Annotated in this window: 104 protein-coding genes, 1 tRNA gene and 1 pseudogene (2 of these 106 only partly in view); 46 read left to right on the top strand and 60 right to left on the bottom strand. The window is 67.6% G+C overall.

The features are described 5' to 3' along the window. A protein-coding gene (locus CFB40_RS14750; protein WP_089431671.1) for a hypothetical protein crosses the window boundary here: on the bottom strand, positions 1–718 show its start. It extends 938 nt beyond the left edge of the window; the window shows 718 of its 1656 coding nt (coding positions 1–718); the start codon lies at positions 716–718; its stop codon lies off the left edge, out of view. 321 nt (positions 719–1039) lie between these two features. On the opposite strand from CFB40_RS14750, the gene glyQ reads away from it, so the two are divergent. Genes glyQ through CFB40_RS14775 form a run of 5 tightly spaced genes read left to right on the top strand, consistent with a single transcriptional unit; the run spans position 1040 to position 6482 of the window. Then, complete coding sequence (glyQ, locus tag CFB40_RS14755; RefSeq protein ID WP_011885965.1) at positions 1040–2044, top strand: glycine--tRNA ligase subunit alpha; 1005 nt, start codon at positions 1040–1042, stop codon at positions 2042–2044. A gap of 22 nt (positions 2045–2066) precedes the next feature. Continuing rightward, positions 2067–4166, top strand: coding sequence for a glycine--tRNA ligase subunit beta (gene glyS, locus CFB40_RS14760; protein WP_069248811.1), 2100 nt, complete (start codon positions 2067–2069; stop codon positions 4164–4166). A 10-nt stretch (positions 4167–4176) separates the two neighbouring features. Beyond that, positions 4177–4740 (top strand): D-glycero-beta-D-manno-heptose 1,7-bisphosphate 7-phosphatase, encoded by a 564-nt coding sequence (gene gmhB / locus CFB40_RS14765; protein WP_089426288.1) that lies wholly within the window; start codon positions 4177–4179, stop codon positions 4738–4740. Positions 4741–4783: 43 nt separating this feature from the next. Beyond that, positions 4784–5548, top strand: coding sequence for a lysophospholipid acyltransferase family protein (locus tag CFB40_RS14770; protein WP_039360052.1), 765 nt, complete (start codon positions 4784–4786; stop codon positions 5546–5548). 46 nt (positions 5549–5594) lie between these two features. Continuing rightward, positions 5595–6482: a M48 family metallopeptidase gene (locus CFB40_RS14775; protein WP_089431672.1), complete on the top strand. Its 888-nt coding sequence runs from the start codon at positions 5595–5597 to the stop codon at positions 6480–6482. A 114-nt stretch (positions 6483–6596) separates the two neighbouring features. On the opposite strand, the gene gloA is transcribed toward CFB40_RS14775, so the two are convergent. Continuing rightward, complete coding sequence (gene gloA / locus CFB40_RS14780) at positions 6597–6986, bottom strand: lactoylglutathione lyase (protein ID WP_069248815.1); 390 nt, start codon at positions 6984–6986, stop codon at positions 6597–6599. Positions 6987–7395: 409 nt separating this feature from the next. On the opposite strand from gloA, the gene CFB40_RS14785 reads away from it, so the two are divergent. Next, on the top strand, positions 7396–8331 hold the full coding sequence (locus CFB40_RS14785) for a DMT family transporter (protein ID WP_089426291.1): 936 nt from the start codon (positions 7396–7398) through the stop codon (positions 8329–8331). 95 nt (positions 8332–8426) lie between these two features. On the opposite strand, the gene rsmA is transcribed toward CFB40_RS14785, so the two are convergent. The 4 genes from rsmA to CFB40_RS14805 are packed head-to-tail and all read right to left on the bottom strand — an operon-like array spanning position 8427 to position 14075. Beyond that, positions 8427–9254, bottom strand: coding sequence for a 16S rRNA (adenine(1518)-N(6)/adenine(1519)-N(6))-dimethyltransferase RsmA (rsmA, locus tag CFB40_RS14790; RefSeq protein WP_047852199.1), 828 nt, complete (start codon positions 9252–9254; stop codon positions 8427–8429). A gap of 49 nt (positions 9255–9303) precedes the next feature. Continuing rightward, entirely contained in the window at positions 9304–10293 is a 990-nt protein-coding gene (gene pdxA, locus CFB40_RS14795) for a 4-hydroxythreonine-4-phosphate dehydrogenase PdxA (protein WP_089431673.1), read from the bottom strand. 11 nt (positions 10294–10304) lie between these two features. Beyond that, the gene (locus CFB40_RS14800) at positions 10305–11663 is read right to left on the bottom strand and encodes a peptidylprolyl isomerase (RefSeq protein WP_089426293.1); all 1359 of its coding nucleotides are present in this window, start codon (positions 11661–11663) and stop codon (positions 10305–10307) included. Between the two features lie 51 nt (positions 11664–11714). Beyond that, a complete protein-coding gene (locus tag CFB40_RS14805; RefSeq protein ID WP_089426294.1) occupies positions 11715–14075 on the bottom strand; it encodes an LPS-assembly protein LptD in 2361 nt (786 codons plus the stop codon). A 223-nt stretch (positions 14076–14298) separates the two neighbouring features. Here CFB40_RS14805 and CFB40_RS14810 point away from each other — a divergent pair, with 223 nt between their 5' ends. Both CFB40_RS14810 and murU read left to right on the top strand, forming a co-directional pair. Then, positions 14299–15348 (top strand): aminoglycoside phosphotransferase family protein, encoded by a 1050-nt coding sequence (locus tag CFB40_RS14810; RefSeq protein WP_089426295.1) that lies wholly within the window; start codon positions 14299–14301, stop codon positions 15346–15348. 31 nt (positions 15349–15379) lie between these two features. After that, on the top strand, positions 15380–16099 hold the full coding sequence (gene murU, locus CFB40_RS14815) for an N-acetylmuramate alpha-1-phosphate uridylyltransferase MurU (protein WP_089426296.1): 720 nt from the start codon (positions 15380–15382) through the stop codon (positions 16097–16099). Positions 16100–16298: 199 nt separating this feature from the next. Here murU and CFB40_RS14820 read toward each other — a convergent pair whose 3' ends face one another. Next, entirely contained in the window at positions 16299–18170 is a 1872-nt protein-coding gene (locus CFB40_RS14820) for an ABCB family ABC transporter ATP-binding protein/permease (protein ID WP_089431674.1), read from the bottom strand. Positions 18171–18345: 175 nt separating this feature from the next. On the opposite strand from CFB40_RS14820, the gene CFB40_RS14830 reads away from it, so the two are divergent. Next, positions 18346–18741 (top strand): acyl-CoA thioesterase, encoded by a 396-nt coding sequence (locus CFB40_RS14830; RefSeq protein WP_041492954.1) that lies wholly within the window; start codon positions 18346–18348, stop codon positions 18739–18741. A 44-nt stretch (positions 18742–18785) separates the two neighbouring features. On the opposite strand, the gene CFB40_RS14835 is transcribed toward CFB40_RS14830, so the two are convergent. Next, positions 18786–19268, bottom strand: coding sequence for a nitrate reductase associated protein (locus CFB40_RS14835; protein ID WP_089426298.1), 483 nt, complete (start codon positions 19266–19268; stop codon positions 18786–18788). A 117-nt stretch (positions 19269–19385) separates the two neighbouring features. Here CFB40_RS14835 and fdhD point away from each other — a divergent pair, with 117 nt between their 5' ends. Then, a complete protein-coding gene (fdhD, locus tag CFB40_RS14840; RefSeq protein ID WP_373452678.1) occupies positions 19386–20228 on the top strand; it encodes a formate dehydrogenase accessory sulfurtransferase FdhD in 843 nt (280 codons plus the stop codon). A 59-nt stretch (positions 20229–20287) separates the two neighbouring features. On the opposite strand, the gene CFB40_RS14845 is transcribed toward fdhD, so the two are convergent. The 18 genes from CFB40_RS14845 to CFB40_RS14930 all read right to left on the bottom strand — a co-directional run bounded on the left by CFB40_RS14845 (position 20288) and on the right by CFB40_RS14930 (position 42381). After that, complete coding sequence (locus CFB40_RS14845; RefSeq protein ID WP_089426299.1) at positions 20288–21055, bottom strand: enoyl-CoA hydratase; 768 nt, start codon at positions 21053–21055, stop codon at positions 20288–20290. Between the two features lie 93 nt (positions 21056–21148). Further along, positions 21149–22348 carry an acetyl-CoA C-acyltransferase gene (locus CFB40_RS14850; protein WP_039360089.1) on the bottom strand — a complete coding sequence of 400 codons (1200 nt, stop codon included), beginning with the start codon at positions 22346–22348 and terminating at the stop codon, positions 21149–21151. Between the two features lie 27 nt (positions 22349–22375). Further along, positions 22376–24811 carry a 3-hydroxyacyl-CoA dehydrogenase/enoyl-CoA hydratase family protein gene (locus CFB40_RS14855; RefSeq protein ID WP_046544448.1) on the bottom strand — a complete coding sequence of 812 codons (2436 nt, stop codon included), beginning with the start codon at positions 24809–24811 and terminating at the stop codon, positions 22376–22378. Positions 24812–24924: 113 nt separating this feature from the next. Continuing rightward, positions 24925–26712 (bottom strand): acyl-CoA dehydrogenase C-terminal domain-containing protein, encoded by a 1788-nt coding sequence (locus tag CFB40_RS14860; RefSeq protein ID WP_089426301.1) that lies wholly within the window; start codon positions 26710–26712, stop codon positions 24925–24927. 58 nt (positions 26713–26770) lie between these two features. Further along, positions 26771–27370 (bottom strand): TetR/AcrR family transcriptional regulator, encoded by a 600-nt coding sequence (locus CFB40_RS14865; RefSeq protein ID WP_006751498.1) that lies wholly within the window; start codon positions 27368–27370, stop codon positions 26771–26773. 201 nt (positions 27371–27571) lie between these two features. After that, positions 27572–28846, bottom strand: a complete 1275-nt coding sequence (gene clsB / locus CFB40_RS14870) for a cardiolipin synthase ClsB (RefSeq protein ID WP_089426302.1) — start codon at positions 28844–28846, stop codon at positions 27572–27574. Further along, complete coding sequence (gene nudB, locus CFB40_RS14875) at positions 28843–29337, bottom strand: dihydroneopterin triphosphate diphosphatase (protein ID WP_089426303.1); 495 nt, start codon at positions 29335–29337, stop codon at positions 28843–28845. The genes clsB and nudB overlap by 4 nt, the downstream gene beginning before the upstream one ends. A 159-nt stretch (positions 29338–29496) precedes the next feature. Continuing rightward, positions 29497–31299, bottom strand: a complete 1803-nt coding sequence (aspS, locus tag CFB40_RS14880; RefSeq protein WP_059820390.1) for an aspartate--tRNA ligase — start codon at positions 31297–31299, stop codon at positions 29497–29499. A gap of 67 nt (positions 31300–31366) precedes the next feature. Further along, positions 31367–32017: a DUF502 domain-containing protein gene (locus CFB40_RS14885; protein WP_069248829.1), complete on the bottom strand. Its 651-nt coding sequence runs from the start codon at positions 32015–32017 to the stop codon at positions 31367–31369. A gap of 61 nt (positions 32018–32078) precedes the next feature. Next, positions 32079–32426, bottom strand: a complete 348-nt coding sequence (locus CFB40_RS14890; RefSeq protein ID WP_089426304.1) for an FmdB family zinc ribbon protein — start codon at positions 32424–32426, stop codon at positions 32079–32081. Positions 32427–32521: 95 nt separating this feature from the next. Continuing rightward, positions 32522–33148 carry an SAM-dependent methyltransferase gene (locus tag CFB40_RS14895; protein ID WP_089431676.1) on the bottom strand — a complete coding sequence of 209 codons (627 nt, stop codon included), beginning with the start codon at positions 33146–33148 and terminating at the stop codon, positions 32522–32524. 17 nt (positions 33149–33165) lie between these two features. Next, a complete protein-coding gene (ubiB, locus tag CFB40_RS14900) occupies positions 33166–34743 on the bottom strand; it encodes a ubiquinone biosynthesis regulatory protein kinase UbiB (RefSeq protein WP_089426306.1) in 1578 nt (525 codons plus the stop codon). A gap of 13 nt (positions 34744–34756) precedes the next feature. Beyond that, a complete protein-coding gene (locus CFB40_RS14905) occupies positions 34757–35383 on the bottom strand; it encodes a ubiquinone biosynthesis accessory factor UbiJ (RefSeq protein WP_069248831.1) in 627 nt (208 codons plus the stop codon). Positions 35384–35546: 163 nt separating this feature from the next. Continuing rightward, positions 35547–36581 carry a Tim44 domain-containing protein gene (locus CFB40_RS14910; RefSeq protein WP_089431677.1) on the bottom strand — a complete coding sequence of 345 codons (1035 nt, stop codon included), beginning with the start codon at positions 36579–36581 and terminating at the stop codon, positions 35547–35549. Between the two features lie 41 nt (positions 36582–36622). Continuing rightward, positions 36623–37354 carry a bifunctional demethylmenaquinone methyltransferase/2-methoxy-6-polyprenyl-1,4-benzoquinol methylase UbiE gene (gene ubiE, locus CFB40_RS14915; protein WP_039360112.1) on the bottom strand — a complete coding sequence of 244 codons (732 nt, stop codon included), beginning with the start codon at positions 37352–37354 and terminating at the stop codon, positions 36623–36625. 53 nt (positions 37355–37407) lie between these two features. Then, the gene (locus CFB40_RS14920) at positions 37408–37821 is read right to left on the bottom strand and encodes a gamma-butyrobetaine hydroxylase-like domain-containing protein (RefSeq protein ID WP_089426307.1); all 414 of its coding nucleotides are present in this window, start codon (positions 37819–37821) and stop codon (positions 37408–37410) included. Beyond that, positions 37818–38261 (bottom strand): HIT family protein, encoded by a 444-nt coding sequence (locus CFB40_RS14925; protein ID WP_089426308.1) that lies wholly within the window; start codon positions 38259–38261, stop codon positions 37818–37820. Before CFB40_RS14925 ends, CFB40_RS14920 begins: the two co-directional genes overlap by 4 nt. A gap of 85 nt (positions 38262–38346) precedes the next feature. Then, a complete protein-coding gene (locus tag CFB40_RS14930) occupies positions 38347–42381 on the bottom strand; it encodes a DUF3683 domain-containing protein (protein WP_089426309.1) in 4035 nt (1344 codons plus the stop codon). 575 nt (positions 42382–42956) lie between these two features. On the opposite strand from CFB40_RS14930, the gene ilvA reads away from it, so the two are divergent. Further along, positions 42957–44480, top strand: a complete 1524-nt coding sequence (gene ilvA, locus CFB40_RS14940) for a threonine ammonia-lyase, biosynthetic (protein WP_089426311.1) — start codon at positions 42957–42959, stop codon at positions 44478–44480. Positions 44481–44491: 11 nt separating this feature from the next. Then, positions 44492–45316, top strand: coding sequence for an NADPH-dependent 7-cyano-7-deazaguanine reductase QueF (queF, locus tag CFB40_RS14945; protein ID WP_089426312.1), 825 nt, complete (start codon positions 44492–44494; stop codon positions 45314–45316). A gap of 124 nt (positions 45317–45440) precedes the next feature. On the opposite strand, the gene CFB40_RS14950 is transcribed toward queF, so the two are convergent. The 4 genes from CFB40_RS14950 to CFB40_RS14965 all read right to left on the bottom strand — a co-directional run bounded on the left by CFB40_RS14950 (position 45441) and on the right by CFB40_RS14965 (position 48922). After that, positions 45441–45860: a bleomycin resistance protein gene (locus CFB40_RS14950; RefSeq protein ID WP_089431888.1), complete on the bottom strand. Its 420-nt coding sequence runs from the start codon at positions 45858–45860 to the stop codon at positions 45441–45443. Positions 45861–46036: 176 nt separating this feature from the next. Then, positions 46037–46423: a RidA family protein gene (locus CFB40_RS14955; RefSeq protein WP_011353171.1), complete on the bottom strand. Its 387-nt coding sequence runs from the start codon at positions 46421–46423 to the stop codon at positions 46037–46039. Between the two features lie 76 nt (positions 46424–46499). Continuing rightward, positions 46500–47981, bottom strand: a complete 1482-nt coding sequence (locus CFB40_RS14960; RefSeq protein ID WP_089431678.1) for an N-acyl-D-amino-acid deacylase family protein — start codon at positions 47979–47981, stop codon at positions 46500–46502. 2 nt (positions 47982–47983) lie between these two features. Beyond that, positions 47984–48922 carry a MurR/RpiR family transcriptional regulator gene (locus CFB40_RS14965; RefSeq protein ID WP_089426315.1) on the bottom strand — a complete coding sequence of 313 codons (939 nt, stop codon included), beginning with the start codon at positions 48920–48922 and terminating at the stop codon, positions 47984–47986. A gap of 132 nt (positions 48923–49054) precedes the next feature. Here CFB40_RS14965 and CFB40_RS14970 point away from each other — a divergent pair, with 132 nt between their 5' ends. Both CFB40_RS14970 and CFB40_RS14975 read left to right on the top strand, forming a co-directional pair. Continuing rightward, positions 49055–50335, top strand: coding sequence for an amino acid deaminase (locus CFB40_RS14970; protein ID WP_089431679.1), 1281 nt, complete (start codon positions 49055–49057; stop codon positions 50333–50335). A 166-nt stretch (positions 50336–50501) separates the two neighbouring features. Next, complete coding sequence (locus CFB40_RS14975) at positions 50502–51083, top strand: DJ-1/PfpI family protein (protein ID WP_021161332.1); 582 nt, start codon at positions 50502–50504, stop codon at positions 51081–51083. 79 nt (positions 51084–51162) lie between these two features. On the opposite strand, the gene CFB40_RS14980 is transcribed toward CFB40_RS14975, so the two are convergent. Beyond that, positions 51163–51609 (bottom strand): MarR family winged helix-turn-helix transcriptional regulator, encoded by a 447-nt coding sequence (locus CFB40_RS14980; protein WP_039360135.1) that lies wholly within the window; start codon positions 51607–51609, stop codon positions 51163–51165. A 26-nt stretch (positions 51610–51635) separates the two neighbouring features. Continuing rightward, entirely contained in the window at positions 51636–53231 is a 1596-nt protein-coding gene (locus CFB40_RS14985; protein ID WP_089426317.1) for an MDR family MFS transporter, read from the bottom strand. 107 nt (positions 53232–53338) lie between these two features. Here CFB40_RS14985 and CFB40_RS14990 point away from each other — a divergent pair, with 107 nt between their 5' ends. After that, complete coding sequence (locus CFB40_RS14990; protein WP_046544431.1) at positions 53339–54181, top strand: EcsC family protein; 843 nt, start codon at positions 53339–53341, stop codon at positions 54179–54181. Here the strand turns inward: CFB40_RS14990 and CFB40_RS14995 are convergent. The 6 genes and pseudogenes from CFB40_RS14995 to CFB40_RS15020 form a co-directional block, all read right to left on the bottom strand. Beyond that, positions 54151–55113 carry an alpha/beta hydrolase gene (locus CFB40_RS14995; RefSeq protein ID WP_089431680.1) on the bottom strand — a complete coding sequence of 321 codons (963 nt, stop codon included), beginning with the start codon at positions 55111–55113 and terminating at the stop codon, positions 54151–54153. The genes CFB40_RS14990 and CFB40_RS14995 overlap by 31 nt on opposite strands. A gap of 137 nt (positions 55114–55250) precedes the next feature. Beyond that, positions 55251–55430: pseudogene (locus CFB40_RS15000) on the bottom strand (zinc ribbon domain-containing protein); the annotation flags it as partial. 17 nt (positions 55431–55447) lie between these two features. Beyond that, complete coding sequence (locus CFB40_RS15005; protein ID WP_046544429.1) at positions 55448–55882, bottom strand: CHRD domain-containing protein; 435 nt, start codon at positions 55880–55882, stop codon at positions 55448–55450. Positions 55883–56250: 368 nt separating this feature from the next. Beyond that, complete coding sequence (locus CFB40_RS15010) at positions 56251–57024, bottom strand: class II aldolase/adducin family protein (protein WP_006497398.1); 774 nt, start codon at positions 57022–57024, stop codon at positions 56251–56253. A 198-nt stretch (positions 57025–57222) separates the two neighbouring features. Continuing rightward, a complete protein-coding gene (locus tag CFB40_RS15015) occupies positions 57223–58848 on the bottom strand; it encodes a phospholipase D family protein (protein WP_089431681.1) in 1626 nt (541 codons plus the stop codon). Between the two features lie 225 nt (positions 58849–59073). Then, positions 59074–59790, bottom strand: coding sequence for a FadR/GntR family transcriptional regulator (locus CFB40_RS15020; protein WP_069248848.1), 717 nt, complete (start codon positions 59788–59790; stop codon positions 59074–59076). A 134-nt stretch (positions 59791–59924) separates the two neighbouring features. On the opposite strand from CFB40_RS15020, the gene CFB40_RS15025 reads away from it, so the two are divergent. Genes CFB40_RS15025 through CFB40_RS15040 form a run of 4 tightly spaced genes read left to right on the top strand, consistent with a single transcriptional unit; the run spans position 59925 to position 64664 of the window. Then, the gene (locus CFB40_RS15025) at positions 59925–60722 is read left to right on the top strand and encodes a (Fe-S)-binding protein (RefSeq protein ID WP_089431682.1); all 798 of its coding nucleotides are present in this window, start codon (positions 59925–59927) and stop codon (positions 60720–60722) included. Next, positions 60719–61453, top strand: coding sequence for a LutC/YkgG family protein (locus CFB40_RS15030; RefSeq protein ID WP_089431683.1), 735 nt, complete (start codon positions 60719–60721; stop codon positions 61451–61453). The genes CFB40_RS15025 and CFB40_RS15030 overlap by 4 nt, the downstream gene beginning before the upstream one ends. Next, complete coding sequence (locus tag CFB40_RS15035; RefSeq protein WP_089431684.1) at positions 61450–62895, top strand: LutB/LldF family L-lactate oxidation iron-sulfur protein; 1446 nt, start codon at positions 61450–61452, stop codon at positions 62893–62895. Before CFB40_RS15030 ends, CFB40_RS15035 begins: the two co-directional genes overlap by 4 nt. 50 nt (positions 62896–62945) lie before the next feature. Continuing rightward, positions 62946–64664 carry a lactate permease LctP family transporter gene (locus tag CFB40_RS15040; RefSeq protein WP_089431685.1) on the top strand — a complete coding sequence of 573 codons (1719 nt, stop codon included), beginning with the start codon at positions 62946–62948 and terminating at the stop codon, positions 64662–64664. Positions 64665–64739: 75 nt separating this feature from the next. Here CFB40_RS15040 and CFB40_RS15045 read toward each other — a convergent pair. From CFB40_RS15045 to CFB40_RS15070, 6 genes are all read right to left on the bottom strand, one after another. Next, positions 64740–66100 (bottom strand): IS3-like element ISBam1 family transposase gene (locus CFB40_RS15045; RefSeq protein WP_089425429.1). Its coding sequence is split into 2 segments (ribosomal slippage): positions 64740–65641 and positions 65641–66100, totalling 1362 coding nucleotides; the frame shifts between segments, so codons are not numbered across the junction. 118 nt (positions 66101–66218) lie between these two features. Beyond that, on the bottom strand, positions 66219–66980 hold the full coding sequence (locus CFB40_RS15050; protein ID WP_089431686.1) for a M48 family metallopeptidase: 762 nt from the start codon (positions 66978–66980) through the stop codon (positions 66219–66221). Between the two features lie 196 nt (positions 66981–67176). Further along, on the bottom strand, positions 67177–67959 hold the full coding sequence (locus CFB40_RS15055; protein ID WP_069248854.1) for a glycosyltransferase family 2 protein: 783 nt from the start codon (positions 67957–67959) through the stop codon (positions 67177–67179). A 125-nt stretch (positions 67960–68084) separates the two neighbouring features. After that, on the bottom strand, positions 68085–69383 hold the full coding sequence (locus tag CFB40_RS15060; protein WP_089426327.1) for a chorismate transformation enzyme, FkbO/Hyg5 family: 1299 nt from the start codon (positions 69381–69383) through the stop codon (positions 68085–68087). Positions 69384–69470: 87 nt separating this feature from the next. Beyond that, complete coding sequence (fabG, locus tag CFB40_RS15065) at positions 69471–70187, bottom strand: 3-oxoacyl-ACP reductase FabG (protein WP_089431687.1); 717 nt, start codon at positions 70185–70187, stop codon at positions 69471–69473. A gap of 111 nt (positions 70188–70298) precedes the next feature. Next, entirely contained in the window at positions 70299–70559 is a 261-nt protein-coding gene (locus CFB40_RS15070) for a phosphopantetheine-binding protein (protein WP_039360173.1), read from the bottom strand. Positions 70560–71131: 572 nt separating this feature from the next. On the opposite strand from CFB40_RS15070, the gene CFB40_RS15075 reads away from it, so the two are divergent. From CFB40_RS15075 to CFB40_RS15120, 10 genes are all read left to right on the top strand, one after another. Further along, on the top strand, positions 71132–71794 hold the full coding sequence (locus CFB40_RS15075) for a hypothetical protein (RefSeq protein ID WP_089431688.1): 663 nt from the start codon (positions 71132–71134) through the stop codon (positions 71792–71794). Between the two features lie 50 nt (positions 71795–71844). Beyond that, positions 71845–73593, top strand: coding sequence for an acyl-CoA synthetase family protein (locus CFB40_RS15080; protein ID WP_089426329.1), 1749 nt, complete (start codon positions 71845–71847; stop codon positions 73591–73593). After that, entirely contained in the window at positions 73590–74573 is a 984-nt protein-coding gene (locus CFB40_RS15085) for an LpxL/LpxP family acyltransferase (RefSeq protein WP_089426330.1), read from the top strand. The genes CFB40_RS15080 and CFB40_RS15085 overlap by 4 nt, the downstream gene beginning before the upstream one ends. Further along, the gene (locus CFB40_RS15090) at positions 74570–75226 is read left to right on the top strand and encodes an outer membrane lipoprotein carrier protein LolA (protein WP_089426331.1); all 657 of its coding nucleotides are present in this window, start codon (positions 74570–74572) and stop codon (positions 75224–75226) included. The genes CFB40_RS15085 and CFB40_RS15090 overlap by 4 nt, the downstream gene beginning before the upstream one ends. Continuing rightward, entirely contained in the window at positions 75226–77703 is a 2478-nt protein-coding gene (locus CFB40_RS15095; protein ID WP_089431689.1) for an MMPL family transporter, read from the top strand. The genes CFB40_RS15090 and CFB40_RS15095 overlap by 1 nt, the downstream gene beginning before the upstream one ends. Next, entirely contained in the window at positions 77700–78593 is an 894-nt protein-coding gene (locus tag CFB40_RS15100; protein ID WP_089431690.1) for a polysaccharide deacetylase family protein, read from the top strand. The genes CFB40_RS15095 and CFB40_RS15100 overlap by 4 nt, the downstream gene beginning before the upstream one ends. A gap of 63 nt (positions 78594–78656) precedes the next feature. Beyond that, entirely contained in the window at positions 78657–79868 is a 1212-nt protein-coding gene (locus CFB40_RS15105; RefSeq protein WP_089431691.1) for a beta-ketoacyl-[acyl-carrier-protein] synthase family protein, read from the top strand. Between the two features lie 8 nt (positions 79869–79876). Further along, complete coding sequence (locus tag CFB40_RS15110) at positions 79877–80692, top strand: beta-ketoacyl synthase chain length factor (protein WP_089431692.1); 816 nt, start codon at positions 79877–79879, stop codon at positions 80690–80692. Next, entirely contained in the window at positions 80692–81171 is a 480-nt protein-coding gene (locus tag CFB40_RS15115; RefSeq protein WP_089426336.1) for a hotdog family protein, read from the top strand. Before CFB40_RS15110 ends, CFB40_RS15115 begins: the two co-directional genes overlap by 1 nt. After that, positions 81155–81502: a hypothetical protein gene (locus CFB40_RS15120; protein WP_089426337.1), complete on the top strand. Its 348-nt coding sequence runs from the start codon at positions 81155–81157 to the stop codon at positions 81500–81502. The genes CFB40_RS15115 and CFB40_RS15120 overlap by 17 nt, the downstream gene beginning before the upstream one ends. An 87-nt stretch (positions 81503–81589) precedes the next feature. Here the strand turns inward: CFB40_RS15120 and CFB40_RS15125 are convergent, their stop codons facing one another. The 9 genes from CFB40_RS15125 to CFB40_RS15165 form a co-directional block, all read right to left on the bottom strand. After that, on the bottom strand, positions 81590–81796 hold the full coding sequence (locus CFB40_RS15125) for a hypothetical protein (protein WP_089426338.1): 207 nt from the start codon (positions 81794–81796) through the stop codon (positions 81590–81592). Between the two features lie 109 nt (positions 81797–81905). Further along, entirely contained in the window at positions 81906–82649 is a 744-nt protein-coding gene (gene phbB / locus CFB40_RS15130) for an acetoacetyl-CoA reductase (RefSeq protein ID WP_089431693.1), read from the bottom strand. 217 nt (positions 82650–82866) lie between these two features. Then, positions 82867–84048 (bottom strand): acetyl-CoA C-acetyltransferase, encoded by a 1182-nt coding sequence (locus tag CFB40_RS15135; protein ID WP_089431889.1) that lies wholly within the window; start codon positions 84046–84048, stop codon positions 82867–82869. Between the two features lie 293 nt (positions 84049–84341). Then, positions 84342–84926 (bottom strand): TIGR01841 family phasin, encoded by a 585-nt coding sequence (gene phaP / locus CFB40_RS15140; protein WP_089426339.1) that lies wholly within the window; start codon positions 84924–84926, stop codon positions 84342–84344. A gap of 501 nt (positions 84927–85427) precedes the next feature. Next, positions 85428–86192 (bottom strand): ParA family protein, encoded by a 765-nt coding sequence (locus tag CFB40_RS15145; RefSeq protein WP_039345972.1) that lies wholly within the window; start codon positions 86190–86192, stop codon positions 85428–85430. Between the two features lie 102 nt (positions 86193–86294). Next, positions 86295–86918: a DNA-3-methyladenine glycosylase gene (locus CFB40_RS15150; protein ID WP_089431694.1), complete on the bottom strand. Its 624-nt coding sequence runs from the start codon at positions 86916–86918 to the stop codon at positions 86295–86297. After that, positions 86905–87453, bottom strand: a complete 549-nt coding sequence (gene mug, locus CFB40_RS15155) for a G/U mismatch-specific DNA glycosylase (RefSeq protein WP_089431695.1) — start codon at positions 87451–87453, stop codon at positions 86905–86907. The genes CFB40_RS15150 and mug overlap by 14 nt, the downstream gene beginning before the upstream one ends. A gap of 120 nt (positions 87454–87573) precedes the next feature. Further along, positions 87574–88128: a single-stranded DNA-binding protein gene (locus CFB40_RS15160; protein WP_089431696.1), complete on the bottom strand. Its 555-nt coding sequence runs from the start codon at positions 88126–88128 to the stop codon at positions 87574–87576. Positions 88129–88229: 101 nt separating this feature from the next. Further along, positions 88230–89417: an MFS transporter gene (locus CFB40_RS15165; RefSeq protein ID WP_089426342.1), complete on the bottom strand. Its 1188-nt coding sequence runs from the start codon at positions 89415–89417 to the stop codon at positions 88230–88232. Between the two features lie 274 nt (positions 89418–89691). Here CFB40_RS15165 and uvrA point away from each other — a divergent pair, with 274 nt between their 5' ends. Both uvrA and CFB40_RS15180 read left to right on the top strand, forming a co-directional pair. Further along, entirely contained in the window at positions 89692–92577 is a 2886-nt protein-coding gene (gene uvrA, locus CFB40_RS15175) for an excinuclease ABC subunit UvrA (protein ID WP_089426343.1), read from the top strand. A gap of 246 nt (positions 92578–92823) precedes the next feature. Beyond that, on the top strand, positions 92824–93909 hold the full coding sequence (locus CFB40_RS15180; RefSeq protein WP_174973068.1) for an AI-2E family transporter: 1086 nt from the start codon (positions 92824–92826) through the stop codon (positions 93907–93909). 109 nt (positions 93910–94018) lie between these two features. Here the strand turns inward: CFB40_RS15180 and purU are convergent, their stop codons facing one another. The 5 genes from purU to CFB40_RS15205 form a co-directional block, all read right to left on the bottom strand. Continuing rightward, entirely contained in the window at positions 94019–94903 is an 885-nt protein-coding gene (gene purU / locus CFB40_RS15185; RefSeq protein WP_089426344.1) for a formyltetrahydrofolate deformylase, read from the bottom strand. Between the two features lie 71 nt (positions 94904–94974). Continuing rightward, complete coding sequence (locus CFB40_RS15190) at positions 94975–95841, bottom strand: NUDIX hydrolase (RefSeq protein ID WP_089426345.1); 867 nt, start codon at positions 95839–95841, stop codon at positions 94975–94977. Positions 95842–95847: 6 nt separating this feature from the next. Further along, positions 95848–96462 (bottom strand): LysE family translocator, encoded by a 615-nt coding sequence (locus tag CFB40_RS15195; protein WP_059233178.1) that lies wholly within the window; start codon positions 96460–96462, stop codon positions 95848–95850. 43 nt (positions 96463–96505) lie between these two features. Then, positions 96506–97072 carry an adenine phosphoribosyltransferase gene (locus tag CFB40_RS15200; protein WP_011353218.1) on the bottom strand — a complete coding sequence of 189 codons (567 nt, stop codon included), beginning with the start codon at positions 97070–97072 and terminating at the stop codon, positions 96506–96508. Positions 97073–97154: 82 nt separating this feature from the next. Beyond that, the gene (locus CFB40_RS15205; RefSeq protein WP_089426656.1) at positions 97155–99161 is read right to left on the bottom strand and encodes a monovalent cation:proton antiporter family protein; all 2007 of its coding nucleotides are present in this window, start codon (positions 99159–99161) and stop codon (positions 97155–97157) included. 125 nt (positions 99162–99286) lie between these two features. Here CFB40_RS15205 and kdsD point away from each other — a divergent pair, with 125 nt between their 5' ends. From kdsD to CFB40_RS15260, 11 genes are all read left to right on the top strand, one after another. Continuing rightward, entirely contained in the window at positions 99287–100270 is a 984-nt protein-coding gene (kdsD, locus tag CFB40_RS15210; protein ID WP_039345999.1) for an arabinose 5-phosphate isomerase KdsD, read from the top strand. Beyond that, on the top strand, positions 100270–100806 hold the full coding sequence (locus CFB40_RS15215; protein WP_089426347.1) for a KdsC family phosphatase: 537 nt from the start codon (positions 100270–100272) through the stop codon (positions 100804–100806). The genes kdsD and CFB40_RS15215 overlap by 1 nt, the downstream gene beginning before the upstream one ends. A gap of 3 nt (positions 100807–100809) precedes the next feature. Next, positions 100810–101424: an LPS export ABC transporter periplasmic protein LptC gene (lptC, locus tag CFB40_RS15220; RefSeq protein WP_089426348.1), complete on the top strand. Its 615-nt coding sequence runs from the start codon at positions 100810–100812 to the stop codon at positions 101422–101424. Positions 101425–101444: 20 nt separating this feature from the next. Then, complete coding sequence (gene lptA, locus CFB40_RS15225) at positions 101445–102110, top strand: lipopolysaccharide transport periplasmic protein LptA (protein WP_089426349.1); 666 nt, start codon at positions 101445–101447, stop codon at positions 102108–102110. Next, on the top strand, positions 102107–102883 hold the full coding sequence (lptB, locus tag CFB40_RS15230; protein ID WP_039346017.1) for an LPS export ABC transporter ATP-binding protein: 777 nt from the start codon (positions 102107–102109) through the stop codon (positions 102881–102883). Before lptA ends, lptB begins: the two co-directional genes overlap by 4 nt. Before the next feature lie 159 nt (positions 102884–103042). Beyond that, positions 103043–104548: an RNA polymerase factor sigma-54 gene (locus CFB40_RS15235; protein WP_089431697.1), complete on the top strand. Its 1506-nt coding sequence runs from the start codon at positions 103043–103045 to the stop codon at positions 104546–104548. Between the two features lie 159 nt (positions 104549–104707). Next, the gene (gene hpf / locus CFB40_RS15240) at positions 104708–105067 is read left to right on the top strand and encodes a ribosome hibernation-promoting factor, HPF/YfiA family (protein WP_006477786.1); all 360 of its coding nucleotides are present in this window, start codon (positions 104708–104710) and stop codon (positions 105065–105067) included. Positions 105068–105235: 168 nt separating this feature from the next. Beyond that, complete coding sequence (locus tag CFB40_RS15245; protein ID WP_089426657.1) at positions 105236–105775, top strand: PTS sugar transporter subunit IIA; 540 nt, start codon at positions 105236–105238, stop codon at positions 105773–105775. A 129-nt stretch (positions 105776–105904) separates the two neighbouring features. Further along, positions 105905–106873: an HPr(Ser) kinase/phosphatase gene (hprK, locus tag CFB40_RS15250; RefSeq protein WP_011353227.1), complete on the top strand. Its 969-nt coding sequence runs from the start codon at positions 105905–105907 to the stop codon at positions 106871–106873. A gap of 74 nt (positions 106874–106947) precedes the next feature. After that, on the top strand, positions 106948–107856 hold the full coding sequence (gene rapZ / locus CFB40_RS15255) for an RNase adapter RapZ (RefSeq protein ID WP_069248889.1): 909 nt from the start codon (positions 106948–106950) through the stop codon (positions 107854–107856). Between the two features lie 27 nt (positions 107857–107883). After that, positions 107884–108519, top strand: coding sequence for an LON peptidase substrate-binding domain-containing protein (locus CFB40_RS15260; protein ID WP_089426352.1), 636 nt, complete (start codon positions 107884–107886; stop codon positions 108517–108519). Between the two features lie 214 nt (positions 108520–108733). Here CFB40_RS15260 and mutY read toward each other — a convergent pair whose 3' ends face one another. Both mutY and mutM read right to left on the bottom strand, forming a co-directional pair. Then, complete coding sequence (gene mutY, locus CFB40_RS15265; protein ID WP_089426353.1) at positions 108734–109837, bottom strand: A/G-specific adenine glycosylase; 1104 nt, start codon at positions 109835–109837, stop codon at positions 108734–108736. Positions 109838–109861: 24 nt separating this feature from the next. Further along, positions 109862–110689: a bifunctional DNA-formamidopyrimidine glycosylase/DNA-(apurinic or apyrimidinic site) lyase gene (gene mutM, locus CFB40_RS15270; protein WP_089431698.1), complete on the bottom strand. Its 828-nt coding sequence runs from the start codon at positions 110687–110689 to the stop codon at positions 109862–109864. Between the two features lie 86 nt (positions 110690–110775). On the opposite strand from mutM, the gene CFB40_RS15275 reads away from it, so the two are divergent. The 4 genes from CFB40_RS15275 to CFB40_RS15290 all read left to right on the top strand — a co-directional run. Next, positions 110776–112599: a tetratricopeptide repeat protein gene (locus CFB40_RS15275; protein WP_089426355.1), complete on the top strand. Its 1824-nt coding sequence runs from the start codon at positions 110776–110778 to the stop codon at positions 112597–112599. Next, positions 112599–113219, top strand: coding sequence for a lipoprotein insertase outer membrane protein LolB (gene lolB, locus CFB40_RS15280; protein WP_089426356.1), 621 nt, complete (start codon positions 112599–112601; stop codon positions 113217–113219). The genes CFB40_RS15275 and lolB overlap by 1 nt, the downstream gene beginning before the upstream one ends. A 25-nt stretch (positions 113220–113244) precedes the next feature. Further along, a complete protein-coding gene (gene ispE, locus CFB40_RS15285; protein ID WP_089431699.1) occupies positions 113245–114126 on the top strand; it encodes a 4-(cytidine 5'-diphospho)-2-C-methyl-D-erythritol kinase in 882 nt (293 codons plus the stop codon). Positions 114127–114181: 55 nt separating this feature from the next. Continuing rightward, positions 114182–114257 (top strand) — tRNA-Gln (locus tag CFB40_RS15290) (it continues 1 nt past the right edge of the window).

A 114257-nucleotide genomic window follows, 5' to 3' on the forward strand; every position in this document is an offset into this window, starting at 1 on the left:
GCCAGCCGGCCGCGACGTTGCCGCGCACGAGCTGGATGATCGCCAGGTTGAAGCGGAACGACGCGTCGTCGGGCGCCAGCTCGCACGCGCGCGCCGCGTAGCGCTCGGCGTCGTCCCAGCGCTGCGCCTCCTTCATCGCCAGCGCGACGTTGTTCATCGCGAGCGCGTTGTCGGGCGCGAGCTCGACGAGCCGCGCCGCGCACGCGAGCGCGGCGTCCAGGTCGTGCGTCGCGAGCCGCGCGACGACGAGATTGATCCACGCCTGCACGTCGCGTGGATCGAAGCGCACCGCCGCTTCGAGCAGCGCGATCTCCTCCGCGCGGCCGCTACCCGACAGCCGCAGCGCGATCGCGAGGTTGTTGCGCAGCGATGGCCGGTCGGCATCGAGCGCCAGCGCCGCGCGATACGGCGCCACGGCGTCCGCGTGGCGGCCCGCCATCTGCAGTGCGTAGCCGTGATTGAAGTACGCGGTCGCGCCCGGTTGCACGCGCGCCGCGCATTCGGCGAGCGCGAGCGCATCGGCCGTACGCTGCCGCGAGACGAGCGCGCCGGTGAGTTGCGCGATCGCGTCGGCGTCGACCGCATGCAGATGCGCGGCGGCGGCAAGCCACAGATCGTGCGCGGCGTGCTCGCCGCGCGCCTGCGCATCGGCGGCCTGCCCGAGCAGCGCGAGGAAGGGCGGAAGCAGCGGAATGAGGATATCGGTCGGATCGTCCATGCAGTCGGAATCGGCTAGCGGTGGCGCGGCACGCGTCGCGCGCACCGCAATACGCGCATCTTAACGCCCGTGCGAAGCCGCGCGGCACGCGCGTCACGACAGGCCGCGCGCGGCCGCCCGGCGGGCATCGGTCACGCCCGTGCGGGCCGCCCGGACGGGGCCGACTGTGTGCCCGCCCGCGTTCCGGCCGCATCCGCTCGCCGATCCGGTAAAATTACGCGTTTCAGCACACTAACAAGCCGCGCCGCCGCGCGAGCCGACCCTCCGGGCCCCGCCCGGAGCGCCGCCCGCAACGGAGCGCCAGCGCCACGAAGGCTCTTCATGCTTACGTTTCAGCAAATCATCCTGACGCTGCAGTCCTACTGGGACAAGCAGGGTTGCGCCCTGCTCCAGCCCATCGACATGGAAGTCGGCGCGGGCACCTCGCACGTCCACACGTTCCTGCGCGCGGTCGGCCCCGAGCCGTGGCGCGCCGCGTACGTGCAGCCGTCGCGCCGCCCGAAGGACGGCCGTTACGGCGAGAACCCGAACCGCCTGCAGCACTACTACCAGTACCAGGTCGTGCTCAAGCCGGCGCCGGAAAACATCCTCGACCTGTACCTCGGCTCGCTCGAGGCGCTCGGCTTCGACCTGCAGCAGAACGACGTGCGCTTCGTCGAGGACGACTGGGAAAACCCGACGCTCGGCGCGTGGGGCCTCGGCTGGGAAGTGTGGCTGAACGGGATGGAAGTCACGCAGTTCACGTATTTCCAGCAGGTCGGCGGCCTCGACTGCAAGCCGGTGCTCGGCGAGATCACCTACGGCCTCGAACGCCTCGCGATGTACCTGCAGAAGGTCGAGAACGTGTACGACCTCGTGTGGACGGAGTGGGAAGAGCAAGGCCCGAACGGCCCCGAGCTGCGCCGCCTGTCGTATGGCGACGTCTACCACCAGAACGAGGTCGAGCAGTCGACCTACAACTTCGAGCACGCGAACGTCGACCTGCTGTTCACGTTCTTCAACAGCTACGAAGCGGAAGCGAAGAAGATGATCGACGCGCAGCTCGCGCTGCCCGCGTACGAGCTCGTGCTGAAGGCCGGCCACACGTTCAACCTGCTCGATGCGCGCGGCGCGATCTCGGTCACCGAGCGCGCGGCGTACATCGGCCGCATCCGCGCGCTGTCGCGTCTCGTCGCGCAGGCTTACTACGACTCGCGCGAGAAGCTCGGCTTCCCGATGCTCGGCAACCCGCCGGGCGTGCCGGGCCTCACCACCGACGCCCAGGACGCCGCACAGCCGGCGTGGGCGCCGCCGCTCAAGGTCGAACGCAAGATCGATCAGGACTGACGAGACGAGATTCACTCCAAACATGACGCACAATCATCCCGCCCCCCTGCTCGTCGAACTGCTGACCGAAGAGCTGCCGCCGAAGGCTCTCGCGCGCCTCGGCGACGCATTCGCCGAAGGTCTCGCGCAACGCCTCGCGGCGCGCGACCTCATCGAAGGCGAACTCGTGTTCGAACGCTACGCCACGCCGCGCCGCCTCGCCGTCGTCGTGCAGAACGTGCGCGCCGTCGCCCCTGAAAAGCAGGTCCGCGAAAAGGTCCTGCCCGTGTCGGTCGCGCTCGACGCCGAAGGCAAGCCGACCGCGCCGCTCGCGAAGAAGCTCGCGGCGCTCGGCCACCCGAACCTGTCGATCGCCGATCTCGAGCGCGCGCAGGACGGCAAGGCCGAAGCATTCTTCATCAACTATTCGGCAGCCGGCGCGACGCTCGCCGACGGCCTGCAGGCTGCACTCGACGAAACGCTCGAGAAGCTGCCGATCCCGAAGGTGATGACCTACCAGCGCCCGGACGGCTCCGACGTGAAGTTCGTGCGCCCCGTGCATCGCCTGACGGTGCTGCACGACGATCGCATCGTGCCCGTCACCGCATTCGGCGTCGACGCCGGTGACACCACGCTCGGCCACCGCTTCCTGTCCGACGGCCTCGTCGCGATCCAGCATGCGCGCAGCTACGCCGACACGCTGCGCGACAAGGGCCGCGTGATCGCGCACTTCGCCGATCGCCGCGAAACGATCCGCACGCAGCTGAACGAGCACGCGAACGGCGATACGGTCGTGATGCCCGAGTCGCTGCTCGACGAAGTGACGTCGCTGGTCGAATGGCCGGTCGTCTACCCGTGCCGCTTCGAGGACGAATTCCTGCAGGTCCCGCAGGAATGCCTGATCCTCACGATGCAAACCAACCAGAAGTACTTCGCGCTGACCGACGTCGCCGGCAAGCTGCGCTCGCGCTTCCTGATCGTGTCGAACATCGAGACGAAGACGCCGGGCGAGATCATCGAAGGCAACGAGCGCGTCGTGCGCCCGCGCCTCGCCGATGCGAAGTTCTTCTTCGAGCAGGACAAGAAGAAGCCGCTCGCCGACCGCGTGCCGCAGCTCGCGAACGTCGTGTATCACAACAAGCTCGGTTCGGCGCTCGCACGCGTCGAGCGCCTCGAGGCGCTGGCCGGCGAGATCGCCCCCGCGATCGGTGCCGACGCCACGCACGCGAAGCGCGCAGCGCGTCTCGCGAAGGCCGACTTGCTGACCGACATGGTCGGCGAGTTCCCGGAACTGCAGGGCACGATGGGCACGTACTACGCGCGCCACGACGGCGAAGCCGACGACGTCGCGCTCGCCTGCGCCGAGCACTACCAGCCGCGCTTCTCCGGCGACGCACTGCCGACCACGCCGGTGTCGACCGCCGTCGCGCTGGCCGACAAGCTCGAGACGATCGTCGGCATCTGGGGCATCGGCCTCGCGCCGACCGGCGAGAAGGATCCGTTCGCGCTGCGCCGCCACGCGCTCGGCGTGCTGCGCCTGCTGCTCGAGAAGCAGCTGCCGCTCGATCTCGTGTCGCTGCTGCGCACGGCCCATGCACGCTTCGAAGGCGTGCCGGGCGTGGCCGAATCGACCGATGCGATCCTCGCGTTCTTCATGGACCGCCTGCGCGGCCTGTTGCGCGAGCGCGGCTACTCGGCCGGCGAAATCGACGCGGTGCTGAGCCTGAACCCGACGCGTGTCGACGATCTCGTCGCGCGCCTCGACGCGGTGCGCGAGTTCACGCGCCTCGCGGAAGCCGAAGCGCTCGCGGCCGCGAACAAGCGGATCTCGAACATCCTGAAGAAGTCGGAAGGCGGCGCGAACGGCACGGTGCAGCCGACGCTGCTCGTCGAGGCCGCCGAGAAGGCGCTGCACGAACAGCTCGCGGCCGTGACGCCGCACGTGCAGTCGCAGCTCGAGGCGCGTGCGTACACGGGCGCGCTGTCGGCGCTCGCCGCGCTGCGCGCACCGGTCGACACGTTCTTCAACGACGTGATGGTCAACGCGGAAGATCCGGCACTGCGCGCGAACCGTCTCGCGCTGCTGTCCGCGCTGCACCAGCAGATGAACTGCGTCGCCGACATCTCGAAGCTCGCCGCATAAGGGCCGCACGATGCCGACCAGCCCCAACCGCAAGCTCGTCGTCCTCGACCGGGACGGCGTGATCAACGTCGATTCGGATGCGTTCATCAAGACGCCCGACGAATGGATCGCGCTGCCCGGCGCCCTCGAGGCGATCGCCCGGCTCAACCACGCGGGGTATCGCGTGGTGGTCGCGACCAACCAGTCCGGCATCGGTCGCGGGCTGTTCGACATGGCCGCCCTCAACGAGATGCATCTGAAGATGCATCGCGCGGCGGCCGCGGTCGGCGCACGCATCGACGCGGTGTTCTTCTGCCCGCACACGGCCGAGGATCACTGCGACTGCCGCAAGCCGAAACCCGGCATGATGCAGATGATCGCCGAGCGCTTCGAGATCGATCCCGATCACACGCCGGTCGTCGGCGATTCGCTGCGCGACCTGCAGGCCGGCGTCGCGGTCGGCTTCCAGCCGCACCTCGTGCTCACCGGCAAGGGCAAGAAAACGCTCGCCGCCGGCAACCTGCCGCCCGGCACGAAGGTCCACGACGACCTGCGCGCGTTCGCGCTCGATTTCCTTTCACACGAACACGAGTGATGCAGCCGCCGCGCGCATCCTCCCTAACGCCAGACTTACGCCGATGCGCTTCGTCCGCTCCCTGCTGCTGCTGATCTACTTCGTCCTGTACACGGTGCCGTACGCCACCGCGTGCTTCATCGCCTTTCCGTTCATGCGTTCCGACGCGCGCTACTGGATGGCCGCCGGCTGGTGCAAGTCGACGCTGTGGGTCGTGCGCTGGCTGAACGGCATCCGCTACCGGATCGAAGGGTACGAGAACCTGCCCGACGGCCCGGCGGTGCTGCTGTCGAAGCACCAGTCCGCGTGGGAGACGCTCGCGTTCCCGGCGCTGATGCCGAGGCCGCTTTGCTACGTGTTCAAGCGCGAGCTGCTGTACGTGCCGTTCTTCGGCTGGGCGCTCGGGATGCTGCACATGGTCAACATCAACCGCAAGGAAGGCAAGAACGCGTTCACGTCGGTGATCCGCCAGGGCAAGAAGCGCCTGTCGGAAGGCGCATGGATGATCATGTTCCCGGAAGGCACGCGCACGCCGGTCGGCAAGCAAGGCAAGTACAAGACGGGCGGCGCGCGCTTCGCGATCGAAACCGGCGCACCGGTCGTGCCGATCGCGCACAATGCAGGTCGGGTGTGGCCGCGCAACTCGTTCACGAAATTCCCGGGCGTCGTCACCGTGTCGATCGGCAAGCCGATTCCCAGCGAGGGGCTGACGCCCGATGCATTGAACTCGCAGGTCGAAGCATGGATCGAAGCGGAAATGCGCCGGATCGATCCCGATTCGTATCGCCAGGCGGGCAATGCGGGCACGCGCGATGCCGCGCGTGTCTGACGCCCCCAGGTTGCAGCCGTTGCGTACGACAAAAAGAAGCGAACTGATGAAACAGCGTCCGCGGCCACGGCCTGCCGTCGTGGCCCTCGATCATCGCCAGATGGACCTGCCGCTCTTCGACGGGCCGGCCGCCGCACCGTCGGCGCCCGCCACGCCGCCGGCGCCGCCCGAAGCGGCACCCGCGGCGCCTCTCGATCCAGGCCCGGCACCCGACCGCTCGCGCGTGCGCACGTTCGCACTCGACAGCCGCGTGCTCGAATACCGCCTGAAGCGCTCCGCGCGCCGCACGATCGGCTTCACGATCGACGGCAGCGGGCTGTCGATCACCGCGCCGCGCTGGGTCACCCTCGCCGACATCGAAGCCGCGATCTCCGAGAAACAGCGCTGGATCTTCGCGAAGCTCGCGGAGTGGAAGACGCGCACCGAGCAGCGCGCGCTGCCGCAGATCGACTGGCGCGACGGCGCGGCGCTTCCCTATCTCGGCAAGACAGTGACGATCGCGCTCGGCGCGGGCGCCGTCGCGTTCGATGTCGATGCTCTGCGGCTCTCGCTGCCGCTGCCCGTGCAGGCCGACATGCAGCAGATCAAGGATCGCGTGCAGGGCTGGCTGCAGGGCGAAGCGAAGCGAATCTTCGGTGAACGCCTCGCGGTCTACGCAGAGAAACTCGGGGTCACGTATTCGATGTACGCGCTGTCGTCGGCCGCGACGCGCTGGGGCAGCTGCTCGAGCGACGGCAAGATCCGGCTGAACTGGCGGCTGATCCATTTCCCGATGTCGATCATCGACTACGTCGTCGCGCACGAGCTGTCGCACCTGCGCGAAATGAACCACAGCCCGGCCTTCTGGCAGACCGTCGAATCGATCTTCCCCGAGTTCCGCGAAGCACGGCACACGCTCAAGCATCACCCGCCCGAGTTGCTGCCGTCGCTCTGATGCGCACGGCGTCGGCGTCTCCGCCAACGAAAAAGGGCGATGCGGATCACCCCGCATCGCCCTTTTTTGCTGCCGCGGCGCACATCGCACGCTGCAGTCCGGCTCATCCGGCGCTCAGTGCGCCTTCTTCTGGATGAACTCGATCTTGTAGCCGTCCGGATCCTCGACGAACGCGATCACGGTCGTACCGTGCTTCATCGGGCCCGCTTCGCGCGTGACCTTGCCGCCTTGCGCCTTGATCTGCTCGCATGCCTTGTACGCATCGTCGACTTCGAGCGCGAGGTGGCCGAAGCCGTTGCCGAGATCGTAGGCCGGCGTATCCCAGTTATGGGTCAGCTCGATCACCGTGTTGTCGCTTTCATCGCCGTAGCCGACGAATGCGAGCGTGAACTTGCCTTCCGGATAGTCGTCGCGGCGCAGCACCTTCATGCCGAGCAATTCGGTGTAGAACTTGATCGAGCGGTCGAGATCGCCGACTCGCAGCATCGTATGCAGCAATCGCATGTGTTGTACTCCTGTGGGGACTTTCCAGAACCGGGAACTCTACCAGAGTCGGGTGAATTTCGCCGGGGGCGCCTAGCCGGGGGCGCCTAGCCGGGGGCGCCTGCCCGCGGCCATCCAGGAGCGACCAGCAGAAGGCGCCTCGCCCGAACGCGGCCGATATGGCCCATCGTCGCCAACCGGCGCGAGCACGACGGCGTAAAACGGCACGATCCGGCTCGCCCGGCTATTGCGCCGATCGGGTAACATCCTTCCACCTCGCACCAAAAACGGGCATGCGACCCACTGCCCGAACGCGACCACTCCTTCCCCGAGACAGCCACACTGCCGTGCGAAACCGCCGATTCGAGCGCGCCGGATGCGCCGCCCTCCCGACCTTGCAGCCGCCGCGCCGAACCGGCGAGGCTCGCCGATGACCACGCTCGCCGCCGTCCCCATGCGTCGCGCGCTCGACACGCGCGCCGTCGGCCTGATGCTGCTGCTATGCGCGATCTGGGGTTTCCAGCAGGTCGCGATCAAGAGCACGAACGCCGCGATTGCGCCGATGTTCCAGGCCGGGCTGCGCTCGGTGATCGCGGCGGTGCTGCTGTGGGGCTGGGCCCGCTCGCGCGGTACGCCGCTGTTCCAGGCGGACGGCACGTTCGGCGCGGGCCTCGCGGCCGGGGCACTGTTCGCCGGCGAATTCATCTGCGTGTTCTTCGGGCTGACGCTGACGAGTGCGTCGCACATGGCGATCTTCCTGTACACGGCGCCCTGCTTCACCGCGCTCGGCCTGCACCTGTTCGCCCCGGGCGAACGGCTGCAGCGCACGCAGTGGGCCGGCGTCGGCCTGGCATTCGCCGGCATCGCGCTCGCATTCGCGGACGGCTTCCTGAAACCGCGCGCACCCGGCGCATCGGTGCTGGCCGGGCTCGCCGGCGACGCGCTCGGGATCCTCGGCGGCGCGATGTGGGCCGCGACGACGGTCGTCGTGCGCTCGACGGCGCTCGCGCGGGCGAGTGCAAGCAAGACGCTGTTCTACCAGCTCGCGGTATCGGCGGTCGTGCTGGTCGCGCTTGCCGCCCTGTTCGGCCAGATGTCGTTTGCGCACGTCACGCCGGTTGCGGTGGCAAGCCTCGCATACCAGTCGGTGATCGTCGCGTTCGTCAGCTACCTGTCGTGGTTCTGGCTGCTGACGCGCTACAGTGCGTCGCGGCTGTCCGTCTTCACGTTCCTGTCGCCGCTGTTCGGCGTCGCGTTCGGCGTGCTGCTGCTCGGCGAATCGGTCGGCTGGCGCTTCATGTCCGCGGCCGCGCTCGTGCTGACCGGCATCGCGCTCGTCAACGCGCCGCCGCGCCGGCGGGCTTGACGACCCGGCGCAGCACGCGCGCACCCACGCAATAAAAAAGGCTGCCTCGCAGGGCAGCCTCTTGTTCCCATCCGGTCCGGCTCGCGTGACCGGCCTCAACCGGCCTTGCGCACCGCCGCGAGCGCCTGCGCGACGCCGACGTATTCGGCCACGCTCACATCCTCCGCACGACGTGCGAGATCGAAGCCGAGCGCGTCGAAATCGATCGTCTCGCGATAGTCGCCGAGCGTATTGCGCAGCATCTTGCGGCGCTGCGAGAACGCGGCGGTGACGATTTCGCCGAGCAGCACGGGATCGACGTCCGGCAGTTCATGCGGTTCGTACGGAATCATCCGGACGATCGCCGAATCGACCTTCGGCGGCGGCTGGAACGATTCCGGCGGCACGTCGAGCATCTTCTCCATCACGTAGCGGTACTGCAGCATCACCGACAGACGCGAAAACGCCTTCGTGCCCGGCTCCGCGACCATCCGCTCGACGACTTCGTTCTGCAACATGAAATGCTGGTCGATGACCGCATCGGCGAACGTCATCAGGTGAAACAGCAGCGGGCTGGAAATGTTGTACGGCAGGTTGCCGACGATCCGCAGCGACGGCTTGTCGCCGGGCGCCGCAAGCGACCGGAAGTCGAACGCGAGCGCGTCGCCGGCATGCAGTTCGAGCAGCGCGCCGAAGCGTTGCTGCAGGCGCCCGATCAGGTCGCGGTCGAGCTCGACCGCATGCAGCGGCGACTCGGGCGTCGCGAGGCGCTCGATCAGCGGCTCGGTCAGCGCGCCGAGTCCGGGGCCGATCTCGACCATGCGCTGGCCGCGCGCGGGGCCGATCGTCGAGACGATCGAGTCGATCACGCCGTGATCGACGAGGAAGTTCTGCCCGAAGCGCTTGCGCGCGAAATGGCCTTGGTGCTGTCTGCTGTTCGACATCGACTGAGTAAAACGAAAAATACGACGAAAGAGGTGAAGCCGGGCCGCGTCAGGCCGTGCGGCGATGACGCGCCATCGTGACGGCCGTGTCGAGCGCGGCGATCATGCTGCCCGGATCCGCGCGGCCGGTGCCGGCCAGATCGAGTGCCGTGCCGTGATCGACCGACGTCCGGATGATCGGCAGCCCGAGCGTCACGTTGATGCCCTCGCCGAACGTCGCATACTTCAGCACGGGCAGGCCCTGGTCATGGAACATCGCGAGCACGCAATCGGCGTCCGCGAGATGGCGCGGCTGGAACAGCGTGTCGGCCGGATACGGGCCGCGCGCGTCGATGCCCTGCGCGTTCGCGCGGGCCAGCGCCGGCGAGATCACGTCGATCTCCTCGCGGCCGAGATAGCCGTTCTCGCCCGCGTGCGGGTTCAGGCCCGTCACGAGAATGCGCGGTGCGGCGAGACCAAAGTCGCGCCGCAGGTCGCGATCGATGATCGCGAGTGTCTCGACGAGCCCGTCGACCGTGAGTGCGGCGGACACGTCCTTCAGCGGCAGGTGCGTGGTCGCGAGCGCGACGCGCAGCGGCTGGTGGCCGGTACCGGCCAGCATCATCACGACCCGCGGCGTATGCGTGCGCTCCGCCAGGTATTCGGTATGGCCGGTGAACGGCACGCCCGCATCGTTGATGGTGCTCTTCTGCAGCGGCGCGGTGACGATCGCATCGTACCGGCCTGCCAGCGCACCGTCGATCGCCGCGTCGAGCAACCCGAGCACGTACGGGCCGTTCGCGGCGTCCAGCTTGCCCGCCTGCACGGGCACGGCGAGCGCGTGATGCACGACCGACACCGGCCCGCTGCCGGCCAGCGTGGCCCGGTCGGCGCCGACGGCCGCCGCGCGCGCATCGAGCAGCGCCGCATCGCCGAGCACGGTGAAATGTGCGTCGGGCCAGCGCTGCGCGGCATCACGCAGCGCCTGCACGGTCAACTCCGGGCCGACCCCCGCGGGTTCGCCAGTCGTGATCGCGATCTGCAGCGCGGGTGCGGTCATCTGAAGCTCGCTCAGTTCGCCGGGCCGACGCCGCCGATCTTGTACTGCACGTACGACGAATCGCGCAGCTCGCGCAGCCAGTCGGCATAGGCCTGCTCGGCCTTGCGCTGGCCGATCGCCTGACGCGCGATATCCATCTGCTGCTGCACCGAGCCTTCCGCTTCGCGGCGGCTCAGCACCTGGATCAGGTGATAGCCGTACTCGGTACGGATCGGCTGGCTGACCTGGCCGTCCTGCAGGTTGTTCATCGCGCGCTCGAATTCCGGCACGGTCTCGCCCGGGCTGATCCAGCCGAGATCGCCGCCTTGCGACGCCGAACCGTCCTGCGAGTAGGTGCGCGCGAACTTCGCGAAATCGCCGCCGGCCTCGACCTGGTTGCGGATGTCGGCCAGTTGCTGGCGCGCCTGGCCTTCCGACTTGCCTTCGCCCACGCGCAACAGGATGTGGCGTACGTGCGTCTGGACGATCTTCGGTGCCGCGGCGGACGCGCCCTGGCTCTGGCGACGATCGACGAGGCGCACGATCTCGAAGCCGTCCGGCACGCGGATCAGCGTCGGGTTGACCTGGCCCGGGCGCAGCTTCGATGCGGCGTCGACGACGTCGGCCGGCAGCGCGCTCGGCGCCTTGAAGCCGAGGTCGCCGCCCTTCTTCGCGTCGTTCGCTTCCGAATTGTTCTTCGCGAGCTTCTCGAAATCAGCGCCCGACTTCGCCTGCTGCAGCAGCGCGTCAGCCTTCTTCTGCGCGGCTTCGATGTCGGCCTGCGGCGCGTTGGTCGGCGCCTTGATGAAGATGTGCTGGAAGCGCAGGTCCTGCTGTTGCGACGCACTCGGCCCGCGCTGGCTCGCGATGTAGTTCGCGACCTCGGCGTCCGACACGGTGATCTTGCCGTCGACCTCGCGCTCGCGCAGCTTCGACAGCATCAGTTCGGTACGCGCGTCGCTCGTGAAGATGCTCCAGGGCACGCCTTGCGCCTCGAGACGCGCGCGGTACTGCTCGAGCGTCATGCCGTTCGCCTGCGCGAGACGCTGCAGCGTGGCCTGCACGGTCGCATCGTCGATGCGGATCCCGTCGTCCTTGGCCTTCTGCACCTGGATACGCTCGAGCACCATCTGGTTCAGCACCTGCGCGCGCAACTGGTCGGTCGGCGGCACCGGTGCGTTCTGCTGCTGCAGCCGGCGCGCGATCAGGCCAGCACGCTGGTCGAGTTCGCGGCCCGTGATCACGTCGTTGTTGACGACCGCGACGACTTCGTCGGCGAGCTGCGCACCTTGCGAACCGAGCGCCTGCGCCGTGGCCGGCGCGGCGGCGAGCAGCGCGGAGGCCGCAGCGAGGCTGGACACGACTGCCGCGAAACGAAGGGTTTTCTTCATTGCCACTGGAACTCCATTGAAATCGTGCTGACCGGTGCAGACAAGCCGGCGTTACTCGTAGTTGCTGAAGCGGGACATCGGCGGCGGCGGCGGCGGCAGCGGCGTGTAGCCCGGCACCCCGGCGCGAAACGCCGACACGAGGCCGTTGTCGACGGTCGACAGGCCCTTGAGCGTCAGCTGCATCATGACTCGCGTCGACGAACTCTGCTGTCCCGACGAATTGATGCCGTTCGCCGCCCGTTGCACCCCGACCCCGAGCGCCCAGCAGTCCGCGTCGTATTGTAAGCCGACCAGACCGTCGACCACGCGATCGCCGGCGAGGTCGTAGTTGAAGCGGCCGATCGCATACAGGCGGCGCGTGAGCGGCCATTGCGCGGACACCAGGAACTGGTTGATCGGCTGGTTGTCGAGCGTGGTGTTCGATCGCGTGTAGCGGTAGCCGACGTTGATCACGCGGCGCTCGCCCGGGCTGTAGCCGAAACCGACGCTCGACTTCACGAGCTGGTTGTTGTTCTGGTTGTACTGGAACGCCGTCTCCGACATGAAGCCCGAGCCGAGCTTCAGCGCGGCGCCGACGATCAGGTCGGAGTGACGCGCCTGCACGGCGGACTGCCCGGAATTCAGCGTGACACGCTGATCGGCGAAATAGTACTGCTGCGCGATCACGAAACGCGCACGCTCGTCGCCGGTGCGCGGATCGATGAAGCGCGACGTGAGGCCGGCCGTGATCCGGTTCGCATCGGCGATCCGGTCGTTGCCGACGAACGTGTTCGGCTGGTAGATCTCCGCGAGGCCGAAGTCCGACTCCGCGGTGTCGAACAGCGGTGCGTTCGACTGGTCGCGATACGGCGTGTACACGTAGTACAGGCGCGGCTCGAGGGTCTGGATGAAGTCCTGGCCGAACAGGCGCACCGAGCGGTCGAAGATCAGCCCCGTATCGAAGCTCACGGTCGGGATCGACTCGGTGAAGCGCTTCGGGCTGTTCGGCGTGGTCGACGACAGGTAGTTCAGGTCGTACGACGCGAAGTGGTACTGGACCTTCGGCACGACGAAGTAGCCGGGGCCGTACACGCCGTACGCAATGTACGGATTGAAGACGATCCGGTCGCCTTCCGTCGCATCGGCCGTCGTGATGCGGAACCGCGAATAGTCGGCTTCCGCGCCGAAGTCGAAGCCGCCGACGTTGTACTTCGTGTACTTCACGTTCAACTGCGGCTCGCGGCTGTACGGCGCGATCGACGGCGGCAGCGTCTGCCAGTGCTGGTAGCGCGCGAGCACCGACCAGGGGCCGTTGTTGTACGTGACACCGGCTTCCTGCTGGTACAGCGTCTGCGTGCCGTTGATGAACTGGTTCGCCGACCCGAGGTCTTCGGGATACGTGTTGTCCGAGACCTTGTTGTAGTAGACGTAGCCGCCGAAGCCGCCGCCGAAATTCTGCTGGTGCTGCCAGTAGATCGCGTAGCGGTTGCGGTGCGCGAGCCGGTCATCCGGCAGGTAATTGGCCGTAAACGTGCCCGAATACGACGGCGACAGGTAGCGGAACGTCGCCTCGGCCATCACGCCGCGCCGCGAGATGATGCGCGGCGTGAGCGTCAGGTCGCGATTCGGCGCGATGTTGAAGTAGTACGGCAGCGTCAACTCGAAGCCATTCTTCGAGTCCATCGAGAACGTCGGCGGCAGCAGGCCGCTGCGCCGCTCGCCCGACAGCGGGAACGTCATCCACGGGCTCGCGAAGATCGGCACGCCCTGGAAGAACAGCACGCCGTTGCGCGCGGTGCCTTCGTCGGCGCCCGTATCGAAGTCGAACCGGCTGCCCTTGATGTACCACGCGGGGTTCGTCGAGCACTGGCACGCGGTGTAGGTGCCGTTGACGAACACCGAGCGCTCGTTGTCGACCATGTCGACGCGTTCCGCGCTGCCCGAGCCACCCGTCACGTTGAAGTGATACTTCGGCGCCGTCATGAAGCCCTGGTTCGCCTCGATCTTCAGGTGCGCCTCGGGGCCCGCGAACGACGTGCCGGCATTGTTGATCCTGACCTGGCCGTACGCATCGGCCATGTCGGTATCCTGATCGTAGTGGATCGCGTCGGCCTTCACGACGGCGTCACCGCGCCGCAGCTCGGCCGAACCCTTCGCGGCGAGATCCTGCTCGGCCGTGCCGCTCGTGTGGTCGGCGATCACGAAGGCGGCCGGTTTCGCGCCGTCCTTCAGCGGATGATCCTCGAGCTGGGGCGCGAGACGCAGATCCCACGGCGAGTCGAGCGGCTGCGGCTGCGCGGCCGCGCCCGACAGCTGCGCGTACGACACGGCCGGCACGAGGCCGGGCACGGCCAGGAGCGCGAGCGCGAGCCGCCGTTTGCGCGGCGCCCCGTCACCGGGGAAAACATTCGGGAATAGCGGTTTGGGCGGCATCTATCGTTTGGCGAATCGCCCCTTGTCAACCGCGCCGTCGCGGCACATGCGCGCGCGGCAGGCCGCACCGTCGCACCGCGACTGCGGCTGAGCGCAAACCGGGGAGGCGTTCGGGCGACCGCGCGACAGGCGGCGGGCCTGCACGGCGGAAAGCTGACGCGGGGCGCGTCAAAAAAGTCGTGGGGTATTATATGGCAAGACGTTCCCCCCTCCGCCGAGTTTCATGACGCCCCCATCCGCCGCATCCCAGCCCGACGCCCGCCTCGACGCGCTCACCGCGTGGCTGCACCCGCTCGCCGAACGCTACGCGCTCGACCTGTCGACCCTCGCGCCCGCCTCGTCGGACGCCAGTTTCCGCCGCTATTTCCGTGTCGCGTCGGCCACGAGCGCCGGCGGCACGCTGATCGCCGTCGACGCGCCGCCGCCCGAAAAGTGCCGTGAATTCGTCCAGGTCGCGCAACTGCTCGCCGCAGCCGGCGACCACGTGCCGGACGTGCTGGCCCACGATTTCGACGCGGGATTCATGCTCGTGACCGATCTCGGCCGCACGTCATACATCTCGGTGCTCGATCCGGCCGACCCGGCCGCCGCAAAACCGCTGATGCGCGCCGCGCTCGACGCGCTGATCCGCTTCCAGCTCACGTCGAAGCCCGACGTGCTGCCGCCGTTCGACGAGGCGTTCCTGCGCCGCGAGATGGAGCTGATGCCCGAATGGTTCGTCGGCCGCCACCTCGGCAAGCCGGTCACCGACGCGATGCGCGGCACGCTCGACCGCACCTTCGCGCTGCTGGTCGCCAGCGCGCACGCACAGCCGCAGGGTTTCATGCTGCGCGATTTCATGCCGCGCAACCTGATGGTGTGCGAGCCGAACCCGGGCATCCTCGATTTCCAGGATGCCGTCTACGGGCCGCTGACGTACGACGTCGTGTCGCTGCTGCGCGACGCCTTCATCAGCTGGGACGAGGAGTTCGAGCTCGACTGCTTCGCGTACTACTGGGAAAAGGCGAAAAAGGCCGGCCTGCCGGTCGACCCCGATTTCGGCGAGTTCTACCGCCAGCTCGAATGGATGGGGCTGCAGCGCCACATCAAGGTGCTCGGCCTGTTCGCGCGTATCAATTACCGCGACGGCAAGCCGCATTACCTGAACGACCTGCCGCGCTTCATCGCGTATGCGCGCAAGGTCGCGCTGCGCTATCGCCCGCTCGTGCCGTTCGCGAAGCTGCTCGACGAGCTCGAGGGCAACGCACCGGCCGACGTGGGCTATACGTTCTGATCGTTCCGACTCTCCTGACACCCGGCCGAACATGAGCAACACCCTGACCACGGCGATGATCTTCGCCGCCGGGCGCGGCGAACGGATGCGCCCGCTCACCGACACCCGCCCGAAGCCGCTGCTCGAAGCGGGCGGCAAGCCGCTGATCGTGTGGCAGATCGAGGCGCTCGCCCGCGCGGGCATCGAGACGATCGTGATCAACCACGCGTGGCTCGGCGAGCAGATCGAGGCTGCGCTGGGCGACGGTTCGCGCTGGGGCGTGCGGCTCGTGTATTCGGCCGAAGGCGACGCGCTGGAAACGGCCGGCGGCATCGCACAGGCGTTGCCGCTGCTCGAGCGCAACGGGCAGCCGGCCGTGTTCGCGGCGGTCAGCGGCGACGTCTACTGCGCGTTCGACTACCGGTCGCTCGCGCCGCGCGCCGCCCGGATGGCCACACTCGACACGCCGGCGATGCACCTCGTGATGGTGCCGAATCCGCCGTTCCATCCGGCCGGCGACTTCGCGCTCGGCGACGACGGCCGCCTTGCGCTCGACGGCGCCGCGCGCTTCACGTTCGGCAACATCGGCCTGTACGACACGCGGATGTTCCGCGATCTCGCGCCCGGCACGCGGCGCGCGCTGACGCCGTACTATCGCGCGGCGATCGAGGCCGGCCGCGCGAGCGGCGAACTGTATGAAGGTATCTGGGAGAACGTCGGCACGCCCGCGCAGCTCGGCGATCTGGATGCGCGGCTGCGCGCCGCGAAGTGACCGGCTGACGGGCCCTCGGGCTGATTGATCAAACGGCCGGTTAGCTGACTGGCTGGCTAGCTGGCTGACCGGCGAACTGGCCGCGTCGGCCTGGCTGACCAGAGGGCCCGGGCGCCTGTCGGGCCACCATGCCGGCCCGACTCCCGCCCATCAAACGTGCCCCGTCCTGCTGCGCGCGCCCCGCGCGCCGCCCCGCCGCTCACGCGGCTTCCGCCTCTTCCCCGCCCGCCGCCGCGCGCTGCTGCTGCAGCGCCCACATCTGCGCATACAACCCGTCGGCGCGCACGAGTTCGTCGTGCGTGCCGCGCTCGACGATCCGCCCGTGGTCCATCACCAGGATCTGCTGCGCGTGCACGACCGTCGACAGCCGGTGCGCGATCACGAGCGTCGTGCGATGCCGCGCGATCTGGTCGAGTTCGTGCTGGATCGCGCGCTCCGAGCGCGAATCGAGCGCCGACGTCGCTTCGTCGAACAGCAGCACCGGCGGGTTCTTCAACAGCGTGCGCGCGATCGCGACGCGCTGCTTCTCGCCGCCCGACAACTTCAGCCCGCGCTCGCCGACCGGCGTGTCATAACCCTTCGGCAGACTTTCGATGAAATCGTGGATGTGCGCGGCACGCGCGGCCGCGATCACCTCGTCGCGGGTCGCGGTCGGCCGGCCGTACGCGATGTTGTAGTAGATCGAGTCGTTGAACAGCACGGTGTCCTGCGGCACGATCCCGATCGACGCGCGCAGCGAGTCCTGCGTGACGTCGCGGATGTCCTGGCCGTCGATCCAGATCGCGCCGCCCGCCTGCCGGTCGAGATCGTAGAAGCGGAACAGCAGCCGCGACAGTGTCGACTTCCCGGAGCCGCTGTGGCCGACCACCGCGGTCGTCGTGCCCGCATCGATCGTGAACGACACGTCGTGCAGGATCTGCCGCGCCGGCTCGTACGCGAAATTCACGTGCTCGAAGCGCACCTGCGCGCCGGCCACCGCGAGCGGCCGCGCATCGGGCAAATCGGCCACTTCCTTCGCGGCCGACAGCAGCCCGAACATGCGATCCATGTCGGTCAGGCTCTGCTTCAGCTCGCGATAGACGACACCGAGAAAGTTGAGCGGAATGTACAGCTGCAGCATGAACGTGTTGATCAGCACCAGGTCGCCGAGCGTCAGCTTGCCCGCGAGCACGCCCTGCGTCGCGCGCCACAGGATGAACACGAGCCCCGTGCCGATGATCGCCTGCTGGCCGAAGTTCAGCACCGACAGCGAATTCTGCGAACGGATCGCGGCCTTCCGGTAGCGCTTCAGGTTCTCGTCGTAGCGCTGCGCTTCCCACTCCTCGTTGCCGAAATACTTGACCGTCTCGTAGTTGATCAGCGAATCGATCGCCCGCGAGTTCGCGCGCGAATCGAGTTCGTTCATCGTGCGGCGGAAATGCGTGCGCCAGTTGGTGACCTTCACCGTGAACACGATGTAGGTGACCAGCGCCGCGAACGTCACGTACGCGTAATAGGCCTCGTACTTGACCACGAAGAAGCCGAGCACGAGCCCGACCTCGACGAGCGTCGGCAGGATGCTGTACAGCGAATACGAAATCAGCTGCTGGATGCCGCGCGTGCCGCGCTCGATGTCGCGCGACATGCCGCCGGTCTGGCGCTCCAGGTGAAACCGCAGCGACAGCCCGTGCAGGTGCCGGAACACCTGCAACGCGAGCTGGCGCACCGCGCTCTCGGTGACCTTCGAGAACAGGATCTCGCGCAGCTCGGTAAACAGTGAAGTGGACAGCCGCACGAGCGCATACGCGACGACCAGCAGCCCCACGCCGCCCGCGAGCACGATGCCGGCCGACTGTTCGGCGCGGCCGATCGCGGTGATCTGCTGGACGTAGGACAGGTGGTCGACGATGCGCTTCATCACGACCGGCACACCGAGGTTCGCGACCTTCGCGCCGATCAGGCAGCCGAGCGCGAGCGCGACGCGCCATTTGTAGGTGGTCAGGTACGGCAGCAGCGACCGGATGGTTTGCCAGTCGTTGCGGGGCCCGGTCGAAGCCGGCGCGGGCTCGCCGGAAGCAGGAAATCGGCGCATGGGGGGAAGGATCGGCGGCGGTGCCGGACACATGCATCGGCGGCCGGCTCGCTCACTTTCTCGTACAATTTGCGAACGTTGTATTGTCGCAGAAGCCGCCTCGCGCCGCTGCCGGCGCCCTCGCCGGCCGGCCTGCGCGCGGCGGCGCAATTATTACAGGATGAAAGCCCCCGCCATGACCGATTCGACCCTCGAACTCCCGCAAAAGCAGCCCGCGCTGCGCGTCGTCCCGCAACCGCACGACGCGAACGTCCACGGAGACGTATTCGGCGGCTGGATCATGTCGCAGGTCGACATCGCCGGCTCGATCCCCGCGAGCCAGCGCGCGAACGGTCGCGTCGCGACGGTCGCGGTCAATTCGTTCGTGTTCAAGCAGCCGGTGTTCGTCGGCGATCTGCTGAGCTTCTACGCGACCATCACGCGTACCGGCAACACGTCGATCACGGTCGACGTCGAGGTGTACGCGCAGCGCATGCGCCTGATGGGTGAAGTCGTGAAGGTCACCGAAGCGACGCTCACCTACGTCGCGACCGGCACTGACCGCAAGCCGCGGCAACTGCCGCCGCTCTGACGGGCGAGCGCCGCACGGCGGCGCTTTCCCTGCCTTCGGCCACCTCAGTGCGTGGCCGTCAGCCCGAACTCCCGCATCGCGGGCAGGAAATCGTGGTTCAGCTTCGGCTTGCGCGACAGCTTCACCAGCACGTAGCGCTGGAACGGCGCGAGCCGCTGCCACTGCGCGAGCTCGGGCGCCATCAGCCCGGCCAGCGCGCTCTGCTGCACGAGCGACTCCGGCACGATGTCGGTGGCGCGCCAGGCCGGCTGCTCGTCCGGCTGGAACCACGAGGGCTCCAGGTCCGCGTGCGTACGCAGCATTTCGAACAGCGCGTGATCGAAGTTGGGCTCGATCGCGGTGTCCTCGTCGGCCGGAAAGCGCGCGAGCAGCTTGCGGTCCTCGAGCGGCAGCAACTGCCACTGCTCCAATGAGATCCGCAGACCGAAACGGTCGAGATTGAAACGCACGATCATCGGGATGTACGTGAAGTTTTCCGACGAAGCGTGTTCGAAGGCGAATAGCAGTGGAGCGTCGCTGAGTCCCATGATCGTTACCTGATGTGGCGGATACCGGCGCGGCCGGCTTGCCTGGGGTATTTTAGAACCTCTGCGCGCGGGTGGCGGATACGATTGCCGCCGGCCCCGCGCGCCGAATCAACGGGAGTGCTCGTGAATCCGACCGAATCCGGCGACCTGCGCGACGCACCGCGCGGCGCGATCGAACTGTCCGTGCGCCGCACGCGCGGCGGCGCCGTCGAAACCGCACACGACTACGTCGGCCAGGAATGGCCCGTCGCACTCGTCTTCAACGGTATCTCGCATGCGGTGATGATGTGTACGCCGTGCGACCTCGAAGCATTCGCGGTCGGTTTCGCGATCTCGGAAGGGATCGTCGCGCGCGGCAGCGACATCAAGGACATCGAGGTGATCCTGAACGCCGACGCGCCGCTGCCGCATGCGGAAGTCCACCTGGAGGTCGTCCAGCAGGCGTTCGCCGCGCTGAAGGACCGGCGACGTGCGCTCGCGGGGCGTACCGGCTGCGGCGTCTGCGGGATCGAAAGCATCGACCTGCTCGACCTCGCGCCCGAACGCGTGCCCGATACGGGCTTTCTCGCACGCCTCGCCCCCGACGCGCTGACGCGTGCGGCGCAGGCGCTGCCGGTTCACCAGGCGCTCACGCGGCTCACGGGCGGCCTGCATGCGGCCGCGTGGTGCGACGCAACAGGCGCGATCCGGATGGCATTCGAGGACGTCGGCCGCCACAACGCACTCGACAAGCTGATCGGCTCGCTCGTGCTGTCGCGCGCCGACGCGACCGACGGCTTCGTGTTCCTGTCGAGCCGCGCGAGCTACGAGCTCGTGCGCAAGGCCGCACGGGTCGGCATCCCGATGGTGGCGACGATCTCCGCGCCGTCGTCGCTCGCGATCGAGATCGCGAAAGCGGCCGGCTTGCGGCTCGTCAGCTTCTGCCGCGAAACCGGCCACGTCGACTACGGCACGGCCTGATCGCGATCGCGGGAGCGCGCCGGCTGTCCACCGCCGGCGCGCCCTGCTCCGTCAGACGGTCAGTCGAACTGACGGAAATCCGGCTTGCGCTTCTCAAAGAACGCCGTCATCGCCTCGCGCGCTTCCGGCGCGCGCAGCATCGTAGCGAAGTGACCCGCTTCCTCTGCCATCCGCGCCTGCGTCGCCACCCCGCCCGTATCCTTCAGCAGCGCCTTCGTCACACGCAGCGATGCCGCCGGCAGCGCCGCGAGCTTTGCCGCCTGCTTCGCGGCGAACGCGTCGAGCTCGGCCGCCGGCAGCACGCGGTTGACGATGCCGATCCGGTGCGCTTCCAGCGCGTCGAACGCTTCGCCGAGCAGCAGCTTCTCGGCCGCGACCTGATGGCCGGCCAGACGCGGCAGCAGCGCGCTCGACGCGGCTTCCGGGCACAGCCCGAGCTGCGTGAACGGCAGCGAGAACGTCGCGGTGTCGGCCGCGTAGACCAGATCGCAGTGCAGCAGCATCGTCACGCCGACGCCGATCGCCAGGCCCGGCACCGCGGCCACGATCGGCTTGCTCGCGCTGCTGATCCGTGCGAGAAACTGGAACACCGGCGCGGTGTCGTCCTTCGGCGGCGACTTCAGGAAATCCTCGAGATCGTTCCCCGAGGTGAAATTGCCGTCGCCACCGCGCAGCAGGATCACGCGAACCGCCTTGTCTTCCTGCGCTTCGGCGAGGGCGTCGGCCATCGTCTGGTACATCGCCGCCGTCAGCGCGTTCTTCTTCGCCGGGCGCGCGATCGTGATCGTCATCACGCCATCGGCGCGTTCCACTTGAATTTCGGCCACAACCGTCTCCTTTGACTTTCCTCTATCGGAATGAAAAAAACGGTGCGCGAGCTCGTGGCCCGCGCACCGTCGTAGCTTGTCGTCGTGCTCCGCTTACAGGCGTTCGATGATGCCCGCGGCGCCCATGCCGGTGCCGACGCACATCGTGACCATCCCGTACTTCAGGTTGCGGCGACGCAGGCCGTGCACGACGGTCGCCGCGCGGATCGCGCCGGTCGCGCCGAGCGGGTGGCCGAGTGCGATCGCGCCGCCCATCGGGTTGACCTTCGACGGGTCGAGGCCGAGATCGCGCATCACCGCCAGCGATTGCGCGGCGAACGCTTCGTTCAGCTCGATCCAGTCGAGATCGTCCTGCTTCAGGCCGGCAGCCTTCAGCGCGGCCGGAATCGCTTCCTTCGGGCCGATGCCCATGATTTCCGGCGGCACGCCACGCACCGCGAAGCTCACGAAGCGTGCGAGCGGCGTCAGGTTGAATTCCTTGAGCACCTTCTCCGACACGACGAGCAGCGCGCCCGCACCATCCGACGTCTGCGAGCTGTTGCCGGCCGTGACCGAGCCCTTGTTCGCGAACACCGTGCGCAGCTTCGCGAGGCCTTCGATCGACGTATCCGCACGCGGACCTTCGTCGAGCTTGATCTCGCGCGTCTTCACGTCGACTTCACCGGTCGCGAGGTTCGGGAAACGCTCGGTGATCGTGTACGCGGCGATCTCGTCGTTGAACTCGCCGGCCTGCTGGGCGGCAAGCGCCTTGCGGTGCGACTCGACCGAGAATGCGTCCTGGTCTTCGCGGCTCACCTTCCACTGCTCCGCGACGCGCTCGGCCGTCAGGCCCATCCCGTACGCGATGCCGAAGTCTTCGTTGCGATCGAAGATGTGCGGCGACATCGACGGCTTGTTGCCCATCATCGGCACCATGCTCATCGATTCGCAGCCGCCCGCGAAGATCGCGTCCGATTCGCCGACGCGGATGCGGTCGGCCGCCATCGCCAGCGCCGTGATGCCCGACGCGCAGAAACGGTTGACCGTCACGCCGCCGACCGTCTGCGGCAGGCCTGCGAGCAGCGCGCCCATGCGCGCGACGTTCAGGCCCTGCTCGGCTTCCGGAATCGCACAGCCGATGATCGCGTCTTCGATCAGCTTCGTGTCGAAGCCGGGCACCTGCGCCACCGCCGACTTCAGCGCGTGGACCAGCAGCTCGTCCGGGCGCGTGTTCTTGAAGACACCGCGCGGGGCCTTGCCGATCGGCGTGCGGCTGGCGGCGACGATGTATGCGTCTTGCAATTGTTTGCTCATTTGAGACTCCTTGCCTTATCCGCTCGCTCAGTTACGCACCGGCTTGCCGGTCTGCAACATGCCCATGATCCGTTCCTGCGTCTTCTGCGTGCCGAGCAGCTCGACGAACGCACGGCGCTCCAGCGCGAGCAGCCACTGCTCGTCGACCAGGCTGCCGGCTTCGACGTCGCCGCCGCACACGGCTTCGGCGATGCGGCTCGCGATCAGGTAGTCGTGATCGCTGATGAAGCGGCCGTCACGCATGTTGACGAGCGATGCCTTGATCGTCGCGATCGCCGAACGGCCGGCGACCGGCACGTCCTTCGCGCGCAGCGGTGCGCGGTAGCCGGTTGCGGCCAGCGCGCGCGCTTCCTTCTTCGCGGTGTCGAGCAGTTCGAACACGTTGAAGATGATCGTGTCGGACGGCTTCACGTAGCCCATCGCACGGGCATCGTGCGCGGACGCCGACACCTTCGCCATCGCCGCGTTCTCGAACGACTTCGTGACGAACTTCAGGATGTCGGTGGTCGCGTTCGCGGCCGTTGCGGCATCCGCTGCGCGCAGCGCGGCTTCCTTCAGGCCGCCGCCCGCCGGCACGAGGCCGACGCCCACTTCGACGAGACCGATGTAGCTCTCGACGTGCACGACGCGCTTCGCGCTGTGCAGCATCAGCTCGCACCCGCCGCCGAGCGCGATGCCCGACACGGCTGCAACGACCGGCACGTTCGCGTACTTCACGCGCAGCATGCCTTCCTGGAACTTCTTCACGAACGGCTCGATGCCCTTCGCGCCGCCCATCATGAACGCGGGCATCGCCTCTTCGAGGTTTGCACCGGCCGAGAACGGGCCGCCCGGCGTGCCGAGCTTCAGCGACGTCGGCTGCCAGATCACGACGCCCTTGTAGTCCTTCTCCGCGAGTTCGATGGCCTGCACGAGGCCGTCGATCACGCTCGGTCCGATCGTGTTCATCTTCGACTTGAACGACACGATCACGACGTCGTCTTCACCCGCACGGTCGTCGACCCATGCACGCACGGCATCGGTCTCGAACAGCGTCTTGCCGTACGTCTTCGGATCGGCACCGGCTTCGCCGAGCAGCGGCGCGCGGAATACCTGCTTGTCGTAGACCGCGAGGTCCGAACGCGGCACGAAGCGCTTCGCTGCCGGCGCCCACGAACCTTCGGCCGTGTGCACGCCGCCCTTTTCCGCCACCGCGCCTTCGAGCACCCACGACGGCAGCGGCACGTTCGCGAGCGCCTTGCCGGCCGCGATGTCTTCCTGCACCCACTCGGCGACCTGCTTCCAGCCGGCGGCCTGCCAGCCTTCGAACGGGCCTTCGTTCCAGCCGAAGCCCCAGCGGATCGCGAGGTCGACGTCGCGCGCGTTGTCGGCGATCGACTCGAGATGCACGCCGATGTAGTGGAACACGTCGCGGAAGATCGACCACAGGAACTGCGCGTGCGGATGGTCCGTTTCACGCAGCAGCTTCAGGCGTTCTGCCGGCGGACGCTTCAGGATGCGGCCGACGGTTTCGTCCGCCTTTGCGCCCGAATCCACGTAGGTGCCCGTCTTCGCGTCGAGCACCTTGATCGCCTTGCCTTCCTTCTTGTAGAAACCGCCGCCCGTCTTCTGGCCGAGCGCGCCCTGCTTCACCAGTTCGGCGAGCACGGCAGGCGTCTGGTAGACCGGGAAGAACGGATCGTCGGCGAGGTTGTCCTGCATCGTCTTGATCACGTGCGCCATCGTGTCGAGGCCGACCACGTCCGCGGTGCGGAACGTCGCCGACTTCGCGCGGCCGAGGCGGCTGCCCGTCAGGTCGTCGACTTCGTCGAAGCGCAGGCCGAACTTCGCGGCCTCGGTGATCACGGCCAGGATCGAGAAGATGCCGACGCGGTTCGCGATGAAGTTCGGCGTGTCCTTCGCGCGCACGACGCCCTTGCCGACGATGCTCGTCAGGAAGGTTTCGAGCTGGTCGAGGATCTCCGGGCGCGTATGCGCGGTCGGGATCAGCTCGACGAGGTGCATGTAGCGCGGCGGGTTGAAGAAGTGCACGCCGCAGAAGCGCGACTTCAGCTCGTCCGAGAACCCTTCGGACAGCTTCGTGATCGACAGGCCCGACGTGTTGGTCGCGAAGATCGCGTTCGGCGCGATGTGCGGCGCGACCTTCTTGTACAGGTCGTGCTTCCAGTCCATCCGCTCGGCGATCGCCTCGATCACGACGTCGCATTCGGCGAGCTTCGCGATGTCGTCTTCGTAGTTCGCTGCCTCGAGGTACTTCGCGTCGTCCTTCACGCCGAACGGCGCGGGCGACAGCTTCTTCAGGTTCTCGATCGCCTTCAGCGCGATCGCGTTTTTCGGGCCTTCCTTGGCCGGCAGGTCGAACAGCAGCACCGGCACGCGCGCGTTGATGAGGTGCGCGGCGATCTGCGCGCCCATCACGCCGGCGCCCAGCACGGCGACCTTGCGAATCAGGAAATTGCTCACGGGATGTCTCCGGATAGTGTCGTGCAGCGCGGGAGGTGGGGGCTGCACGGCGAAGTGAGTACCAGGAACCGTTGCGTTCGGGCGGCGCGCCTCGCGCCCCGCCCGGACTCGCGTCAGAACAGCGATTCGTCGACTTCCATCAGCGTCTTCGAACCGGCGCGTGCCGCGCGGATCGTCGACGCCGTCTCGGGCAGCAGGCGCGCGAAGTAGAAGCGGGCGGTCGCGAGCTTCGACTTGTAGAACGGATCGCCCGACGCTTCCTTGTCGAGTGCGAGGCGCGCCATGCGCGCCCAGAAGTACGAGAACACCAGGTGGCCGACGGTGCGCAGGTACGGCACGGCGGCAGCGCCGACTTCGTCCGGGTTCTGCATCGCCTTCATGCCGATTTCCATCGTCAGCTTCTGCACCTTGTCGCCGATGTCGGCGAGCGGGTTGATGAACTCGGCCATTTCCGGCTTCACGCCTTCGGCTTCCGCGAATTCCGTGACGAGCTTGCCGAACTTCTTCAGCTTCGCGCCCATGTCGCCGAGCACCTTGCGGCCCAGCAGGTCGAGCGACTGGATCGAGTTCGTGCCTTCGTAGATCATGTTGATCCGCGCGTCGCGCACGTACTGCTCCATGCCCCACTCGGAGATGAAGCCGTGGCCGCCGTAGATCTGCATCGCGTGGTTGGTCGACTCGAACGCGTTGTCGGTCAGGAACGCCTTGATGATCGGCGTGAGCAGCGCGACGAGGTCGGCCGCTTCCTTGCGCACCGCTTCGTCACCGTGCGACAGTTCCTTGTCGATCTGCAGCGCGGACCAGTACGTGAATGCGCGCGCGCCTTCGGCGTAGGCCTTCTGCGTGAGCAGCATGCGGCGCACGTCCGGGTGCACGATGATCGGGTCGGCCGGCTTGTCCGGTGCCTTCGGGCCCGTCAGCGAGCGCATCTGCAGGCGCTCCTTCGCATAGGTGAGCGAGTTCTGGTACGCGACTTCCGTGAGGCCGAGGCCCTGCATGCCGACGCCAAGGCGGGCGGCATTCATCATCACGAACATCGCGTTCAAGCCCTTGTTCGGCTCGCCGACCATCCAGCCCGTCGCGCCGTCGAGGTTCATCACGCACGTCGAGTTGCCGTGGATGCCCATCTTGTGCTCGATCGAGCCGCACTTGATGCCGTTGCGCTCGCCCGGCTCGCCTGCTGCGTCGGGGATGAACTTCGGCACGATGAACAGCGAGATCCCCTTGGTGCCCTGCGGCGCGTCCGGCAGGCGCGCGAGCACGAGGTGGATGATGTTCTTCGACATGTCGTGCTCGCCGCTCGAGATGAAGATCTTCGTGCCGCTGATCGAGTACGAGCCGTCGCCGTTGGGTTCGGCCTTGGTGCGCAGGATGCCGAGGTCGGTGCCGCAGTGCGGCTCGGTCAGGCACATCGTGCCCGTCCATTCGCCCGTCACGAGCTTCGGCAGGTAGCGCTGCTGCAGTTCCGGTGCGCCGTGTGCGTGCAGGCACTCGTAGGCGCCGTGCGACAGGCCCGGATACATCGTCCAGGCCTGGTTCGCCGAGTTCAGCATTTCGTAGAGCGCGTTGTTCACGAACGCGGGCAGGCCCTGGCCGCCGTAGTCCGGATCGCAGCCGAGCGCCGGCCAGCCGGCCTCGACGTATTGCTGGTAGGCTTCCTTGAAGCCGGTCGGGGTCTTCACGACGCCGTCGCCTTCATACGTGCAGCCTTCGCGATCGCCGACCTGGTTCAGCGGGAACAGCACCTCGGAGCAGAACTTGCCCGCTTCCTCGAGGACCTGGTTGATCGTGTCGGCGTCGAGGTCCGCATGCTTGGGCATTTGCTTGACTTCGGCTTCGACGTTCAGAAGCTCGTGCAACACGAATTGCATGTCGCGCAGCGGCGCGGCGTACTGTCCCATGACTCTCTCCAAAGGTGGGCAAAACGGCTCGAGCTCCTGGCGGGCGGATCACGCGCCGCTAACGGCTCTCGCTCTGATACGAAACAATCGTCTTTTCCAGCGCGGCCCACGTGAGGCGCACGGCGTCCGGCGAATGCAGGAAGCGGGCGTCGTGATGCAGGCCGAGCGTGAAGCTGTACAACTCGAAGAGCATCAGGTCCGGATCCGTATCCGCACGCAGATGGCCTTCTTCCTTCGCCTGCGAAATGGCACGCAGCATCGCGGCACGCCAGGCCGTCACGCTTGCGATCAACTGCTCGCGCACGGGGCTGTCAGGCCGGTCGTCGTACTCGACCGCACCGCTGATGTAGATGCATCCGGTCGTCACCTCCTGGATGCGCTTCTCCGTCCAGCGGGCCAGCATCGCCCGAAGGCGCGGCAAGCCTCGCGGCTCGCGCAGGCTCGGAAAGAACACCTCGTTTTCGAAACGATGGTGATACTCGCGGACAACCTCGACCTGCAGGTCCTCACGCGATCCGAAGTGCGCGAACACACCGCTCTTGCTCATCTGCATGCGCTCGGCCAGCAGGCCGATCGTCAGCCCCTCCAGCCCGTCACGGCTGGCGAGGTCCAAAGCAGCTTCAAGTATCGCGGCACGCGTCTGTTCGCCTTTTCGCATAGCTATTTCTGTAACCGTTCGGGGGTTCGAATAAAATCGAACGGCCGTACTATTATTGAGTGCGGCCGCTCGCGAAACAAGGAAATTATTAGAAACCGGTGTCTAACCGAGCCGCTATTTTGCGCGATTCCGGCGGGACCGGAGCGGCTTTTCCGCACGAACGTGCGGACAGATTTTTTGAAGCGAATACTTAGTCTGCGTTCAGTCGTAACCGCCGACCGTCAGCGCCTTCATCACGAGGCGGTACGTGTTGTACGCAAGCCAGTTCAGCAGCCGCTCGATGCGCGGGCGCGCGGCGTAGCGCGCGGCATCGATCTCCCGGCCTTCGGCGAACGCGGTCGCGATCGCGTCGCGCAACTGGTTCGTCACTGCATCGTAGCGCACCAGCACGACGTTCGCTTCATTGTTCAGCATAAGGCTCAGCGCGTCCAGGTTCGACGAGCCGACCGTCGCCCAGTTATCGTCGATCACGGCGACCTTGCCGTGCAGGATCGTCTTGTCGTATTCGGCAACGCGCACGCCCGCCCGCAACAGCGAGTGATACAGGAACGGCACGGCCGTATCGAGCGCCGTGAATTCCTTGCGACCGATCAGCACCTGCACGTCGACGCCGCGGCGGGCCGCGCCCGTCAACGCGCGGCGCAGCTTGCGGCCCGGCATGAAATACGGATTCGCGAGCAGGATCCGCTGGCGCGCCTGGCCGATCGCCGCGAGATACGCCTTCTCGATCGCGCGGCGGTTCACGACGTTGTCGCGCGCGACGAACGCGACGCTCGGCTCGGTCACGACCCGCAGTGCGCCGGCCTTGATCCATCGATGGCTGCGCATCCAGCGCCGGAACATGTCGGGGAACGCTTCGCCGCCGTGCAGCCCGGCCGCGTACTGCGCGTACGGCTTGTGGCCGAACTGGATCCGGTGCCACTGCAACTCGAACGCGGCGCGCACGTCGGACACCGCGGGCCCGGCCATCTCGACCGCGAAATCCCAGCGCGGGAACGGCAGCGTCGCGCTGCCCTGCGTGTAGTCGTCGACGATGTTGATGCCGCCGCAGAACGCGACCACGTGATCGATCACCGCGAGCTTGCGATGCGTGCGCGAGAAGCCGAAGCGGCCGAACAGGTAACGGTTGTAGATGCAGTGCTCGACGCCGGCTGCCACCCACGTGTCGAACAACGGCAGGCGCGCGGTGCCGATGCCGTCGGTGATCACGCGCACGCGCACGCCGCGCTGCGCCGCGCGGATCAGCGCGTCCGACACCGGCCGGCCGGCCGCGTCGTCGCAGAAGATGTAGGTTTCGAGCATCACCTGCTCGCGGGCGGCATCGATCCGCTCGATCAGCGCCCGGAAGAACTCGCCGCCGGTCTCGCACAATCGCACGGTATTGCCCGACGTGAAGGCGAGCCGCGACGCGGAACCGCGTTCCTGCAGGAACATCTGCCGCAATTGCGCGAAGCGCTTGCGGGCTTCCGCCGTCATGCGGACGAGCCGTGCGGCGCGCGCGACAGTGCCACGCGCGCGGGCAGTTGCAGGATCGCCTCGGCGTTCGACGGCGAGAAGCAGCGCGCGGCCGCCTCGCGGAACGGCAGCCACGCATGGTCGACATGCTCGCGCGGCGACAGCGTCACGTCGACGCGATGCGGCACGCACAGGCCGAACCAGTGCTCGACGTTGCGCGTGACGCCCGGGGCGTAGCGGTGCAGGTATTGCGGATAGATCGTGTATTCGATCTTGTGGCGCCAGTCGACGAGCGCGCTCGCCGGCACGTCCGGCGTGCCGACTGCGATGCCGGTCTCTTCGACCACTTCGCGCGCGGCAGTGAGCGCGAGCGGCTCGTCGAGCGCGTCCTTCGAGCCGGTCACCGATTGCCAGAAATCAGGCTGGTCGGCACGCTTGATCACGAGCACATCGAGGTCGGGCGTGTAGATCACGACAAGAACGGATTCGGGGATTTTCGGCGGCTTCGTCATCTTTGTTTCATGCAGCACAGGGTCGCGCGCCGGGCAAATGCTCCGAACGGGCGGCAAGTGCTGCGACTGTACCGCAAAAAACGAAAAAGGCGCATCGCTGCGCCTTTTTCATGTGCGCCGTGTGCGCGCGAACGCACACACGACCGGGTACGAGGCGCGTTACGCCTTCGGCTGTTCCGGCTGACGCAGACGGATGTGCAGTTCGCGCAGCTGACGCTCGTCGACCGGGCTCGGCGCCTGCGTGAGCAGATCCTGCGCACGCTGCGTCTTCGGGAACGCGATCACGTCGCGGATCGAATCGGCGCCGGCCATCATCGTGACGATGCGGTCGAGACCGAATGCGATACCGCCGTGCGGCGGCGCGCCGTACTGCAGCGCGTCCAGCAGGAAGCCGAACTTGAGCTGCGCTTCTTCCGCACCGATCTTCAGCGCGCGGAACACCTTGCTCTGCACTTCCTCGCGGTGGATACGCACCGAGCCGCCGCCGATTTCCCAGCCGTTCAGCACCATGTCGTAGGCCTTCGCGAGGCAACGGCCCGGATCCGTCTCGAGGTACTCGAGATGCTCGTCCTTCGGGCTCGTGAACGGGTGGTGAGCCGCGACGTAGCGCGCATCTTCGTCGTCGTATTCGAACATCGGGAAGTCGACGACCCACAGCGGCTTCCAGCCGGCCTGGACGAGACCGTTCGCCTTGCCGAATTCCGAATGGCCGATCTTCAGGCGCAGCGCGCCGAGGCTGTCGTTGACGACCTTCGCGCGATCGGCCGCGAAGAAGATGATGTCGCCGTCTTCCGCGCCGGTGCGCTCGAGGATCGCCGCGATCGATGCGTCGTGCAGGTTCTTGACGATCGGGCTCTGCAGGCCGTCACGGCCCTTCGCCTTCTCGTTGACCTTGATCCATGCGAGGCCCTTCGCGCCGTAGATGCGCACGAATTCGGTGTAGCCGTCGATGTCGCCACGCGACAGCTCGCCGCCCTTCGGCACGCGCAGTGCCGCGACACGGCCGTCCTTCGCGTTGGCCGGCGTGCTGAACACCTTGAAGTCGACGTCCTTCATCGCGTCGGTCAGCTCGGTGAATTCGAGCTGCACGCGCAGGTCCGGCTTGTCCGAACCGAAACGCGCCATCGCTTCCGAGTACGGCATCACCGGGAATTTCGCGTCGAGCTCGACGTCGATCGTCGTCTTGAAGATGTGACGGATCATGTCTTCGAACAGGTCACGGATTTCCTGCTCGCCGAGGAACGACGTTTCGCAGTCGATCTGCGTGAATTCCGGCTGACGGTCGGCACGGAGGTCTTCGTCGCGGAAGCACTTGGTGATCTGGTAGTAACGGTCGAAGTTCGCGACCATCAGCAGCTGCTTGAACAGCTGCGGCGACTGCGGCAGCGCGAAGAACTGGCCCGCGTTCACGCGCGACGGCACGAGGTAGTCGCGCGCGCCTTCCGGCGTGCTCTTCGTCAGCATCGGCGTTTCGATGTCGATGAAGCCCTGCTCGTCGAGGTACTTGCGCGCTTCGATCGCCACGCGGTAGCGCAGGCGCAGGTTGTGCTGCATCTGCGGGCGGCGCAGGTCGAGCACGCGGTGCGTGAGACGCGTCGTTTCCGACAGGTTGTCGTCGTCGAGCTGGAACGGCGGCGTGACCGACGCGTTCAGCACGTTCAGTTCGTGGCACAGCACCTCGATCTTGCCGCTCTTCAGGCCGGCGTTGACCGTGCCGTCCGGACGGTTGCGCACGAGGCCCTTGATCTGCACGCAGAACTCGTTGCGCACGCCTTCGGCGGTCGCGAACATTTCCGCGCGATCCGGGTCGCACACCACCTGCACGAGGCCTTCACGATCGCGCAGGTCGATGAAGATCACACCGCCGTGATCGCGGCGGCGCTGCACCCAGCCGCACAGCGACACGGTTTGGCCCAGCAGGTGTTCGGTCACGAGACCGCAGTATTCAGTACGCATCGACATGATGTTTGCTTTCGTTCGGTTTGATCAACGGGCGCCGCAACGCGCGGCCCGGGCGATGATTCTTTACTTACAGCGGCGGCTCGACGGGGCGGCGTGCAGGCGCCGGAGCCGGCGCCGGGGGCGCCACCACGCCCATCGAGACGATGTACTTGAGCGCGGCATCGACCGACATGTCGAGTTCGATGACTTCGCTCTTCGGCAGCATCAGGAAGAAGCCCGACGTCGGGTTCGGCGTCGTCGGGATATAGACGCTCACGTATTCTTCCGTCAGATGATTGAGCACGTCGCCGCCCGGCGTGCCGGTCAGAAACGCGATCGTATACGAGCCGCGACGCGGGTATTCGATCAGCAGCGCCTTGCGGAACGCGTTGCCGCTGCTCGACAGCAGCGTGTCCGACACCTGCTTGACGCTCGTGTAGATCGGCCCGACGACCGGGATGTGACGCACCACGGCGTTCCACCACGTGACGAGCTTCTGGCCGATGAAGTTCTGCGTGGCCAGCCCGACGACGAAGATGAACGCGAGCGTCAGCACCGCGCCGATCCCCGGCAGATGGAAGCCGAGCATCCGCTCGGGCTGCCACGATTCGGGCAGCAGGAGCAGCGTCTGGTCCATCGTGCCGATGATGAGACCAAGCACCCACAGCGTGATCGCGAGCGGGACGAGAACCAGCAGGCCGGTCAGAAACACCGATTTCAGGGTCGTCTTTTTCATCATCTGCCGTCAATGAACCGCGCCGGCGGCGCGGGTTGGTCGCAGCCCGGCCGGGCCGCGACGGTCAACTGCTGGCGGCGGGCGCTGCAGCCGGGGCGGGCGCCGCGCTCGTCGTCGTGCTTTCGGAACTGCTCGATGCAGCCGGCGCGGCCGCGGCGGGCGCGGCTTCCGTCGATGCAGCCGGGGCTGCATCGCCCGACGCCGTCGCCGGTGCGCTGGTGCCGCCCGAACCGCCACGGAAATCGGTGACATACCAACCCGAACCCTTCAGCTGGAAGCCCGCGGCGGTGACCTGCTTGCGAAATGCATCCTTCCCGCATTCCGGGCACTGCGACAGCGGCGCGTCGCTCATCTTCTGGAGCACGTCCTTCGCGAAGCCACACGCTTCGCATCGATAGGCGTAGATCGGCATGATATTTTTCCCGCGGAAACTGGAAACGGCTTGCAAAACCTTGAATTATAGCCGAAACCCTGCCGCGCTCCGGCAATGGCCGCGATACCCGCGCATCAGCGGCGACGCCACGTGAGCCAGCGCTCGTGTCCTTCGAACACCGCGAGCGAATCGGTCACGGGCAAATCCTCGATCAGCTCGAAGTGCGGCGTGAGCAGCGCATCGAGTTCGGCACGCTCGATTCCGAACGGCGGCCCCTTCGGTTTCGCCATCAGGAAGAAATAGCCGGCCAGCAATCCGTCCACGGGCAGCAGCTCGGCCATGCGCGCCGCATAGCCGGCACGCATGGCCGGCGGCAGCGCGCACAGAAACGCGCGCTCGTACACCCACTGCACGTCGAGCGGCGGCCGGTACGCAAAGAAATCGGCCTGCTCGACGACGTCCGCATGCGCGCCGAGCTGCGCCTTCGCGGCCGCCACCGCCTGCGCGGCGAAATCGATCGCACGCACGGGCCAGCCGGCTTCGGCCAGCCACCCGGCTTCCTGCGCACTGCCGCAGCCGGGAATCAGCACCGCGCACGGCTCGAGCCGATGCGCGAACACACTGAAACCCTCGGGCACGCCACCGAATTCCCACGGCGTCACACCACGCTCGAAACGCTCGTCCCAGAACGATGCGTTGCCGGGGTCGCGCGTCGTGAAATCGGCGGCTGACGGTATAGCGGGTTGCTTCGGATCGGACATCGCCCTGCTCCTTTCGGTCATGTGCCGTACGCGAGCGCCAGCAGCACGCGCGCGACGAGCGCCCCGACGCCGACCGCGAGGCCGAAGATCAGCAGCGCCTGCATCAGCCGGTTCGTCCGCTTCTGCTCGACGAGGATCTGGCGCATCAGGTCTTCGCTCGCGGCACGCGGCGCGTCATGGCGCGCGGCCATCGCGTGATGGATCAGGCGCGGCAGTTGCGGCAGCGTCTTGCTCCACTGCGGCGCCTCGACCTTGAAGCGCTCGTACCAGCCGCGCAGGCCGATCTGCTCGGTCATCCAGCGCTCGAGGTACGGCTTCGCGGTCTTCCACAGGTCGAGCTCGGGGTCGAGCGAACGGCCGAGGCCCTCGACGTTCAGCATCGTCTTCTGCAGCAGCACGAGCTGCGGCTGGATCTCGACGTTGAAGCGGCGCGACGTCGAGAACAGCCGCATCAGCACCTGGCCCAGCGAGATGTCCTTCAGCGCGCGGTCGAAATACGGCTCGCATACCGCGCGGATTGCGCTTTCGAGTTCCTCGACGCGCGTTTCGGGCGGCACCCAGCCCGACTCGAGGTGAAGCGTCGCGACGCGGTGGTAGTCGCGCTTGAAGAACGCGAGGAAGTTCTGCGCGAGGTAGTTCTTGTCGAAATCGGACAGCGCGCCGACGATCCCGAAATCGAGCGCGACGTAGCGGCCGAACGTATTCGGATCGAGGCTCACCTGGATGTTGCCCGGGTGCATGTCCGCGTGGAAGAAGCCGTCGCGGAACACCTGCGTGAAGAAGATCTCGACGCCTTCGCGCGCGAGCTTCTTGATATCGACGCCGGCCGAACGCAGCGTCTCGACCTGGCTGATCGGCACGCCGGTCATGCGCTCCATCACGAGCACCTGCGACGTCGAGAAATCCCAGAACATTTCGGGCACGAGCAGCAGGTCGAGGCCCGCGAAGTTGCGGCGCAGCTGGCTGCCGTTGGCGGCCTCGCGCATCAGGTCGAGCTCGTCGTGCAGATACTTGTCGAATTCGGCGACGACCTCGCGCGGCTTCAGGCGCCGGCCGTCGGCCCACATGCGCTCGGTCCAGATCGCGATGTCGCGCATCAGCGCGAGGTCGGAATCGATCACGGACAGCATGTTCGGGCGCAGCACCTTGACGGCGACGGCCTTGCCCGCGTGCTGGCCCTGCTTGAGCTTCGCGAAATGCACCTGCGCGATCGACGCGCTCGCGACCGGCTCGCGCTCGAATTCGTCGAACAGCTCGTCGACCGGCGCACCGAGCGACTTCTCGATGATCCCGATCGCGACCGCCGAATCGAACGGCGGCACCTGGTCCTGCAGCTTCGCGAGTTCATTCGCGAAATCGACCGACAGCAGGTCGCGGCGCGTCGACAGCACCTGGCCGAACTTCACGAAGATCGGGCCGAGGCTTTCGAGCGCGTGACGCAGCCGCACGGCGGGCGGATCGGAATAGCGGCGGCCGATCGTCGTGATCCGCAACAGCAGCTTCACGCGCCGGTCGTCGATCCGGGACAGCATCACTTCGTCGAGACCAAAGCGGATGACGGTATAGACAATCTTGATGAAACGGAAAATGCGCATGCCCTGCGGCCCCTCAGTGCGCGCCGCGCGGGCCGGAACCCGTGCGCGCGCCGATTTTTTGTTCGAGTCGCTCGACCCGCTTTTCGACCCGTGCAAGCGCATCGCGTGCGCGCGCCAGTTCGGCATCGAAGCCGCCGAGCGACGCGCGCCTGACGACTTGCGGGTTCTCGTCGAGCCAGTATTCGGCGACGGAATCGAGCACGTTGCGGCCGGTGCGGCGCGCGCGCGCGCCGGCGTCGCGCACGACCGTCGCGATCCGGTATGCCGCCGCGTCGCCGACCAGCTTCGCGAGATCTTCTTCAGGTTCCCAGCGCAGGTGCTCGGCCAGCTTCGCGATCTGCGTGGCGAACTCCGCGTCGCCCTCGATCTTCACGTGCTTCATCACGGCCGCCTGGCCGCCCTGCAGGAACGCGGCGACCGTGTCGCCGGCAAGCGCGATCGACACGTCGACCTGTTGCGCATCGTGCGCGTCGACGGCCGACAGATAGCCGTCGGGCTGCACCAGCAGCGTCAGCGTCACCGGGGGCACGTCGATCCGGGCAGTCTTGCCCGAATAGGGAATCAGGCGGTCGCGCGCCCACGATTCGCGGGCGAGCAGGTGATTGACAGCAGCAGCAAAAGGCTTGGCGGCAAAGGTCATCGGGCTGGGAAAGAAAAAACCCGCGCAGGCCGGGCGCCCACGCGGGTTTCTATTGTAACGTCGGATCGTCGGCAGACCGTGCCTGACCGCACACCCGGGCGGCAAGCGGTCGCAGTGCGGCGGCCGTTGCCCGGGTGCCGGCGGCGCGGGCCGCCGGTCACGCTCAGTGCGTGTTGATCTGCTGGATGCCCGCGAGCAGCCAGCCCTGACTGCCCGACTTCGACAGGTTCCACACCTCGTCGAACGGCGCGGCCGATGCATTCGCCGATTCGCGGATCAGGCCGTGGAAGCGCACGCTCGCCGACTGCTCGATGCCGCGATCCTCGATCGCGACCAGTTCCGCGTCGAGCTGCACGACGTCGGTCTGGTTCGACTCGTTGCCGCGCGAATCGAGGTCGATCTTGATCTCGGCGAACATTTCCGGCGTCGTGAACTCGCGGATGTCGGCCAGGTTACCCTGGTCCCACGCGGCCTGCAGGCGCACGAAATAGACCTTCGAGCTGCGCAGGAACGCTTCGGTGTCGAAGCCGGCCGGCACCTGGAGCGGTGCTGCCGCAGCAGCCGCTGCCGCGCCGGTGGCCGCGGCACCGCCGCCGAACACGCCTTGCGCTTCGTTCGCGTAGCTGCTGCCGCTACCCGCATAGTTGCTGCCGGTGCTGCCCTGCTGGAACGACGGGCTTTGCGAGTAGCCGCCCGACGACGACGCCGAGCCGCCGACCGAGTAGGCCGGCTCCTGCGGACGACGGCGGTTCATGAACTTGCGGATCAGCCAGATGCCGACCGCCGCGAGCAGCGCGATCACGATGACGTTCGCCATCATGCTCGCGAATGCGCCGCCCAGGCCGAAGTGCGACAGCAGCGCCGCGATACCGAGACCAGCCGCGAGGCCGGCGATCGGCCCGAGCCAGCGCGAGCGGTTGGGCTGTGCGGCCGGCGCGGGCGCGGCCGGATTCGCACGCTGCGCCTGCGACGGCGCGGCCTGCTGCATCGGCTGCTGCGCGGGCGGCGTGGCCTGGCGCTGCGTGACCGTGGAGTTCTGGCGGCCGATGCTGCGCCCGCCGCCCATGCGCTTGGCTTCGGCGTCGAGCGATGCGAACGTGCCGGCCGTGAGCAGGCCGACCATCAGCAGCGTGCCGACCCGTCGAGCCCACGGCTTCGACGGCTTGCTACGGTTGAACAACGAACGCGATTCGAACATCAGTTTCTCCAGATGTAAGACAAATGTATGGAAAGAGCCCCTTAATACTTGGCTCCCATGTGTAAAGCTACCACGCCACCTGACAAATTGTAATATTTGACGGCATCGAGGCCCGCTTGTTCCATCATCGTCTTCAGTGTGTCCTGATCGGGGTGCATCCGAATAGATTCGGCAAGATACCGGTAACTTTCAGCATCTTTCGCGAACTTGTCGCCAAGCCACGGTAATACTTTGAAAGAATACAGATCGTACGCTTTTTTCAGCGGATCCCAGACTTTCGAGAACTCCAGCACCATCACGCGGCCGCCGGGCTTCGTCACGCGGCGCATCTCCGCCAGCGCGGCATCCTTGTGCGTCATGTTGCGCAGCCCGAACGCGACCGTGACCACATCGAAGTAGTTGTCCGGAAAGGGAATTTTCTCCGCGTCGCACAGCAGCGACGGCGTCACGATGCCCTTGTCGAGCAGCCGGTCACGGCCGACGCGCAGCATCGATTCGTTGATGTCCGTGTGCCAGACCTCGCCGGTGGGCCCGGCCGCCTTCGCGAACGACCGGGTCAGGTCGCCGGTGCCGGCCGCCAAGTCGAGCACCTTGAAGCCGGGGCGCACGTTCGCCTGCGCGATCGTGAACGCCTTCCACGCGCGGTGCATGCCCGCCGACATCAGGTCGTTCATCAGATCGTAGTTGCTCGCGACCGAATGGAACACACCCGCCACTTTCTTCGCTTTTTCGTTTTCCTCGACGCTTTCGAAGCCGAAGTGGGTTTTGCTCATCGCGTTGATCCTCAGTAAATGGCAAGACGGCGCCGAGCGGGCGCCGTCGAATTTCAGTGGCAGTGGCCGTGCGACGCATTCGCCGCCGGCATCGGGGCATCGCGCTCGACGCCCGCCGCCTTCAGTTTGTCGAAATAGTCGCGCCACAGCGCGTCCTGCTGCGTGGCCAGCTCGTACAGCAGGTCCCACGAGTAGATGCCGGTCGAATGGCCGTCGGAGAACGTCGGCTGCAGCGCGTAGTGGCCGACGCCCTCGAGCGCGGTGATCGTCACTTCGCGCTTGCCCGTCTGCAGCGTCTCCTGGCCGGGCCCGTGGCCGCGCACCTCGGCCGACGGCGAATACACGCGCATCAGCTCGAACGGAATCCGGAAACTGTCGCCGTTCGGGTACTGCAATTCGAGCACGCGCGATACCGCGTGCACGACGACGCCGGACGGAATCGGCGTCGTGGAAGTCAAACCGCTCATGGCTGCCTCGAATCGGTCATGCGTTGAATTTCCTCGCGCACCGCATTGTGCAGCAGCGAGGCCTGCGCTGCGCGCGAGCGCAGCAGCGCCTCGGACACGCTGCGCTGGCGCGGCGCCCATACGGGCTGCGGGAAGTGTGCGTCGTTGGAAAAGCGCGGGATCACGTGCCAGTGCACGTGCGGCACCATGTTGCCGAGGCTCGCGAGATTCACCTTGTTCGGCTGCATCACGCGGCGCACGGCCCGCTCGACCGCATAGACCACGCGCATCAGATGTGCCCGCTCCGGTTCGCCGAGATCGGAGAATTCGGCCACGTGCGCGCCCCAGATCACCCGGCAGAAGCCCGGGTAGTCGTGCTCGCCCGTCGCGAGGACGACACGCACCGCATCGTCCTGCCAGAGCACCTCGCCGCCGTCTTCACGGCAAAACACGCATTCCATCGTCGCTCCCATGTGGACGGGCGCCGGCATTGCCGCGCCGGCGCCCGCTCATTCCTGGCCCGGTCGGGCGGTCGTCATGCCCGCATTAGACCAGCACGCGCTCGATCCCGCCATTGTTCGCACGTGCGACATAATCGGCCATCCAGTTCTCGCCGAGCACCTGGCGCGCGATTTCGACCACGATGTAGTCGGCTTCGAGGTTCGCGTCCTCGCTGTAGCGCGACAGGCCCTGCAGGCACGACGGGCAGCTCGTCAGGATCTTCACGTCCGGGCCGTTCGCGGCCGCGGCGGCCGCTGCAGCCGACCCGGGCGCGTTGCCGGCCACGACCGGGATGCTGCGCAGCTTCGCGGCCCCCTTGCGGATCTCCTCTTCCTTGCGGAAGCGGACCTGCGTCGAAATGTCCGGGCGCGTGACCGCGAGCGTGCCCGATTCGCCGCAGCAGCGATCGTTCTTCTCGATCTTGTAGCCGTCCTTCTCGGCGCCCATCAGCTCGTTGACGAGCTTCACCGGGTCCATCGTCTTGATCGGCGTGTGGCACGGGTCGTGATACATGTAGCGCGTGCCCGTCACGCCATCGAGCTTCATCCCCTTCTCGAGCAGGAACTCGTGGATGTCGATGATCCGGCAGCCCGGGAAGATCTTGTCGAATTCGTAGCCGGCGAGCTGGTCATAGCAGGTGCCGCACGACACGACCACCGTCTTGATGTCGAGGTAGTTCAGCGTGTTCGCGACCCGGTGGAACAGCACGCGGTTGTCGGTGACGATCTTCTCGGCCTTGTCGTACTGGCCCGAGCCGCGCTGCGGATAGCCGCAGCACAAGTAGCCCGGCGGCAACACCGTCTGCACGCCGGCTTCCCACAGCATCGCCTGCGTCGCGAGCCCGACCTGCGAGAACAGGCGCTCGGAGCCGCAGCCCGGGAAGTAGAACACCGCTTCCGAATCGACCGTGGTCGACTTCGGGTTGCGGATGATCGGCACGATCTTGTTGTCCTCGATGTCGAGCAGCGCGCGCGCCGTCTTCTTCGGCAGGTTGCCCGGCATCTTCTTGTTGACGAAGTGGATCACCTGCTCGACCACGGGCGGCTTGCCGACCGTCGCCGGCGGGTGCTGCGTCTGCTTCGTCACGACCTTCTTCAGCATGTCGTTCGCGAAGCGCTGCACCTTGTAGCCGGCGCCCATCATCACGCTGCGCGCGACGTTGATCGTCTGCGGGTTGGTCGCGTTCAGGAAGAACATGCCCGCCGCATTGCCGGCGTTGAACTTCTTCTTGCCCATCTTGCGCAACAGGTTGCGCATGTTCATCGTGACGTCGCCGAAGTCGATCTTCACCGGGCACGGCGTCGCGCACTTGTGGCACACCGTGCAGTGGTCGGCCACGTCGTTGAACTCGTCCCAGTGCTTGATCGACACGCCGCGGCGCGTCTGCTCCTCGTACAGGAACGCCTCGACCAGCAGCGAGGTTGCGAGGATCTTGTTGCGCGGGCTGTACAGCAGGTTCGCGCGTGGCACGTGCGTCGCGCACACCGGCTTGCACTTGCCGCAGCGCAGGCAGTCCTTCACCGAATCGGCGATCGCGCCGATGTCGGACTGCTTCATGATCAGCGACTCGTACCCCATCAGCCCGAAGCTCGGCGTATAGGCGTTGCGCAGATCGGCGCCTTCGAGCAGCTTGCCCTTGTTGAAGCGGCCGTTCGGGTCGACGCGCTGCTTGTATGCGCGGAATTCGGCGATCTCGTCGTCGGTCAGGAACTCGAGCTTCGTGATGCCGATGCCGTGCTCGCCGGAAATCACGCCGTCGAGCGAACGCGCGAGCGTCATGATGCGTGCGACCGCCGCGTGGGCGTCCTGCAGCATCTCGTAGTTGTCGGAGTTGACCGGCAGGTTGGTGTGGACGTTGCCGTCGCCCGCGTGCATGTGCAGCGCGACGAACACGCGGCCGCGCAGCACCTGCTTGTGGATCGCCTGCGCCTCGTCGAGGATCTGCTTGAACGCGCCGCCGTTGAAGATCGCGCGCAGCTCTGCACGGATTTCCTGCTTCCACGAGATGCGGACCGTGCGGTCCTGCGTGATGTGGAACACGGTCGCGCCCGGCTGATCGTCCGCGCGATCGGCGAACTTCTCGGCAAGCGCCTCGTAGCCGAGCTGCACGAGGTAGTGCTGCGCCTCGCGCAGCGGCTGGTCGAGCCGGTCGCGCACGAATTCCCAGCGGGCACGCACGCGCTTGAGCAGCTCCAGCGCCTGCTGGACCCGGTCCTCGAGCAGTTCGGCGCTCGGGATCTCGTTCGCGTCGTCGGTCTTGCCGAGCGGCAGGTTGCCGGCACGGAAAAACGCTTCCAGCGCATCGACGAGCTGCAGCTTGTTCTTCAGCGACAGCTCGATGTTGATCCGCTCGATACCGTCGGTGTACTCACCCATCCGGTTCAGCGGGATCACGACGTCTTCGTTGATCTTGAACGCGTTCGTGTGCTTCGCGATCGCGGCCGTGCGGCTGCGGTCGAGCCAGAAGCGCTTGCGCGCCTCCGCGCTGACCGCGACGAAGCCTTCGCCGCTCTTGCCGTTCGCCATCCGGATCACTTCGGACGTGGCGTGCGCGACCGCATCGGCATCGTCGCCGACGATGTCGCCGATCAGCACCATCTTGGGGAAGGCATTGCGCTTGCTCTTGGTCGCGTAGCCGACCGCGCGCAGGTAGCGCTCGTCGAGGTGCTCGAGGCCCGCGAGGATCGCGCCGCCCTGCTTCGACGTCTCGAACAGGTAATCCTTGATCTCGACGATACTCGGGATCGCCTCGCGCGCCTGGCCGAAGAATTCGAGGCAGACGGTGCGCGTGTGCGCGGGCATCTTGTGCAGCACCCAGCGCGCGGACGTGATGAGCCCGTCGCAGCCTTCCTTCTGCACGCCCGGCAGGCCGGCGAGGAACTTGTCGGTCACGTCCTTGCCGAGCCCTTCCTTGCGGAACCGGCGCCCTTCGATCTCGAGCATTTCGGTGCGCAGCAGCTTCTCGCCCGGCGCGTAGGCGCCGTCGAACCACTTCAGCTCGAAACGCGCGACCGCGATGTCGTGGATCTTGCCCTGGTTGTGCTCGTGGCGCGTGACTTCGAGCCAGTTGCCGTCCGGGTCGACCATCCGCCACCAGGCCAGGTTGTCGAGCGCGGTGCCCCACAGCACGGCCTTCTTGCCGCCCGCGTTCATCGCGACGTTGCCGCCGATGCACGATGCGTCGAGCGAGGTGGGATCGACCGCGAACACGTAGCCGGCCGCTTCCGCCGCCTCGGTCACGCGGCGCGTGACGACGCCCGCGCCGGAGAAGATCGTCGGCACCTTGTGCGCGACGCCCGGCAGCTCGGTCAGCTCGACCGCGCCGAGCTGTTCGAGCTTTTCGGTGTTGATGACGGCGGAGAACGGCGTGAGCGGCACCGCGCCGCCCGTGTAGCCAGTGCCACCGCCGCGCGGGATCACGGTCAGGCCGAGCTCGAAGCAGGCCTTGATCAGGCCGGCGATCTCGGCTTCGCTATCGGGGGTCAGCACGACGAACGGGTATTCGACACGCCAGTCGGTCGCGTCGGTCACGTGCGACACGCGCGACAGCCCGTCGAAACGGATGTTGTCCTTCTGCGTGCAGCGGCCGAGCGCCTTGGTCGCGCGGCGGCGCAGGTCGGCCATCTTCTCGAATTCGTCGGCGAACTCGTTGACCGCACGCTGCGCGGCGGTTTCGAGCATCTCGACGCGCGATGCGCGCTCGCGGCCCGCGTCGTCGCGGTGCTCGGTGAGATCCGCGCTGCGGCGCTTGCCGATTTCGGTGAGGCGGTGGTTCAGCGCCTCGATCAGCAGCGCGCGGCGCTTCGGGTTGTCGAGCAGGTCGTCCTGCAGGTACGGGTTGCGGCGCACGACCCAGATGTCGCCGAGCACTTCATACAGCATCCGTGCCGAGCGGCCCGTACGGCGCTCGGCGCGCAGTTCGTCGAGCACCGACCACGCCTCTTCGCCGAGCAGGCGGATCACGATCTCGCGATCCGAGAAGGACGTGTAGTTGTAGGGAATCTCGCGCAAACGGGGCGCGGGGTCGGCGGCGACGGCGGCGGCCGCGCCATGCGGATCGAAAACTTGTGGTGCGTTCATGTTCGGACGACTCGGAGGGCCGATACACCGTGCACGGGCGTCGGCAAGCGCGTGGGCGCAATCTTGGGGAAATCTGTTCTGTTACCAGGCGCGCGGCTGTCCTTCATGGGGCCGGAGCGGGCGACTCGCCCCTCCTGGCCGGCGACAGGGCCTGGCGGCACTCGGAACGATCAGCACGATCGCGCGCGGCGCGCATGCCGTTCGGCCGCGGGGCTGGCTGCGCGCGGCGTCGGCTTCAACGGTGCGATCCGAGGGTGCCTCTGCATCTTCCGATCCTTGATTCAAAACGGAATTCTAACCCATGATCGGGCCACGCGTGACACGTCGGACAGGTCGTGGGGCTATCCCCGCGAGCCGCGCCAGGCCTGGCTCGGCGCGATTTCGCGCGATCATTCGCCGTCCGTCCGGTCGGTAACCGTGCGGTTAAGCCGGTAAAAAAGGCAGCGCGCGCCCGCCGACGCCCCGCCCGCACGGCCCCGCGAACACCGGCTCGGCATGCCGCTTGCGTGCAGACAGACCCTTGGCGCTATCATTGATCCTTTACCGTCTGCTTTCCGCACTGCACGCGAGCACCCATGGCATCCCACGATTACCTGAAGAAAATCCTCACCGCGCGCGTCTACGACGTCGCGATCGAGACGGAACTCGAATCCGCCCGCAACCTGTCGGCCCGCCTGCGCAACGCCGTCTACCTGAAGCGCGAGGACAACCAGCCGGTGTTCTCGTTCAAGCTGCGCGGCGCGTACAACAAGATGGCGCACATTCCGTCGGAAGCGCTCGCGCGCGGCGTGATTACGGCGTCGGCCGGCAACCACGCGCAGGGTGTGGCGTTCTCGGCGGCGCGGATGGGCGTCAAGGCCGTGATCGTCGTGCCCGTCACGACGCCGCAGGTGAAGGTCGATGCGGTGCGTGCGCACGGCGGCCCGAGCGTCGAGGTGATCCAGGCCGGCGAGTCGTACAGCGACGCGTATGCACACGCGGTCAAGGTGCAGGAAGAGCGCGGCCTCACGTTCGTCCACCCGTTCGACGATCCGTACGTGATCGCAGGCCAGGGCACGATCGCGATGGAAATCCTGCGCCAGCACCAGGGCCCGATCCACGCGATCTTCGTGCCGATCGGCGGCGGCGGGCTCGCGTCCGGCGTCGCGGCCTACGTGAAGGCGGTGCGCCCGGAGATCAAGGTGATCGGCGTGCAGGCCGAGGATTCGTGCGCGATGGCGCAGTCGCTGGAAGCCGGCAAGCGTGTCGAGCTGAGCGAGGTCGGCCTGTTCGCGGACGGCACCGCCGTGAAGCTGGTCGGCGAGGAAACCTTCCGGCTCTGCAGCGAATACCTCGACGGCGTCGTGACGGTGAACACCGACGCACTGTGCGCAGCGATCAAGGACGTCTTTCAAGATACGCGCAGCGTGCTCGAGCCGTCCGGCGCGCTCGCGGTCGCGGGCGCGAAGCTCTACGCGGAACGCGAAGGCATCGAGAACCAGACGCTCGTCGCGGTCACGTCCGGCGCGAACATGAACTTCGACCGGATGCGCTTCGTCGCCGAGCGCGCGGAAGTGGGCGAAGCGCGCGAAGCCGTGTTCGCGGTCACGATCCCCGAGGAGCGCGGCAGCTTCAAGCGCTTCTGCTCGCTCGTCGGCGACCGCAACGTCACCGAGTTCAACTACCGGATCGCCGATGCGCAGGCCGCGCACATCTTCGTCGGCGTGCAGATCAAGCGCCGCGGCGAATCGGCCGAGATCGCCGCGAACTTCGAGTCGCATGGCTTCAAGAGCGTCGACCTGACGCACGACGAGCTGTCGAAGGAACACATCCGCTACATGGTGGGCGGCCGCTCGCCGCTCGCGCTCGACGAGCGCCTGTTCCGCTTCGAATTCCCGGAGCGCCCGGGCGCGCTGATGAAGTTCCTGTCGTCGATGGCGCCGGACTGGAACATCAGCCTGTTCCACTACCGCAACCAGGGCGCGGACTACAGCTCGATCCTCGTCGGGCTGCAGGTGCCGCAGGCCGATCGCGCCGAATTCGAACGCTTCCTCGCGGCACTCGGCTATCCGTATGTCGAGGAGAGCGCCAACCCGGCTTACCGCCTCTTCCTGTCGTAAAGGCGTCACGCATGAATCCCGAACATTCCCCGCTCGGCAAGGCCACCGTCTACGCCGCCCAGTACGACGCGTCGCTGCTGTTCCCGATCCCGCGCGCCGGCGCGCGCGAGCAGCTCGGCATCACGTCGGCGCTGCCGTTCTTCGGCACCGACATCTGGAACGCCTACGAGCTGTCGTGGCTCAACGCGCGCGGCAAGCCGCAGATCGCGGTGGCGACGTTCTACGTGCCGGCCGAATCGCCGAACATCGTCGAATCGAAGTCGTTCAAGCTGTATCTCGGCTCGTTCGCGCAGACGAAGTTCGATTCGATCGACGCAGTGCGCGACGTGCTGAAGCGCGACGTGTCGGCCGCGTGCGGCGCGACCGTCTCCGTGCAGCTCGTGTCGCCGCACGATTTCGGCAAGCTCGAGATGGACGAGCTCGACGGGCTGTCGCTCGACCGGCTCGACCTCGACACCGACGTGTACGAACCCGATCCGTCGCTGCTGTCGGCCGCTGAAGACGAAGCGCCGGTCGAGGAGACGCTCGTATCCGACCTGCTGCGCTCGAACTGCCCGGTCACCGGCCAGCCCGACTGGGGCAGCGTGCAGATCCACTATGTCGGGCCGCAGATCGACCACGCGGGCCTGCTGCGCTACATCATCTCGTTCCGCAATCACACGGGCTTTCACGAGCAGTGCGTCGAGCGGATCTTCCTCGACATCCTGCACGCGTGCAAACCGGTGAAGCTCGCGGTATATGCGCGCTATACGCGTCGCGGCGGGCTCGACATCAACCCGTTCCGCACCAACTACAACCAGCCGATGCCGGACAACGCGCGCAACGCGCGGCAGTAACGGCGGCGGGTGGCCGCGGTTCGCAGTTGGCAACGCACGGCGGTATCCCCTGATGAAACAGCCCGACCGGGTTCAACCGGCCGGGCTGTTTTTCATTGCGCGGAGAAACGCGGCCGGCCCACGGTCAACCTTTCACCGGCCGCTCCGGAAGAAGCTCCACCAGGCGCAACAGATAGCCGTCGGGATCCTGCACCAGCATCTCGACCTGGCCATGCTCGATCTCGCCCTCCCGATACCAGGACGTGCGCGGCTCGACGAACAGCGTCACGCCCGCGGCGCGAATCCTCTCGAGGATCGGATCGAGTGCATCGACCTCGATCTGAAAATTGATCCCGCGCCCGAACGGCGGCTCCAGCGGGCCGGTCAACCAGCCCTCCGGGCTGTGCTGCTCGAGCATCAGCTGAGCGCCCCCGAGCTCGAGATAGGCGAACCCGTCTTCCGGACGCTCGAAGCGAATCCGGAATCCGAGCACGTCGCAATAGAAGCGAATGCTCCCGGCAAGGTCCGAGCAAATCAGCTCCGGCACCAGCGCAGCCCATTCCATGCACATCCTCCCCGTATGGTCATGCGGCACCTTACATGAACGGTCGGGATGTGTTGCGACGATTGCGGCCTCGGGAACACCGCCGACCGGTCGAGCAGTGCCCCGCACATAAAAAAAACGGGCCCGGCGCATGTAAATGCGCCGGGCCCGTTGCGTAGCGGCTCGCCGTGGCCGCGTTACTTCGCCGGCGCCTTGTACGCGATGCAGTCGACTTCCACCTTGCAGTCGATGACCATGCTCGACTGCACGCACGCGCGTGCCGGCGGATGCTCGCCGAAGTACGAGATGAACACCTTGTTGAACGACGCGAAATCGCGCGCGTCGTCGAGCCACACGCCGCAGCGCACGACGTGCTCGAGGCCGTAGCCGGCTTCCTTCAGGATCGCGATCACGTTCTCGATCGTCTGCTTCGACTGCGTGACGATGCCGCCTTCGACGACCTCGCCGTTCACCATCGGCGTCTGGCCCGACACGTACAGCCAGCCGTCGGCCTCGACCGCGCGTGCGAACGGCATCACCTGGCCGCCGGTGCCCTTCGCTTCGCCTACGCCATATCGCTTCATCGTTTCACTCCTTGTTTCGGTTACGGATGCGCGCACCGACGATGGCGCGCGCGGCAGATCGGAACAACCGCCGCGTTCAGAACGCGGCGCCGGCACTCGCCGGCACGCGCTCGCCGCGCGCGACGAAGCCGCCGGCGCGCTCGCCGGTCGGCTGGCCGTTTTCATAAGTGAGCACGCCGTTCACCCACACGGCGTCGATCCCGTGCGCGGGCTGCTGCGGCTTCTCGAACGTCGCGGCGTCGATCACGAGCGCCGGGTCGAACAGCACGAGATCCGCGTGGTAACCCACGTGCACCTCGCCGCGCCGCGCAATCCCGTAGCGGCGCGCGGACAGCGACGTCATCTTGCGGATCGCTTCCTCGAGCGGCAGCAGGTTCGTGTCGCGCACGTAATGGCCGAGCACGCGCGGGAACGCGCCCCACAGCCGCGGGTGCGGCAGCGGATCGTTCGGCAGGCCGTCGGAGCCGACCATCGTCGCGGGATGCGACAGGATCCGGCGCACGTCGTCCTCGGACATGTTGTGGTACACCGCGCCCGCCGGGCGGATGCGCTGCGCGGCTTCCTGCTCGGTCACGCCCCACTCGGCCGCGATCGCCTTCAGCAGCTTGCCCGCCACTTCCGGGTGCGGCTCCGACCACGTGATCGTGATGTCGATGTCGCCCGTCACCTGCTTCAGGTCGAGCGTCGACGAGCTGCGGCTGTACGGATAGCAGTCGCAGCCGACCGGCTGGTAGCGGCGCGCGCCTTCGAGCGACGCGAGCACCTCGGTGCTGCGCCCCCAGTTCGACGGGCCCGCGCACTTCAGGTGCGAGATCACGACCGGCACGCGCGCGTGGCGGCCGACCTGGTACGCCTCTTCCATCGCATCGAGGATCGCGTCGAACTCGGTGCGCATGTGCGTGGTGTACAGCGCGCCCGCATTCGCGAGCGGCTCGGCGAGCGCCATCACCTCTTCGGCCGGCGCCGCGAACGCGGAGCCGTACGCGAGGCCCGACGACAGGCCGAGCGCGCCGTTCGCGAGCGCCTCCTCGAGCTGCGCGCGCATGCCGGCGATCTCGCCGTCGGTCGCCGCGCGGTCGAGGCGGTCCATCTGGTTGTTGCGCAGCGCCGTGTGGCCGACGAGCGCCGCGACGTTTACGGCCGGACGCGCGCCGTTCACGGCCGCGACGTAGTCGGCGAAGGTCGGGTACTGGAACGCACCGCGCTCGCCGAGCAGGTTCATCGGATCGGGCGGATCGCCCGCGAGCGTCACCGGCGACGCGCTGATCCCGCAGTTGCCGACGATCACGGTCGTCACGCCCTGCGAGATCTTCGGGATCATCTCCGGTGCGCGGATCACGTGCGTGTCGTCGTGCGTGTGCACGTCGACGAAGCCCGGCGCGAGCGCGCGGCCGTTCGCATCGACGACATTCTCGGCCAGCCAGTTCGACAGGTTGCCGATCGCCGCGATCACGCCGTTGCGGATCGCGACGTCGCGCGTGACGGGCGGCGCGCCGGTACCGTCGTAAAGCTGCGCGCCGACGATCAGCGTATCGGCGGCTTCGGGATGCGAATGCATGGTCAGTCTCCTACCGGTTGACGGTCTCCGCCGCCGCGATGCGCATCGAGCGCGTGCTTGATGCGACGCAGCGATTCTCGGCCCGCATCGCCGAGCCGCAATGCGACTCCGGTGACGAGCACGTCGATCGCCATCATCATCGCGTAGCGCGATGTCGACGGCTTGTAAATGAAATCGGTTTCGAACGCGACGACCGGAATCAGGTGGTCGGCCAGCTTCGCGAGCGGCGATGCCGGCGCGGTGATCGCGATCAGCTTCGCGCCGTAGCGCTTCGCGAGCCGGCAGCTCTCGAGCAGCTCGGGCACGCGGCCGCTCACCGACAGCGCGACGACGACGGTGTCGCGCGACAGCGTCGCGGCCACCATCCGCTGCAGCACGCTGTCCTGGTAGCTCGCGACCGGACGGCCGAAGCGCACCAGCCGGAAGCGCAACTCGTCGGCGAGCGCGGTCGAGCCGCCGCCCTGCCCGTACACATAAGTCATCTTCGCGGCGGCGAGCAGGTCGGCGGCTGCCTCGAACGACGTGTTGCGCAGCAACTGATGGTTGTGCGCGAGCGCCACGCGAATCTCGTCGTAGACCATCGACGCGGGGCTCGTATCGTCGGCCGGCGCGTCGTCGGACGGCACCAGAAAGCGCTGGCCGACGGCCGCCGCCTGCGCGACCAGCACCTTCAGCTCGCGCACGTCGCGGCAGCCGACCGCCTTCGCGAAACGCGTGACCGTCGCGACACTGACCTCCGCGTCGCGTGCCAGCGCGCCGATGCTGGCATGCGCGGCGCGCGCCAGGTCGGCGAGGATGAACGCGGCGACCTTGCGCTCGGCTTCGCGCAGCTCGGGCGCACATTCGGCGATCCGCGCGACGATGTCGAGCACCGGCGGAGCGGCCGGCGCCGGATGAAGCTCGGGTGCGAGCGGGGTGGACGGGGTGGCAGGCGTATTCATCTGCAAAAAGGGGCGAAGCTCGAGGGTGCGAAGCTCGATGTTACTAAATAACATCACCGCGCCGATGCTACTTTCTGTACCATCGGCGTGTCAACTTCAGTGCAATGCATAGTGATGATGGAGCGGGATGACATGAAAGTTACAAACTATCAGGAAGCGACGATCGATCCGTTCGGCAAGGGCCTCGGCAATCTGCCCAGCGCGAGCGTGCCGCTCGGCGAAGCAGGCCGTCTCGAGTGGAACTTGCTTGCGGAAGACGTCAGCCTGCCGGCCGCCGTGCTTTACGAGGACCGCATCGAACACAACCTGAACTGGATGCAGGCCTTCGTGCAGAAGTACGGCGTCAAGTTTGCGCCGCACGGCAAGACGACGATGGCGCCGCAACTGTTCCGCCGCCAGCTCGACGCCGGCGCGTGGGGTATCACGCTCGCGACCGCGCACCAGACGCAGGCCGCGTATCACGGCGGCGTGCGGCGCGTGCTGCTCGCGAACCAGCTGGTCGGCCGCCAGAACATGACGATCATCGCCGGGCTGCTGTCCGATCCCGACTTCGAATTCTTCTGTCTCGTCGATTCGGCGGAGAGCGTCGACCAGCTCGGCCGCTTCTTCGGTGCGCTGAAGAAGCCGCTGAACGTGCTGCTCGAGCTCGGCGTGCCGGGCGGCCGCGCGGGCGTGCGCGACGCCGCGCAACGCGAGGCCGTGCTCGCCGCGATCGCGCACTATCCGGACACGCTGAAGCTGGCCGGGATCGAACTCTATGAAGGTGTGCTGAAGGAAGAAGGCGAGATCCGCACGTTCCTGCAGGAAGCGGTCGCGCTCACGCGCGAGCTCGCCGAAGCAGGCCGCTTCGCGCGTACGCCGGCAATCCTGTCGGGCGCCGGTTCGGCGTGGTACGACGTGGTCGCGGAGGAATTCGCGAAGGCGTCGAACGCCGGCTTCGCGGAAGTCGTGCTGCGTCCGGGCTGCTACCTGACGCACGACGTCGGCATCTACAAGAAGGCGCAGACCGACGTGTTCGCGCGCAACCCGATCGCACGCACGATGGGCGAAGGGCTGCTGCCCGCGCTGCAGCTGTGGGCCTACGTGCAGTCGGTGCCGGAGGCGGACCGCGCGATCGTCGCGCTTGGCAAGCGCGACGCGGCGTTCGACGCGGGGCTGCCGGAGCCGGCGCGCCACTTCCGCCCGGGCCGCGACACCGCGCCGCGCGACGTCGCCGCCACCGAAGGCTGGGCCGTCACCGGGATGATGGACCAGCACGCGTACCTGCAGATCCCGCCGGGCGCAGACGTGAAAGTGGGCGACATGGTCGCGTTCGACATCTCGCACCCGTGCCTGACGTTCGACAAGTGGCGCCAGGTGCTCGTGCTCGATCCGCAGTTCAGCGTAACGGAAGTCGTCGAAACCTTCTTCTGACGCCCGTCGCGCACAACGTGCACCACCGCCCCGCCGCTCGCGCGGGGCGGCCGTCACGCGCGCTTCAAGCGGCCGGAGTACACTGCGCTCTCGTCCTCGGGGCCCCACGCGGGCGTGGCACTTGCCTGTCGCGCGGGCCCTCAACGCAGCTCCACTGGAGAAAGCCATGGCCGCGAAGAAGATCCTGTTCCTGACCGGCGATTTCGCCGAAGACTACGAAACGATGGTGCCGTTCCAGGCGCTGCAGGCCGTCGGCCACCACGTCGATGCAGTCTGCCCGGGCAAGCGCGCGGGCGACAAGATCAAGACCGCGATCCACGATTTCGAGGGCGACCAGACCTACACCGAGAAGCCCGGCCACCAGTTCACGTTGAACGCGGCGTTCGACGACGTCGACGCATCGCGCTACGACGCGCTCGCGATCGCGGGCGGCCGCGCGCCCGAATACCTGCGACTCGATCCGAAGGTGATCTCGCTCGTGCGCGAGTTCGCCGAAGCCGGCAAGCCGATCGCGGCGATCTGCCACGCGGCGCAGCTGCTCGCGGCCGCCGACGTGATCCGCGGCAAGCGCATCTCGGCCTACCCGGCCTGCGCGCCCGAGGTGAAGCTCGCAGGCGGCGAATACGCGGATATCCCGGTCGATGCGGCCGTGACCGATGCGCCGTTCGTCACCGCGCCCGCGTGGCCCGCGCATCCGGCCTGGCTTGCGCAGTTCCTCGCGCTGCTAGGCACGCGCATCGAGCTTTGAACCCGCTTCTGACCGACAGTGAATTGAGATGAGATGAAGGGCCGGGCCGGCGGCGGATGCGCGCCGCCCTGCCCGCGCTTCAGCGCGCCGCCGGCGTCGAGCCGACGTCCGCGATCCGCGACTCCAGCATCGCCAGCGCGCCCGACAGCGCATTCAGCACGTCGTCCGGCAATTGCGCCATCGTCTGTTCGAGGAACGCCTTGCGGCGCGGCAGGCATGCGTCGAACGCGGCGCGGCCGTCGTCCGTCAGCGTCACGTTGGTCACGCGATTGTCGCGTGCGTCGGATTCACGCTGGATCCAGCCGAGCGCGTCGAGCGACTTCAACTGGCGCGTGAGCGCGCCCGGATCGACGCGCAGCACTTCGACGAGCTTCTTCTGCGACGAATGGCCGCCCATCGTGTGCAACGCGACCATGATGCGCCAGCGCGGCATCGGTTGCCCGACGTGCGCCTCGAACGCGGTCATGAACGCGCGATACGTGCGTCCGAATTGCTGCAAGATCGCGACGCGGTCCTGTTCTTCCATGCGCTCAGTTCTACTCGTTCAATCGTTCAGTCGGCCGCGACATGCGGTTCGATCTTGTGCCGCAGCGCGATCGGCGGCACGCGGCGGCACTGCCACACCGACACCACGGCGACGACCGCCGCCATCGCGACGCCCAGGTGAATCGCGCCGACGAGCGATTCGCGGGCCGCTTCCAGCAGCAGCGCGCCATTATGCCCGGCGCGCGTCAGCTCCGCGACGAGACCACCCTGCGCAGCGCGATCGATCAGGATCTGCGGATCGGCGAGCCGCGCATGCCATTGCATCGCCTGGTCGGCCGACAGCGCATTGCGCACGCCGCTCGAATACATCTGGTTGACGAGCGTGCCGGTGAGCGCGGTGCCGACCATCCCGCCAACCATCCGCAGCGACTGCAGCAACGCCGTCGCGATGCCGAGATGCTCGCGGCCGGCCGTCTGCTGCGCGAAGACGGTGAGGTTCGGCAGCACGAAGCCGAGCCCGATGCCGCCCGCGACCATCAGCGCCATCAGCAGCCACTTCGGCGTCGTGTGGGTCGACACGACGATGCCCGCGCAGGTGATCGCGAACAGCACGAAGCCGACGTGCAGCATCGCGTTCGGGTTGCGGATGCGCGTGACGACCCGGCCGTTCATGATGCTGCCGATCGTGATGAACACGACGAGCGGCGTGATCACGAGCCCCGCCTCCTTCGGCGACATCCCGAACCCGCCCTGGAACAGCAGCGGCGCGTAGAACAGCAAGGAGAACATCGAGAAACCGGCGAGGATCGCCAGCACGAAGAGTGCCGACAGCGCGCGGTTGCCGAACATGTCGAACGGCAAGATCGGCTGCGCGCAACGCTTCTCCCAGTGCCACAGGCCGAAACCGGCCGCGACCGCGACGACGAGCAGCAGCGACGCCCAGCTCGCGACGCCGTACTTCGGCAGCCATTCGACGAACAGCTGCAGCGCGCCGAGCGACAGCGCGATCAGCAGCGCGCCCGGCCAGTCGAGCCGCATCTTGCGATCGTGCTCGACGTGGCGCAGGTGCGGCAGGTAGCGCCACACGAACAGCAGCGACAGCAGCCCGACCGGCAGGTTCACGTAGAACACCGAGCGCCAGCCGAACGACTGGGTCAGCACGCCGCCGAGCGACGGGCCGACCGCGTTCGCGATGCCGAACGCGGAGCTCATCAGCACTTGCCAGCGCAGGCGCACGACGGAATCGGGGAACAGGTCGGGAATGCACGCGAACGCGGTGCCGACCAGCATCCCGCCGCCGATCCCCTGCAGCCCGCGCGCGAGCACGAGCATCAGCATGTCGTTCGCCATCCCGCACAGCACGGACGCGCCGGTGAACACGACGATCGACGCAATGACGAACGGCTTGCGGCCGTAATAATCGCCGAGCCGGCCGAAGATCGGCACCGTGATCACGGAACTGAGCAGGTACGAGGTCGCGACCCACGCGTACAGGTCGAAACCGCGAAGCTCGGCGACGATGGTCGGCAACGCGGTGCCGACGACGGTCTGGTCGAGCGCGACCAGCATGGTGACAAATGAGATCCCGATCATCGCCAGCAGCGATTCGCGGAACGGCAGGACTTGCCCGCTCGAATGGTGGGCGGCAGTATGGACGGCCATTTTTTGTCTGCGCAACTTTTGACGAGTCAAACAATCTCAAAATTCTAGCATGCCGGAGTAATCTAGGCTGGCGACGGTCAAATTGGCTCAGACCGCCAAGGAGAAAGATGGAACCGATTTCAATCACCCCCGCGACAACGCTGTCCCAGGAGGATCGGGACGCGCTGTGGCGGGCGAAGCAGGTGCTGGAAAGCCCGTCGCTGACGATGAAGCTGACGGGCATGCTCGGCGCGCCGGTCGAGAAAATGATCGCCCGGCTGCCGGATTTTGCGACCGGCAAGATCAACGACGCGACGCAGCTCGCGCTGCGCAAGTGCCTGAACATCGCGCTGCGCACGCTCGGCAAGCCGCCTGGGCCGGATGCCGAACCCGACAAGCCGAGCAACCTGCTGCACAAGCTCGCGGTGGCGACGACCGGCGCGGCGGGCGGCGCATTCGGCTTTCTCGCGCTGCCGGTCGAGCTGCCGGTGACGACGACGCTGATCTTCCGCTCGGTGTGCGACATCGCGCGCAGCGAGGGTGAAGACCTGGGCTCGGTCGACACGCAGCTGCAATGCCTGGCCGTGCTCGGCATGGGCGGCAACCCGGACAAGCAGGAAGAGGACGCCGATCTCGGCTATTTCGTGCTGCGCGGCGCGCTCGCGCAGGCGATCTCGAAGGCCTCGTCGGACATCACGACGAAGGGCATCGCCGCGCACAGCTCGGCGGCCGTGTTCAAGCTCGTGCAGACGGTGGCGTCGCGCTTCTCGGTGCAGGTGACCGAGCAAATGGCCGCGAAGTCGATTCCGGCGATCGGCGCCGTGCTCGGCGCGACCGTCAATACGCTGTTCATCGACCACTTCCAGCAGATGGCGCACGGCCACTTCACCGTGCGCCGGCTTGAGCGCAAGTACGGCTCGGTGGCCGTCAAGGCCGCCTATCAGGCGATCGACGCCTCGCCGGCACGCTGAACCGCACGCTCGACCGCGACGCGGCGCAGGAACGCGGCCGCGCGGTCGAGCGCGTCACGCGCTTCCGGCACCATCGGCGCGTACAGCTGCCACACGTGCGGCATGTCCGGCCACACCTCGATCTCCACCGCGACCCCGGCCGCCTTCGCCTTCTCGGCGACGCGGCGTGAATCGTCGAGCAGCACCTCGGTGCTGCCGACCTGGATATACAGCGGCGGCAGGCCCGCGAAATCCGCATAGAGCGGCGATGCGTACGGATTCGTGCCCGGCTCGCCCCCCAGGTACAGCTTCGCGGCCTTCGGCAGCGCCGCGCCCGCGAACATCGGATCGGCGCCGTCGTTCGTGCGCAGCGTCGCGCCGGTGGCGGCCAGGTCGGTCCACGGCGAGAACAGGATCGCGCCGGCCGGCAGCGGCTCGCCGCGGTCGCGCAGCGCGACGAGCGTCGCGAGCGCAAGGCCGCCGCCCGCCGAATCGCCGCCGAGCACGATCGACTCGGGCGGCGTGCCGAGCGCCAGCAGTTGCCGGTACGCGGCCAGCGCATCGTCGAGCGCGGCCGGGAAGCGATTCTCGGGCGCCAGCCGGTAGTCGAGCGAGAACGAGCGCACGCCCGCGCGCTTCGTCAGGCCGAACACGAGCGGACGGTGGGTCTTCGTCGAACAGAAGTAATAGCCGCCGCCATGGAAGTACAGCAACGTGCGGCCGGGCCCGCGGCCCGCCACCGAGTCGGTGCGTTCGAGCCATTCGCCGCGCAGCGGCGCGTCGCCCGGGCCATGGCACTGGCGCAGCCGGTAGCCCGACGGCGCACGGCGCGGCACATACATTCTCAAGTCGGTAAAGCGCCGTGCGCGAGCGGGATCGAGTACCTCACGCGTGGTCTCGGGACGAAACTGCCAGCGCAGCAGCCAGCAGGCGAACTTGCTTTGCCAACTCATCGGACGCACTCCGTAATCACAGTGTGACGATGGTACGTGCGATCGCTCCCGCACCGCTCGACAGGTGCCTCTACTTGACATCCTCCCGCGCCTGAAGGCTCGGGATTCCTACCGCGTTTGAAACGATGATGCTTGTCTCAGATCGCCTCGGCGGGTTCCTGCTTCACGGAGCTGCCCGACTGCACCGGCTCTCCACAGGCTGCAACGCGGTGCCCCCGCGCCAGTATGTTGATCGCACCAACCACATCGGCATGGCCCTCATGCCCGCACCCGACACAGCGGAATGCCGCCTGCGTCTGCCGGTTTCCGGCGCTCACGGATCAAACGCCGGCACTCAGTTCGCCGGCATCACCTGGCCGCGGATCTCGCCGGCCGGGTGCTCCTTCGTATGGACGTTGAAATACCACTTGCCGCCCATCAGGTCGGTGACCTGCGCGTCGGTGAGTTCCTTCGAGCCCTTGATCGGGCTCGCCAGCTCCTCCTTCGGAATCGGCACCTGCACGCCCGCGTTCTGGCCGACCGGCGCCGGCCCGTGGAAGTGCGCGGCGGTGGCCGGCCCCGTGAGGTGTTCGTAAGTGACCTTCCACTGCAGCATGTGCGTGGCCGTGTCGTAGGTGGCCTCGACGTCGCCCGAGCCCTTGGTCGCCGTGGGCGGCACTTCACTCGACGGCTGGAGATTGGCGGACAGGCGCACCGTTTCGGCGGCGGCGCTGCCGGCGGCCAGCACGCCCGCAAGTAACGCGACCTGGAGCAAACGCAGCTTGAGCATGGACTCTCCTTGTACGACGTTGTACGCCGCCCGAGCGGGGGCGCCAGATAGGATGGTAGTCGATCGCCGCCGGTCCGGGAGTCGACCGAACGGCCATGCAGCGAATCGCCGCACCGCACCCGGCCGGCCCGCTCGCGCGGCGCACGGCGCGTCAGTCTGCATCAACCTGGAATGGACCTTTGCAGCCGGATGACTGAATCGGCGCGCGGCCTTTCGCTACACTTCGTCTCACAGTTGCTTGTTTCCTTCGTCCGAAGGAGTCTGCGAGTATTCACGCGGCCGCCCGGCCGCGTTTTTTTTTGCGCACGCCGCCGTCGGATCCGGTTCACCCCGTATCAGGCATGGCGATGCGAGCGCACCGCTTCACGTCACGCGCGATAGCCCGGATCGATGCGATCGACGATCCGCTGCAGCGCGTCGAACGCGTCCTGCCCCGCGCCATGCTTCGGATCGAAATTCAGCGAATCGCGCACGCACCCTTCGAGCACCGGCGGCGCAATCGGCAACGCGTCGCCGATCGCATGCGTGGCGACCTGCACCTCGCATGCACGATTGAGCAGCCACATCAGCGAGAACGTCTGCGCGAGCGTCGCGCCGATCGTCACGGGCCCATGGTTGCGCAGCAGCAGCACCGGCCGCCCGCCTGCACTTTCGACGATGCGCCGCCCCTCTTCGAGATGTACGGTGATGCCCTCGAAGTCGTGATACGCGATCTTCCCGTACAGCTGCGCCGAATAGAAATTGGAGAACGACAGCCCGTCGCGCGAACAGCACACGGCCATCGTCGGCGTCGTATGCACGTGCATCACGCAGTGCGCATCGGGCAGCGCCGCATGGATCGCGCTGTGGAACGTGAAGCCGGCCGGGTTGATCGGCCAGTCGGAATGACCGATCACGTTGCCGTCGATATCGATCTTCACAAGGTTCGACGCGCACACCTCGCGGTAATGGAGCCCGAACGGGTTGATCAGGAAATGCCCGTCCTCGCCCGGGACGCGCAGCGAGATATGGTTGTAGATCAGCTCGGTCCAGCCGAGGTGATCGAAGATGCGGTAAGCCGCCGCGAGCTGTACGCGCGCCTGCCATTCGGCTTCGGAGAAACGGGCGGGGCGCGTGAACGGCTGGTTCGGGACACGTTGCATGGGGGGAACTCCGGTTGCGGGTGTGCGGCCACGGCGAGCGGCGGTGCGCATCGTCCATCGTCTGCCGGCGCCGTTCCGACCCGCATTGTGCGAGCGGCCCGGCGGCGCCCTTCACGATTCATATATGGTTGCGCGCACAACCTTATCACCTTTCCCCGCGCACCGGTATCGCGGGTTTTGCCGGAGCCGTTGCCGCCCTTACAACTGGTCGTCGACCGGCAGCAGCGTGAAGATGCCCGTCATCACGTTGCGCAGCAGCCCCGCATGCGGGTCGACGTGATAGGTGGCGGCCTGACCGCCTTCGGTGCCCGTCCATTCGAGCGCGGGCGGGCTGCCGTCGGTCCGCTTCGCGAGCGTGACGCGGTAGCTTTCGTCCGGCTGCGTCACGCGTGCGAAGATCGCCGCGGCCTGCTGCGCGAGCACCGGGCTATGGACCACGAGCGCGAGCTCGGTGTTCAGGTACGCGGAACGCGGATCGAGGTTCAGCGAACCGATCACGACGATTTGCCGGTCGATCACGTACGCCTTCGCATGCAGGCTCGCACGCGAGCGCGAGCCGAACAGCCGCGCGGGCTGCTGGTCCGGCTGCGACTTGAATTCGTACAGCTCGACGCCGCGCTGCAGCAACGGCACGCGGTACGGCGCATAGCCGGCCTGCACCGCGACCGCGTCGGTCGCCGCGAGCGAATTCGTGACGATCGCGACGCGCACGCCGCGCGCGACCGTGTCGCCGAGGATCTTCACGCCGGCGTCGTGCGGCACGAAGTACGGCGAAAACGCGAGGAATTCCTTTTGCGCGCCGCGCGTCAGCTCGGCCAGGCGCTGCATCGGCGGGCTCACGTACGTGCCGGTCGGCCGCGCGACCTTGTCCGGCGCATCGACCTTGAATTCGGCCGGCGCCCACACGAGTTCGAGTTCGTCGCGCGCGATCTGCCGTGCGAGCGGCGTCGCGTTCAGCGGCTTCGCGTTATACGGATCGGCATTCTTTCGCCAGTGGTCGCGCAACTCGTCGCGCATCGCGTCGAGATCCTTCGGATCGAACGTCTGCTGATTCAGCACGCGCAACGGATAGCTACTCGCGCTCGCCCAGTAGTCGTCGAAGCTCTTCGAGATGTCGTTCGTCACGGGGCCGGCCGCCAGCACGTCGAGATCGCGGAACTGCAGTGTCGGGCTCGCACTGAAGTATTCGTCGCCGAGATTGCGGCCGCCGACGATCGCGAGCTGGTTGTCCGCGATCATCGCCTTGTTGTGCATCCGGCGCGTGAAGCTGTCGATCCGCGTGAAGAAGTTGGCCGTGCGCTCGACCATGCCGCGCTGCGATGCGCCGAACGGGTTGAACACGCGGATCTCGATGTTCTGGTGCGTGTTGAGCGCGGCCATCACGCGGTCGATATCGTGGAAGTTCAGGTCGTCGACCAGCATCCGCACGCGCACGCCGCGATCGGCCGCGTACAGCGCTGCGGCGAGCAGCAGCTTGCCGGTCGTGTCCTCGGTCGCGATGTAGTACTGCATGTCGAGCGTCTTCGTCGCCGCCCGCGCGAGCGCGATGCGCATCTGCAGCGCGGTGGCGCCATCGGCCAGCAGCCGGAAGCCCGACTGCCCCGGATGCGCGGCTTCCGGCGCGACCAGCGCATCGCGCAACGGTGTCGCGATATCGGCCGACAACGCGTGGGAGACGGGGCGATCGAGCGAGGTGGCGGGCGGATGCGTCGCGCACGCGGCGACGAGCGACAACAGCACACCGACGGCCAGTGCGCGGGCCGGGCGGCATGCGGCGCGCCACGACAGCGCGGCCGGTGCGCGCCGGATCAAAGAGGTGAACACGGAAACTTCCTCGACTGGCGGAACAAAAGGCCCGCATGCGCCGCGGCGCGCGGCTGGCGCGCGGTTCCGGCCGATTCTAGTGGGCGCCCGATGAACCGGTCAATCGCGCGGGGCGCCGCCGGCAGCTTCGAGCAGCAAGCGTGCCCCCGACTGCCGGGCGTCGCTGCCCCGCCGCGCCGGAAGCGGCCGCCGGACGGGTCACGCGCCAAAGCGGCCCAACCAATTTCATGCTCCATCGCCGCTGCGCTCGAAATGGCTGCGCACATAGTCGATATGCGTCTGCATCGCGGTGCGCGCCTCCTCGGGCCGTTGCGCGCAGATCGCGTCGCACACGACGCGGTGCTGCAGCAACAGCAGCTCGGACGCCTGCTCGTCGTGCGTCGTCATGCCCGCCACGTTGATCGAGATATGCTCGCGCAGCATCCCGATCACGCTGGTATGCAGGTGCAGGAACATCGTGTTGTGCGACGCGAGCGCAATCGCCTCGTGCAGCTTCGCGTCGGTCGCGGCTTCGACGGCCGCGGCGCCGTTCGCGTGCGCGGTTTCGAGCTCGCGCAGCAGCGCACGGATCCGGCGCCGGTCGTTCGCATCGGCGCGCAGCGCGGCGAAATAGGCGGTCGCGCCTTCGAGCACGCGGCGGAACTCGAGGATGTCGTCGCGCAGCGCCGGATGATCGGCGACCAGCTGGCCCCACGGTGACGCGATGCCGGCACGCAACTGGTCCGTCACGTAGACGCCCGCGCCGCGCCGGCTCTGCAGCAGCCCGCGCGCGACGAGCCGCTGGGTCGCCTCGCGCACCGTATTGCGCGCGACGCCGTATTCCTGTGCAAGCACGCGCTCGGCCGGCAGGCGCGCGCCGGCCGGCCAGGTGCCGTCGAGCAGCGCCGTCTCGATCTTGCGCATCACCACTTCGGTCCGGCCCCGTGCCGTCATCGCTGCCATCGTCGCGTCTCCCTGCGCAATGCCTTCCGCGCCGATTGGCCCAACCAATTTGAGCTGCGGCGCCGTCGCGGGAATTATGCAGCGAAATCGTCGTCCCGCATCCTCATGCCGGGCCGTCGCCTCTGGAGCGAGACATGAACCAACGGCAGTACCCCGCCGCCCCCGCGCACGTCTACCTGTTCGCGACCTGCCTGGTCGACCTGTTCGTCCCCGAAGCCGGGCTCGACGCGGTCCGCCTGCTGGAACGCGAGGGCCTGACCGTCCACTATCCGCGCGGCCAGAGCTGCTGCGGGCAGCCGGCCTACAGCAGCGGCAATCCCGACGAGGCGCGCCGCGTCGCGGCCGCGCAGCTCGACCTGTTCGCCGAACCGTGGCTCGTGATCGTGCCCTCCGGCTCGTGCGGCGGCATGATCCGGCACCATTGGCCGGCGCTGTTCGCCGACGATCCCGTCCACGGCCTCAAGGCGCGGGCGATCGCGGAACGCACCTACGAACTCACCGAATTCCTCGTCCACGTGCTCGACGTGCGGCTCGATGCACTCACCGCGCCGGCCGGCGCCGACGAGCGCGTGGTGCTGCACACGTCGTGCGCGGCCCGCCGCGAGATGGGCACGCGTGTGCACGGCGTCGCGCTCGTCGACGCGCTGCCGGGCGTGACGCGCATCGAACACGAACGCGAATCCGAATGCTGCGGCTTCGGCGGCACGTTCTCGCTGAAGCACCCCGACATCTCCGGCGCGATGGTGCGCGACAAGGTCGCATCGGCCTGCGCGACGGGCTGCGATCGGCTCGTGTCCGCCGACTGCGGCTGCCTGCTGAACATCGGCCATGCGGCCGACCAATCCGGCGCGCCGCTGCCGGTCGAGCACCTCGCCAGCTTCCTGTGGCGGCGCACGGCCGGCGCCGCATCGCTGCGCGGAGACAAGCCATGAGCGCGCGCGACGCCATCCTCCAGCGGCTGCGCGCCGCCGCCCCGGGTGTCGCCGCCGAGGCCGCCGCCGCGCTCGACGCTCGCATCGACACGCATTACGACATGCGCCGCATGCAAACCGAAGCGGCACACGTTCCGCACGCACTTGCCCTCACGATGCAGGCCGCGCTCGCCGCGTCGCACGCGGACGTCTGGCGCGCGACCGGCGACGCATGGCCCGCGCAGCTCGCCGTGCGGCTCGCCGAGGCTGGCGTGCGCCGCCTGCTGCTCGACCCGGCCCGCGCCGAATCCGCTGCGCTCGCCCACGCGCTGCCCGACACGGTCGTGCCGGTGCCGTTCGACCGGCCGATCGACGCGTGGACGACCGAACTGTTCGACACGATCGATGCTGGCTTCACCGTTGCGCGCTCGGGCATCGCGGCCACCGGCACCGTCGTGCTCGCACCCGATGCCGGCACGCCGCGCACGGTGTCGCTGGTGCCGCCGCTGCACGTCGCGCTCGTTCACGCGAGCACGCTGCATCCTGACCTGCATGCGGCCGTGCACGCGGAGCGCTGGCACGCCGGCATGCCGACCAACCTCGTGCTGGTATCGGGCCCGTCGAAAACGTCCGACATCCAGCAGACGCTCGCCTATGGCGCGCACGGCCCGCGCCGCCTGTGGGTCGTGATCGTCACTGATACGGCCGCCGCCGGCCCGGCCGCCACCGCCAGCGAGGACCTCCCCCAATGAGCGACCACACCGTGCAATTCGTTGCCCCCGGCGACTTCAAGGCCCGCGCGCGCGCCGCGCTCGACGATCCCGCGCTGCGCAAGAGCTTTCGCGGCGCGATGGACTTCCTGCAAGGCAAGCGCGCGACGCAGTTCCCCGACGACACCGAGCTGCAACAGCTGCGCGACCTCGGCGAAGCCGTGCGGCAGCACGCGCTCGCGCAATTGCCCGCACTGCTCGAACGGCTGGAAACGAAGCTCACCGAAGCCGGCGTGCACGTGCACTGGGCCGAGACGGCCGCCGACGCGAACGCGATCGTGCTCGGCATCGCGCAGGCGAAAAAGGCGCGCCGCGTGATCAAGGGCAAGTCGATGGCGAGCGAGGAAATCGAGCTGAACCACGCCCTCGCGGAGCACGGCGTCGACTGCATCGAATCCGACATGGGCGAATTCATCGTGCAGCTCGCGGGCGAGAAGCCGTCGCATATCGTGATGCCGGCGATCCACAAGACGCGCGGCGACATCGCCGAGCTGTTCGAGGCACACATCCCCGGCACGCGCTACACCGAGGACGTCGACGAGCTGATCCAGACCGGCCGGCGCGCGCTGCGCCGCGCGTTCGCCGCGGCGGACATCGGCCTGTCCGGCGTGAACTTCGCGGCGGCCGACACGGGCACGCTGTGGCTGGTCGAGAACGAAGGCAACGGCCGCCTGTCGACGACGGTGCCCGACACGCACGTCGCGATCATGGGGATCGAGAAGGTCGTCGAGAAGCTCGAGCACATCGTGCCGCTGTCGAGCCTGCTCACGCGCTCGGCCACCGGCCAGGCGATCACGACCTACTTCAACCTGATCTCGGGCCCGCGCCGCGACGGCGAACGCGACGGCCCGCGCGAGCTGCATCTCGTGCTGCTCGACAACGGCCGCACGCAGGCCTACGCGGACGAGCAACTGCGCGCGACGCTGCAGTGCATCCGCTGCGGCGCTTGCATGAACCACTGCCCCGTCTATACGCGCATCGGCGGCCACGCCTACGGCACGACCTACCCGGGCCCGATCGGCAAGATCATCTCGCCGCACCTGCTCGGCCTCGACGCGACGGCCGACCTGCCGACCGCATCGACGCTGTGCGGGGCCTGCGGCGAGGTGTGCCCGGTGCGGATCCCGATCCCGCAACTGCTCGTGCGGCTGCGCACCGAAGCGAACCGCAAGCCTAACGAGCCCGTCGCGCATCCGCTGCGCGGCCAGGGCGCGAACTACAACCGAGCGGAAGACCTCGTGTGGCGCTTCTGGTCGGGGGCGTTCGCGCATCCGCGTGCGTACCGAGCGTTCCGCTGGACCGCGACGCGGCTGCGTGCGCTGACGCCGGCAAAACAGATGGGCTGGACGCAGCACCGCACGCCGCTCGAACCGGCGCCGCGCAGCCTGTCCGACCTGCTGCGCGCACGCGGCCAGCCCGAATAGCCGTTTCGTTTCTCAAGCCGTATCGACAAAAACCTATGGAGGAGACATCCATGCAAGCCTGGCATCAGATCTACACGCCGCTCAGCAGCCTCGGGCTGTCGGCGTTCGTCGCCGCAATCCCGATCATCTTCTTTTTCGTCGCGCTGGCCGCGCTGCGGCTCAAGGGCCACGTCGCCGCGGCGATCACGCTGCTGCTGTCGCTCGGCGTCGCGATCCTCGCGTACGGGATGCCCGTGCCGCAGGCGCTCGCGGCGGCCGGCTTCGGCTTCGCGTACGGCATCTGGCCGATCGCGTGGATCATCGTCGCGGCCGTGTTCCTGTACAAGATCGTCGTGAAGACCGGCCAGTTCGACATCATTCGCGCGTCCGTGCTGTCGATCACCGACGACCAGCGCCTGCAGATGCTGCTGATCGGCTTCTCGTTCGGCGCATTCCTCGAAGGCGCGGCCGGCTTCGGCGCGCCCGTCGCGATCACGGCGGCGCTGCTCGTCGGGCTCGGCTTCAAGCCGCTGCACGCGGCAGGACTGTGCCTGATTGCAAACACCGCACCGGTCGCGTTCGGCGCGATGGGCATTCCGATCATCGTCGCCGGGCAGGTGACGGGCATCGATCCGTTCCATATCGGCGCGATGGCCGGCCGCCAGCTGCCGCTGCTGTCGCTCGCGGTGCCGTTCTGGCTCGTGTTCATGATGGACGGGCTGCGCGGCGTGCGGCAGACCTGGCCGGCGGCGCTGGTCGCGGGCGGCAGCTTCGCGGTGACGCAATACTTCACGTCGAACCACATCGGGCCCGAGCTGCCGGACATCACGTCGTCGCTCGTCAGCCTCGTCGCGCTCGCCGCGTTCCTGAAGGTCTGGCAGCCGCGCACCGCGCAGCAGACGGCCGGCGGCCTCGTCGCGTCGGGCGGCGGCGCTGCGCTCGCGGGCTTCGGCGGCGCAGCTGCAGGCTCGCGCAACGGCTTCGGCACCGGCACGAGCCGGCAGGCGTCGCCGTACACGCTCGCGCAGACCGTGCGCGCATGGTCGCCGTTCCTGATCCTGACGGCCGTCGTCACGGTATGGAGCATCGCGCCGTTCAAGGCGCTGTTCGCCGCGCACGGCGCGCTCGCGTCGACCGTGCTGAAGTTCCATGTGGCGGGGCTCGACCAGCTCGTCGTGAAAACCGCGCCGATCGCCGTGACGCCGAAGGCGCTCGACGCGGTGCTGAAGATCGATCTCGTGTCGGCGGTGGGCAGCGCGATCCTCGTGACCGCGCTGATCTCGATGGCACTGCTGCGGATGAAGCCGCGCGACGCGCTCGTCACGTTCGGCGAGACGCTGAAGGAACTGACGCGCCCGATCCTGTCGATCGGCCTCGTGCTGGCGTTCGCGTTCGTCGCGAACTATTCGGGGATGTCGTCGACGCTCGCGTTGATGCTGGCCGCGACCGGCGCCGCGTTCCCGTTCTTCTCGCCGTTCCTCGGCTGGCTCGGCGTGTTCCTGACGGGCTCGGACACGTCGTCGAACGCGCTGTTCTGTTCGTTGCAGCAGGCCACGGCCCATCAGCTCGGCGTGCCCGAGACGCTCGCGGTGGCCGCGAACACGACGGGCGGCGTGACCGCGAAGATGATCTCGCCGCAGTCGATCGCGGTCGCCTGCGCGGCGACGGGCCTCGTCGGCAAGGAGTCGGAGCTGTTCCGCTTCACGGTGCGGCACAGCCTGCTGTTCGCGGTGATCGTCGGGTTGATCACGCTCGCGCAGGCGTACGTGCTGCCGGGGATGGTGCCGTAAGCGGCGCCCGCCCCAAAAACAAAACCCCACGCCCGGAAGTGAACTGACCCCGTAAAGTTGGACGGGTTATGACGGCTAGGGCTGAGAGGGCTGAGTTCTGTATTGCACGGGACTCAGCCCTTTTAGTTTCAGTTTGATGCGGTCGTGATTGTAGTAGTGGATGTAGCTTGCCAAGCCGGTTTGCAGTTCGTCCAGGTTGCGGAACCGATTCAGATGGAAGAACTCGGATTTCAGCGTGCCGAAGAAGCTCTCCATGGCGGCGTTGTCCAGGCAATTCCCTTTACGCGACATGCTTTGCGTGAGCGCTCGTTGCTGCAGTAGGCGGCGATACGCAGGCATCTGGTACTGCCAGCCCTGATCCGAATGCAAGAGAGGCCGCTCGTGTGACTTCAAGCGCGCCAATGCCTTGCGAAGCATTGCGCTGACCATCTCGAACGCCGGGCGCCTCGCGGTTTCATAAGCAATGATCTCGCCGTTGTACAGATCGAGCACTGGTGACAGGTACAGCTTCTGGCCACCCACGTTGAATTCCGTGACATCCGTTACCCACTTCTCATTCGGACGCTTTGCGTAGAACCGACGCTGTAAAACATGAGGTGCAACACGTCCGACGCTACCTTTGTAGGAGCGGTATTTCTTCGGGCGCACACAAGACTTCAGCCGCAACTCACCCATCAGACGCGCCACAGTCTTGTGGTTAATCACCTGTCCCAGATTACGTAGAGCGAGCGTGATGCGTCGATAGCCGTAGCGGCCCTTGTGCCGTTCGAACAGCGAGCAGATTCTTGCCCTTGTATCGGCATACTTGTCGGCTGCTCCGAGCAATTTCTGATGATAGTAGAACGTGCTGCGCGCCAAGCCGGCAACCTTCAACAAGCCCGCAAGCGGATATTGCTGCCTTAGCTCGAGCACGATTTGCGCTTTTTGCGTTGCGCTGATCGCTGCTGCGCTTGAGCCAAGGCTTCGAGCTTTTTTAAGTACGCGTTCTCCATGCGCAGGAAGTTCAACTCGTCGAGTAGTTCCTGTCGGGAGCGCGTATCGTCCTCGGGTAGCGGCGGTGGCGTGAGCGGTGGCTTGGGCATCTTCCTGGGGCGCCCCCGCTGGCGCGGCGACAGTGCGTCTATACCGCCTTCATCATACTGGCGTTTCCACTGGCCGATGGCCGTACGGTTCCTAATGTTGAAGCGTGCAGCCGTCTCACGCGCTGACAACCCTTCGCTACGCATTTGCTGCAGTACAAGCAACTTGAACTCTGCGCTGTAGCGCTCGCACTTCTTCTTCAAGCCTGCCGGACCATGTATGCGATGGGCCGCCACCCACTTGCGGATCGTCGCCTCATCGACGCCGTGGCGCTTGGACATCTCACGGAACCCAGCGTGGCCGGACTCGTACTCCTCTGCAATGGATACCTTGAACTGCTCCGTGTACTTGCTCATGAAAAACACCCCAAAGGTTGGATCGATGTCCAACTTTTGGGGTGCAGTTCACGGAAGAGCGTGGGGTTTTTCATGTCGCCGGTTGATCGCCCGCCGCGGCAGGCGACCGGTTGCGCGATCAGCTGCCCTTCGCGATGCGATCCTCGATGTGCTGCGCGCGGCTCGCCGACGACGGGTGCGAATCCATCATCGAGCTCTTGCCGCCGTCCAGCTTCGCGAGCTTCTGGAACGACGTGACCAGACCCTTCTGGTTCATGCCCTTCTGCTTGAGCAGGTCGAACGAGTAGTCGTCGGCCGCGCTTTCCTGCGACTGCGAGAACTGCGCATTGATGAACTTCTCGGTGATGTCGCCGAGCTGCGAGCTCGTCAGCGCCGCCACGCCCGGCGATGCCGCGCCGGCCGCGGTGCGCGCCGCGCTGACCGCGTAGGCCGTCTGCATCGCCTTCTTCGAGTGGCCCAGGGCAACGTGGCCCATTTCATGGCCGATCACGCCGCGCAGCTCGTCGTCGTTCATCATGTCCATCAGGCCGCTGTACACGCGCACGCAGCCGTTGCCCATCGCCCACGCGTTGACGTCCTTGGTCATGTAGACCTTGTAGTTGATCTTCTGGCTGTTCAGCGTCATGTCGCCGAAGCCCTTCATCACCTTCGTCAGGCGCTTCGCGTACGCGCTGTTCGCCGGCGCGATCTTCGATTCGGCATCGCTCGCCTTGCACGAGTCGTTCGACAGTGCGGCGATGTCGCTGTCCGACAGCGTCGCTGCCTTGTACAGGCTGGTCCCCGCCGACGTCAGGCTGTTCGCGTCAAGGCTCTGTACCCCGCCGCACGCGCTCAACAGAAACGCCACGCCACACGCTGCCACCGCTTTCTTGAGTTGCATCCCGGAATCCCTCGATAGTTGTATTTGGGAGCGGCGATTTTGCATAATCCGGCAGAAAATTACCAGATGTTTACATCAGATGACACGTTGATTACTCAACGAACAGGAACGAAGCGGCGCGTCGGCACGGGATTGACGACGGAAAACGGAGCAATCGCCGCAACCGGGCGACGACCGGAACGGGAAACGGGCAGGCTCAGGCCGTCTGGTCGTGGCGTCGCGTCAGCCGCCGCGCGACCAGCATCGGCAGCCGCACCGCGAAGCCGGTGAACAGGCGCAGGTGCATCCACGCGAGCAGCGCGTTGTCGCGACCGTAATGGAAGTGCGAGACGCCGCCCTCGTGGCGGCCGAAATAGCGCACCGGCGCGTCGATGCGGATCGGCCGCACGCCGGCCCAGCACAGCCGCACGGCCGCCTCGGGATCGAAGTCGAAGCCGCGCATCCACGGCTGGCGGCGCATGATCGCGGCCAGCGGCGCAACCGGATACACGCGAAACCCGTACAGCGAATCGCCGATCCCGGCCCACAGCGTCTCGAGGTCCGCCCACGCGTTCGACAGGCGGCGCCCCTGCACGCGCAACTGCGGCGCGCTCGCGTCGAACTTCGGCACGCCCAGCACCATCGCGTCGGGCGCGGCCTGCGACGCGGCCATGAACGCGGGAATCAGGTCGGCCGGATGCTGGCCGTCGGAATCCATCGTCAACACATGCGTGAAGCCGCTCGCGGCCGCCGCGTCGAGCCCGGCGAGCACCGCGGCGCCCTTGCCGCGGTTCTCCGGCAGCACGATCACGCGCAGCCCCGGGTCGCGCTCGGCCATCGCCTGCAACCGTTCGGCGCTGCCGTCGGTGCTGCCGTCGACGACGACCCACACCGGATTCCACTGCGCGCGGGCATTGCGCACGGTCGTGTCGACCTTGGCACCCGGGTTGTAGCTCGGAATCAGGACGAGATGGGTGGACGAGGCGTGCAGCTTGGACATGGAAACGGCCGATTGCGAAGACGAGGATCCTGACAAAAGTTTATGACTTGCCGGCGACCGTCGGCAGGCTTCGTCGACGTCGCCCGCGTGCGGGGCCGGTGGCTCGATCGTGAGGTTTTCCCGCTTCATGACAACCATGCCTCCTCATGACCCGCGCTGGCCTCGATCTCGACCAGCAGGTCGTCGCGGCACACGTCCGCATGAACGACGAGCGGCCGCACGCCGGGGCCGGCCGCCTCGCGCAACACGCGCTCGATCGCGGCCAGCGCCGCGGCATCGCCGGCGTCGCGCACGTAGACGCGATAGCTCAGGTCGGCGAGCGAGAACGGGCCGTGCCCCTGGCGCGCGGCCTGCTCGAGCACGGCGGCGAGGTTCGCGACCGTCTCGCGCGTTTGCGCGACGACGTCGCCGTGATGCACGGTGCGGTGCCCGACGATGCTCGCGGTGCCCGACACGAACAGCACCGGCGCGGCATCGCGTTGCGACCACGCGGCGGCACGCGCGAACGTCGGCGCACGCGGGCCGTACTCCGCCGGATAGTGATACGCGCTGACCTGGCGCGGGTTCTCGACCGGATCGGCCGGCGTGCGGCTCGCGAGGAAATGGATCGCGAGCGGCGCGGCCGGCGATGCATCGCCCGCGACCGGCACGACCGAGCCGAGCGCGCATGCGGCCGGCACGCCGCCCGTCAGCGCGCGGCGGCACGCATCGAACGCGTGCTGGCGGCCGATATTGAACTGACGATAGCGCTCGATCCCGAACTGCACCGCGTTGATCGCCGGCACGGTATTCCAGATGCGCAGCGGATGCGGCATGCCAAGCGAATCGAGCACGTCGAACAGCGTGCGGTATGCGTCGTGGGTCGCGCGTTCGAGCGGGGTGCCGATGTCGTGCGATTCATTCGCCTCGAGTGCTGCTTCGTGCACGACGATGCTGCCGAACACGAGGCCCGCCGTTTCGCTGTACCGATAGTGCAGCGCGCCGCGCCGTTCGCTGCGCAGGTCGCGCGCATGGCATTGCCAGATTTCGCAGACGGCGTCGTCCGGCGCGATGCCGGCGCCGAGCAGCGTCATCGGCACCGGGGCGACCGGCAAGTCGGGCACGACATCGGCCAGCATCCGTGCTGCCGCGTCCGCTCGTGATTCGGCGTGCGATGCCGTGTCCGCGCCAATGCACACCGCACCCAACGCGCCGGGAAACGCGCGCTCGAATCCATCGCCACGACCACGCGCATCGTGCAGCAACGCAGCGAGCCGCGCATGGCTCATCCGGACGAGCCGCAGTGCACCCTCGCTGTCGTGCGCGGGCGGCAAGCCCGATCGCGATGCGGCCGGCCCGGCCGCTGTCTGCCCGCGCACGACGGGCGCGGCAGAGGACGACAGGGAACACGGGCGCCGTTCGGCGTCGACTGGATGCACGGACACTTCGATTTCCTCACTATGCGGCGCAGGCCGCGCAACCTCGCGGCCTGCGCCGCGTTGCGTTACGTCACGCCGACGCTGCGCGCTTCGTCAGGCGAGCCCGCCGTTGACGGACAGCACCTGCCCCGTCACATAGGCCGCGGCGTCGGACACCAGGTACGCGACCATCGCCGCGACTTCGTCGGGCCGGCCCGCGCGCTGCGCGGGCACGAGCTGCTTGATGCGTTCCGCGGGAAACGCGTGCTCGGCCATCGGCGATTCGATGATGCCGGGCGCGACCGCGTTCACGGTGATGCCGCGCGACGCGAGCTCCAGCGACAGCGACTTCGTCGCGCCGATCAGCCCCGCCTTCGCGGCCGCGTAGTTGACCTGCCCGCGATTGCCGGTCACGCCGGCCACCGACGCGATGTTGACGATCCGGCCGCGCCGCGTGCGGATCATCGGCAACAGCAGCGGCTGCGTGACGTTGAAGAAGCCGTTGAGCGTCACGTCGAGCACGCTGTGCCATTGCCGGCGCGACATGCCGGCCAGCGGCGCATCGTCGTGAATGCCCGCGTTGTTGACGAGGATCTGCACCGGCGCATCGTCGATGAACGGCTGCAGCGCGGCGAGCGTCGCATCGGCGTCGGTCACGTCGAACGCGATCGCGTGCGCGGTGCCGCCGGCCGCGACGATCTGCTGCGCGACCGCCTCCGCCTGCGCGAGATGACGGTTCGCATGCACCCACACTTCATGGCCGGCCTGCGCGAGCGCCGTGCAGATCGCCTGCCCGAGTGCGCCGCTGCCACCCGTCACGAGAGCCCGCATCGAATTGCTCCGTTCATCGCGTTCCCCCTCGATCGACGCGGCCGCGTATCGTCTGCCGATTGCGGCCGCCTGCCGTCATCATCTGCGCGTCGCGCCCGTGGCGCGACACCGTCACTTCGTGCGGTGCGCGGCGACGTACGCCGCCAGTGCACCGAGCGTCGCAAAGATCTTCTGGTTGTCCGGATTGTCCGAACGCAGCTCGAAGCCGTATTTCTTCGAGATCAGCAGTGCGATTTCCAGGATGTCGATGGAGTCGAGCCCGAAACCCTCGCCATACAGCGGGGTCTCGGCCGTCACGGTTTCGAGCGTGACGTCTTCGAGATTCAATTCGCCGATGATCAGCGTGGCGAGCTCTTGTTCCAGTGCGTTCATCATGCGTGCGGGCAGGCGGCCCGTGGCAGCGGAAGGCGCCCGGAAACGGCTGTCGCCGTGCACGCCCGGCGCGTGCGAATCTCCGTCCCTCCGGCGTCTGCCGGCTTCCCCGCCTGCTTTATTGGGGGATTGTTTGTAAAAGTTACGCGGATTCTAGACGAACGGGTATCGGGCCGTATACCGCCAATGGTTACAGACTGGCGAGCCGGCTCCGCAGCCCGTTTCAGGACCTGAATGCATGAGACGCTTGAGCCGCTTTGGATGGAAATGGACCGACCCCGCGAAACCGTTCGTCCCGCGCCATACAATCGGTTACAAAACCCGTTCGCGCCCGCCCCGAACACGCGGTGCCGCGGCCCTAAAATGAGCGTGCCCGACCACCGGCCCGGACCTGCGTCCCGGCCGCCATTCATATGATGTTTGACGGCCCGACTACCGCGTCCGGCCACGATCCGCCCGATGTCGCCAGTCATGCCGCGCCCGTCCTTCCGCTCCGTTCCGGTTTGCCCGTCCGCCCGCTGCCGCCCGGCCGCCGGGCATGCGTTCGCGCGCCGTGTGCGCGGAGGCCGCCGATGAGCCGGCTGCTGCCCGTCGCGCCTGTCGCGCGCGGCATCGCCGCGGTCGGCGCCGTCGCGGCGTACCAGGCCGGCGCGCACTACGCGGCCGCGACACCCGGGGCGCACGGCTTCGGCCTCGCGATGGCACTGGTGCCGCCGCTGCTGCTCGCGCTCGGCGCGGCGCTGCGCTCGCCGCATCGCGCATGGCTCGTGCCGGCGTGGCTGCTTGCCGCCACCGTGCTGTGGGCCACACGCGTGCCGCTCGCCCGGCATTTCGAATGGGGCCTGTATCTGGAACACGCGAGTTTCAACCTCGCGATGGCGCTGCTGTTCGGCCGCACGCTCGCCGCCGGCCAGGTGCCGCTTTGCACGCGCTTCGCGACGATGATCCACGGCGCAATCACACCGGCCGTCGCGCGCTACACCCGGCAGATCACGCTTGCGTGGACGCTGTTCTTCGTCGCGATCGCCGCCGTGTCGACGCTGCTGTTCGCGACCGCGCCGATCGTCACGTGGTCGACGTTCGCGAACTACCTGTCGCTGCCGCTCGTCGCCGTGATGTTCGCCGCCGAGCATGCGTGCCGGCGCTTCGCACTGCCGCACGAGCCGCGGCCGCGCATGGTCGAGGCCGTGCGCGCGTATCGCGCGACGACGCACGCCTCGCAGGCGTCGCGATGAATTCACGGCCGGCGCGCCGCGCCGGCCTTCGCTCCCGTTTCGACCGATTTATGCCGACTCACCCGCTGGTTTTCCATTCGTCGCCGGACCAGACGATCGCCTGGCGCGACGGCGCGCCCGTCACCGTGCGCGCATTCGTCGCCGACGTCGCGCGCGTGGCCGCCGCGCTGCCCGCCGGCGGCCACGTGTTCAACGTGTGCCGCGACCGTTACCGCTTCGCGGTCAGCCTGTGCGCGGCACTCGTTGCCGGCAAGATCAGCCTGCTGCCGTCGACGCACACGCCGGAAATGGTGCGCCAGCTCGCATCGTTCGCGCCCGACGCGTTCTGCCTGCACGACGCACCCGACTGCGCGATCGACCTGCCGCGCTTCGCGTACCCCGATGCCGCCCCCGGCGCGCTCGCGAGCGATGCGCCGTTCGTCGTGCCGCAGATCGATGCGGCGCGGATCATGGCCTACGTGTTCACGTCCGGCTCGACCGGCGCGCCGGTGCCGCACCGCAAGACCTGGGGCTTCCTGGTCGGCTGCGTGCGCGCGGCAGCCGACCGCCTCGGGCTGCTCGATGGCCGCGCGGCCACGCTGATCGGCACGGTGCCCGCGCAGCACATGTACGGCTTCGAGTCGACGGTGCTGCTCGCGCTGATCGGCGGCCTCGCGTTCAGCAATCGCCAGCCGTTCTACCCGGTCGACATTCGCGACGAACTCGCTGCGATCCCGCAGCCGCGCGTGCTCGTCACGTCGCCGATCCATCTACGTGCGCTGCTGGCGGCCGGCCAGGCGCTGCCGCCCGCGGCGCTCGTGCTGTCGGCCACGGCGCCGCTGTCGGAAAAGCTCGCTTGCGAAGCCGAAGCCGCACTCGACGCGCCGCTCGTCGAGATCTACGGCAGCACCGAGACCGGCCAGATCGCGACCCGCCGCACGTCGCAAGGCGCGACCTGGGCGTTGTTCCCGGGCATCCGGCTCGACGCGCGCGACGAACCGGCGAGCGACGACGGCGAGCCGACGATCTGGGTGTCGGGCGGGCACGTCGAGGCGCCCGTGCCGATGGGCGATGCGCTCGAACTGCTCGGCGACGGCCGGTTCCTGCTGCACGGCCGCAAGGCCGACCTCGTCAACATCGCCGGCAAGCGCACGTCGCTCGCGTACCTGAACCATCAGCTCAATGCGATTGCGCAGGTGATCGACGGCGTGTTCTTCATGCCCGACGAAGCCGCGCCCGCCCACGCCGGTGCGGGCCTCGAACCGGTCACGCGCCTCGTCGCGCTGGTCGTCGCGCCGACGCTCGCGGCCGCCGATCTGCAGCGCGCGCTGCGCGAGCGGATCGATCCCGCGTTCATGCCGCGCCCGCTCGTGTTCGTCGACGCGCTGCCGCGCAACGAAACCGGCAAGCTGCCGCGCGACGTGCTCGCCGCGCTCGTTGCGCAACATGCGCGCACCGCAGCCGCGCCGACGCCCATCCGCAACCCGGCCGGCACGCCCGCGCCGGCGCTCGGGTTCACGATCCCCGCCGATCACCCGGCACTGCCCGGCCACTTCCCCGGCCATCCGGTCGTGCCGGGCGTCGTGCTGCTCGATCACGCAATCCATGCGATCGGTGCGGCGCTCGACCGTCCGCTGCACACGTGGCGGCTCGGGTCCGCGAAATTCCTGAGCCCGGTCGCACCCGGCGAACCGCTCGATCTCGCGTACGACGCCGCGGCGAGCGGTGCGATCCGCTTCACGCTGCGCGCCGGGGCGCGCGAGGTCGCAAGCGGCGTGCTGTCCGCGCCGCCGACCGCGCAGGATGGCGCGCAGCCATGAAGCGCACCGCGTGGGCCGAACGCCAGGAGCGCAGCAACGCAGGCTTGCTGCGCGCGATGACGTGGATCTCGCTGCGCTTCGGCCGGCAGCGCGCGCGCGTCGTGCTGCACCTGATCGCGACGTATTTCGTGCTGTTCTCGCCGGTCGCGTGCGCGGCGTCGCGCGACTACCTGCGCCGCGTGCTCGGCCGCCCCGCGCGCTGGCGCGACGTGTACCGGCACGTGTTCACGTTCGCGGCAACGATCCACGACCGCATCTACCTGATGAACGGACGCTTCGACCTGTTCGACATCCGGCTGCACGGTGAAACGCTCGTCGACGACGCGCTCGCGGGCGGACGCGGCGCGTTCCTGATGGGCGCCCATCTCGGCAGCTTCGAGGTCGTGCGCGCGATCGGCCGCACGCACCCGGACCTGCGCGTGGTCGTGACGATGTACGAGAAGAACGCGCGCAAGATCAACGCGACGCTAGCGGCGGTGAATCCCGCCGCGCAGCCGGAAGTGATTCCGCTCGGGCAGGTCGACTCGATGCTGAAGGTGCGCGAGCGCCTCGACGCGAACTGCATGGTCGGCATGCTCGCCGACCGCACGCTGCTCGACGACGCGGCCGCGTCGCTGCGCCGGCTGCCGCTGCTCGGCGCGCCGGCCGCGTTCCCGCTCGGGCCGCTCTACATGGCCGCGATGTTGAAGCGCCCGGTGATCTTCATGACGGGCCTCTATCGCGACGGCAACCGCTACGATGTGCACTTCGAGACGCTCGCCGATTTCTCCGACGTGCGGCGCGACGCGCGCGCGGCGGCCGTCGACGCGGCACTCGCGCGCTACGTCGCGCTGCTCGACCGGTACTGCCGCGCGGCGCCGTACAACTGGTTCAACTATTTCGACTTCTGGCAAGGCGGCGATGCCGCGACCGTGACCGTTCGCAGCGACACTGCGTGCGCCGGTGCCGGCCTGTCCGCCACGAGGGATTCCGACGCATGACCGCCGTTCGCCGCTGCCTGCCCACGCTTCCGTCCGCGCTGCGCCGCGCCGTCCGCACGCTGGCCGTCACCGTCGCGGCAACCGCCGCCATGACCGCGCTGGCTGCCGCGCCCGCGCAGGCGGCCGACACGGCACCGGCGTGGAACCTCGACCGGTTGATGTCGACGCTTGCGCAACACAAGTCAGGGCGCGCGACGTTCACCGAGACAAAGTACCTGTCGATCGCGACGCAGCCGGTCGAATCATCCGGCGAACTCGTATTCGTCGCGCCCGACCATCTCGAGAAGCACACGCTGAGCCCGAAGCCCGAACACCTCGTCGTCGATGGCGACATGCTCACCGTCGAGCGCAACAACCGCAAGTTCACGCTCGCGCTCGCACGCTATCCGGAACTCGGCGCGTTCATCGACAGCATCCGCGCGACGCTCGCCGGCAACCGCTTCGCGCTCGAACAGGTGTACAAGGTCGCGCTCGCCGGGCGCGGCGACGACTGGACGCTGACGCTCACGCCGCTCGACTCGCGGATGCTGAAGGTCGTCAGCACGATCACGCTCGACGGCACGCGCGACGTGTTGCGCAGCGTCGCGATCCGGCAGGCCGACGGCGACCGTTCGGTGATGCGGCTGCAGCCCGTTCCGGCGAACCCGAACTGATGGACGAACGCACCCGCCCCCTCGCGTCACCGGTCGCACGCCGCCTGCATGCGCTGCGGCAGCGCGCGGTGCTCGTGTGGCTGCTCGCGCTCATCGCGTGCGGCATCGCGATCGGGCGCGCGCACTTCACGGCCGACCTGTCCGCGTTCCTGCCGAGCGCGCCGAGCGCCGGGCAGCGCGTGCTCGTCGACCAGTTGCGCGACGGCGTCGTGTCGCGGCTGATCCTGGTCGCGATCGACGGCGGCGATGCCACGACGCGCGCCGCGCTGTCGCGACGCGTCGCCGGCGCGCTGCGCACCGATCCGCAATTCGCGGCCGTTCACAACGGCGAAGCCGCGAACGACGCGCGCGATCGCCAGCTCATCTTCGATCACCGCTACCTGCTGAGCCCCGCCGTCACGCCGCAGCGCTTCAGCGCCGCCGGCCTGCATCAGGCGCTCGGCGACAGCCTCGACCTGCTGAGTTCGTCGGCCGGCCTCGTGGCCAAGGCGATGCTGCCGCGCGACCCGACCGGCGAAGTTGCCACGCTCGTCGACCAGTTCGACAGCGCGGCGGAACCGGCGAGCCGCGACGGCGTGTGGGCGTCGCGCGACGGCACGCGCGCGGTGCTCGTCGTGCAGACGGCCGCCGCCGGTTCCGATACCGACGCGCAGGCCCGCGCGATCGACTCCGTGCGCCGCGCGTTCGCCGCCGCGCAGCAGGCCGTGCCGAACGCCGCCGCGACCACGCTCGCGATGACGGGCCCCGGCGTGTTCTCGGTCGACACGCGCGACACGATCCGGCACGACGTCGAGCGGCTGTCGACGGCGAGCGTCGTGCTGATCGTCGCGCTGCTGCTGACGCTGTACCGTTCGCCGCGCACGCTCGCGCTCGGCTTGCTGCCGGTGCTGACGGGTGTCGCTGCGGGCATCGCGGCGGTCAGCCTCGCGTTCGGCACGGTTCACGGGCTGACGCTCGGCTTCGGCACGACGCTGATCGGCGAAGCCGTCGACTATTCGATCTACCTGTTCGTGCAATCGGCGCAGGCCGGCACGCGCGGCACGGCGCGCCCGGCCGACGCGCCGCGCGCATGGGTCGCCGCGTACTGGCCGACGATCCGGCTCGGCGTGCTGACGTCCGTGTGCGGGTTCGCGTCGATGCTGTTCTCCGGATTCCCGGGCCTCGTGCAGCTCGGGCTGTATTCGATCGTCGGGCTGGCGGCCGCCGCGCTCGTCACGCGCTTCGTGTTGCCGCACCTGCGCGGCGAGCATGTCGCGATCCGCGACGTGTCGCGCGTCGGCGCCGTGCTCGCGCGTGCGGCCGACGCCGCGCCGCGGCTGCGCTGGCCGCTCGCCGTGCTGGTGATCGCCGCCGTCGCGACGCTCGTGCTGCATCGCGACGGTTTGTGGAGCCGCGAACTCGCCGCGCTCAGCCCCGTGCCGGCGCAAGCGCAAGCGCTCGACGCGCGGCTGCGCGCCGATGTCGGCGCACCCGATGTGCGCTATCTCGTCGTGATTTCCGCATCGACCGAACAGGCCGCGCTCGAAGGCGCCGAAAAGGTGGCCGCGCAATTGCAGCCGCTGGTCGACCGGGGCGCACTCGCCGGCTTCGAAAGCCCTGCGCGCTACCTGCCGAGCGAGGCCGCACAGCGCGCGCGCCAGGCGAGCCTGCCGGATGCCGGGGTGCTCGCCGCGCGGATGCGCGACGCCGTCGCGAACCAGCCGATCGCGGTCAAGCCCGACCTGTTCGCACCGTTCATCACCGATGTCGGGGCCGCGCGCCACGCACCGCTGCTGACGCGCGCGGACTTGCGCGGCACGTCGATGGCGCTTGCCGTCGATGCGCTGCTGACCGAACGCGACGGCCGCTGGAGCGCGATGCTGCCGCTGCGCGCGCCGGACGCCGCCCGCACCGCGCAACCGGCATCGAGCCTCGATGCCACGCCGATTCGCGAAGCCGTCGCCCGCGCGGGCGTGCCCGATGCGCTGTTCGTCGACATGAAGGCGGAAGCCGATCGCCTGTACGTGAGCTATGTGCACGAGGACCTCCGGCTGTCGCTCGCGGGTTTTGCCGCGATCGCCGTGCTGCTGCTGATCGCACTGCGCTCGCCGCGCCGCGTCGTGCACGCGCTCGCGCCGCTCGTCGCGGCCGTGCTGGTCGTGACGGCCGGATTCGCGCTCGCCGGCGTGCAGCTGACGATCCTGCATCTCGTCGGGATGCTGCTGATCGTCGCGGTCGGGTCGAACTACGCGCTGTTCTTCTGCAAGCGCGACGACGCGCAGCCCGTCACGCCGTACACGCTCGTGTCGCTGCTGATCGCGAACCTCGCGACGGTCGCCGGCTTCGGGCTGCTGGCGCTGTCACGCGTGCCGCTGCTCGAAACCTTCGGGCTGACCGTCGGCCCGGGCGCGATGCTCGCGCTCGCGTTCGCGGCGATTCTCGCGCCGCGCGCGGCTGACGGTATGGCCATCAACCGTCATCGAGGAGGCCGCGCATGAACGCGCCGTCGTCCGCCCCGTCGCGACAGCCCGGCGATACGCGCCGCTGGAAGCCGACGCCGCTGATCGCGGGCACGGCCGCGCTGCATGCGGGCGCGGCGGCGGCCGTCGTCGCTCAGCCGGCCGCATGGCCGTGGGCGGTCGGCGGCGTGGTCGCGTCGCATCTCGCGCTGACCGCCGCCGGCCTGTGGCCGCGCAGCACGCTGCTCGGCCCGAACTGGACGCGCCTGCCGGCCAACGCTGGCCGCCGCATCGCGCTGACGATCGACGACGGCCCGGATCCGGACGTCACGCCGCGCGTGCTCGACCTGCTCGACCGTTACGATGCGCGCGCGACGTTCTTCTGCATCGGCGATCTCGCGCGCCGTCATCCGCGCTGGATCGAGGCGATCGTCGCGCGCGGTCACGCGGTCGAGAACCACAGCCAGCGGCACCGCCATACGTTCTCGCTGTCGGGGCCCGCCGCGCTGCGACGCGAGATCGCGGCCGCGCAGCAGACGCTGACCGAGCTCACCGGCACGCGCCCGCTGTTCTTCCGTGCGCCGGCCGGCCTGCGCAACCCGTTTCTCGAGCCGGTGCTGTGCGAACTCGGCCTGCAGCTGGCGAGCTGGACGCGGCGCGGCTTCGACACACGCACGCGCGATGCGGCGACCGTCACGCGCCGCCTGCTGCACGGCCTCGCGGCGCGCGACATCCTGCTCGTGCACGACGGCCACGCGGCGCGCGATGCGCGCGGCGAACCGGTCGTGCTCGACGTGCTGCAAGCGGTGCTGCGCGCGGCCGCCGATGCGCAATTGCACTGGACCACGCTGCGCGCGGCGCTCGCGCCGCAGCCGCCCGGCGGGCCGGGTGAGCCGGCCAATTCGGCACCCCCGTTTGATAAAATCTGACCTCGAACGGCGCGCCTGCCAGCCCTGCTGCGGCGCCCGTTCCGGCCACCGGATGCGACCCTCGTGAAACCTCTCCTGCTCTCGCACTTCACCGCCACCAGCTGCATCGGCCGCGGCCTCGATGCGACCCTCGATGCGCTGCGCGACGCGCGCGGCGGGCTCACACCCTGCCACTTCGAAGATGTGGATCTCGACACGTGGATCGGCGCGGTGGACGGCGTCGATGCGCAGCCCGTGCGGGCCGACCTCGCCGACTTCGCGTGCCGCAACAACCGCCTCGCGCAACTCGGCCTCACGCAGGACGGCTTCGACGCACGCGTCGCGGCGGCCGTCGCGCGCTATGGGGCGGCACGCGTCGGCGTGTTCATCGGCACGAGCACGGCCGGCATCCTCGAAACCGAGCACGCATACCAGCGCCGCGATCCGGCGAGCGGCGCGCTGCCCGCCGACTTCCGCTACGCACAGACGCACAACCCGTATTCGCCGGCCGCGTTCGTGCGCGCGTTTTTCGCGCTGCGCGGGCCGGCGATGGCGATTTCGTCCGCGTGCTCGTCCGGCGCGAAAGTGTTCGGCTCCGCGCGCCGCATGATCGAGGCGGGCTTGATCGACGCGGCCGTCGTCGGCGGCGTCGATTCGCTGTGCCTGACGACGCTGTACGGCTTCAATTCGCTCGAGCTGCTGTCGCGCCAGCCGTGCCGGCCGTTCGACGTCGCGCGCGACGGCATCTCGATTGGCGAAGCCGCCGCGTTCGCGCTCGTCGAACGCATGCCCGACCCGCCCGTCGCACTCGACGCCGATGCGATCCTGCTGCTCGGCATCGGCGAATCGAGCGACGCGCATCACATGTCGTCGCCGCATCCGGACGGGCTCGGCGCACGCGTCGCGATCGAGCAGGCGCTTGCATCCGCCGGCCTGGGTGCAACCGACATCGACTACGTGAACCTGCACGGCACCGCGACGCCGAGCAACGACGCGGCCGAAAGCCGCGCGATCGGCGCGCTGTTCGCCAGCACGCCGTGCAGCTCGACGAAGGGCGCGACCGGCCATACGCTCGGCGCGGCGGGTGCGCTCGAGGCCGTCGTCGCCGCGCTCGCGCTGCGCGAGCAGTTCGTGCCGGCCGGCGTCAACACGACACAGCCCGACCCGGCACTCGCCGCCGACTACGTGCTCGCGAGCCGCGATACCCGCGTGCGCGCCGTCCTGTCCAATTCGTTCGGCTTCGGCGGCACGAATTGCAGCCTGATCCTCGGCCGCGCCGACCACGCCCGCCGTTGAGGCCCGCCATGACACTCACCGCCTTCATCGAAAGCATCGGCCTCATCGGGCCCGGATTGAGCGACTGGCCGCACGCGGCCGACGTGCTCGCGGGCCGCGTGCCGTATGCGCCCGCCCGCACCGAGCTGCCGCCGCCGGCCGGCCTGCCGTCGGCCGAGCGCCGCCGCACCGGCCCCGTCGTGCGCGTGGCGCTCGCGGTCGGCCACGAAGCGGTGGCCGCGAGCGGACGCGACGCCGCGACGCTCGCAACCGTGTTCAGTGCGTCGGGCGGTGACGGCCAGAATTGCCACGCGATCTGCGAGACGCTGGCGGGCGACGATCGCCAGCTGTCGCCGACGCGCTTCCACAACTCCGTGCACAACGCGCCTGCCGGCTACTGGAGCATCGCGACCCGCGCGATGGCGACGTCGAACGTGCTGTGCGCGCACGACGGCAGCTTTGCCGCGGGCCTGCTGGAAAGCCTGTGCCAGGTCGTGGTCGATCGCGTGCCGACCCTGCTGATCGCGTACGACACCGACTATCCGGAACCGCTGCACGCGGTACGCCCGATCGATGACGCGTTCGGCGTGGCACTCGTGCTCGCGCCCGAAGCAAGCGAGCGCGCGCTCGCCCGCATCGACGTGCAGCTCGCCGACGCGCCCGCCACGCCGCTCGCGCGTGCCGAACTCGACGCACTGCGCGCCGGCAATCCGGCCGCGCGCGTGCTGCCGCTGCTCGGCGCCATCGCCGCGCGACGTTCGACGCGCGTCGTGCTCGACTACCTGGCCGATACGCGCGTGCAGGTCGACGTCGCGATGCCGGATACGTTCGCGGAGCGCGCGTGATGACCGCGACGATCCCGCTCGCGCCGCCGCTCGACCATGCATGGATCGCCGCGCACATTCCGCACGGCGGCGCGATGTGCGTGCTCGATACGGTCGATGCCTGGGATGCCGCCCAAATCCGCTGCACCGCGACGAGCCACCGTGATCCGCACAACCCGCTGCGCTCGCACGGACGGCTTGCCTCCGTCTGCGGGATCGAATACGCGGCGCAGGCGATGGCCGTGCACGGCGCGCTGCTCGGTGCGCACGAAGCGCGCCCGCGCGTCGGCTATCTGGCGAGCGTGCGCAACGTCGACGCATTCGTCGACCGGCTCGACACGTTCGCGCAGCCGCTCGTCGTCGAAGCGGAACGCGTGAGCGGCGACGCCCGCTCGGTGCTGTACGGCTTCGCACTGCGCTGCGGCGATCGCGTGCTGCTGTCCGGCCGCGCCGCGGTGATGCTCGACGCGTTGGCAGCCGGCGATGCGAATCCTCGATGAAGCCGCTTACTCAAGAGAAGGAAACCAGGTCGTGAAAGTTCGTCAGTTCATTGGCACCGCGCTCGTTCTGGCGCTGATCAGCCCGATCGCGCACGCGGACATGTCGGAAGTGAAGCAGGACATCAAGCGCGATTCGAAGGAAGCCGCGCACAAGACCGGCGAGGCGGCCCGCAGCTTCGGCCACGCGACCGCGAGCGCCGCGAAGGCGGTCGGGCACGGGGTCGCACACGCATCGCGCGAAGGTTGGGATGCCACCAAGCGCACGACGAAGCGGATCTTCCACAAGAACGACTCGGGCGAGTCGGGCGGAAAGAGCGAAAAGAACGATTGATCAAGTGCATCGCGCGCATCGCCGGAGGCATGCGCGCGATGCACGACCGCTCGTCAAGCGAGACGCGTCACTGCCTCGATGCCGCCGTCAGCGCGCGCCGCGCAGGCGGCGTGCCGGCCGGGCCCGCCCGCGTGCGAAGCACCTGCCGTACGCGACGAGCGAGCAATCGCGATGATCGAAGTTCCGCAGCAGCCGCGCACGGCGCCGCTCGAGCCAGTAGAGCGAGACTGTCATCGTCAGCGCGACGGCCAGTGCCGTGCCGCCGATCACAAGTCCCATCCAGGTATCGCCCATGCCTTCTCCGGAATGCGAAGCCGAAGCGGCGCGCCTGCCGCCGCCCTGGCACTGGATAGTGCGGAACGCAAGCCCGGCAGGTGCGCGCACGCCGCCGGGCCGCCACGCGTCAATGCATGTGCTGGCCGCCGTTGATCGCGATGTTGGAGCCCGTCACGAAGCCGGCCTCCTCCGAGCACAGGTAAGCCACCAGCGCCGCGACTTCCTCGGGCTTGCCGAGCCGGCCCGCCGGAATCTGCGGGAGGATCTTCGAGTCGAGGATGTCCTGCGGGATCGCCGTGACCATCTTCGTCGCGAGGTAGCCCGGCGACACCGTGTTCACCGTCACGCCCTTGCGCGCGATCTCGAGCGCGAGCGATTTCGTGAAGCCGTGCATGCCGGCCTTCGCGGCCGCATAGTTGGTCTGGCCGACCGAACCCTTCGAACCGTTCACCGACGAGATGTTGACGATGCGGCCCCAGCCGCGCTCGACCATGCTTTCGCACACCGGCTTCGTCATGTTGAACACGGAATCGAGGTTGGTGCGGATCACCGCATCCCAGTTGACCTTGTCGAGCTTGCGCAGCGTCATGTCGCGCGTGATGCCCGCGTTGTTCACGAGAATGTCGACCGGGCCGACGTCCCGAGCGATCCTCTCGATGCATTGCTGGCACGAATCGTGATCGGCCACGTCCACCGGGTACGCGTGGAACTCACGGCCGGCCGCATGCATCTCGGTCAGCCAGCGGTCCGCGCCGGTGTTGTTCGGCGAATACGTGACGACTACCCGGTGGCCCGCGTCGTTCAACCTGATGCTGACCGCTTCGCCGAGGCCGCCCATTCCACCAGTCACTACTGCAATTCGCTTAGTCATCCTATTAATTACCGACAAAAAAGTAATCGATCAAGGCGGAGCGGCGGCGTCGCTCACGCTGCCGCCCCACCGCTTCGATGCGCAGCCGCCCGCGTCGCGGGTGCGGCACGCACCGGCACCTCGCGCTTGTTGTTGACTGCTTGTCGTGCGCGAAAACCGCTTCGCCCGCGTGCGGCGCCGGCCGGCGCCGCACACGGAACGCGTCGTCAGACCCTGCTCAGGCGCGCTCGACCGCGAGCGCGACACCCATCCCGCCGCCGATGCACAGCGACGCCAGCCCGCGCTTCGCATCGCGCTTGGCCATCTCGTGCAGCAGCGTCACCAGGATCCGGCAGCCCGACGCGCCGATCGGGTGGCCGATCGCGATCGCTCCGCCGTTCACGTTCACCTTCGACGTGTCCCAGCCCATCTGCTTGTGCACCGCCAGCGCCTGCGCCGCGAATGCCTCGTTGATCTCCATCAGGTCCAGGTCGCCCGGCGTCCAGCCCGCGCGCTCCAGGCACCGGCGCGATGCCGGCACCGGGCCCATCCCCATCACGCTCGGATCCACGCCCGCGTTCGCATACGCCTTGATCCGCGCCAGCGGCGTCAGGCCGAGTGCCGCCGCCTTCTGCGCCGACATCACCAGCACCGCCGCCGCGCCGTCGTTCAGCCCCGACGCGTTCGCCGCCGTTACCGAGCCGTCCTTCGAGAACGCCGGCTTCAGCCCGGCCAGCGATTCCGCCGTCACGCCGTGACGCACGAATTCATCGGTGGCGAACTGCAGCGGCTCGCCTTTGCGTTGCGGAATCGCCACCGGCACGATTTCATCGTCGAAGCGGCCGGCCTTCTGCGCGGCTTCCGCCTTGTTCTGCGACAGCGCCGCGAACGCGTCCTGCTCTTCGCGCGTGATCCCGTATTCCTTCGCGACGTTCTCCGCCGTGATGCCCATGTGGTACTGGTTGTACACGTCCCACAGGCCGTCGACGATCATCGTGTCGACCAGCTTCGCGTCCCCCATCCGGAAGCCGTCGCGCGAGCCCGGCAGCACGTGCGGCGACGCGCTCATGTTCTCCTGGCCGCCCGCGATCACGATCTCCGCATCGCCCGCGACGATCGCGTTCGCCGCCAGCATCACGGCCTTCAGGCCCGAGCCGCACACCTTGTTGATCGTCATCCCCGGCACTGCCGTCGGCAGCCCGGCCTTGATCAGCGACTGCCGCGCCGGGTTCTGCCCGGAACCGGCCGTCAGCACCTGGCCCATGATCACTTCGCTGACCTGCTCGGGCTTCACGCCCGCACGCTCCAGCACCGCGCGGATCACCGTCGCGCCCAGCTCGGGCGCCGCAATCTTCGCAAGCGAACCGCCGAATTTGCCGACCGCGGTCCGCGCGGCCGATACGATCACTACATCCGTCATGTCCAGTTCCTGCATCGAAATCAGTTCGTCGTTTTGACGCCGGCGCGTGCCGGCCTCGGCTGGCGATCGCGCATCCCGGGCCATTCGGCGCGATAGCGATCGCACGCCGCCGTAGGGCGCGCGGCGCCCGTTCGAACGGGCGGCACACCGGTACGGCTCGCCGGTTCACCGGCGTCTTGCGGCAAACCGGACACTTGCCGGACGCCACGCGGCACACGCGGCGTCCGGCACCATCCGGCGCCGATCAATTCGTGTCGCGCCCGTGCGCGACACGTGCTTGCGTGGCTACGCGATTACGCAGCCGATTCGCGTGCGGCCGCGGCGTCCTTGCGTGCGACGGCAGCCGTTTGCTTCGCGCCACGCGTGGCCGTTTCGCTGACCGCATCGAAGCCGCTTTGCGCGGCTTCGATCGCCTGGCCGGTCGCGGCGCGCACCGAATCGGCTGCGGCGGTCGCCGCCGACAGCGCCGAGTTCAGCGCGGCCACCACCGGTGCCGAGCCGGCCGGCGCATGCTTCGACAGTTCGCCGAGCACGTCCTTCAGGCGCTTGTCGTTCTGTTCGTATTGCGCTTGCGCGACCTTCGCCCATTCGGACTGCGTCGACACCGCGATGTCGAACAGATGGCGGCCGTACGACACGGCCTTGCCTGCCGCTTCCTGCGGTGCGGCGACCTGCTGCGCGAAGCCCACGGCCGGGTTGCTGCTGTTGAATGCGTTCTTCAGCTTGTCCTCGTATTCCTCGAGCGCCGTCCGGGCCGCTTGCAGGTTGAGTTCGACGACAGCCTCGAAACCTTGGATCGCCGGACGGGCAATTGCGAACCACGCTGCAATACCGGATTGATATTCGGCGTTGATTTTTTCGGGGGCAAATACGGACATCGGGCACGCTCCTGTTAGCAATGCGAGAGACGACGCAAAGAAAATTGGAAGCCGGATCGACAGCAGGCTTCCTTATTGACAACCCGGCACTTATTTGAGTGCGGGAAGTTGAAGGAGCCCATTCTAGATCGATTAATTGTCAATTAAATGGCATTAATACTAGGTGTAAACCCTTATTTCCATCCAGGCGACCGCTGGAACCCGTGATGCGCCGACATCGCAGACATGCCCGCACCTCACTCGGTCCCGCAATGCATTTTTACCTTTTTACAGGATAACGGATCATGACGTCGCGCAACATTTACCAATCCATTATTCCGTTTATTAGAAAACCGGGACGCATTGAAAATGTAGCGGTCACTTATGTAATCGTTTTTTCTGGATTTATTATGAAATCGTTTTCGGGATTATTAATGACGAAATCAATGATCGGATGAATTACGGTCGCAATAAAAAAACGGCCGCATGATGCGGCCGCGGATTCGTCAGGCAGGTGCGGAATCAGCCGGCCAGTTCGCGATGCAGCGCGAGGAACTCCTGCGCGAGCTTGTGCCCGGGTTCCAGATGGATCACCGGCTTGGACTGCTGATGCGACTCGCGAATCTTCACCGACGCCGACAACCTCGACGCGAGCACCGGCAGCCCCTCCTCGACGAGTTCGTCGACCAGCCGCTGCGGCAGGCTCGCCCGCGGCTGGAACTGGTTGATCACGATCCCTTCCACCTCGAGCGCCGCGTTGTGGTCCTGCTGGATTTCCTTCACGTTCTCGAGCAGCGTGTACAGCGCGCGACGCGAGAAATCGTCGCAGTCGAACGGGATCAGGCAGCGCTCGACCGCAATCAGCGCCGAACGCGTATAGAAATTCAGCGCGGGCGGCGTGTCGATGTACACGGCGTCGTAGGTGTCGAGCTCGTTCAGCGCGTCGCGCAGCTTGTAGATCTTGTAGCGCGACTCGAGCTTGCCGTGCAGCGTGTCGAGTTCCGGATGCGCGGGCATCACGTCGAGCCCTTCGAACGGGGTCGGATGAATGAACGACGCGACGTCGACCGGGCGGAAGTTGAAGGTCAGCGCGGTTTCGAAGAAATCGGCGACACCCGGCTGCGCGTCGGCGGCGGCGTCGCCGAGCAGGTAGCGCGTTGAGTTCGCCTGCGCATCGAGATCGATGACGAGCGTGCGCAGCCCTTCGCTCGCGCTGATCGCCGCCAGGTTGCAGACGATCGTCGATTTTCCCACGCCGCCCTTCTGGTTGAATACGACCCGCCGCATTGTGTCTCCTCGATCGAATACGTCGAAAAGGCAAGCTTAGCCGGTCAATAATGGCGGTCGCGTGACGCAGGTCGAATTGTGCGCATTCTGGCACGGGGTGTCTCAGCGGCGCGTCACCGGCCCCGAGACGTACTGGTTGCCCGGGACGCTCCAGCGCCACGGCAGTTCCGTGCCGACACGAATGCCGATGCGCGGGCCGCCCGCCAGATCGGCGGGCGGCGCGATGCCATCGTCGACGATCGCGAACCCTTCGTGCGCACCGATCAGGTCGACACCGTCCTGCGCACCGCCGATCCCCATCGCCTGAGCCAGCCGCGCCGGCCCCCGGCACAGGTCGCGATCGCGCGTCCGCGGCGGCCGTGCCGCACGCATTTGCTCGAGCCCGTGCAGCGGCTCGAGCGCACGGATCAGCACGCCCGTTCCCGTGCCATCCGGGCCGCACACGCAGTTGCAGCACCAATGCATGCCATACGTGAAATAGACATACAGGTGCCCCGGCGGCCCGAACATCGTCGCATTGCGCGGCGTCTTGCCGCGGTAGGTATGCGCAGCCGGGTCGATCGCACCGGCATAGGCTTCCACTTCGACGATCCGCCCGGCACGGCCGTCCGCGGCCGCGAGGATCTTGTTCAGCAGTTGCGGCGCGACGTCGGTGGCGACTCGGTCGAAGAATGCGCGGGGCAGCACGGTGCCCGGCCACCGGGGCGAGGGTTCACCGCGCCGCATCCTGCCCCTCCAGTTGGAGACCGGAAACGGCCTTCGCCTGCAGACGAAGTTGACGGTATGCGTCGACCAGATCGTCGAGACTGAACGCGAGGTTTCGCCCGCTCGGATTGGGCAGCACCCAGACGCTCGCCCCCTGCATCCGGGCCGGTTGCAGCCCCCACTCGATTTCTCGCTGCCCGGAAAGCGCGGAGTACGCCGCCTTGCCGAGAAAGGCGACGAAGCGCGGCGCGTAGCGCGCCAGCTTCTGGTCGAACTCGGCAGCCGCGGCAATGAATTCCGCGCGCGAAAGCTGATCGGCGCTCGCGGTCGGCCGCTTCACCACCGCGGTCAGGCCGCAGCCATATTGAAGAATCGCATGATCGTCCTGCGGCGAGATTTCCGCCGCCGTGAAGCCCGCGAGATGGATCACGCGCCAGAAGCGGTTGCCTCTCCCGGCGAAGTGATGCCCGGTGGCGGCCGCGGTCAAGCCGGGGTTGATCCCGCAAAACAGCACGTCGAGATGCGGTGCGATGAGGTCGGGAAGTTCGTCAGCCACGGTTTGCCTGGCACGCAAGGAACATCGACGTAAACGAAACAAGGCCCGAAGGCCCGGGCCAAGCAACTGGCTTGACTCGGACGTTCGGGCCCATCGTGATGCGGGATGCCGACTTGCCGATCAGAACGGAATATCGTCGTCCATCTCGTCGAAGCCGCCGCCTGCCGGCGCGCTCGGACGGATTTGCGCGCCGCCGCCTGCACCGCCACGCGCTGCGCCGCCGGCACGACCGCCGCCGCCACCGCCGCGCTCCATCTGCTCGCCACGGCCACCGCCGCCACCACCGTAGCCGCCGCCGTAACCGCCTTCGTCACCGCCACCACCGCCGCCGCCGCCCGCACCGCGGCCGCCGAGCATCTGCATCTGGTCGGCGACGATTTCGGTCGAGTAACGATCCTGGCCGTCCTGACCCTGCCACTTGCGCGTGCGGATGCGGCCTTCGATATAGACCGACGAACCTTTCTTCAGGTACTCGCTGACGATTTCCGCCAGACGACCGAAGAACGCGACGCGATGCCACTCGGTCATTTCCTTGAAATCGCCGCTAGCCTTGTCCTTGTAGCGGTCGGTCGTCGCGAGACGGATGTTCGCAACCGCGTCGCCGCTCGGCAGGTAACGGACTTCAGGATCGGCGCCGAGATTGCCGACGAGGATGACCTTGTTGACGGATGCCATGTGTTTCTCCAGTAAATTCGATGCCGGGCCGCCCGCTCATGCTGTCGGTGCGGCCCGCCGGGCAAGCCGGCGAAAGTCGCCGGGGCCTGCCCGAAATGAGTTCAGGCCTTGCGCGGCGGCGCTTTCATGCTGGCCGCGATTATAAGCCACGCGGCAACGAGCCCTGAACACGTGTAGAAGACCGTATTGGCCCCACCGTGCTTCAGCAGCCAGCCGCCCACGATACCGCCGAGCGCGAGCCCGACCGACTGCGTGGTGTTGTAAACACCCGTGGCCGCGCCCTTGCGCGAACCGGGCGCGAGCTTCGACACGAGCGACGGCTGCGACGCTTCCAGGATGTTGAAGCCGAGGAAGTAGACGAAAAGAACCGCCGCCACAATCAGGATGGTATGCGGCGCGCTGCCCAGCAGCAATTGGCCGATCAGGATAGCCAGGATGCCGCCGAGCAGCACCGGTTTCATCTTGCCCCGTTTTTCCGCGACGATGATCGCCGGGACCATCATCACGAACGCGAGCCCCATCACCGGCAGATAGACCTTCCAGTGCGAGGCGACCGGCAGGCCGCCGTCGACGAGCAGGCGCGGCACGACGAGGAACAGCGCCGTCTGCGTCGCGTGCAGCACCAGCACGCCGAAGTTCAGGCGCAGCAACTCGACGTTGTGCAGCACCTCGGCGAACGGCGCGGGCACGTGCACGGGCTTGGCCGCATCGGGCACGATCCACAGCACGACGCCGATCGCGAGGATCGACAGCACGCCGACGATCGCGAACAGCCCGCTCATCCCGACCCAGTGGAACACGATCGGCGCACCGACGATCGCGACCGCGAACGACACGCCGATCGAGCCGCCGACCATCGCCATCGCCTTCGTGCGGTTCTGCTCGGAGGTCAGGTCGGCGATGAACGCGAGCACCGCGGACGACACCGCGCCCATCCCCTGGATCACGCGGCCGACGATGATCCACGTGATGTCGTGCGCGGACGCGGCGACGAAGCTGCCGATCGCGAAGATCACGAGGCCGGTCGCGATCACCGGCTTGCGGCCGAACTTGTCGGACGCCCAGCCGTAGAAGATATAGAACAGCGACTGCGTGACGCCGTAAGCCCCGAGCGCGATGCCGACGAGCAGCACGTTGTCGCCGCCCGGGATGGTTTTCGCGTAGACCGAGAACACCGGCATGATCATGAACAGGCCGAGCATGCGCAGCGCGAAGATCGCCGCGAGCGACGTGGTCGCGCGCAATTCGGGCGCGGTCATGCGGGAAGACGTGGCAGACGGATTGGACATCGGGAATGAATTTCGAATGATCGGAATGTCCGCCCGACACCGGGCGGCGGAAGATCAGGACCAGCGGCCCGGGAGGCTTGGCCGGCAACACGTCGGGGCAGGATTCAGGCAGCCCGCAGGCCGCCCGGAACCGCGCGGCGCGGCCGCTGCGGCCACTTTTCCCGGCGCAGGCGCCATCTTGCTGCCACCTGCTGCTAAGGCTGGGGACCCCAAACGACGGCCTCGAAAAGCCGTTATAGTAGCAGGTTTGGTTCCCTCCATTTTCGCCAGGTTCATGGAACAGATCCGCATCCGTGGGGCGCGTACCCACAACCTGAAAAACGTCAATCTCGACCTGCCGCGCCACAAGCTGGTCGTGATTACCGGGTTGTCGGGATCGGGCAAGTCGTCGCTCGCGTTCGATACCCTTTATGCCGAAGGCCAGCGCCGCTACGTCGAAAGCCTGTCCGCGTATGCCCGCCAGTTCCTGCAGCTGATGGAGAAACCCGACGTCGACCTGATCGAAGGCCTGTCGCCGGCGATCTCGATCGAGCAGAAGGCGACGTCCCACAACCCGCGTTCGACCGTCGGCACGGTCACGGAAATCCACGACTACCTGCGACTTTTGTTCGCACGTGTCGGCACGCCGTACTGTCCCGACCACGACATCCCGCTGGAAGCGCAAAGCGTGTCGCAGATGGTCGACGCGGCGCTCGCGTTGCCCGAGGAAACCAAGCTGATGATCCTCGCGCCCGTCGTCGCGGATCGCAAGGGCGAGCATGCCGAGCTGTTCGAGGACATGCAGGCGCAGGGTTTCGTGCGCTTTCGCGTGCGCTCGGGCGGCGGCGCCGCGAACGAAGGCGTCGCGAAGATCTACGAGGTCGAGTCGCTGCCGAAGCTGAAGAAGAACGACAAGCACACGATCGACGTCGTCGTCGATCGTCTCAAGGTGCGCCCGGACATGAAGCAGCGCCTCGCCGAATCGTTCGAGACGGCGCTGCGCCTCGCCGACGGCCGCGCGATCGCGCTCGAGATGGACACCGACCGCGAGTACCTGTTCAGCTCGAAGTTCGCGTGCCCGATCTGCTCGTACTCGCTGCAGGAGCTCGAGCCGCGCCTGTTCTCGTTCAACAACCCGATGGGCGCGTGCCCGGAATGCGACGGCCTCGGCCAGATCACGTTCTTCGACCCGAAGCGGGTCGTCGCGCACCCGTCGCTGTCGCTCGCCGCCGGCGCCGTGAAAGGCTGGGACCGCCGCAACCAGTTCTACTTCCAGATGCTGCAGAGCCTCGCGGCGTTCTACGAATTCGACATCGACGCCGCGTTCGAGGATCTGCCGGAAAAGATCCGGAAGGTGCTGCTGTTCGGCTCGGGCAAGCAGACGATCCCGTTCTCGTACATCAACGAGCGCGGCCGCACGACGATCCGCGAGCACGTGTTCGAAGGGATCATCCCGAACCTCGAACGCCGCTACCGCGAGACCGATTCGGTCGCGGTGCGCGAAGAGCTGTCGAAGTACCAGAACAATCAGCCGTGCCCGTCGTGCGACGGCACGCGCCTGCGCCGCGAAGCGCGCCACGTGCGGATCGGCACGGGCGACTACGCGCGCGGCATCTTCGAAATCAGCGGCTGGCCGCTGCGCGACGCGCTCGGCTATTTCGACGGTCTGTCGCTCGACGGCGCGAAGCGCGAGATCGCCGACAAGGTCATCAAGGAAATCGTCGCGCGCCTCACCTTCCTGAACAACGTCGGCCTCGACTACCTGTCGCTCGAGCGCAGCGCGGAAACCCTGTCGGGCGGCGAGGCGCAGCGCATCCGGCTCGCGTCGCAGATCGGCTCGGGCCTCACGGGCGTGATGTACGTGCTCGACGAGCCGTCGATCGGCCTGCACCAGCGCGACAACGACCGCCTGATCGCGACCCTCAAGCACCTGCGCGACCTCGGCAACTCGGTGATCGTCGTCGAGCACGACGAGGACATGATCCGCACCGCCGACTACGTCGTCGACATGGGCCCGGGCGCCGGCGAGCACGGCGGCGTGATCGTGGCCGAGGGCACGCCGAAGCAGGTGCAGTCGAATCCGCAGTCGCTCACCGGCCAGTACCTGCTCGGCAAACGCGTGATCGAGTACCCGGACGAGCGGCTCGCGCCCGATCCGGAGCGGATGCTGCGCATCGTCGACGCGCACGGCAACAACCTGAAGCACGTCGATCTGGAGCTGCCGGTCGGCCTGCTGACCTGCATCACCGGCGTGTCGGGCTCCGGCAAGTCGACGCTGATCAACGACACGCTGTATCACGCGGTCGCGCGCCACCTGTACGGCTCATCGGCCGAGCCGGCGCCGCACGAGGCGATCGAGGGCCTCGAGCACTTCGACAAGGTGATCAACGTCGACCAGTCGCCGATCGGCCGCACGCCGCGCTCGAACCCGGCCACGTATACGGGCCTGTTCACGCCGATCCGCGAGCTGTTCTCGGGCGTGCCGACCTCGAAGGAGCGCGGCTACGATCCGGGCCGTTTCTCGTTCAACGTGAAGGGCGGCCGCTGCGAATCGTGCCAGGGCGACGGCGTGCTGAAGGTGGAAATGCACTTCCTGCCGGACGTCTACGTGCCGTGCGACGTGTGCCACGGCAAGCGCTACAACCGCGAAACGCTCGAAGTGCAGTACAAGGGCAAGAACATCAGCGAAGTGCTCGACATGACGGTCGAGCACGCGTACGAATTCTTCAGCGCGGTGCCGGTCATCGCGCGCAAGCTGAAGACGCTGCTCGACGTCGGCCTCGGCTACATCCGCCTCGGCCAGTCGGCCACGACGCTGTCGGGCGGCGAGGCGCAGCGCGTGAAGCTGTCGCTCGAACTCTCCAAGCGCGACACCGGCCGCACGCTGTACATCCTCGACGAGCCGACCACCGGCCTGCACTTCCACGACATCGCCCTGCTGCTGGAAGTGATCCACCGGCTGCGCGACCAGGGCAACACGGTCGTGATCATCGAGCACAACCTCGACGTGATCAAGACGGCCGACTGGGTGATCGACCTCGGCCCCGAAGGCGGTGCCGGCGGCGGCCAGATCATCGCGCAGGGCACGCCCGAGCAGGTCGCGAAAACGAAGGCGAGCTTCACCGGCAAATACCTCGCGCCGCTGCTCAAGCGCACGGCCCGCAAGGTCGCGGCCGGCTGACGCGTCGCCTGCCTCCCCTCCCGCGCGGCCGCCCGGCCGCGCGCCCTTGCGCCCCGCCGAACCGGCCCCTTCTCGTTTTCCCTCCGGCGTTTACACCATGCGCCAAACGGCCCCGTTGCGGACCATAATGGCAGCTATACTTTACGGTCGTAAGGTTCGCCGTACGCACCAATCCGGTGCGGCGTCGGGCGAACACGGCTCTGCCGCGCATTCCGCGGCATGACACACGAACGACAGGAATCCACGATGGAGAAGCAACCAGACTCGTCGCGCGATGCGCAGAATCGCGAACCGCACCTGCGCAGCGTGCGGCTGACGAGCGACTTCAGCCTGCCGAAGCTGTCGGCGCTCGAGATCGGCAGCTATGCGTTCGCGATCCTCGCGATGTGGCTCGTGATCGAACTCAAGCTGCTCGGCGGGCTGCTGGCCGGCCTGCTGGTCTACCAGCTGATCCATACGATCGCCCCCGTGATCGAACGCCACACCACGAGCATGCGCGCGCGCTGGGTCGCCGTCGTGCTGCTGTCGATCGCGATCGTCGGCGCGTTGACGGGCCTGACGATCGGCATCATCGAACACTTCGAGCGCACGGTGCCGAACCTGCAAAGCCTGCTCGACCAGCTGATGCAGATCGTCGAGCAGACCCGCGCCCGCACGCCGGCCTGGATCGCGAACCTGCTGCCGGTCGACGTCGAGCAGATGAAGACGAAGGCCGCCGTGCTGATGCACTCGCACATGGACCAGCTCCAGCAAAGCGGCAAGAGCGTCGCGCGCGGCTTCGGCCACGTGCTGTTCGGGATGATCATCGGCGCGATGATCGCGATCGGCGTCGAGCACGGCAAGGTACGCCGGCCGCTGTCCACCGCGCTCGTCACGCGCGTGTCGCGCTTCGCCGACGCATTCCGCCGGATCGTGTTCGCGCAGATCAAGATCTCGGCGATCAACGCGGTGTTCACGGGCATCTACCTGCTCGTCGCGCTGCCGATCTTCCACCAGCGGCTGCCGCTGTCGAAAACGCTCGTGCTCGTCACGTTCATCGTCGGCCTGCTGCCCGTGATCGGCAACCTGATCTCGAACACGCTGATCGTCGCCGTGTCGCTGTCGGTCAGCATGGGCACCGCGATCGCGTCGCTGGCGTTCCTCGTGGTCATCCACAAGCTCGAATACTTCCTGAACGCGAAGATCATCGGCGGCCAGATCGAGTCGCGCGCATGGGAGCTGCTGCTCGCGATGCTGATCATGGAGGCCGCGTTCGGGCTGCCGGGCGTGATCGCCGCGCCGATCTTCTACGCGTATCTCAAGCGCGAGCTGTACCTGCTGCGGCTGATCTGAAGCAGCCCGCCCGCCAACAGCGATAAAAAAACGCCGCGCCCCGTGAAGGGCGCGGCGTTTTTGTCTGTGATTGCCCGCCAGCCGACGGCGGCAATCGGCATTCAACACATCAGCGGAACACGACCGTCTTCGTCCCGTTCAGCACGATCCGGTGCTCGACGTGCCACTTCACCGCGCGCGCGAGCGTCACGCATTCGACGTCGCGGCCGATCGCGGTCAGCTGGTCGGGCGTCATGCTGTGATCGACGCGCTCGACTTCCTGCTCGATGATCGGGCCTTCGTCGAGATCGGTCGTCACGTAGTGCGCGGTCGCGCCGATCAGCTTCACGCCGCGATCGAACGCCTGGTAGTACGGCTTCGCGCCCTTGAAGCTCGGCAGGAACGAATGGTGGATGTTGATCGCGCGGCCGGCGAGCTGCTTGCACAGGTTCGGCGACAGGATCTGCATGTAGCGCGCGAGCACGACGAGATCGGCCTGGTGCTCGTCGATCACTTCCAGCACGCGCGCTTCCTGCGCGGCCTTCGCGGCATCGGACGAGCCGCCGATCAGCGGAAAGTGATGGAACGGGATGTTGTAGCTCGCGGCGAGCTGGTAGAACTCCTTGTGGTTCGACACGATCGCCGGGATCTCGATCGGCAGCTGGCCGGTGCGATAGCGGAACAGCAGGTCGTTCAGGCAGTGGCCGATCTTCGACACCATGATCACGACGCGCGGCTTCACGGCCGCGTCATGCATTTCCCAGCGCATCGAGAACTGCTCGGCGAGCGGCGCGAATTCCTTGCGAAGCGTGTCGAGCGCCGTCGCGGCATCCGCGCCGCCGCCGTCCTGCTCGAAGTGCACGCGCATGAAGAACTCGCTGGTGCGGCTGTCGCCGAACTGCGCCGAATCGAGGATGTTGTTGCTGCGCTCGAACAGGAAGCCCGAGACCGCATGGACGATGCCGTGCCGGTCGGGGCACGACAGTTTCAAGATAAAGCTGTGATCGGTCGGCATGACCGCTACTCCCTTCGTTTCCGTATTCGTCAAATTGCCCGTTCGCGCCGCCAGGCTGCGCGCGGCACGCGTCACGCGGCCGGTGCGAACAGGGCGTCGATGCCCGCCGCGTCGGCCGCCGGGATCCAGCGGTGGCGCAGCAGCGTGTCGAGCGTCGCGAGGCTCGCATCCATCGTCGCGCGGCCGGCGCGCAGCCAGCCGATCACCTCGGGCACGCCGGCCAGCAGGTGCTCGGCCACTTCGCCGTCCTGGTTGCGCGGCGCGAAGTCGCGCGGCAACGGCAGGTCGTACACGAAGATCAGTTCGGACTGCGTGCCTTCCGGCAGCGAGCACAGCACCTGCACCGCGCGGCCCGCGATCGCGCGCGCGGCCAGTTCGGCCGGAATGCCGGCCTCTTCCCAGCATTCCTTCGCGAGCGTCTCGTGAACGCCCAGGCCCCAGCCGATTCCGCCGGCGACGACGTTGTCGAGCATGCCGGGGTCGGTTGCCTTGGTCTCGCTGCGGCGGCCGAGCCACATTTGCGGGACGGCCGCGGCGGACGGCTCGCCCGGCGCAACCGCATATTCTACGATGCCGTTCAGATGCACCGCGTAAGTCTGCGTGCCGAAGAAGCGCGATGCGGCGCGCTCGATGTACGCGAGCGGCGGATCGTCGAAGCGGTTACGGATCGCGTAGATCTCGTCGCGCCAGCCGGGAATCGCGCCTTCGGCCGCGAGCGCGCCGATCGCGCTCGCCAGCGCCATGCTGCGTGCGTCGACCGAATCGTAGCGCGCCGACAGCACGACGCGCTCATCGGCCAGCTCGAACACGTCGGGCCAGCGCGCCAGCATCGCGACGTCCTGGCGGCGCACCCAGCCGACTGCCTGGCCGGCAATCTCGAAGCGCAGGTGCGCAGCGGGATCGAAGCGGCGCGCGGCCGCAATGCACGGAAACGTCATCGTCGGTCAGTCCTTCAGCGCCACGCGGATGCCGATCGCGATGAACGTCGCGCCGGCGATCCGGTCGAGCCACACGCCGGCCTTCGGGCGGCGCTTCAGCCACGCGCCGATCATGCCCGCGCCGACGCCGAACAGCGAGAAGACCGCGGCCGTCTGCAGCATGAACAGCGCGCCGAGTTCGAACATCTGCAGCGTGACGCTCTGCGCGCCGTGCGGATCGACGAACTGCGGCAGGAACACGACGAAGAACAGCGTGACCTTCGGGTTCATCAGGTTGCCGATCACGCTTTGCCGGAAGATCGTGCCGAGCGGCTGCGGCGGGCGCGCATGCGCATTCGAGAGCCCCTGGCTGCGCAGCGCCTTGATGCCGATCCACACGAGGTATGCGGCGCCCGCGAGCTTCAGGATCTGGAACGCGACCGGCGACGAACGCAGCACGGCCGCGACGCCGAGCGCCGCGAGCGTCGTGTGGAACAGGATCCCGGCCGTGAAGCCGAGCGCGGCGACGAAGCCGGCCGCGCGGCCTTGCGAGATGCCGCGTGCGAGTACCTGCAGGTTGTCGGGCCCCGGCGCGAACGTGATCGCGATCGACGTGGCGAGAAACAGCATGAAGTTGGGCATCGTGACCTCGCTGCGTAACGTGGAAGCTCAGGCAGGCCGGCGTTCAGTGGCCGGCGAATTCGGTGACGGTATAAACCGGCAGTCCCGCATTGCGCAGCAGCGCCGAGCCGCCGAGATCGGGCAGGTCGATGATCGCCGCGCCTTCGACGACTTCCGCGCCGAGCCGCTGCAGCAGGTTGCGCCCCGCCATCATCGTGCCGCCGGTCGCGATCAGGTCGTCCATGATGATCACGCGGTCGCCGGGGCGGCACGCATCTTCATGGATCTCGACCGTCGCGCTGCCGTATTCGAGGTCGTACGATTCCGAGCGCGTCTTGTACGGCAGCTTGCCGACCTTGCGGATCGGCACGAAGCCGACGCTCAGTTCGTACGCGACGATCGGCGCGATGATGAAGCCGCGCGCATCGAGGCCCGCGACGTAGTCGAGCTTCGCATCGACATAGCGCTCGACGAACAGGTCGACGAGGATGCGCAGCGCCTTCGGGCTCTGCAGCAGCGTCGTGATGTCGCGGAACATCACGCCCGGCTGCGGCCAGTCGGGCACCGTGCGGATCTGGCTGTGAATGAAGGCGACCGGATCGAGCGGTGCGCCCGACGACGAATGCGGCATGAAACTCTCCGAAAAAAACGGTGCGCGAAGATCGGGCACCGTTTCGAATAAATACGGGTCAGGTTATCAAACCAGGCGCGGCTCAGGCGGCCGCGGCTGGCGGTTCGCGCCGATGGCGCGACAGCCGCTCCTCTGCGAGCGCGAGCGCCTCGGGCAGCCCGCGCAGCACGACGATGTCGCTCGCGCGCAGCTTGGTTTGCGGATCGGGTTCGACGCCGCGGATACCATGCCGGCGAATCGCCGTGACTTCGAGCCCGAGTGCATACAGCCCCAGTTCTTCCAGCGAACGCCCGACCGCGTCCGCGCGCGCATCGACCGGCACCGATTGTAGCCGCACCTGCTCGTGGTCGTCGTCGTCCGCGTCGTCCGCGCCGCGGAAATAGCCGCGCAGCAGGCTGTAGCGTTCGTCGCGCATCTCCTCGACGCGCCGCACGACCTTGCGCATCGGCACGCCGACCAGCACCAGCGTGTGCGACGCGAGCATCAGGCTGCCCTCGACGATCTCCGGAATCACCTCGGTCGCACCGGCCGCAAGCAGCTTCTCGAGATCGGCGTCGTCGACGGTGCGCACGATCGCGGGCAGCGTCGGCTCGAGTTCGTGCACGTGATGCAGCACGCGCAGCGCGGACGGCGTGTTCGCATAGGTGATCGCCACCGCCGCCGCACGGTGGATACCGGCCGCGAGCAGCGACTCGCGGCGCGCCGCGTCGCCGAACACGACCGATTCGCCGGCCGCCGCGGCCGCGCTCACGCGATCGGGGTCGAGGTCGAGCGCGACGTACGAAATGCCTTCCTGTTCGAGCATCCGCGCCAGGTTCTGCCCTGCACGGCCGTAGCCGCAGATGATCACGTGGCCCCGCTGCTTGAGGCTTTGCGTCGCGATCCGCGTCATCTGCAGCGACTGCTGCATCCATTCGGTCGACGACAGCCGCATCACGATCCGGTCGGCGTTCTGGATCAGGAACGGCGCCGCGAGCATCGACAGCAGCATCGACGCGAGAATCGCCTGCAGCAGCGTCGAATCGACGAGATGCCGGTCGAGGATCAGGTTCAGCAGCACGAAGCCGAATTCGCCGGCCTGCGCGAGCCCGATGCCGGTGCGCATCGCGACGCCCGGTGTCGCGCCGAACAGCCGCGCGAGCCCGGCGATCATCGTCCCCTTGAACAGGATCTGCCCGACGAAGAAACCGAGCACGAGGAACGGGTGCTCCCAGATCACGCGCGGGTCGAGCAGCATCCCGGTCGTCACGAAGAACAGGCCGAGCAGCACGTCGCGGAACGGCTTGATGTCCTCCTCCACCTGATGGCGGAACGGCGTCTCGGAGATCAGCATCCCCGCGATGAACGCGCCGAGCGCGAGCGACAGGCCGAAGCGGTCGGTGATGAATGCGGCGCCGAGCGTGACGAGCAGCAGGTTCAGCACGAACAGTTCCTGCGAGCGGCGCCGCGCGACGACGTTGAGCCAGCGCGTCATGAAGCGCTGGCCGATGACCAGCAGCAGCGTGAGCGCGATCACGATCTTGACGGCCGCGAAGCCGAGCGTGATCGCGAGGTCCTTCGACGATTCGGCGCCGAACGCGGCGATCACGATCAGCAGCGGCACCACCGCGAGATCCTGGAACAGCAGCACGCCGAAGATGTTGCGGCCGTGCTCGGTCTCGATCTCGAGCCGCTCGGCGAGCATCTTCGACACGATCGCCGTCGACGACATCGCGAGCGCGCCGCCGAGCGCGATGCTGCCCTGCCACGTGATGTGCACCCAGTGCTCGAACAGCATGCCCAGCACGAGCGCGAGCACGAGCGTCGCGACGACCTGCAGCAGCCCGAGCCCGAACACGAGCCGCTGCATCGCCCTCAGCTTCGCCAGCGAGAACTCGAGGCCGATCGAAAACATCAGGAACACCACGCCGAATTCCGCGAGATGCTCGGCCCGCTCCAGATCCGCCGCGATGCCGAACGCATGCGGGCCGACCAGGATGCCGACGGTCAGGTAGCCGAGCATCGGCGGCAGGTTCAACGAGCGGAATACGACGACGCCCACCACTGAGGCCAGCAGCAGCAGCAGGGTCATTTCGAGCGGGGAAATCACGGGCGAAGCGTCCTCGTTCGTCGGGGCCACGGCAATGCGGGCGCGGGTGGTGGCGGTGGTCAGGCAACCTCGGACGAGTCCGAAGGCCCGGCGCGGCGAACAAACGCCTTTGCTATACTCCGCGCATGATAGCGAAAATCAATGATGACCGGGCGCTCGCGCTCGCCCGCGACGTGCTCGACATCGAGGCGGACGCCGTGCGCGCGCTGCGCGACCAGCTCGACGGCGGCTTCGTCCAGGCCGTCGCGCTGCTGCTCGGCTGCCGCGGCCGCGTGGTGGTGTCCGGTATCGGCAAATCGGGGCATATCGCCCGCAAGATCGCGGCCACGCTGGCCAGCACCGGTACGCCGGCCTTCTTCGTCCACCCGGCCGAGGCCAGCCACGGCGACCTCGGGATGGTCACCTCCGACGACGTCTTCATCGGCATCTCCTATTCCGGCGAATCCGAAGAACTCGTGGCGATCCTGCCGCTCGTGAAGCGGATCGGCGCGAAGCTGATCGCGATCACGGGCCGCGCGGAATCGAGCCTCGGCACGCTCGCCGACGTGAACCTGAACGCCGCGGTCTCGAAAGAGGCCTGCCCGATGAACCTCGCGCCCACCGCGAGCACGACCGCCGCGCTCGCGCTCGGCGACGCGCTCGCCGTGGCGGTGCTCGACGCGCGCGGCTTCGGCTCGGAAGATTTCGCGCGCTCGCACCCGGGCGGCGCGCTCGGCCGGCGCCTGCTCACCTACGTGCGCGACGTGATGCGCTCGGGCGACGACGTCCCGTCCGTCGGGCTCGACGCGACACTGTCGGACGCCCTGTTCCAGATCACCGCGAAGCGCCTCGGCATGACCGCGGTGGTCGACGCCGGCGGCAAGGTCGCGGGCATCTTCACCGATGGCGACCTGCGCCGCGTGCTCGCGCGTGACGGCGACTTCCGCACGCTGCCGATCACCGACGTGATGACGCGCGACCCGCGCACGGTTGCACCGGATCACCTGGCGGTCGAGGCCGTGGAACTGATGGAGCGCCATCGGATCAACCAGATGCTGGTGGTCGATGCCGACGGCGTGCTGATCGGCGCGCTGAACATGCACGACCTGTTTTCGAAGAAGGTGATCTGATGAGCGCAGCGCTGACTGCGGCCGAACGCGCGAGCCGCGTGAAGCTGATGATTTTCGACGTCGACGGTGTGCTGACCGACGGCGGCCTGCTGTTTACCGCGGCCGGCGACGCGATGAAGTCGTTCAATTCGCTCGACGGCCACGGCGTGAAGCTGCTCGGCGAAGCCGGCATCGCGACCGCGATCATCACGGGCCGCCGCTCGGAGATCGTCGCGGCGCGTGCGAAGGAAATGAAGATCGCGCACCTGTTCCAGGGCGTCGAAAACAAGCTCACCGTGTTCACCGACCTGATCGCCTCGCTCGGCCTCACCGCCGACCAGTGCGGCTACATGGGCGACGACTGGCCCGACCTGCCCGTGATGCTGCGCTGCGGCTTCGCGACGGCCCCCGCGAACGCGCATCCCGAGGTGATCGCCCGCGCGCACTGGGTGGCCGAGGCTCGCGGCGGCCATGGCGCCGTCCGCGAAGTCTGCGACGCGATCCTGCGCGCGCAGCGCCGCTACGACGCGCTGCTCGCGGCCGCCTGCGGAGCCTGACGGATGAACACGCATTTCCGCTGGACCCAGTTGCTGCCGCTCGTCGCGGTCGCCGCGCTCGCGGGCATCACCTGGTGGCTGCTGCAGGCCACGCTGCCGCCGCCCGGCGAGGGCACCGTGCAGCCGAAGCGCCACACGCCCGACTATTTCGCCGACAACTTCTCGGTCACCGAGCTCGACCAGTCGGGCGCGACCCAGTACCGGCTGACGGCCGCGAAGCTGATCCATTACGAAGACACCGAAGACAGCGATCTGACCGATCCGGCCATGCGCGCGTTCCAGCCCGGCAAGCCGGTCGTGACGACCACCTCGAAGCGCGGCACCGTCAACGGCGACGTGTCGATCGTCGACTTGTACGACGACGCGCGCATCCTGCGCGCGGCCGGCGGCGGCGATCCGCAGATGCAGGCTGATTCCCAGCATTTCCGGATCTTCGTCAATGACGATGTGATCCAGACCGAAAAGCCGGTTAAACTTCAGCGCGGCCTGTCGCTCGTCAACGCGACCGACGGCATGAAGTACAACAACGTCACCCGGGTCATCGAGCTTTACGGCAACGTGCGCGGCACGATCGCCGCGCAGGACACGTCCGGCGGCTCGAAAGCTCAACCCAAGTGACGCATCCCTCACGTGACTGCATGAACGAATCGTTCCCTCGACAGATTTCCGGCGGCGCTGCGCGCGCCGTCCGCGCCGCGCTTGCCGCGACGCTCGTGGCGCTCCCGCTGGTCGGGCTGGCGCCGCTCGCCCATGCCGAGAAGGCCGACCAAGGCAAGCCGATCAACGTCGAGGCCGACAACCTGACCTATGACGACCTGAAGCAGGTCACGGTCGCGACCGGCAACGTCGTGATCACGAAGGGCACGATCATCATCAAGGGCGATCGCGTCGAAGTGCGCCAGGACCCGGAAGGCTATCAGTACGCCACTTCGTTCGGCAGCGGCAAGAAGCACGCGACGTTCCGCCAGAAGCGCGAAGGCCTCGACGAGTACATCGACGGCGACGCCGAGCGCATCGACTACGACGGCAAGCAGGACCTGACCACGCTGACCACCGCCGCGACCGTGCGCCGCCTGCAGGGTACGTCGACCGTCGCCGATACCGTGCACGGCAGCGTGATCACGTACGACGGCCAGCGCGACTTCTACACCGCGAAGGGCGGCAAGGACGTCGCCGCGCCGGGCAACCCGAACGGCCGCGTGCGCGCGATGCTGTCGCCGAAGAACGGCGGCCCCGCGCCGCTGAACGGCGCACCGGCAAAGCTGTCGCCGTCGACCACGATCCAGGGGGCGCCGGGCCAATGAACGCGCTACCGAACCGCCAGCCGGCCGGCACGACGAGCTCGCTCGTCGTCCGCAACCTGAAGAAGCGCTACGGCTCGCGCACGGTCGTCAAGGACGTGTCGCTCGACGTGAAGAGCGGCGAAGTCGTCGGCCTGCTCGGCCCGAACGGCGCCGGCAAGACCACGTCGTTCTACATGATCGTCGGCCTGGTGCCGCTCGACGCGGGCGAGATCTCGCTGAACGGCAGCTCGATCAGCCTGCTGCCGATCCACAAGCGCGCGTCGCTCGGCCTGTCGTACCTGCCGCAGGAAGCGTCCGTGTTCCGCAAGCTGACCGTCGAGGAGAACATCCGCGCGGTGCTCGAGCTGCAGCATGGCGAAGACGGCAAGCGGCTGTCGAAGGACGCGATCTCGTCGCGCGCCGAAGCGCTGCTCGACGAGCTGCAGATCGCCCACCTGCGCGAGAATCCCGCGCTGTCGCTGTCGGGCGGCGAACGGCGCCGGGTCGAAATCGCGCGCGCGCTGGCCACCAACCCGAACTTCATCCTGCTTGACGAACCGTTCGCCGGCGTCGACCCGATCGCGGTGCTCGAGATCCAGAAGATCGTCAAGTTCCTGAAGCAGCGTAACATTGGCGTGCTGATTACCGATCACAACGTCCGCGAAACGCTCGGCATCTGCGACCACGCCTACATCATCAGCGACGGCTCGGTGCTCGCCGCCGGCGCGCCAAGCGAAATCATCGAAAACGAAAGCGTACGCCGCGTGTACCTCGGCGAACACTTCCGGATGTAACTCCTCCTCGTGGCTGGCTGCACCCCGCCCGGCGTCGCCGCGCGGGGCCGCGCCCCGCTTCGCGGCCATGCCCGCGGCCGGGCGGCGCGCCGCGCGTAATCGCGGATGGCTCAACGCGCCTGGGTCGTGGCAAACTGCCGGTATGACTCCCTCCTTGCCATGAAAGCCAGCCTTCAACTCCGCCTGTCGCAACATCTGGCGCTGACGCCCCAGCTACAGCAGTCGATCCGGCTCCTGCAGTTGTCGACGCTCGAATTGCAGCAGGAAGTCGCGATGGCCGTCGCGCAGAACCCGCTGCTCGAGAACGAGGATGAATGGATCGCGAGCCCGCTGCGTGTCGCTGCGGACGGATCGCTGATCGCGCAGACGCCTCCCGCGCAGAACACCGAGCCCGCAGCGACCAACGGCAGCAGTTCGTCGAGCGATCGTGCCGAGCGCGACGAGCCGGCCGGCGCGGACGAATACGACGGTTATGCATCCGGCGACGGCAACGACGGCCCGCAGTGGAACCTCGACGAATACGGCCGCTCGAGCGGCGCATCCGACGACGACGACCTCCCGCCGCTGCAGGTGCAGGAAGCGGCGACGTCGCTGCGCGACCACCTGTCCGCGCAGTTGCGCGTCACGCAGGCCGGCCCGCGCGACCGCGCGCTCGTGATGTTCCTGATCGAATCGCTCGACGACGACGGCTACCTGACCGCCACGCTCGATGAAGTGCTCGCCGACCTGCCGCCCGAGCTGGAGATCGACTGCGACGAACTGAACGCGGCGCTCGCGCTGCTGCACAGCTTCGATCCGGCCGGGGTCGGTGCCCGTTCGGCATCCGAATGCCTGAAGCTGCAGTTGCTGCGCCTCGATCCGTCCCCGACACGCACGCTCGCGCTCGAGATCGTGTCGCAGCATCTCGAGCTGCTCGCCGCCCGCGACTTCACGCGGCTGCGCAAGCATCTGAAGGCGAGCGACGACGCGCTGCGCGACGCGCACACGCTGATCCGCTCGCTGGAGCCGTTCCCCGGCGCCGCATACGGCAAGGCCGAGGCCGACTACGTCGTGCCCGACATCATCGTGAAGAAGGCCGGCCAGGGATGGCTCGCGGAGCTCAATCCGGAGGTCGTGCCGCGCCTGCGGATCAACAACCTTTACGCGAACATCCTGCGCAACAGCCGCGGCGATCCGTCGGCCGGTTCGCTCAAGCAGCAGCTCCAGGAAGCACGCTGGCTGATCAAGAACATCCAGCAGCGTTTCGACACGATCCTGCGTGTCGCGCAGGCCATTGTCGAGCGTCAAAAGAACTTCTTTGCGCACGGTGAAATTGCCATGCGCCCCTTGGTTTTGCGGGAAATTGCTGATACGCTGGGCCTACACGAGTCGACTGTCAGCCGTGTGACAACCGGGAAGTACATGCTGACCCCGTTCGGGACGCTTGAATTTAAGTACTTCTTCGGATCTCACGTCTCGACCGACACCGGTGGCGCCGCTTCGTCGACAGCCATCCGAGCCCTCATCAAGCAACTGATAGGAGCTGAAGACCCTAAATCGCCACTTTCGGACAGCCGCATTGCCGAGCTGCTGGCAGAACAGGGATTCGTGGTCGCGCGCCGCACGGTTGCGAAGTATCGCGAAGCCCTCAAGATCCCGGCAGTGAATCTGCGCAAGTCTCTTTAAGCCTGCTGCCTGCCCGGCGGCAGGCGTGTCCCGACCACCGCGCACACGGGGAACAGGCCGGGCGACCTGTCCGCGATACGCCGCCTTCATGCGGCACGGGCAAGTCGACCGGAGCGCCGCCTCGATGCGGCCGGGTGGTCACTCGCTTGGAGAAGCACTATGAACCTGAAGATCAGTGGACATCATCTCGAAGTCACGCCTGCAATTCGCGAATACGTGATCACCAAGCTGGACCGGGTGCTACGGCATAGCGATCAGGTGATCGATGGCACTGTGATCCTCTCGGTCGACAACCACAAGGAAAAGGACAAGCAGCAGCGCGCGGAAATCAACCTGCACCTGAAGGGCAAGGACATCTTCGTCGAAAGCGCGAACGGTAACCTGTATGCAGCGATCGACCTGCTGATCGACAAGCTGGACCGCCAGGTCGTCAAGCACATGGAGCGTCTGCAAACGCACGCGCACGACCCGATCAAGCTTCAACCGTCGATCGACCAGATCGAACTGCCGCCGCAGTAACCTTCACCGCAACACACACGTCGCCCGGTTCGCCGGGCGTTTTTTTTGCGACTCCGCGCAGGGGTGCAACCGGTCCGTCCGCGCTGCGCCACGCACGCGGCTGTGCTCTATAATGTTCCGGTTATCGCCGGGGGGCGCTGGATGCGGTAGCTGCCTTGCAGGTTGCCGATGCCGAACGCCTTGATATCGCCGAACATGGATAGTCAGTCTGCCGCCGCAAGGAGACCCCAGGCCGCCCAATCGCCTGCCAACATGAATCGCCTAGCCAAAATCCTGCCCATAGAGAACGTCGTCATCGACCTCTCAGTCACCAGCAAGAAACGCGTGTTCGAACAAGCCGGGCTGATGTTCGAGAATCAGAACGGCATCGCCCGCAGCACCGTCACGGACAACCTGTTCGCGCGCGAGCGCCTCGGCTCGACCGGGCTCGGCGAAGGCGTCGCGATTCCGCACGGGCGCATCAAGGGGCTCAAGCACCCGCTCGCCGCGTTCGTCCGGCTCGCCGATGCGATCCCGTTCGAAGCCCCCGACGGCCAGCCGGTCGGTCTCCTGATCTTCCTGCTCGTGCCCGAGCAAGCCACCCAGCAGCACCTCGAGATCCTGTCGGAAATCGCGCAACTGCTGTCCGATCGCGACGCGCGCGAGCGTCTGCACAACGAAACGGATATCGCCGAGTTGCATCGCCTGCTCACTCAGTGGCAACCTTGAGTTGATCCGGGCGGAATATTTTCCCGTACGCGGCGGCACACGCCGCCGTTCAGGGCCGCCCGGCACCGGCCCGGCATGGCGACGTCCGTCGCCGCGCGCACGCACCGGCCCATTGGAGTGACGAGAGTCATGGATACGTCCAGCATCAACGCCCAGAGCATCTTCGACGACAACGCGGCCACGCTGAAACTGAGCTGGCTGACGGGGCATGAAGGCTGGGAGCGCGGTTTTTCGGCCGACACCGTCGGCAATGCAACCTCGAGCGCCGACCTGGTCGGCCACCTGAACCTGATCCACCCGAACCGGATCCAGGTGCTCGGCGAAGCGGAAATCGACTACTACCAGCGGCAAACCGACGAAGACCGCTCGCGCCACATGGCCGAGCTGATCGCGCTCGAGCCGCCGTTCCTCGTCGTCGCCGGCGGCGCCGCGGCGCCGCCCGAACTCGTGCTGCGCTGCACGCGCTCGTCGACCCCGCTGTTCACCACGCCGATGTCGGCCGCCGCGGTGATCGACAGCCTGCGGCTCTACATGTCGCGCATCCTCGCGCCGCGCGCGACGCTGCACGGCGTGTTCATCGACATCCTCGGGATGGGCGTGCTGCTGACCGGCGATTCGGGCCTCGGCAAGAGCGAGCTCGGCCTCGAGCTGATCAGCCGCGGCCACGGCCTCGTCGCCGACGACGCGGTCGATTTCGTCCGACTTGGCCCCGATTTCGTCGAAGGGCGCTGCCCGCCGCTGCTGCAGAACCTGCTCGAAGTGCGCGGTCTGGGCCTGCTCGACATCAAGACGATCTTCGGCGAAACCGCCGTGCGGCGAAAAATGAAGCTGAAGCTGATCGTCCAGCTCGTGCGGCGCCCCGACGGCGAATTCCAGCGCCTGCCGCTCGAAAGCCAGACGGTCGACGTGCTCGGCCTGCCGATCAGCAAGGTCACGATCCAGGTCGCGGCCGGCCGCAACCTCGCGGTGCTCGTCGAGGCGGCTGTCCGGAACACGATCCTGCAGTTGCGCGGAATCGACACGTTGCGCGATTTCATGGATCGGCAACGACTCGCGATGCAAGATCCCGACAGTCAGTTCCCCGGCAAACTGGTGTAACCGCACGCGCCGGCCACGCAACGCCGACGCGTCGAGCCGGTGCTATGATGAAACGTCAGGATTCTCTGCTTCCCATGCGCATCGTCCTCATCACCGGCATCTCCGGCTCAGGCAAGTCCGTCGCGCTGAACGCGCTCGAAGACGCAGGCTATTACTGCGTCGACAACCTGCCGCCGCACGTGCTTCCCGAACTCGCCCGCTACCTCGCCGAGGATGGCAAGCGCCGGCTCGCGGTCGCGATCGACGCGCGCTCGAGCGCGTCGCTCGACGAAATGCCCGGCCTGATCCGCGATCTGTCGCGCGAGCACGACGTGCGCGTGCTGTTCCTCAACGCGAGCACCCAGGCGCTGATCCAGCGCTTCTCCGAGACGCGCCGCCGCCATCCGCTGTCCGGCTCGCTGTCGCACGATGCGGACGTCGGCCTGCTGTCGTCGCTCGAGGAAGCGATCGAGCGCGAACGCCACCTCGTCGCGCCGCTCGCCGAATTCGGCCACCAGATCGACACCAGCACGCTGCGCGCGAACGCGCTGCGGACGTGGGTCAAGCGCTTCATCGAGCAGAAGAACAACGACCTGATGGTGATGTTCGAATCGTTCGGCTTCAAGCGCGGCGTGCCGCTCGACGCCGACCTGATGTTCGACGTGCGCGCGCTGCCGAATCCGTACTACGACCACCAGTTGCGCCCGCTCACCGGGCTCGACCAGCCGGTCATCGCCTTTCTCGACGCACTGCCGATCGTCCACCAGATGATCGACGACATCCATGCGTTCCTGATGAAATGGCTGCCGCACTTCCGCGATGACAACCGCAGCTACCTGACCGTCGCCATTGGCTGCACCGGTGGGCAGCATCGGTCGGTGTTCATCGCGGAAACGCTCGCCGCGCGCCTTGCGCACGACGCGAACGTGATCGTGCGGCATCGTGACGCGCCAGTGGATGTCGACGCGTCGTCGCGGCTCGTCTCCGAGGTCGACCGACCCTAGCGACGCCCGCCCCAACGCCCGCGCGCCATGTCCTCCCTATCGACCACCCTGATCGACCTGCCGCTGTTTCCGCTGCACACGGTGCTGTTTCCGGGGGGCCTGCTCCCGCTCAAGGTGTTCGAGGCGCGCTATCTCGACATGGCCCGCGCGTGCCTGCGCGACGACGCACCGTTCGGCGTGTGCCTGCTGAAGAGCGGGCCGGAAGTCGCGCAGGACGGCGCCGTATCGGTGCCCGAGACCATCGGCTGCATGGCGCGCATCACCGAATGCGATACCGGTGAATTCGGCATGCTGTACCTGCAGGCGGTCGGCACGCAGCGTTTCGAGCTGCTGTCGTACCGCGTCGAAGGCAACGGGCTGCTGGTCGGCATCGCGGAGCCGCTGCCCGACGACATCCCGCTCGAAGGCGAGCAGTCACTCGCGCAGTTCGGCTCGTGCGCCGAGGTGCTCGAGCGCATCATCGACGCGCTGAAGAAGTCCGATCCGGAGAAGATGCCGTTCGGCGAACCGTTCCGCCTCGACGATCCGAGCTGGGTATCGAACCGTCTCGCGGAACTGCTGCCGCTCGACCTGCGCGCGCGGCAGAAGCTGATGGAGTTTCCGGACGTCGGCGCGCGCATCGATGCCGTGCACCACGTGCTCGACCGGCATGGCTGGTTATAGCGTGCCCGGGACCTGTCGCTTTGCCTGAGCTATCCGGGAGAGGGCATCCCACGAGGGGCTTCCGTCCGGGCGAAAAGCCGGGCCGGCGTTTCCCGAATCACCCCAGACAGCCATTTCGCGCCAGCCAACCCAAGGCGACTTCCGTCGGCACGAAAAACCACGAGCGTCCGACGTCTCCCTGAAAACGCGGCATGCGCCGCGCCTCTCCCCTTCGTTACAGCAGCGGCCCGCTCAGCGCATCGAGCAGCTTGCGCACGGGCGCCGGCACGCCGTACGCGTCGAGCCGGCTCAGCGGCACCCAGGCGGTGTCCGCGTCCCGCGCGCCGGCAGGCAGACCGCCGTCGGCCATGTCGCTCAGCCGCGGCTCGATCTCGAGCCGGAAATGCGTGAACGTGTGCGTGAGCGGCGCGAGCGGCACCGTGCCGCCGCCGCCGAAGCCGCGTGCGAGTTCCGCGAGCGCGGCGTCGCCGTCCGCCTGCGGCAGGCTCCACAGCCCGCCCCAGATGCCGGTCGGCGGCCGCCGCTCGAGCAGCACGGCGTCACCGTCGCGCAGCACGAGCATCCAGGTCTTGCGGGTCGGCACGGCCTTCTTCGGCCGGGCGGCCGGCAGTTCGCGCTGGCGGCCCGTCGATTGCGCGACGCAGTCGCCCGCGAACGGGCAGCGCGCGCAATCGGGCTTGCCGCGCACGCACAGCGTCGCGCCGAGATCCATCAGCCCCTGCGTGTACGCGCTGACGTCGGCCGCGTTCGCGGCGTCGGGCAACAGCGATTCGGCGAGCGCCCACATGTCGTTCTCGACACGCTTCTCGCCCGGGAAGCCCTCGACGCCGAACACCCGCGCAAGCACGCGCTTCACGTTGCCGTCGAGGATCGTCGCGCGCGCGCCGTACGCGAACGACGCGATCGCCGCGGCCGTCGAACGGCCGATGCCCGGCAATTCGGCCAGCGCGTCGGGCGTCGCCGGGAACGCACCACCGTGCTCGGCGACGACGACCTGCGCGCAGCGATGCAGGTTGCGCGCGCGCGAGTAGTAGCCGAGCCCCGCCCAGAGCGCCATCACGTCGTCGGTCGGCGCGGCCGCGAGCGCGGCGACGTCGGGGTAGCGTTCGAGAAAGCGCGTGTAATACGGGATGACGGTCGATACCTGCGTCTGCTGCAGCATGATTTCCGACAGCCAGATCCGGTACGGATCACGGGTGTTCTGCCACGGCAGGTCGTGGCGGCCATGCTCGCGCTGCCACGCGACCAGGCGCGTGGCGAACGTGCGATGCAGCGGCGTGACGGGGAACGGAGCGGGGGCGATGCGGGGAGGCTTCAAGTTATCTAATTGTGGAAAAAGGTTTCAACGCTGGCAGGTCGGACAGAAATAGGTCGACCGCTGACCCTGCACGATCTGGCGGATCGGCGTGTTGCATACGCGGCATGGCTGGCCCGCACGGTCGTAGACGAAGCAGTCGAGCTGGAAATAGCCGCTTTCGCCGTTGCTGCCGACGAAATCGCGCAATGTGCTGCCGCCGCGCTCAATCGCGTCGGCAAGCGTCGCGCGCACAGCGTCGGCCAGACGCTCGTAGCGCGGCAGCGACACCTTGCCGGCGGCCGTCGTCGGCCGGATGCCGGCGCGAAACAGGCTCTCCGACGCATAGATGTTGCCGACGCCGACGACCATGTCGCCCGCGAGCAGCGCCTGCTTGACCGACACGGTGCGTCCGCGCGTGCGCGCGTGCAGCAGCGCGCCGGTGAACGCCGGCGAGAACGGCTCGACGCCGAGGCTCGCGAGGAGCGGATGCGCATGCACGTCGCCCGCTTCGCGCGGGTGCCACAGCACCGCGCCGAAGCGACGCGGATCGCGGAACCGCAACACGAATTCGTCGAAGATCCAGTCGATGTGGTCGTGCTTCGCGGCGACCGGCACGCCGGCCGCGGGCAGCACGCGCAGCGTGCCCGTCATGCCGAGGTGGACGATGAACCAGCCCGCGTCGACCTCGAACAGCAGGTACTTGCCGCGACGCTCGACGGCGCGCACCTCGCGCGCGCGCAACTGCTCGGCGAGCCCCGCCGGCACGGGCCAGCGCAGCATCTCGGTACGGACGTCGACACTCTCGACGCGGCGGCCCGCGACAAAGGGCTCGATGCCCCGGCGCGTGACTTCGACTTCTGGCAACTCTGGCATGTTTTGCGGGTCTGAGACTGGATTCACGATCGTGCGTGTATTGTAGCGAGCGCGTTACAATCGGTTGAAACATCGAACGGATTTCCATGACTCTGCCCTCGAAGCTGCTTCAGAAGCGTCACGCCGCCGTGCGCGGCGCGCGCGCCTTCCCGGTCCGCCGTGCACTCGGCGCCGCGCTGTTTGCCGCCTGGACCCTCACCGCCTTCCCGGCCCACGCGCAGGATCCGGCATCGGACGACGCGGAGTCGCAGGGCGCGTTCGAGCATGTGATGCCGGACGAGAAAAAGGATCTCCCCGGCGTTCCGCTGACGAGCCAGATCGTCTACCAGGTGCTCGCCGCCGAGGTCGCGCTGCAGCGTAACCAGCCCGCGCCGGCCTACCAGACCTACCTCGCGCTCGCCCGCGACACGCGCGATCCGCGCATGGCGCAGCGTGCGACCGAGATCGCGCTCGGCGCGCAGAGTCCGGCCGACGCGCTGTCCGCCGCGAACCTGTGGCGCCAGTACGCACCCGATTCGAATCGCGCATCGCAGGTCGACGCCGCATTGCTGGTGCTCGCCGGCAAGCCGGCCGATGCACAGCCGATGCTCGCGCGCGAGCTGGCCCGGGCGACCGGCGAGACGCGCGGCCCGGCGATCCTCGCGCTGCAGGCGCTGCTCGTGCGCGGCTCCGACCGCGTCGGCGGCCTCGCGGTGCTGAAGGACATGCTGAAGAACGACCTGAACCGGCCCGAAGCCCAGCTCGCGATCGCGCGCCAGCAGCTCGCGGTCGACGACAAGGACGGCGCCGCGCAGTCGCTGAAGCAGGCGCTGCAGCTCCGCCCCGACTACCTGCCGGCGGCTTTGATGCTGTCGCAGATGGGGCCGGCGGAACGCGCGGCGGGCATCACGTCGTTCGAGAAGTATGTTCAGCAGAATCCGAAGTCGCGCGATGCGCGGCTCGCGCTGTCGCAGCTCTATCTCGCCGACGATCGCCTCGACGACGCGCAGAAGCAGTTCGAGACGATGCGCAAGCTCGACGCGAAGGATCCGACGCCGCTGATGGCGCTCGCGCTGATCAAGATCCAGCAGAAGAAGCTCGACGAAGCGACCGGCTACCTGAAGCAGTACGTCCAGCTCGGCGACAAGCAGCCGAATCTCGACGTCGGCCAGGGCTACATCTACCTCGCGCAGATCGCGATCGACCAGAACAACGACGCGCAGGCGTCGCAGTGGCTCGACAAGGTCGACCAGACGAGCCAGCACTACCTGCCCGCACAGATCACGCGCGCGCAATTGCTGCAGAAACAGGGCAAGACCGACGAGGCGCGCAAGGTGCTCGACGACCTGCCGATCACGGATCCGCGCGATGCGGCCGTGGTCGCACGCACCGACGCGTCGATCCTGTTCACCGCGAAGCGCTACCCGGAAGCCGAGGCACGGCTCGGGCAGGCGGTCCAGGACTTCCCCGACGATCCCGACCTGCGCTACGACTACGCGATGGCGGCCGAAAAGACCGGCCACTACACGACGATGGAAAAGCAGCTGCGCGAGCTGATCCGCACCCAGCCCGACAATCCGCAGGCGTACAACGCACTCGGCTATTCGCTCGCCGACCGCAACCAGCGGCTCCCCGAAGCCAGCAAGCTGATCGACAAGGCGATGACGCTCGCGCCGAACGACGCGTACATCATGGACAGCCTCGGCTGGGTGAAGTACCGGATGGGCGATACGGCCGGCGCGGCGAAGGTGTTGCGGCGTGCGTACGAACTGCAGCCGAACGCCGAGATCGGCGCGCATCTCGGCGAAGTGCTGTGGAAGAGCGGCGCGCAGGACGATGCGCGTTCCGCATGGCGTGACGCACAGAAGCTCGAGCCGGACAACGACACGCTCGTGCAGACGCTGAAACGCCTCCAGATCAACGGTCTCTGATGCAGATGTTCCCGACGTTTTCCCTGTCCTTCCGCGCGCAGCGCACGCTGGCCGCAGCCGGCGCGGCGCTCGTGCTCGCCGGCTGCGCGAGCACGCCGCCGTCGGCCAGCGCGCCGACCGGCGCGGCGCTGCAGACCGCCGCCACGCATGCTTACCATGGCCGCTTCGCGGTGCGGTACGACGACCGTCTCGGCAATCCGCAGAACGTGTACGGCAACTTCGACTGGCAGGAGCACGGCGACGACGTGTCGCTCGAGTTGCGCAGCCCGCTCGGCCAGACGCTCGCGGTCGTGAAATCGACGCCGCGCGCGGCGTCGCTCGAATTGCCGAACCGCCCGACGCAATATGCGCCTGACGTCGGCGACCTGATGCAGAAAACGCTCGGTTTCGAACTGCCGCTCGCGGGCCTGCGCTACTGGCTGCTGCCGACCGCCGCGCCCGCCACGCCCGCGCAGACGGTGCGCGATCCGGCCGACGGTACGCGCGTCAAGCAGATCCGCCAGGACGGCTGGACGATCGACTACCTTGCCTACGCGGATGCCCCGGCCACGGGCGTCAAACGCGTCAACCTCGTGCGCGCGACACCGCCGCTCGACATCAAGCTCGTGCTCGATCAGTGAGCACTGGCCCAGCCCAGACATACGCATGACCGATTCGACCCGCTCGCTGCGCAACTGCCTTGCGCCCGCGAAACTCAACCTGTTCCTGCACATCACCGGCCGCCGTCCGAACGGCTATCACGATCTGCAGAGCGTGTTCCAGTTGCTGAACTGGGGTGACACGCTGCACTTCACGCTCCGCGACGACGGCCGCGTCGCACGCGTCACCGACGTACCCGGCGTGCCCGAGGAAAGCGATCTTGTCGTGCGCGCAGCCAACCTGCTGAAAGCACATACGGGCACCGCGCAAGGTGTCGACATCGAGATCGACAAGCGCCTGCCGATGGGGGCCGGCCTCGGCGGCGGCAGCTCCGACGCGGCGACGACGCTGCTCGCGCTGAACCGCCTGTGGCACCTCGACCTGCCGCGCGCCGAACTCCAGTCGCTCGCGGTAAAACTCGGCGCCGACGTCCCGTTTTTTATTTTTGGAAAAAATGCGTTCGCAGAGGGTATCGGAGAAGAATTAGCTGAGGTACAATTGCCGACTCGCTGGTTCTTGGTTGTAACGCCCCGCGTTCACGTCCCAACCGCTGAAATATTTTCAGATGAGTTGTTGACAAGAGATTCGAAGCGCGTCACAATTACGGACTTTCTTGCACAGCAAAGCAGCGACGCGGGATGGCCAGATAGTTTCGGTCGGAACGATATGCAGCAAGTTGTGACAAGTAAGTACGCGGAAGTTGCGCAGGTGGTCAAATGGTTGTATGATGTGACCCCCGCGAGGATGACCGGCTCCGGAGCAAGCGTGTTTGCAGCGTTTCGCAGCAAGCATGAGGCAGAAGCGGCGCAAGCCAAGCTGCCCACCGGTTGGAACGGTGCAGTTGCCGAGAGCCTGAACGAGCATCCGCTCTTCGCTTTCGCGTCATGAAGTTTTACTTTGCCGAACGGCCTACACAAGTTCGGTGAAGTTATCAGTTAAGTGTAGGGGAGTCGCCAAGTTGGTCAAGGCACCGGATTTTGATTCCGGCATGCGAGGGTTCGAGTCCTTCCTCCCCTGCC

Source organism: Burkholderia sp. AU31652, assembly GCF_002223155.1.
Taxonomy (GTDB): Bacteria; Pseudomonadota; Gammaproteobacteria; order Burkholderiales; family Burkholderiaceae; genus Burkholderia.

Coding starts and splice junctions, on each gene's coding strand:
- glyQ (WP_011885965.1), top strand. CDS start 1,040: ATGCTTACGTTTCAGCAAATCATCCTGACGCTGCAGTCCTACTGGGAC.
- glyS (WP_069248811.1), top strand. CDS start 2,067: ATGACGCACAATCATCCCGCCCCCCTGCTCGTCGAACTGCTGACCGAA.
- gmhB (WP_089426288.1), top strand. CDS start 4,177: ATGCCGACCAGCCCCAACCGCAAGCTCGTCGTCCTCGACCGGGACGGC.
- CFB40_RS14770 (WP_039360052.1), top strand. CDS start 4,784: ATGCGCTTCGTCCGCTCCCTGCTGCTGCTGATCTACTTCGTCCTGTAC.
- CFB40_RS14775 (WP_089431672.1), top strand. CDS start 5,595: ATGAAACAGCGTCCGCGGCCACGGCCTGCCGTCGTGGCCCTCGATCAT.
- gloA (WP_069248815.1), bottom strand. CDS start 6,986: ATGCGATTGCTGCATACGATGCTGCGAGTCGGCGATCTCGACCGCTCG.
- CFB40_RS14785 (WP_089426291.1), top strand. CDS start 7,396: ATGACCACGCTCGCCGCCGTCCCCATGCGTCGCGCGCTCGACACGCGC.
- rsmA (WP_047852199.1), bottom strand. CDS start 9,254: ATGTCGAACAGCAGACAGCACCAAGGCCATTTCGCGCGCAAGCGCTTC.
- pdxA (WP_089431673.1), bottom strand. CDS start 10,293: ATGACCGCACCCGCGCTGCAGATCGCGATCACGACTGGCGAACCCGCG.
- CFB40_RS14800 (WP_089426293.1), bottom strand. CDS start 11,663: ATGAAGAAAACCCTTCGTTTCGCGGCAGTCGTGTCCAGCCTCGCTGCG.
- CFB40_RS14805 (WP_089426294.1), bottom strand. CDS start 14,075: ATGCCGCCCAAACCGCTATTCCCGAATGTTTTCCCCGGTGACGGGGCG.
- CFB40_RS14810 (WP_089426295.1), top strand. CDS start 14,299: ATGACGCCCCCATCCGCCGCATCCCAGCCCGACGCCCGCCTCGACGCG.
- murU (WP_089426296.1), top strand. CDS start 15,380: ATGAGCAACACCCTGACCACGGCGATGATCTTCGCCGCCGGGCGCGGC.
- CFB40_RS14820 (WP_089431674.1), bottom strand. CDS start 18,170: ATGCGCCGATTTCCTGCTTCCGGCGAGCCCGCGCCGGCTTCGACCGGG.
- CFB40_RS14830 (WP_041492954.1), top strand. CDS start 18,346: ATGACCGATTCGACCCTCGAACTCCCGCAAAAGCAGCCCGCGCTGCGC.
- CFB40_RS14835 (WP_089426298.1), bottom strand. CDS start 19,268: ATGGGACTCAGCGACGCTCCACTGCTATTCGCCTTCGAACACGCTTCG.
- CFB40_RS14850 (WP_039360089.1), bottom strand. CDS start 22,348: ATGAGCAAACAATTGCAAGACGCATACATCGTCGCCGCCAGCCGCACG.
- CFB40_RS14860 (WP_089426301.1), bottom strand. CDS start 26,712: ATGGGACAGTACGCCGCGCCGCTGCGCGACATGCAATTCGTGTTGCAC.
- CFB40_RS14865 (WP_006751498.1), bottom strand. CDS start 27,370: ATGCGAAAAGGCGAACAGACGCGTGCCGCGATACTTGAAGCTGCTTTG.
- clsB (WP_089426302.1), bottom strand. CDS start 28,846: ATGACGGCGGAAGCCCGCAAGCGCTTCGCGCAATTGCGGCAGATGTTC.
- nudB (WP_089426303.1), bottom strand. CDS start 29,337: ATGACGAAGCCGCCGAAAATCCCCGAATCCGTTCTTGTCGTGATCTAC.
- aspS (WP_059820390.1), bottom strand. CDS start 31,299: ATGTCGATGCGTACTGAATACTGCGGTCTCGTGACCGAACACCTGCTG.
- CFB40_RS14885 (WP_069248829.1), bottom strand. CDS start 32,017: ATGATGAAAAAGACGACCCTGAAATCGGTGTTTCTGACCGGCCTGCTG.
- CFB40_RS14890 (WP_089426304.1), bottom strand. CDS start 32,426: ATGCCGATCTACGCCTATCGATGCGAAGCGTGTGGCTTCGCGAAGGAC.
- CFB40_RS14895 (WP_089431676.1), bottom strand. CDS start 33,148: ATGTCCGATCCGAAGCAACCCGCTATACCGTCAGCCGCCGATTTCACG.
- ubiB (WP_089426306.1), bottom strand. CDS start 34,743: ATGCGCATTTTCCGTTTCATCAAGATTGTCTATACCGTCATCCGCTTT.
- CFB40_RS14905 (WP_069248831.1), bottom strand. CDS start 35,383: ATGACCTTTGCCGCCAAGCCTTTTGCTGCTGCTGTCAATCACCTGCTC.
- CFB40_RS14910 (WP_089431677.1), bottom strand. CDS start 36,581: ATGTTCGAATCGCGTTCGTTGTTCAACCGTAGCAAGCCGTCGAAGCCG.
- ubiE (WP_039360112.1), bottom strand. CDS start 37,354: ATGAGCAAAACCCACTTCGGCTTCGAAAGCGTCGAGGAAAACGAAAAA.
- CFB40_RS14920 (WP_089426307.1), bottom strand. CDS start 37,821: ATGAGCGGTTTGACTTCCACGACGCCGATTCCGTCCGGCGTCGTCGTG.
- CFB40_RS14925 (WP_089426308.1), bottom strand. CDS start 38,261: ATGGAATGCGTGTTTTGCCGTGAAGACGGCGGCGAGGTGCTCTGGCAG.
- CFB40_RS14930 (WP_089426309.1), bottom strand. CDS start 42,381: ATGAACGCACCACAAGTTTTCGATCCGCATGGCGCGGCCGCCGCCGTC.
- ilvA (WP_089426311.1), top strand. CDS start 42,957: ATGGCATCCCACGATTACCTGAAGAAAATCCTCACCGCGCGCGTCTAC.
- queF (WP_089426312.1), top strand. CDS start 44,492: ATGAATCCCGAACATTCCCCGCTCGGCAAGGCCACCGTCTACGCCGCC.
- CFB40_RS14950 (WP_089431888.1), bottom strand. CDS start 45,860: ATGGAATGGGCTGCGCTGGTGCCGGAGCTGATTTGCTCGGACCTTGCC.
- CFB40_RS14955 (WP_011353171.1), bottom strand. CDS start 46,423: ATGAAGCGATATGGCGTAGGCGAAGCGAAGGGCACCGGCGGCCAGGTG.
- CFB40_RS14960 (WP_089431678.1), bottom strand. CDS start 47,981: ATGCATTCGCATCCCGAAGCCGCCGATACGCTGATCGTCGGCGCGCAG.
- CFB40_RS14965 (WP_089426315.1), bottom strand. CDS start 48,922: ATGAATACGCCTGCCACCCCGTCCACCCCGCTCGCACCCGAGCTTCAT.
- CFB40_RS14970 (WP_089431679.1), top strand. CDS start 49,055: ATGAAAGTTACAAACTATCAGGAAGCGACGATCGATCCGTTCGGCAAG.
- CFB40_RS14975 (WP_021161332.1), top strand. CDS start 50,502: ATGGCCGCGAAGAAGATCCTGTTCCTGACCGGCGATTTCGCCGAAGAC.
- CFB40_RS14980 (WP_039360135.1), bottom strand. CDS start 51,609: ATGGAAGAACAGGACCGCGTCGCGATCTTGCAGCAATTCGGACGCACG.
- CFB40_RS14985 (WP_089426317.1), bottom strand. CDS start 53,231: ATGGCCGTCCATACTGCCGCCCACCATTCGAGCGGGCAAGTCCTGCCG.
- CFB40_RS14990 (WP_046544431.1), top strand. CDS start 53,339: ATGGAACCGATTTCAATCACCCCCGCGACAACGCTGTCCCAGGAGGAT.
- CFB40_RS14995 (WP_089431680.1), bottom strand. CDS start 55,113: ATGAGTTGGCAAAGCAAGTTCGCCTGCTGGCTGCTGCGCTGGCAGTTT.
- CFB40_RS15005 (WP_046544429.1), bottom strand. CDS start 55,882: ATGCTCAAGCTGCGTTTGCTCCAGGTCGCGTTACTTGCGGGCGTGCTG.
- CFB40_RS15010 (WP_006497398.1), bottom strand. CDS start 57,024: ATGCAACGTGTCCCGAACCAGCCGTTCACGCGCCCCGCCCGTTTCTCC.
- CFB40_RS15020 (WP_069248848.1), bottom strand. CDS start 59,790: ATGGCAGCGATGACGGCACGGGGCCGGACCGAAGTGGTGATGCGCAAG.
- CFB40_RS15025 (WP_089431682.1), top strand. CDS start 59,925: ATGAACCAACGGCAGTACCCCGCCGCCCCCGCGCACGTCTACCTGTTC.
- CFB40_RS15030 (WP_089431683.1), top strand. CDS start 60,719: ATGAGCGCGCGCGACGCCATCCTCCAGCGGCTGCGCGCCGCCGCCCCG.
- CFB40_RS15035 (WP_089431684.1), top strand. CDS start 61,450: ATGAGCGACCACACCGTGCAATTCGTTGCCCCCGGCGACTTCAAGGCC.
- CFB40_RS15040 (WP_089431685.1), top strand. CDS start 62,946: ATGCAAGCCTGGCATCAGATCTACACGCCGCTCAGCAGCCTCGGGCTG.
- CFB40_RS15050 (WP_089431686.1), bottom strand. CDS start 66,980: ATGCAACTCAAGAAAGCGGTGGCAGCGTGTGGCGTGGCGTTTCTGTTG.
- CFB40_RS15055 (WP_069248854.1), bottom strand. CDS start 67,959: ATGTCCAAGCTGCACGCCTCGTCCACCCATCTCGTCCTGATTCCGAGC.
- fabG (WP_089431687.1), bottom strand. CDS start 70,187: ATGCGGGCTCTCGTGACGGGTGGCAGCGGCGCACTCGGGCAGGCGATC.
- CFB40_RS15070 (WP_039360173.1), bottom strand. CDS start 70,559: ATGAACGCACTGGAACAAGAGCTCGCCACGCTGATCATCGGCGAATTG.
- CFB40_RS15075 (WP_089431688.1), top strand. CDS start 71,132: ATGAGCCGGCTGCTGCCCGTCGCGCCTGTCGCGCGCGGCATCGCCGCG.
- CFB40_RS15080 (WP_089426329.1), top strand. CDS start 71,845: ATGCCGACTCACCCGCTGGTTTTCCATTCGTCGCCGGACCAGACGATC.
- CFB40_RS15085 (WP_089426330.1), top strand. CDS start 73,590: ATGAAGCGCACCGCGTGGGCCGAACGCCAGGAGCGCAGCAACGCAGGC.
- CFB40_RS15090 (WP_089426331.1), top strand. CDS start 74,570: ATGACCGCCGTTCGCCGCTGCCTGCCCACGCTTCCGTCCGCGCTGCGC.
- CFB40_RS15095 (WP_089431689.1), top strand. CDS start 75,226: ATGGACGAACGCACCCGCCCCCTCGCGTCACCGGTCGCACGCCGCCTG.
- CFB40_RS15100 (WP_089431690.1), top strand. CDS start 77,700: ATGAACGCGCCGTCGTCCGCCCCGTCGCGACAGCCCGGCGATACGCGC.
- CFB40_RS15110 (WP_089431692.1), top strand. CDS start 79,877: ATGACACTCACCGCCTTCATCGAAAGCATCGGCCTCATCGGGCCCGGA.
- CFB40_RS15115 (WP_089426336.1), top strand. CDS start 80,692: ATGACCGCGACGATCCCGCTCGCGCCGCCGCTCGACCATGCATGGATC.
- CFB40_RS15120 (WP_089426337.1), top strand. CDS start 81,155: ATGCGAATCCTCGATGAAGCCGCTTACTCAAGAGAAGGAAACCAGGTC.
- CFB40_RS15125 (WP_089426338.1), bottom strand. CDS start 81,796: ATGGGCGATACCTGGATGGGACTTGTGATCGGCGGCACGGCACTGGCC.
- phbB (WP_089431693.1), bottom strand. CDS start 82,649: ATGACTAAGCGAATTGCAGTAGTGACTGGTGGAATGGGCGGCCTCGGC.
- CFB40_RS15135 (WP_089431889.1), bottom strand. CDS start 84,048: ATGACGGATGTAGTGATCGTATCGGCCGCGCGGACCGCGGTCGGCAAA.
- phaP (WP_089426339.1), bottom strand. CDS start 84,926: ATGTCCGTATTTGCCCCCGAAAAAATCAACGCCGAATATCAATCCGGT.
- CFB40_RS15145 (WP_039345972.1), bottom strand. CDS start 86,192: ATGCGGCGGGTCGTATTCAACCAGAAGGGCGGCGTGGGAAAATCGACG.
- CFB40_RS15150 (WP_089431694.1), bottom strand. CDS start 86,918: ATGCGGCGCGGTGAACCCTCGCCCCGGTGGCCGGGCACCGTGCTGCCC.
- CFB40_RS15160 (WP_089431696.1), bottom strand. CDS start 88,128: ATGGCATCCGTCAACAAGGTCATCCTCGTCGGCAATCTCGGCGCCGAT.
- CFB40_RS15165 (WP_089426342.1), bottom strand. CDS start 89,417: ATGTCCAATCCGTCTGCCACGTCTTCCCGCATGACCGCGCCCGAATTG.
- uvrA (WP_089426343.1), top strand. CDS start 89,692: ATGGAACAGATCCGCATCCGTGGGGCGCGTACCCACAACCTGAAAAAC.
- CFB40_RS15180 (WP_174973068.1), top strand. CDS start 92,824: ATGGAGAAGCAACCAGACTCGTCGCGCGATGCGCAGAATCGCGAACCG.
- purU (WP_089426344.1), bottom strand. CDS start 94,903: ATGCCGACCGATCACAGCTTTATCTTGAAACTGTCGTGCCCCGACCGG.
- CFB40_RS15190 (WP_089426345.1), bottom strand. CDS start 95,841: ATGACGTTTCCGTGCATTGCGGCCGCGCGCCGCTTCGATCCCGCTGCG.
- CFB40_RS15195 (WP_059233178.1), bottom strand. CDS start 96,462: ATGCCCAACTTCATGCTGTTTCTCGCCACGTCGATCGCGATCACGTTC.
- CFB40_RS15200 (WP_011353218.1), bottom strand. CDS start 97,072: ATGCCGCATTCGTCGTCGGGCGCACCGCTCGATCCGGTCGCCTTCATT.
- kdsD (WP_039345999.1), top strand. CDS start 99,287: ATGATAGCGAAAATCAATGATGACCGGGCGCTCGCGCTCGCCCGCGAC.
- CFB40_RS15215 (WP_089426347.1), top strand. CDS start 100,270: ATGAGCGCAGCGCTGACTGCGGCCGAACGCGCGAGCCGCGTGAAGCTG.
- lptC (WP_089426348.1), top strand. CDS start 100,810: ATGAACACGCATTTCCGCTGGACCCAGTTGCTGCCGCTCGTCGCGGTC.
- lptA (WP_089426349.1), top strand. CDS start 101,445: ATGAACGAATCGTTCCCTCGACAGATTTCCGGCGGCGCTGCGCGCGCC.
- lptB (WP_039346017.1), top strand. CDS start 102,107: ATGAACGCGCTACCGAACCGCCAGCCGGCCGGCACGACGAGCTCGCTC.
- CFB40_RS15235 (WP_089431697.1), top strand. CDS start 103,043: ATGAAAGCCAGCCTTCAACTCCGCCTGTCGCAACATCTGGCGCTGACG.
- hpf (WP_006477786.1), top strand. CDS start 104,708: ATGAACCTGAAGATCAGTGGACATCATCTCGAAGTCACGCCTGCAATT.
- CFB40_RS15245 (WP_089426657.1), top strand. CDS start 105,236: ATGCCGAACGCCTTGATATCGCCGAACATGGATAGTCAGTCTGCCGCC.
- hprK (WP_011353227.1), top strand. CDS start 105,905: ATGGATACGTCCAGCATCAACGCCCAGAGCATCTTCGACGACAACGCG.
- rapZ (WP_069248889.1), top strand. CDS start 106,948: ATGCGCATCGTCCTCATCACCGGCATCTCCGGCTCAGGCAAGTCCGTC.
- CFB40_RS15260 (WP_089426352.1), top strand. CDS start 107,884: ATGTCCTCCCTATCGACCACCCTGATCGACCTGCCGCTGTTTCCGCTG.
- mutM (WP_089431698.1), bottom strand. CDS start 110,689: ATGCCAGAGTTGCCAGAAGTCGAAGTCACGCGCCGGGGCATCGAGCCC.
- CFB40_RS15275 (WP_089426355.1), top strand. CDS start 110,776: ATGACTCTGCCCTCGAAGCTGCTTCAGAAGCGTCACGCCGCCGTGCGC.
- lolB (WP_089426356.1), top strand. CDS start 112,599: ATGCAGATGTTCCCGACGTTTTCCCTGTCCTTCCGCGCGCAGCGCACG.
- ispE (WP_089431699.1), top strand. CDS start 113,245: ATGACCGATTCGACCCGCTCGCTGCGCAACTGCCTTGCGCCCGCGAAA.